The organism is Fibrella arboris (assembly GCF_041321095.1).
GTDB classification, from domain to species: Bacteria; Bacteroidota; Bacteroidia; order Cytophagales; family Spirosomataceae; genus Fibrella; species Fibrella arboris.
In genome coordinates this window covers 155,277-270,619 of sequence record NZ_JBGGWE010000008.1, presented here as the reverse complement: position 1 = coordinate 270,619, position 115,343 = coordinate 155,277, and the positions used below count along the sequence as shown (strand labels likewise).

Genomic DNA, 115,343 nt, shown 5'->3' with positions numbered 1-115,343 from the left:
TCTGTTTTTTGTGCTGAGTGGCTTTCTTGTTTCGTCGCATCTGTTTGAGCAGGTCAGCAAACAAAAGACCATACAGTGGTCAGCCTACGCGGGCAAACGTTTTTTCAGAATTATGCCCGCCTATCTGCTCGTGGTAGTGGTCTATTTCACCTGCCCGTTTTTTCGCGAAAAAGAAGGGCTACCACCCCTATGGACGTTTTTAACGTTTACCCAGAACACTGGTCTGAATGTGCGCGACGCAGGTACGTTCTCCCATGCGTGGTCGCTCTGTGTGGAAGTCCATTTTTATCTGGCCTTGCCCCTCTTTGTCAGCCTGGTTGTCCGTAACCGACGAGTCAGCCTGTTGTTCGGGTTGCTCGGCCTACTGGTTGTGGGAGGCTTTTTGTTGCGCAGCCAGAACTGGAATCGGTTTTACCTGCCCGCTATCGGTAGCCGGGACGAATATGTGAATTGGTATCAGTATGTGTATTATCCCACCTATAACCGGCTGGATGGCTTGCTGGTCGGCGTCGCCATAGCGGGGGTAGCCAGCTTTCTACCGTCGGTTTGGAACCGGTTGGCCGCCCACGGCAACTGGTTTCTCGGGCTTGGTCTATCGCTTTTAACCGGCGCCTACTTTTTATGTGAGAATGAGCAGTCGTACGCTGCGTCTGTGGCGGGCTTCCCACTGGTAGCCCTGGGCTATGGCCTGCTGGTGACTGCGGCCGTGCTGCCGTCGGGGGTTCTGTCTCGTTCGACCTCCCGATTTACGGCTTTCATGGCGCGAATTTCGTATGCGCTCTACCTTAGCCACAAGGGCGTCATTCACGTAACGCAGACCCTACTCAGCCAGTTTTCCATCGATACATCCAATTCCATCACCCTGCTCATCTCTATTGGCAGTTGCACGCTGATAGCCACCTTGATCTATTATGTAGTGGAACTGCCCGTGTTGGCCTGGTATCGGGCCACTAATCGCTAACACAGCCGACAAGAGACTAGAGGCCCGTTGGGACTTTTCACGTTTGCCGGCTGCGTTCGCCAAACGAAACTCAGGACAACACTTCTTTTTTCCCGATGCCTTCTGCGTTACCCGTCAGTACCTTTTTAGCCTGGTCAACTACATTATCGACGGTGAAACCGAAATAGGCCAGCACTTCCTCGCCCGGACCAGACAGCCCGTAGCGATTCATGCTGATCGTCGTGCCTTCATCCGTAACGTATTTATGCCAGCCAAGGGGTGAGCCAGCTTCAACGGCCAGCCGCTTTTTGAGCGACGGTGGCAACACCTCATGCTGGTAGGCCTGTTCCTGTTTTTCGAACAACTCCCAGGAGGGCATACTCACCACGCGGGCCGGAATACCCTGTTTTTTAAGTTCCTCCTGCGCTTTCAACACCAGTGATACCTCAGAGCCTGTACCAATCAGAATTAGCTGCGGGCTCTCGTAGGCTTCGCTCAGTATGTATGCTCCTTTTTCGAGGCCTCTCGCCGGGCTATATTTTTCCTGGTCGAGAATAGGTAGCTCCTGCCGGCATAAGATGAGCAATACGGGTGTTTTGGGCGTTACCATGGCGATACGCCATGCAGCTACGGTTTCGTTGGCATCGGCCGGGCGAAGCACGATGATGTTGGGAATGGCCCGCAGAGAGATCAGCTGCTCAACCGGCTGGTGCGTCGGCCCGTCGCCACCCAGACTGATGCTGTCGTGCGTAAACACAAACGTAACCCGCGATTCGGCCAGGGCCGTCAGCCGGATGGCGCCACGCATATAGTCGGAGAAGTTCAGGAACGTACCCCCATAAGGGTGAATGCCGCCGTGCTGGGCCATACCGTTCAGGGCAGCTCCCATAGCATGCTCCCGAACACCAAACCAGACGTTCGACTGGTCGTAATGCCCCGGCTGGAAGCTCACATCGGCCGTTTTGGGCATCTCGTTCGACGACGCCAGATCGGCCGAGCCGCCAAAGAGATACGGCACCGTTTTCTTGAGCGCATCAATCACCTTGCCCGACGCCTGCCGCGTAGCCATATCTTTATCGGTCGACTTGAAAGTGGGCATGTCAGCATCCCAACCAGTGGGCAGTTTTCCGGCGAATGACTGATCGAACTGAGTAGCCTCGGCCGGAAACTGCTGTCTGTAGGCGGCAAATTGGCGATCCCAGTCAGCCTGCAAATCAGCCCCGCGCTGCCCAGGCTCACGCAGGTACGTCCCCACCTCATCGGGAACAACAAACGATTGATCGGGATCGAAGCCGAAAAACTCTTTCGTTTTCCGAAGATTGTCTTCACCCAAAGCGCTGCCGTGCACCTTGCTGGTGCCTGCCTGCGGGCTACCATAGCCAATCTGGGTACGTATGGCGATAATAGATGGCCGTTCAGTTTCGTCCTTTGCCGCCTGAATAGCCGTTTCTATGGCGGCCAGGTCGTTGCCATCAGCTACCTGCTGGGTGTGCCAGCCGTAAGCGTCGAACCGTTTCATCCGGTCTTCGGTAAAGGCCAGGTTTGTTGGCCCATCGAGAGAGATCAGGTTATCGTCGTAGAGATAGATCAGTTTACCCAGTTTAAGGTGCCCGGCCAGCGAGGCCGCTTCCGAGGCAATCCCTTCCATCAGATCGCCATCGCTAACCAGCACATAGGTATGATGATCGACTACGGTATGTCCTTCCCGGTTGTAGGTAGCGGCCAGAAACGCCTCGGCCATAGCCATGCCTACACCATTGGCAGCCCCCTGCCCGAGTGGACCAGTCGTTACTTCAACGCCCGGCGTCAGGTTCGATTCGGGGTGTCCGGGGGTTTTAGAATGGATTTGCCGGAGATGCTTCAGGTCGTCGAGCGACAGGTCGTAGCCGTACAGGTGCAACAGGCTGTAGAGCAGGGCAGAGCCATGACCGGCCGATAGCACGAAGCGGTCCCGGTTGGGCCAGTGTGGGTCTTTCGGATTGAAGCGCAGGAAACGTGACCACAGCACATAAGCCATTGGGGCTGCCCCCAGTGGCAGGCCGGGGTGGCCATTGGTTGCTTTCTGTACAGCATCAACAGCCAGTAGGCGGATGGTATTGACGCTGAGTTCATCGAGTGAATTTGTTTGGCTTGGCATACGGAGTATTCGTGAGGTTGATTGGCTGCGACTGCCTCTCGGCTCAGTTGCCAACAGGCTGTTCATCGAATAACCCTCTTCGCGGGAAATTGCTGAGAAAAGTTAGCCAAAGCCAGAAAGTTGAAGAACGCGTATGCCTGCCGTGCATCGCAACGAAGGCTTGCTAAGGTTCATCTGTCTTGTTGGCTGGGTACGTCGGGCAGGCCGCTGAGACCGCTTGGACCTATTCTGCACACCGGCCGTTTAGCTGTCTGTTTCAGCCTAATACGCCCTCCTAACCCCCAGTTGACCGCCGTGCGGGAGCCAGCTCAATAATCACCAGTGAGGCCGGCGTTTTGCCCCGGCCTCATGGAATCAATAACTATCAAAATCGCTAACAAGCGAAATGAATTTTTAAGCCTTTACCACTTTCACCGGCACCGTTTGCTTCCCATTTTCGGCTATTGTGGTCAAGTTGCCACGTACCTGGATTGAGATTGGCCGGTCGGAGAAATTCGCCACCGTCACACCCTGCTGGGTCGTTGTGACTTCCAGCAACGTACCCCGAAAGCGGATCTTGAAGGCAAACGACGTCCACCCATCGGGGCAATACGGGGCTAATTGCAGCTGATCGTTTTCAACGCGCATCCCCCCGAATCCTTTCACCACCGCCAGCCACGTACCGGCCATACTCGTGATGTGGCAACCGTCTTCGGTGTCGTTGTTATAGTCGTCGAGGTCGAGGCGGGCCGTGCGTAGATACATCTCGTAGGCTTTTTCGTTCATGCCCAGCTTCGACGCCTGGATGCTATGAACGCAGGGTGACAGCGACGATTCATGCACCGTCATTGGCTCGTAAAAATCAAAGTTGCGCTTCAGCGTGTCGGTATCGAACTCATCTTCAAAGAAGTAAAGTCCCTGCAACACATCGGCCTGCTTGATGAAACAGGACCGGAGAATCCGATCCCACGACCAGTGTTGGTTCAGTGGCCGCTGCCCTTTGGGAATGTCAGACACCGGCATGATCTCCTTATCCAGGAAATCACTCTGTTGAAGGAACACCTGCCGCGTTTCGTCGAACGGGTAGTGCATGTTGTCGACGATGTGTTTGGCTTTGGCAATCTCTTTTTCTTCGCGGAAATGAATCCGGTCGGCCAGTTCGGTATACGCTTCGGGGTGCAGGCGTTTCACCGTATCCACAGCCTGCATGGTATACCGGAGCGTCCAGGCGGCGATGTAGTTGGTATACCAGTTGTTGTTTACGTTGTTTTCGTATTCGTTTGGCCCCGTTACGCCCAGCATCACATACTGCTGTTTTGCCTCCGACCAGTTTACGCGCTGGCTCCAGAACCGGCTAATCGCGATCAGCACTTCCAGGCCATATTCTGACAGGTACGTTTCGTCGCCGGTGTAGCGCACGTAATCGTAGATCGCGTAGGCAATCGCTCCGTTCCGATGGATTTCTTCAAAGGTAATTTCCCACTCGTTGTGGCACTCCTCACCGTTCATGGTCACCATTGGGTACAAGGCAGCCCCGGCCCGAAAGCCCAGCTTCTGTGCATTTTCAATGGCTTTATCGAGTTGTTTGTACCGGTATATCAACAGGTTACGCGCCACTTTCTGATCGGCCGTCGAGAGGTAGAAGGGCAGGCAATACGCTTCGGTATCCCAGTAGGTTGACCCGCCGTATTTTTCGCCGGTAAATCCTTTTGGCCCGATGTTCAACCGCTCGTCTTCACCGGTATAGGTCTGGTTCAGCTGGAAGATATTGAACCGAATGCCCTGCTGCGCCGCTATATCGCCGTCGATGGTAATGTCATTCATTTTCCACTTATCGGCCCAGGCCTGCTGCTGTTCAAACAACATCTTATCGAAGCCTTTGCGCGTTATCCGCTGCATATACTGATGGGCCTCTTTCAGCAATTCATCCGGGTCGTAGTTCAGCGACGAGAGGTTCACGGCATATTTGTAAATCACCGTTTCCTGCCCCTGCCGGCAGTCGAGTGAGATACGGTTGGCCACATACTTCTCGTACTTGATCGGTTGCGACTGGTAATCCAGCTTGGCCCCGTTCTGCTCAATCTCTACGCACATCCCGCTAGCCACGTGGAAGCCGGTTTTACGGGTACGTAGCTCGATATAGGCTTCCCCGTAGGCCGTTTCTTTCCGCACCTCGTCCCAGAACGTCTCATCGTAGTTGGCGTCCTTGTTGCGAATAGCGCCGTCGATATAGGGGGTAATCGTGATTTTAGCGTCGAAATTCAGCGGGGTGATGCTGTACCGAATAGCACCGGCTGCATCATCAACAATCGAGCAGAAACGCTTTGCATTGACTTTCAGCTCTTTGCCGCTCTTCAAACGGGCAGTAAACTGCCGTTCCAGGTAGCCTTCCTGCATGTTAAGTACCCGCCGGAAATCACGCACCTCGCAGGTATTAAGATCGAGCGATTCATACTCAATATCAATATCGATACCGATCCAGTTAGCCGCGTTGAGCACTTTAGCGAAGTAGTCGGGGTAGCCATTTTTCCACCAGCCAACACGGGTTTTATCGGGGTAGTACACGCCCGCCACATAATTGCCGGGCAGCGTTTTACCCGTAAATTTCTCTTCAAAGTTGCCCCGTCCGCCCAGCCGGCCGTTTCCCAGTGACATCAGACTTTCGGTAACTTCATTAAACTGGGGGTGAAAGCTATCTTCAACCACACACCAGGGATCATTGGTCAGGTACTGTTTCATAATAGGTCTTCTTCAAAATTTGACGTGTCTGGTTGCGACCGGTCGCAACCAGACACGTTTAATAGCCTAACCCACGTGTCCGTTCAACAGCAGCGAGTAATTCGGTGACGGTAATATGGTCAAGCGAAGGCACCACCAGGTCAGCTTCCGTCAACACATCGGGAGAACCGATTCCGAGCGCAAACATAGTACCCCGTTTGGCAGCTTCAATGCCCGCAACGGCATCTTCAAACACGACGCATTCGGCGGGTGTAACCCCCAGTTCTGCTGCCCCTTTCAGGAACACTTCCGGGTCGGGCTTACTGTGCGTGATCTTTGAGCCGTCGATGATGGCATCGAAGACCTGCGATAGCCCCACGCGTTCCAGAATGAGCGGCGCATTTTTAGAGACTGACCCTAGCGCAATTTTGATCGGGTGGCCCTGTTCGCCAGCCTGTTTTATCTGCGCCAGAAACGCGTTTACCCCCGGCAGAATATCGGCGGGAGTCATTTCATTGACCAGATCGAGGTACCACTGATTCTTCTGGGCGGCCAGCTCCAGCTTTCGTTCGTCGGTCAGCACTACGTTACCCAGCGCCAGAATCCGATCCAGCGAATCCATCCGGCTCACGCCCTTCAGCGTTTCGTTGAATGCATGGGTGAAATCAAATCCCAGCGAATTGGCCATACGGCGCCAGGCCTGGTAGTGAAACACCGCGGTATCTACCAGCACGCCATCGAGGTCAAATAAGAAGGCTTTTATCATAAAAAGAAGTTTACCGTTTTCTGTTTACCGTCCTCTGTTTCGCTGTTAAACAAACGATTTTCTAAAAAGCAGGGCAACAGAAAACGGCAAGCAGCAAACGGTAAACAGATTTAATAGCCACTCGCTTTCAGGGCGGTGAACAGTTTTTTAATGGTTTCGAGGCCGGTAGAGCCATTTTGAGCAAAATAATAGAACACTTCCACATCACCCCGGTGCATGGCCACATTCATGTCGCCCGATTGAGATTTGTGTTCGGCTTTTACCCAATCGGCCACAATTTGGTAGCTGTGCTTACCCCCTTCGCCGAATGTATGCGACACATCGACTTCGTAGACCGGCGCATTGGGAAGCACCTTTGTTTCGGGATAGCCAGGCAACTCGGAGAACGAAAAAGTGGTGGTTCGGCTGGTCGTTCGGCCACCAAGCACAATCGGTTTTTTACCCGCCAGGCGGGCCACCGCTTTCAAGGTCAGGATGGTAGCGGCCTTATGATGCGCGTGTTGCTCGACCGATGGCACCAGGCAGATGACCAGATCATACCGCCCTTTGTTCAGCACTTCGTCGAGTTGCCGGTCAACGAGTTCGATGTTCCAGCGACGCCCGCCCAGATAGGGCGACGGATCGGTGGAATAGTGATCGTCGACCTGATCGAAGAAGTAAAAATTGGTGATGCCCATCACTTCACCCGCCTTCATCAGTTCTTTCTTCCGAATCGCCGGTAACACCCGTCTGCCAACGGCTGAATCGAGCAGGTTCAGACCGTAATATTTCGAGGCAACCAGACCATTGTAGCCCCCCGACGCATCAGTGACCAACGCCAGATCAGCGCTGCCACCCAGTTCCCGAACGAGTTTGAAGACTGTGACGGGAAACATGGTCTCATCGTCGGGATGAGCGGTAACAATCAGTGTTTTATGCGATTGCCCCAGGCTGGCGAGCGGGGTAATCAGCCAGACAAACAGGCAGATGACGTGACTTGAACGCATTGGATAAAGCTCAATTAGCGTCCAAAGGTACGGCAGATTCGGTCTCACCGGGTCTGGGCCGGTGAGACCGACATAATTACCGGGTACGTTGCAACTCCAGCACCAAGGCTGTTTTGGCCGGTAGCTGCACCGTTTTCAGGTCGGTCACCACGTCGCCCGTCAACACGTTTTTCGCGCTAACGTACCCAGCCGTCCGCTCGCTGAACCGAGCCATATCGAGCGCCACCGGTTTGTCTGTCTGGTTGGTGGCCACCATCACGGTGGCGGTATCGGTGTAGCGGAAATACACATAGGTGCCGTTCTGAGGCAGGTACTGCATCAGCTTCCCCCCCAGCAGGGCGGGCGACATTTTACGGTAACTGGCCAGTGTTTTCACAAAGTCGAAGGCCTCATTTTCGGCTTTATTTCGCCCGGCCGCGGTGAATTTATTGTCCTTATCTCCCTCGAAACCGCCGGGAAAATCGCGGCGTACTTCAGCATCCGATGGATTTTTAAAGTTCTTCATCAGAATTTCGGTGCCGTAGTAAATCTGCGGAATCCCACGGGTAGTGAGCAGCCAGGTCAACCCGATCTTGTACCGGTTAATGTCCTCACCCACCACAGACAGGAAGCGGTCGGTATCGTGATTATCCAGGAACGTCACCAACTTCATTGGGTTTTCGTAAACGGCATCCTGAGCCAGCACCTGCTGCACCCGATTGGCGCCGCTATCCCAGCCCTCACCTTCATTCAGGGCGGCGTTCATGGCCGAATACAACACGAAGTCAAGCCCGCCGGTCTGGTTCGACTTGAACGGGAAATTGATCTTATTCCGGGTGTAGTATGCCTGATCGACGGTGTTGTTCACCCACGATTCGCCAAAGGTGTACATATTGGGGTACTCGGCCTGCAAAGCAGCGTTGCAACGGTTCATGAACGCCTGATCATTATACATGTACGTATCGATCCGCCAGGCGTCAACGGCAAATTCTTCCGTATTCCAGATCGCGTTCTGAATCAGGTAGTTCGCCACATACGGATTGCTCTGATTCAGGTCGGGCAGGAAGGGCACAAACCAGCCATCGAGGGTCACTTTCCGGTCAATGGCCGACGAATGCGGGTCGGTGATGGGCTGGTATTTATAGGACGTGTTGGTATAGGTCGGCCACTGGTGCAGCCAGTTTTTCATGGGCATATCTCTCAAAAACCAGTGATTGATGCCTACGTGGTTATAGACCGCATCCTGCACCAGTCGCATGCCCTGCGCATGCACTTTTTTCGATAACGCTTTATAGGCGTCATTGCCGCCCAGTCGCTTATCAACGGCATAATGATCGGTGAACCCGTAGCCGTGATAGGCGGAACGCATTGCCCCGCCTTCGTTGGTCTGTGGCTGGTTATTCTCCAGAACAGGCGTCATCCAGAGCGCGGTTACGCCCAGCTCTTTCAGGTAATCGAGGTGATTGCCAACCCCTTGCAAGTCGCCGCCATGCCGAAGAAACGGGCTGTTCCGATCAGCCTCTTTATCAGCCATATCGTCGAACTTGTCGTTGGCAGGATCAGCCCCGCTGAATCGGTCGGGCATCAGCAGATAAATAAAATCGGCCGAGGTGAGCCCCTGTCCTTTCGGTTGTGTGTCGCGGGCTTTCAGCTGGTAGGCCCTGCTGATGGTCTGGTTCCCCCGCTTACCCACCAACTGCAACGTACCTGCTTTGGTAGTGGGCGCGATAGTCAGGTCCAGGAAAGCGAAGTTTTTGTTTTCTACCGTCGAGGTTCTGACCAGTTTCACCCCTGGATAATTGATGGAATAGGTCAATGAACCAGCATCAGGCCCATAAACGAGTAACTGGAGAGTGGGATTTTTCATGCCTACCCACCAGTTCGTTGGGTCGACACGCTGAATCTGCGGTGACTGTGCAACGACAACCTGCCAACAGAATAGGACTATGAGAAGGAAAAATGGCTTTTTCATGGCCAAAATTAATCAGTTTTCCGTCTGCTGTTTACTGTTTCTGCTACTACCCCACTGGAGGTGCTACGGGGCGGCGCCACAAGAACGACAAACAGCAGACGGAAACTTACTTTAGGCCACGCCCACGTATACCCAGCCGTTTTCGACCCTAACCGGGTAGGTGCTGATCTGGTAGGCATCGTCGGTCAGGCAGGCCCCCGTTTCGAGCGAAAACGTTTTTTTGTGGAATGGACAGGCTACTTTCGGTTCATCCTGTACCGAGCCGATCATGCCCCGCGACAGGGCCATCTGTTGCCGGTGTGGACATTCATTGTCGGTTGCATACCAGGTTCCCCGCCGGGCAAAGTTGAATAGCGCAATCTGACGCTCATTGACCAATACGCAGCCGCCGCCGTCGGCAGGAATATCATCGATGGAACAAGCCCTGTGCCAGGTGATTGATGTTTCTGTTGTTGTCATGGTTGTATCATTTTACAGTGTCAGGTGTCAAGTTTCAGGGGTCAAGTGGCGTTGCTAGATTACCAGAAGCTTGATAGGTAACGCCACTTGACACCTGAAACTTGACACCTGACACTCTCTTTCATATCCAGTTTTTTGCTTGAATCTGGTCGCGCATGGGTTCGAACAGGACCGACGGGTCTTTTGCGTCAGGTACGTTCACGAAGTGGGCAAATCGTTTGCGGAGTTCAGGCTTCTCCACTACTTCTTTCCATTCGCAGGCGTAAGCGTCGACCAGCGCCTGCATCTCGGCTTCCAGCTCTGCCGCAATGCCCAGCACATCATCGACGACAACGGCTTTCAGGTACGTTATACCACCCTCCATTTTATTGAGCCAGGTAGCCGTGCGGGTCAGCGGATCGGCCGTGCGGATGTAAAACATCAGGAACCGGTCGATCAGGCGCAGGCAGGTTTCCTTGTCCACATCCGTTGCCAGAAGTTGCGCATGTTGCGGTTTGGCGCCGCCATTCCCGCATACGTAGAGATTCCAGCCCTTGTCGGTAGCGATGATACCAAAGTCTTTACTTTGCGCTTCGGCGCATTCCCGAATACAGCCCGACACCCCCGATTTGAGCTTGTGCGGAGCGCGAAGTCCTTTGTAGCGTTCTTCCACCTCGATAGCGAACGAGACCGAGTCCTGTACCCCAAAGCGGCACCAGGTAGAGCCGACACAGCTTTTCACCGTTCGCAGGGCTTTGCCGTAGGCATGTCCACTCTCGAAGCCGGCGGCAATCAGTTCTTGCCAGATAGCCGGCAAATCACCGACGTGCGCGCCAAACATATCGATCCGCTGGCCGCCGGTAATCTTGGTATACAGGCCATATTTTTGGGCTACCTGCCCAATCACGATCAGCTTCTGCGGGGTTATCTCGCCCCCGGCAATGCGCGGCACCACCGAGTAGGTACCGCCTTTCTGAATATTTGCCAGAAACCGGTCGTTGGAATCCTGCGCCGGGGCGAGGTCTTTTTCAAGAATGTTTTCATTCCACAAGCTGGCCAGCATGCTGGCCACCGCTGGTTTGCAGACCTCGCAGCCATCGCCTTTACCAAACTGATCGAGTACCGCTCCGTAGGTACGTAGCCCGTTCATTTTGATCAGGTCGAGCATTTCCTGACGGGCATAATCGAAATGTTCGCAGAGCACGTTGCGCACATACTGCCCTTGTTGCTTCAAGACGCCCTGAAGCAGGTCTTTGACCAGGGGCGTGCAGCCGCCACAACCCGTACAGGCTTTGGTAGACTTTTTTAATGCATCGACAGTTGACTGACCATTGTCGATGATCTCCTGGCAAATGGCGGCTTTTGTAACCGCCTCACACGAACAGATCAGCGCATCGTCGGGCAGGCTCATCACCCCGGCGCCTTCGGCTTCGGCCCCGCCCCTGCTTCCCAGAATCAGATCTTCGGGGTCGGGGGGCAGCACCGATTTGTTCTTACAGATCTGAAGCAGCATATTATACTCCGAAGCGTCTCCAACCAGGATCCCACCGAGCAACTCGCGGCCATCTTCTGATAGATTGATGCGCTTGTAAACGCCCTTTGCCCGGTTCTCGTACTGAATCGTTTGAGCCGGCGCCTCGGCAAATGCGTCGCCGAAACTGGCCACGTCGACCCCGATCAGTTTCAGCTTTGTCGACATATCGTAGGGACTGAACAACCGGGACGTACCCAGCAGCTGGTCGACTACCACCGCCGCCATTTCGTAGGCGGGCGCCACCAGTCCATAAATCATCGAATGAACCAACGCGCACTCGCCGATGGCGAAAATGGCTGGATCAGCTGTTTGCAGGTATTCGTTGACCACAATGCCACCGCGAGGGTGCGTTTCCAGCCCCGTCACTTTTGCCAGTTCATCACGGGGACGGATTCCCGCAGAAACAATCAACATCTCTACTTCCAGGCGCGACCCATCGGCAAAGAGCATTCCGTCAATGGCTTCGTTGCCGGTGATTTCCTGTGTGCTTTTGCTGAGATGGATCTTCAGCCCCAGTTCTTCCAGTTGCTGCTGCAACACCGACGAGCCTGCGGCATCGATCTGGCGGGGCATCAGGCGCGGGGCAAACTCCACCACGTGTGCTTCTTCCGGCCCCAGGTCCAGCAGCGCCTTCGCGGCTTCCAGTCCTAATAAGCCGCCACCCAGCACAGCTCCTTTCCGCACCTTACGGGCATACGCCCGAATCATGTCCAGGTCTTCGAGTGTGCGGTAAACGAACACACCATCTTTCTCCAAACCGGGCACAGGCGGCACAAAGGCGCCTGAACCTGTGGCAAAGACCAGATAATCATACGGAACCACCAGGCCCCGGTGTGAGCGAACCTGTTTTTGTTCCCGATCAATGTCGACAACCGGATCCGATAGATGCAGCTGAATCTGGTTGTCGAGATACCAGTCTACAGGCGCCAGCATCAGGTCATCGGCCGATTTACCCGCGAAGTATCCACTCAGGTGGACACGGTCGTAGGCAGCGCGGGGTTCTTCCCCGAAAACAGTGATCGAAAAGGCTTCTATTCCCGGCCGTTTAGCCACCAGCTTCTCACAAAACTTGTAGCCCGCCATCCCATTGCCAATAACAACGATACGGACCGATGCACCTTTCTCCATAGTAAGTAGCTTTTACTCAGTTATAACTACAACATTTAATAATTGACTAATTCCAAGATTACTAAGTAGTTTACCTGGTAATCGACGGTTCAAATTTAAACCTAAAAATTACATAAACACCAACTTTCATTTGGTATTTGGCCTTTTTTAATACTCATATTTCTAATTGTTGCTTGTTTTTCAGAATATAGCCTCTACTTTTGAAGCAGAAAATCAGTAAAGTATAAATACTCATAAATAGTATTTTACCACGTTACATATGGTAAGTATCGGTATTCATAGTCGTGCGCATCTCACGCTGGTTGGCGCTGGCCCCGGAGACATTGACCTGATCACGCTGAAAGGTCTGGGCGCCATTCAGCAGGCCGACGTCATTCTGTATGACGATCTGGTTACTGTTGAGTTGCTCAAGCACGCCTTACCCGGTACCCTTTGTCAGGCTGTTGGCAAACGGGCCGGGCAGCCTTCCTGGGCTCAGGAAAAAATCAATCAGCTTTGCGTGGCTATGGCCCATCAGTATGGGCACGTGGTCAGGCTGAAAGGGGGTGATCCTTTCGTTTTCGGGCGCGGCTACGAAGAGATTGCCTATGCGCGGCAACATAACTTGCCTACCTCGGTAGTACCGGGCATTTCGAGTTGCATTGCTGTCCCTGCCCTCCAGGGCATACCCGTTACCAGTCGGGGCGTCAGCCAGAGTTTCTGGGTGATCACCGGCACCACCCGGCATCAGCAACTGGCCGACGACCTTCGGCTGGCCGCTCAGTCGAACGCGACGGTTGTCCTGCTGATGGGCCTAAACAAACTCGACGAGATCTGTGCGCTCTACGACAGTTTTGGCCGGGGGAATCTGCCCATGGCCGTTATCCAGAACGGTAGCCGTCCTACCGAACGCTGCCTGGTTGGCCAGGTCTGGGAAATGCCAGGCCTTGTTGCCCAATATCAGCTTGGGGCTCCCGCCATCATCATCATTGGCGAGGTTGTTCGCCTGCACCCGACCTACATGATGGATTACGCCCGCGCGTTGTCGATGGCCGACCGCGTCTAGCCCCGCTCGAACTTACCTGCTGCCAATAAACATACACCCTGAAAATACGTACCAACGATGTCGAACAAACCGCTCAATACGCTGAACATTTTCTCGTTCAGTGGCGTGCAGATGCGCACTTTCCATATTACGTGGCTCACTTTTTTTGTTTGTTTTTTTGGCTGGTTCGGGCTGGCTCCGCTGATGCCCGCCATTCGCGCTGATCTTAACCTGACCAAGCCCCAGGTTGGGAATACAATCATTGCTGCGGTATCGGCCACTATTTTCGCCCGGCTGATCATTGGTAAACTGTGCGACACCTGGGGTCCCCGCAAAACCTATACGGCCCTGTTGGTGATTGGTTCACTACCTGTCATGCTGGTTGGTCTGGCCCACGACTACACCACTTTTCTGTTGTTCAGACTGGCAATTGGCATCATTGGTGCCTCGTTCGTGATTACCCAGTTTCACACGTCGATGATGTTTGCCCCCCATATTAAAGGTACGGCCAACGCTGTAGCGGGTGGCTGGGGAAACCTCGGCGGTGGCGTGACCCAACTGGTTATGCCCGTTATCATGATGACCATTGTGGGTTTTGGGTACGTTAAGAGCGATGCCTGGCGGCTGGCGATGATCGTTCCTGGTGCGCTCATGCTGGTGATGGCGTTTATTTACTACCGATACACACAGGACACCCCGGCTGGTAACTACGAGGACATCGAACGTACCCAGTCGAAGCAGCCGTCCGTAAGTATCTGGAAAGCCGCTGCCGACTATCGGGTATGGGCACTGGCACTGGCCTATGCTGCCTGCTTTGGCATGGAGATCACCTTCGACGGCGTGGCCTCCCTCTATTTCTTCGACACCTTCGGCCTGACTGAAACACAGGCAGGCTTCTGGGCCATGTTGTTCGGCGGCATGAACCTCTTCGCCCGGGCCGTAGGTGGCATCGTAGCCGACCGCGTCGGCAGCCGGTATGGTATGCGGGGAAAAGGTATTTTGCTGGCCACCATGCTCCTGCTGGAAGGCATTGGCATCCTGCTCTTCGCACAATCGGGGAATCTGGCCCTTGCTATCGGGTCAATGCTGGCCTTTGCCATGTTCCTGAAAATGGCCAATGGGACCACCTTCGCCATCACGCCATTTGTGAATCCAAAGGCCGTCGGGGCCATTTCGGGCATTGTCGGCGCGGGAGGTAACCTCGGGGGTATGCTCATGGGCTTCCTGTTCAAATCACAGTCGATCACCTACGCCCAGGCATTTGTTTATATCGGCTGTGGCGTGGCCGCCATCGGTACGTTGCTTTTTCTGGTCAATTTTAGCAGATCAACCGTCGCCGAAACAGTCGAAACCGAACTTCAGCCAGTCTGAACCAGTCTGTTTCTTTTCGTCGTCTGTCGCGCAGCCAGAAGCAACCTTACGACGCAAGCAGAGCAATAGTAGCCAAAAGGCGGAGGCCAAAAGACCTAAAAGAGATGACACACAAAACCACCTGTTGTTACTGCGGTGTCGGCTGCGGTGTGGCCGTAACGAAAGAACCTACCGGTCAGTTGACGGTGGCCGGCGACAAGGAGCACCCCAGCAACCGGGGATTGCTTTGTTCAAAGGGGCTGAATCTCCACTACACGGTGATGGACCAGTCTGACCGGTTGCTTTACCCACAGATGCGGTTAAACCGGTCGATGCCACTACAGCGGGTCAGCTGGGAGGTAGCCCTGGAACGAACAGCCGCCGTTTTCAAGACCATCATCCAGAAATATGGCCCCGATGCAGTCGGGTTTTATGTATCGGGGCAATGCCTCACCGAAGAGTATTATCTGGTCAATAAACTGATCAAAGGCTTTATCGGGTCCAACAACATCGATACCAACTCGCGGCTATGTATGTCGTCGGCAGTGATGGGCTACAAGCTCTCGCTGGGCGAAGATTCGGTGCCGGTTTGTTACGATGACATCGAGGAAGCCGACGTTTTTCTGGTGCAGGGCGCCAACCCAGCCTGGTGCCATCCCATCATCTGGCGACGGATCGAAGCCCGAAAAGCCGCGTATCCGGCTACCCGGCTCATCTGTGTGGACCCCCGGCGGACCGATACGGCGCGGGCCAGCGATTTACACCTGCCAATCCGCCCCGGCACCGACATTGTGTTGAACTACGCTCTGGCGCGTTTACTGATCGAAGCCGACCAGGTCGATTATTCGTTCATTGCCAATCATACCGACGGGTTTGCCCAGTTTCGTGAGCAGGCCATGCAGCGTACAGTCGGGGAAGCCGCTGCCCTTTGCGACGTACCTGAGGCGGCTATTCGCCTGGCTGCCGAGTGGATTGGTCAATCGAACGGGTTCCTTTCGCTCTGGACCATGGGGCTGAATCAATCGGTCGTGGGGGTGAATAAAAACCTGTCGTTGATTAACCTGCATCTCATCACCGGTCGGATTGGTACGCCCGGCAACGGCCCCTTCTCGCTGACAGGCCAGCCAAACGCGATGGGCGGTCGGGAAGTAGGCGGCCTGGCCAATGCGCTGCCCGGCCACCGCGATGTGACCAACGCCTCGCACCGCGCAGCAGTCGAAGCCTTTTGGCAAGGGCCGGTACCGATTGCCGACAAACCCGGCCTCACCGCCACCGAACTGTTCGATGCGCTGGCCGACGACCGGCTAAAAGCAATCTGGATCATCAATACCAACCCGATGGTGAGCCTGCCCGATGTCAATCAGGTCGAAAGGGCGCTGAAACAGGGGCGTTTTGTGGTGGTACAGGACATATCCAGCCGGGCCGATACCGTGGCCTATGCCGATGTTGTGCTTCCAGCGGCTGGATGGCTGGAAAAGGAAGGCACGATGACCAATGCCGAGCGCCGGATCACCCACCTCCCCAAACTCCTTCAAGCCCCCGGCGAAGCCCTGCCCGATGCTGAGATTATCTGGCGATTTGCCGATAAGATGGGCTTTGGCAACGCCTTCTCGTACGGGTCGGTCGCCGACGTGTATCAGGAGTACGCACAACTCACGGCCGGTACCAACATCGATGTGACGGGCGTGAACTACGACTTGTTGAAAGCCCGCCGTAGCGTTCAGTGGCCTTTTTCCGCGAATCAACACCGGGAGTCTGGCAATGGATTGTCCGTGGTAAGCGGGCAGCCAACAACGGGCGAAGTGGGCACCAAGCGCCTCTTCCAGGATCACCGCTTCCATACACCGAACGGGCGGGCGCAGATTCATACGGTACCTGACGAGAACAACTCGGAGCCTACCAGCCCTGATTTCCCGTTGGTCCTCACCACTGGCCGGATTCGCGATCAATGGCACACGATGACGAAAACGGGTCGGGTAGCCCGCCTGAACCAGCACAGCCCGCAGCCTTTTCTCCAGCTTCACCCCGCCGATGCGGCGGATAGAGGCATCAGTGACGGGCAACTGGTTAGCATCAACAACCGGCGCGGCAACGTTCGCGTGAAAGTCCAGCTTACCGACGATGTACGACCGGGGCTGTGTTTCCTGCCGATGCACTGGGGACGGCTCGCAGCCATGCAGCTGACCGATGCCGACAATGCCGTTGGCCGGGCCAACAACCTGACGCATAAGTTGATAGACCCCCGTTCAAAAGAGCCGGATTTCAAATTTTCGGCGGTCGAAGTGTCTCCTTATGTCAAGCCGGCTGAGACGATCATCCTCATCGGGGCCGGGGCGGCGGGGCTTGGCTTCATCAATGCCTACCGAAGCCTCAATCAGACCGATAGCATTCATGTTTTCTCGAAAGAGATCCATCCGTTCTACAACCGGGTGCTCCTTCCCGATTACATCAGTGGCGCTCAACCCTGGGAACAGCTGATTCGCTTACGGGCCGACGAGTTCGCCGCCGCTGGCATTCACGTTCATGCGGGCGTAGGCATTGTTCGCATTGACCGGGAACGGAAAATCATCGTCGACGAGTGTGGCCACGAACATGCCTATGACAAGCTCTTCCTGGGTATGGGTAGCCGCGCTTTCATGCCCAAGGGCGTTCCCCGCCTCCCTGGTATCGTAAACCTCCGCTCCCGGGCGGATGCCGATTCGCTGCTTCCCCGCCTGCACGGCGCCAACTCACATGTGGTCATCGTAGGCGGTGGCCTGCTTGGCCTTGAACTCGCCGCCTCGCTTCGGCAGATCGACGTGCGGGTGTCGGTTATTCAGCGAATTGGCCGGTTCATGGAACGGCAGCTCGACCCGCTGGCCAGCGAACTGCTGTATCAGGACCTGCTCGACCGGGGTATCGACATCTATTTTAATGAAGAGGTCCAGACATTCGAGGGTCACGAGCAGGTCACGGGCGTTCGCCTGAAATCGGGTCAGCTACTGCCCTGCGAAGCCGTTGTGATGGCGATTGGCACCGTTCCGAACACCGAACTGGCGCAGCAGGCCAGCCTTACCTGCAACCGGGGCGTGGTGGTTAATGATTACATGCAAACGAATGACCCAGCCATTTTTGCGGCGGGCGAACTGGCCCAGTGGCGCGGACAGATGTGGGGCATTACGGCCGCCGCCGAACAGCAGGCCGCCGTTGCCGCCCGCTTCATTGCCGGCGACAGGCTTCAACCGTATGCCGGGAGTCTGGCCGTCAGTATTCTAAAGATGGAAGGCCTGCACCTGGTCAGTATGGGGCTTTCCGACGTACCCAGCCAGGATGGTTCCTACGAGGAAATCGTCTTTATGGATAAGGCCAAACGGTACTACAAAAAGTGCATCGTTTATCAGGACAAGCTGGTTGGCGCAACACTTGTTGGCGACAAAAACGAGTTCCGTGAGTTCCGCGACCTCATCGACGGCGGACTGGAGCTATCGCAGAAACGGCTCGAACTGCTCCGGGCCAGCAAGCCTGCCGACCCGGTGATGGGCAAGCTGGTTTGTTCCTGCCACACCGTTGGCAGTGGCAATCTGGAGCGGGCCATCCAGGCCGGATGCACTGACTTTCAGAAGCTTTGCCAGCAAACGGGGGCTGGAACCGGCTGCGGCTCCTGCCGCCCCGAAATACGAAGCATCCTGTCGAACCTTCTGGAAGCCGTGCCAGCCTGACCGTAAACTCAACTAGTTATGCGCGACTATTACACCGTTAAGATCAACCTGCCCGCTGGCATTGCGTCACCAGCGGCCCTACAGGTCATTCTGAAAATAGCCTACGAAGCCAGGGTACGTCGGGTGCGGTTTGGTGCCCGTCAGCAACTACTGATAACCGTGCATTACGAAGAAATGCGGTCGTTTGAGAAGGCACTTCGTCAGCAGCAGATCACCTTTGAAACCAACACCGACGAGTTTCCGAATATCATCAGTTCCTATTGCGGTGAAGAAGTATTCCGCACGGGCTCGTGGTTGCGCGAGGGTGAATACCATACCCTGCTCGATCAGTTCGATTACCAGCCCCGTCTGAAAATCAACCTGTCAGATTCAGACCAGAGTTTCACGCCCTTTTTCACCGGTAATCTTAATTTTATTGCCTCGCCCGACCCCCATTTCTGGTACTTGTATGTCCGGCCCAGGCAGTCAAACACCGTCTTTCAATGGCGGGATCTGATCTATACCAATGATGTTGGGCGATTGGCAAAACTTGTTGAAGAGGCCTTACTGGCGGGTGACCTCCACACCGCCGATGCCCTCTACGACGAAGTAAACCGCAAAGCTTCGTTCATTACCCAGCCCGCTACTCAACAGGTACAGTTACCCGAATTTTCGCTACCTTATTACGAAGGGTTCAACCGCTACGGGCAACGTACCTGGCTTGGCCTGTACCGGCAGGACGAACAGTTCTCCGTCGATTTTCTGCTCGATCTCTGTGCGCTCTGCCTGCGGACCCGCGTAGGGGAACTGTGCATCACCCCCTGGAAGTCATTGATCATCAAGAATATTTCAGAAGAAGACCGACGGGCCTGGTCCATGATGCTGGGTAAGCACAACATCAACGTGCGCCACGCTGCCAACGAATTAGCCTGGCAAACAGAAGACCATTCCGACGAAGGCACCGCCATCAAACAACAGATTGTGCGCTACTTCGAGCGGTACGATACCCGCACCTTCGGCCTCTGCTTCGGCGTTCAGACACGGCCCAAATCGGAAGTTTTCGGTTCCATCCTGATTCGTCGGCGTGCGCTGCTGCGAATAGGTGCCCTGCCCCTGCTGAGTGTTTACGACCTGTATTTCACCGAACAATTCAATCCGAACAGCCGAACCTATTTCCTGTTCGAGAAGGGTCTGCTGCGGTCTAGCCTGCCGGTTCAGGTACACCGGTTATGCAGGCAGTTCAGCACGCAACGCCTCAAAATTCAGTACGAACAGATGCCCGCCGATCCAGACGAGGCGCCTGCTCCGGTATTGCCCGTTGCTCCCACTGTGTTCCAATGTCCGCATTGTTTTACCGCCTATGACCCGCAATTTGGCGATTCGAGAAATGACGTCGCCCCAGGAACACCCTTTGCCGACGTACCGGAGACGTACCTGTGCCCTACCTGCGACGCTCCCAAACAGGAATGGGTGAGCATACAGGCCGTGGCGGTAGCATAAACGTCTACCGCACACAATTTACATCACGACGGTACTTTCGTTCTTTGGCTGACGAGAGGGGCTTCGTCAATCGTATCATCCCCGTCAGGTAGGCATCTTTACCAACAGAAAAGCCCCGCTGGTCGCCAGGATCGTGTAGCGGCAACCCCAGTTCGGCCCGCCGGTCAGACAGGATAATCGCTTCGCTTCCGCGCAAAGAAGAGGCGTATGGATACACCGTACTGACATCGTCCAGGTAGTCGCTGCTGGGTAACGTATAATTTATCTCTAATGAGACAAGTAACTGGCTGGGTAACCGAACGGATACCCCCGTGCCCATGGTAGCCAGTACGGCCAGTCGGCTGTAGTGTTCGCCTTCGGTCGTCAACGGAGCCAATTGTATCCATCGTTTCTGGTAACGGGCTTGCGGCGACAGGTACGTAAATCCCACACCAGCAACCAGATAGGGATTAATCAGCGGGCGACTCGCCGCAGGGCGCAAATCGAATTGCAGTTGGCCCATCAATTCGGGATTTATGCTGCGAAACGACAGGTTGCTGGCCGATTGGGGCGTTCGCATCTGCGACCCTCTCAGCTCAACTATCCTGAAGATGCCCCGGGCAAGCAGCTGATCAGCCAGTCGATACACCAGTCCGGCCTCTACGGTTACGCCAATTTCTTCCCGCCGAAAAGCCTTGCGCCCATTTAGATCGCCCAAATAATTGACGCCTCCCAAGCCGATGGTTACCCCCAACTGCCCCTGTTCGTCGGGTCGGAAAAACGGCGTGGCCTGCTGGGCATACGTCAGGCTACTCAGACAGAGCAGGGATAGGCAAAAAAGAAGGGTCTCGTTGAGTGGAATACGCATAGGCGACTGTCTGAACGCAACGTTCTGCCACCCGTTCAACCCCTACACCCATGTATTTATTGCCTAGAATTTAGAATATGGTCTATATAGTTAATAGTCTCATGTACTACACTGCCGGTTGCTTATTGACTGGATGGATCCTTCACAAAAAATGATGAAAATGTTTGGACAGCGGGAACACTTTATTCCATTTACATGTATATACATTAAATACACCTACAAACATAACAGCTATCATGGAAGCACAAACCACAACCGCTACGACCTGGGTAATCGACCCATTGCATTCAGAAGTACAATTCAAAGTGAAACACCTGATGGTATCAACCGTTACTGGTTCCTTTGGCCAGTTCGACGGTCAGCTCGACATGGCTGGTGAAGATTTTGAAAACGCGGCGATTTCATTCGCCGCCGATATCGACAGCATCAATACTGGTAATGAGCAACGCGACGGCCACTTGAAATCAGGCGAGTTTTTCGATGCGGAGCAGTTTCCTCAACTGACCTTCAAATCGACAGGCATGACTAAAACCGGTGATGACACCTACAGTCTGACCGGCGACCTGACCTTGCACGGTGTGACGAAACCCGTGACGTTGAAAGCAGAATATGGTGGCCAGATGCAGGATTTCTACGGGCAGACAAAAGCAGGCTTTGAGGTTACCGGCACGATCAAACGCAAAGAATTTGGCCTGACCTGGGATGGCGTGACCGAAGCCGGTGGCGTAGTCGTGAGCGACGACGTTCGGTTGGTCATGAACATTCAGGTGACCAAGCAGGCATAAGCAGAAAAACCGGAAACGTCAACTGGCTTCGCTGTCACTGATTGAGCCAGTGACAGCAAAGCCAGTTGACGTTTCTATGCGGCTAGTCCACTTCGGCGGAGCATGGCCTGGGGGGATGGTTCACGCCCCCTGAATTTTTTATACAACTCCATTGGCTTTTCGCTGCCTCCTTTTTCCAGTACATTCTCCCGGAATTTCTGCGCCACCTCACTGGCCTCCAGTCCACCATTCTCCTGGAAATACTCGAAGGCATCCGCATCCAGCACTTCGCTCCATTTGTAGCTGTAATAGCCTGCCGAGTAGCCCCCCGCGAAGATGTGAGAAAACGAGGTACTAAACGCAGTGCCCTGCACACGCGGAAACAGATTTACCAGTGAATCGGCGTGGCTCTCAATATCGGTCACTGATTCGCCAGTTGGCTGTCGGTCATGGTAATACATATCAGTCAGGCCGAAACGGAGCTGGCGAAGTGTGGCAATACCCGCCATGAAATTCTGGCTGGCCCGGATTTTTTCCACCAACACCTGCGGAAGTACGTCACCGGTCTGGTACTGTTTAGCAAACAGGTTCAACGCTTCGGGCGCGTAGCACCAGTTTTCCATCATCTGCGACGGCAGTTCCACAAAATCGCGGGGAACACTGGTACCGCTCAGGCTTTCGTACTGACTGTTGGCCAGCATACCATGCAGTGCATGACCAAACTCATGGAAGAGCGTGGTCACCTCATAAAAGGTCAGCAACGACGGACGGGTATCTGTGGGCCGGGTGAAGTTGCAGACATTCACAATATGCGGCCGCAGGTTTACACCATCAACGATTTTCTGGCCCTGCACATCGCTCATCCAGGCACCGCTGCGTTTGCCTGCCCGCGGGAAATAATCGCCGTAGAACACGGCCAGGTAGGCGCCGTTCTGATCAAATACTTCGTAGGCTTTTACTTCCGGGTTATAGACCGGAATGGCGTCGTTTTCTTTGAAGGTGATGCCATACAGCCTGTTGGCCACGGTGAAAACGCCTTCCAGCACATTTTCCAGCTTAAAGTATGGCCGCAGTACCTCATCGTCGAGGTCGAGCTGCTCTTTTTTCAGCTTCTCGGCATAGTAACTGAAATCCCACTGCTCAATCTGGTCGCCCTCGAATCCGATGGCTTTGGCAAACGCCGTCAGCTCGGCCAGCTGGCGTTCGGCTGAAGGGCGGGCGTGCTGCACCAGGTCATCCAGAAATGCATTCACTTTCTGGCTCGAGCCAGCCATGCTCTCTTCCAGCACGAAATCAGCGTGGGTACTGTAGCCCAGCAGGTTAGCCCGGTCATACCGGAGCTGTACCATCCGTTTGATGTTTGCCTGATTGTCGTTTTTGTTACCCTGATAGCCCCGGCCATTGTAGGCACGGTACAGTTTTTCGCGCAGGGCCCGGTTGTCGGCGTATTGCATGAACGGACCATAGCTGGGCGCCTGCAGTGTGAACGCCCAGCCTGACAGCCCTTTTTCGGAGGCCACTTTTTTAGCCATTTCCTTCACAAAATCGGGCAAGCCACCGAGTGCCTGCTCGTCGGTCACTTCCAGGACGTACTCGTTGGTTTCGTTCAGCACGTTCTCACCAAACTGAATGGATACCTGCGCCAGTTCTTTGTCTATGGCCCGCAGTTGGGTTTTATCCGTTGCGCTGAGGTTGGCCCCGTTGCGCGCAAAACGCTTGTACATTTTCTCCAGTAGCATGTGGCTCTCTACGTCGAGCGCCAGGCTGTCGCGTTGATCATATACCTGCTTGATCCGGGCAAATAGCCGCTCATTCAGCGTAATATCATTGCCGTATTCCGTCAGTAGAGGCGACACCTCTTTCACGATCTGCTGGATTTCGGGGCTTGTCTCGGCCGCATTCAGGTTAAACAGCACCGACGTTGCCCGGCTAAGCTGATCGCCGCTTCGTTCGAGAGCAACGATGGTGTTTTCGAAGGTCGGCGCGGCTTCATGATTGGCGATAGCCTCCACTTCGTTTCGGCCGGCGGCAATGCCATCGGTGATGGCCGGCAGGTAATGCTCATTTTTTATGAGCGGAAAGGGAGCCGTTGCGTGTACAGTTTGAAACGGCTTTAACAGCGGGTTTTCAGTAGTCATAGTTCTTGTTGGCGACTGGCAAAGGCCGTGTCGGCTAGGAAAAACAAAAGGCCCCGCATACAGAAACAGGGGCGTTTCCAGGCAGGGTAAAAACAGAACAAAAGTGAAAGGCAAAAATAAACGGCCGACGACGAAAAAAGGTCAGGACGTTCGGGAAAGCCTGAGCGAGCAAGCCGCTTTTACTCCGACAGGAAATGCCTGAACCAGTGGCCCGACTGCTTTATGATCCGGTGTTGGGTGCGGTGGTCAACGTGAACGAGGCCAAAGCGGGGCCGGTACCCTTCTGCCCACTCGAAATTATCGAGCAGCGTCCAGACAAAGTAGCCAGCCAGATCCACGCCATCAGTCATTGCCCGACGTACCTGTTGCAGGCATTGCACATGGTAAGCCGTACGAGCGGTGTCGATCACCTGCCCGTCTTCGATCTGATCGAAAAAAGCCGCGCCGCTTTCGGCAACGATCCAGCGATGCGGACCGTCGTAGAGACTGAACTGCCGCAGAATGTGCAACATGCTGTCAGGATGAACCTCCCAGCCCATTTCAGTGATCGCCTCTACCTGCCGACGGTTGGGCGACACATCGCGTCCCCAGAGATACGGCACCAGCAGCGAATGCTCGACTACCACGCGGAAATAATGCTGAAGGCCAAGCAGGTCAAAATCAAAGGCCAGTCGTTCCCGGTCACCGGGCCTGGCGAATCGCTTCTCGATCGCTTTCAGAAAAGGAAGCTCCTGCACCGGGTAACCCAGACCAAGCGTGGGTTCAATAAACAGTCGATTCAGCAACGCGTTGGCCCGTTGGGCCGCCTGCACATCCCGTTTCAGGGGGCTGATCGGCTCAACGGGCGAACATGAAAAGGTGGTCCCGATAACTGCACCAGGTACGTGCTCCCGGATGATTCGCCCGCCGTCGGCCTGCGCCAGGGCAGCGTGGTGAATCACCGCCGGTATACTCGTGAAACTACGCCGGCCGGGGGCGTGCATGCCAACCAGGTACCCCAGAATGGTGAACGCCGAGGGCTCGTTGAGCACAAACCAGTGTTTTACTTTATGGCCAAATGTGCGTACGATCAATCTGACATACTCGGCAAACCAGGTGAGCACTTCCCGATTTATCCAACCGCCCCGGTCTTCGAGCGCCTGGGGCAAATCCCAGTGAAACAGCGTGATCCAGGGTGTCTGGCCCTGCCGGATACACTCGTCGATCACCTGCTCGTAGAAGGCAATGCCTGCTTCATTCACCCGGCCTGTCCCCTGCGGCAACACCCTCGACCAGGCGATGGAGAACCGAAAGGCGCTGAAGCCCATTTCTTTGTTCAGCGCAATATCGGTAGCGTACCGGTAGTAAAAATCGCAGGCCATCAGCGCATTCTCCCCTGTTTTGATGGCGCCCCGCTTTTGCGAAAACGTATCCCAGACAGAAGCGCCCCGCCCATCGGCCAATGTAGCGCCCTCGATTTGAAACGCCGCAGTGGCCGTTCCCCAGACAAAATCAGGCCCAAAATCGGCTCGGTGCAACAGTGAAGTCAACGGAAAAAAGAGATCAAGTAGCTGCAAGTTGGTCACCAATACCGAGAAGGTTTCGACAGACCAGGTTAATAAACTGTTAAGCTGAGTTTAGGCTGCCCCAAACAGGCGCATGAAAATGGGAACGTACCCGGCGTAATGCTGCATTATAGCACCAGAGAATCATTTTTCCCCGCTCTCTGACGGGCATCCGTCAACCGAATCTTGTCGTGTTGTTTATCAGGCCGAGACGGCTTATCTATGCACTGGCAGTACCTGCGGACGGGCTGCTGAAAGTAAGCGTTCACGTATGAAAGAAATAAAAGCAATTATTGACGCGTATGACCAGCTCGACCGGCAAACGACACAGGCGGCCTTAGCCACTGTGGTGCGGGTTGAAGGCTCGTCTTACCGCCGAACCGGCGCCCGAATGCTGGTGATGAGCACTGGCCTCTGGATTGGCGGGATCAGTGGCGGATGCCTGGAAGGCGATGCCCTGAAACGTGCCCGCTTTGCCATTGCCAATGCGTCCTCGTCGAAAATAACGTACGATACAACCACCGACGATGAACACCAGATCGGTGTTGGCCTTGGCTGCAACGGCATCATCGATGTGCTTTTCACGCCCCTCGATTTCTCCGATCCGAACAATTCCGTTGAAGTTTTGAAAACCTGCATGAACGAACGCCGCCAAACGCACATCCTGATCACGATCACCGGACTAGCCGGTAACTGGCCAACTCTTCGGGAGGGAGACGTTATTCGCTATACCGACGCGGACAGTCTGGCTGTGCTCCGGGACCCCGACATGCAGCAACAGTTAAACGACCGGATTCAGGCACGACTCGCCAAAGGCGTATCGGCTCCGTACAGGGTTGAGGGGCAGCCGGGTCAGGCGCTGGATGCGTTCATTGAAATCCTGTCGCCCGAAATTCACCTGGTTCTGTGGGGGCATCAGTACGATGTATACCCGCTCACGCGCCTGGTGCACGAGCTGGGCTGGCGCGTAACGATAGTCGCTAATGCGCTGAAGGTGAACCGGAAGATCGCTGATCTGGTCACCGCCATTGTTCCGCCCGAGAGGTTTTCCGAAATCCTTTTCGACGACCATACCGCTGTTGTGCTGATGTCGCACGATTACAAAACGGACAAGCACAATCTGCCGCTGGTCCTGGCCACCAAAGCGCCATACATTGGTATGCTGGGGCCACGGGTACGTTCCGAGAAAATATGGGCCGAGCTGGCCGATGAAGGGCTATCTATTTCCGAAACGGATTTTTCGCGTATCCATGCACCCGTCGGGCTGGATATCGGTGCCGTATCGCCCGAAGAAATAGCCCTCTCGCTGGCGGCCGAAATCAGGGCTTCCTTCTCCGACCGTGATGGCACGTACCTGCGCCTTCGCAAAAGCACGATCCACGAACGGGAAGCGTCCTGACCAGCTCATTACCAGGGCAGATCAGGACGCTTCCCGTAGCGGACATAAAAACTATTTTCCTGCTTTGGCTAGCCCGCAAGCCAGCCAAACCAGGAAAATACTCCTTTCAACGCGCACGCGACGCCTTCACCGCTGCTCCCTGGTAGCTGATCTTGAATAGTGTGCCGTTCAGGTCGTCGGTCACATATAACGAACCGTCTGGTCCCTGCGCCAGTCCGCAGGGGCGATGCTGCACTGGTCCTGTGGGTTTGACCAGATCGGTACCCGCAAAATTATCGGCAAAGATCTCCCAGGGGCCAGATGGCTTTCCGTTTTTGAACGGAACAAACCCGACCAGATACCCTTTGTGCAGCGATTGCGACTGGCCATGAAACGCAATGAAGGCTCCGTTCCGATAACGCTCCGGGAAGGTCGTTCCGGTGTAGAATAGCAGCCCGTTGGGGCCCATGTGGGCCGGGAAAGCCGCCAGCGGGTCAATGGTCTGGGCGGTGCCTGTTTTTTTACCATCGCCGCCGTACTCGGGAGCCAGGATTTTCTTTTTCTGGATGTGATCGTAATATACGTAAGGCCACCCAGCGTCATCGCCCCGATGAAGTTCATACATCGTCTCGGCGGGTAGCTCGGCACTTTGCTGCGGCGTGTAATACTGCGGATAGAAATCATCGAAACTACCCCGGCCATGCTGCATCACAAACAGTGAATTGGTCTTTCCATTCCAGTCGAGCCCCACTACGTTTTTCAGGCCGGTAGCAAACCGCACACCGCTCGAAAAGGGCTGGTCGGGCACATTGCTTTTGAACTGCCAGATACCGGCAGCCGAGTCGAGCAACGGGCAGGGCATCATACCTTTGCCAGTACCCACTACCCGGCACCGGTCATTATCCGACGCTATATTCACGTAGATATTACCCTGATTATCAACCGCAATTGACTTCGATTTGTCGCGCTCTTTCTCGCGCAGGCCAGTCACCAGCTTTTCGGGCTGGTTGGGGCTGATCACCTCCTGCTTCTCGTTGAGCTTATACCGAAAAATGCTGTTGTTGGACGACGTGTACAGATAACCATCCCGAATAAAAATGCCGGTGCCGGGGTAGTCACCAAAGCCGGTTCGCTCGTCGATCAGGCCATCGTTATTGGTATCCCGTAGCCGATAGATCCCCTTCCCGTCTTTTAGCTGGCCGAGCTTTACGTAGATATCGCCGGTTTGGCTGACCACTACGTGCCGGGCGGCACCCAGTTCTTCGGCCACAATGGCTGCCTTGAATCCGGCCGGTAGTTTTATATCCGTAGGGTTAATTGATCGTACGCCCATACGTACCGTTTTAGCCGGTGGCCGATGCGTTGCCACCATTTCCGAACCGGTCAGCACCAGCGTGGCCGTCAGCAGCGCAGTAAACGAACCTAAAATAGCCTTCATGAATTGAGATGATCGGTTTTACAGGATTTATCCTGCTCAACAAAGGCGGCAACCAGACCCTGGCTACCCATTCCACGCGCCAGGCCATCCTGTACCTGCTCATTGAGGCGGGCCATTCATTCGCGTAAATGCCATGCGTAGCTCCTCCGGCGAAGCTTTCGTCATGGCGTCGCTGAACCCGAAGGTCAATTCTGTTTTGCCCGCCGCCAGCTGATCGAAGATTGCCTTGATGAATTGGCTGACGGGTGGCGCCTGGTCGTGCAGCCCCTTGCCGCCCAGATCTGTATTCAGCGCAGGCGGGATGATTTCAATGACCTCAATGCCATGAGCGGCCACCATTGCCCGCAACGACAGGGTGAAGGAATGAACGAACGCTTTGGTGGCCGAATAAACGGGCACTTTTACGAGCGGAACAAATGCCAGCCCCGATGTTACGTTCAGGATTGTCTTGAGGGCAGGTAGCTTCATCAGTAGCGATGTCAGGTGGAGCGGCGCTTCCACGTTCACCTGTAGCTCCTGTTGCGCCCGCTCGAAAAAATTGGCGTCCGAGATTGCCATCCATTGTTGTATGCCCGCGTTGTTTACCAGCACAGTCAGGTCGCTGTGCTCATCAGCCATCCACTGACACAGCGCCTCCCGTTCCGACGCTATGGCCAGGTCACAGACGCGGGTAATTACCGACGGAAAACGCTGCGCCACCTCGTTCAAGACCTCTTCCCGCCGTCCGCAGATAATGACCGTATTGTTTTCCTGGATAAACCGTTCGGTCAGGCCCAGGCCAATGCCTGACGCGCCACCTGTGATCAGAATTTTATGGTTGGTCAGCTTCATTACCGATGTTCGTTTTGGTTCCTGCAAAGGTGGCGGTGAACGGGGTATAGCTGTTCCCTTTTACTAAGTGAACGGGTATAAACTCACAGCGCCACGCCAGGTACGTTGCCCAACTCGCTTCTTTCGCTAAACCTATCAGCTGATCAAGCCGTTAACCAGGTGTAAAAGACCGGTCCATTGAGCAAACTTGTTTCTTTTCTGGCCCTGTTCCGGCCGGCGTTCGCCAATCTGAAAACCAACGACCCTATCCGTATGGCCGGGGCCACTGCTTTTTTTGCTTTTTTTGCCCTGCCGCCCATAGTCATCATTGTCAGCCAGGTGGTAAGCCTGTTGTTCAACGATTATGAGCCGGCCGTGAGCAGTCGGCTGTTCCGGCACCTGGCCGATCTGTTCGGGCCTCGGGGCGCCCGGCAATTGCAGGATATTTCCCGGCACCTTCAACCCCAGAAAACCGACGGCTGGCTCATGATCGTCAACCTGTTCATTCTGCTCATCGCCTCGACAACGCTGTTTGAGGTTATCAAAAATTCGTTGAACCAACTGTGGAATGTGAAAGTGAAAGCCGGCGCACCACGTGGCCGGTTTGTTCGGAACCGGGTCAGTGCACTAGCCATCATTGTTGCGTCCGGTCTGCTCTTCACGGCTTCCTTAACCAGCAGTCGGCTACTTACACCGGCGGCCAGTTCCAACGTGGGCACAACGTACCTGCTGTTCATTGAACTAACCCGGCAGCTGATCTCGGTGGGTACGTTGACGGGCTGGTTTATACTCCTGTTTAAATTTTTACCCGATATTCAGATCAGCTGGCGGGCCATTGGGGTGGGGGCGTTTGTTACGGCCTTGCTGTTCTCACTGGGCGAGGAACTACTGGCAGTGCTGTTGACCGACCAGCAGATGCAGGAAGTGCACGGCCGATCAGGGTCTATCACACTGGTGCTGCTGCTGGTTTTTTACTGCTCGCTCATTTTTTACTTTGGCGCTTCCTTCACCCGGCAATATGCGCTCTGGGCTGAACTCGACGCCGTGCCGACCAGCAACGCCGTTGGTTATCAGATCACCGAAGTGGAGAGACCTTCGCCCAGCTGAGCGGACTGGCTCCTTGGAGTAGGGTACACGGATCAGGCGGGTTAACTGGCCGGACGCAGCGGGTTGGCTTAAAACGGCTCTCACACGGGAGCAGCACGGGAGCAGCGTGACGCCTGTTAAAATCAACAATCTGAGACAATCCATCTACTCCCCTTCATCTATGTACGCCACATTCCGGGCGAGTACCCTATTTTTGCCCGTTATCAACTGATTTTCTATGCTGACTGTCGCTGACGCCGACCAACTTCTTGCCGATCATGGCCTGACGCTCTCTACCGAAACGGTGCCATTTACCGAGGCATGTGGTCGAGTGCTTGTCGAAACGATCCTGGCCGACCGCGACTTTCCGCCCTTCGACCGGGTGGCAATGGATGGTATCGCCCTCCGGTTCGATTCCCTGACGAGTGGCCAGAAAACGTACCCGATACTGGCTATTCAGCGGGCGGGAGAACCGGTGCAGCCTCTCTCCGACCCTAAAGGTTGTATTGAGGTAATGACGGGTTCCATACTTCCTGCTGGCGCCGACACGGTGATCCGGTACGAAGATCTGTCGATCACGGATGGCATGGCCACGTTGACTGTTCCAGGCGACATGACGCGGGGCCAGCATGTGCATAAACAGGGCACCGATCAACGCACCTTCGACGTGCTGTTACCAGCGGGCACCCTGCTTCGACCGGTTGAGCTGGCCGTGGTCGCGTCGGTAGGCCAGACTTCCATCGCGGTGTTGCAACGGCCTCGGGTGGCCGTGATTTCAACCGGCGACGAACTGGTCGACACGCACCAGACGCCCCTGCCCCACCAGATTCGGCAGTCGAACGCGTATATGTTGCAGGCCGCCCTCCGGGAGATGGGCCTTGACGCATCGGTGCATAAATTCCCCGACGATGTGGCCACAATTACGGCCGGGCTCTCGACCCTGCTGGCAACCCATAATGTGCTGGTGATGACCGGTGGCGTGTCGGCTGGCAAAGCAGATTTCGTTCCCGACGTGTTGGGTGCCCTGGGCATCCGCTGTCATTTTCACAAGGTAGAGCAGCGGCCCGGTCGTCCACTCTGGTTTGGTAGCAGCGATGACCACCAGCGCATTGTCTTCGCGTTACCGGGAAATCCAGTGTCGACCACGATGTGTTTCTACCGCTACGTACGGCCCTACCTGCAAACGGCGATGGGCTTTCCGCTCGACCCGCCCCTCTACGTGGAACTGGCCCAATCGGTCACGTTTAAACCAGCGCTTACCTATTTTATCCCTGCCGGTCTGGAAGCAACCCAAGACGGCCTTTTACTGGCACACCCGCTTCCGGGAAGTGGTTCTGGTGATTTCACAAACCTGACCAATGCCGACGCGTTCCTGGAACTTCCTGCCCACAGCACCGACTTTCCCGCCGGTACAATGGCGCTGGCCTGGCCAATCGGGTAACTGGGCCTGCAAGCTGCGAATTGGTGAATTAAGCGATCGGAATTACTATCAGGCCACCGCTTCTGCCACGGCAACCCTTCCATGAAAACACAGTCAACTCTTTTCCTCGGAATAGGTATCCTGTTCCTGTCATTCCTGACCGCCTGCCAGCCCAACAGCGGGTCGGGCCAGTCTGGTGAAGCTGCAGCAGTTTACAAAAACCTGGCGGCCAAACGCATCAACCTGCCCAATGGCTGGTCGCTCACGCCGCCCGGCAACAGCCTCGACCTCGACGACCTGCCGTTGACGATGGTCGTTTCAGCGTCAAAAAAGTTGATGGCCATCACCAACAACGGGCAGAGCACCCAGAGCATTACGCTCGTTGACGTGAACACCCGGAAAATCGTGGATACCGCCCGGGTTGGCAAAGCATATGTTGGGCTGGCTTTCAGCGACGACGAGACAACGCTCTACGCGTCGGGAGGAAACGACAACAAGATTCTGACGTACCGTATTGACAATCAGCAGCTTGTTTCCGACGAGCCAATTTTGCTGGGGAAACCCTGGCCCGTAAAGATTTCACCTACAGGCCTGTGTGTCGACAGTTCGAAAGATCGCCTTTACGTAGTTACCAAAGAAGATAGTTCGCTCTATGTCGCCGATACCAAAAATCGACGGGTGGTTCGCAGAATTACTATTGGGTCGGCGGCCTACACCTGCCTACTGTCGCCCAGCAGGAATGAATTGTACGTATCGCTCTGGGGTGGCTCAGGTGTAGCGATCATCGATGTAAACACGCTGCAGATCGTGGCGAAGGTAGCGACCAACAAAAACCCCAACGATTTACTGCTCACCCACGATGGCAAGTACTTATTCGTTGCCAATGGTAACGATAATACGGTGGCATTGATCGACGTGGCGCGTCGGCAGGTAATCGAAACCCTCACGGCTTCGCTCTTCCCCGATGCACCGGTGGGCACCACGCCCAATGGCCTCGCCCTGAGTGACGATGAGAACACGCTGTACATCGCCAATGCCGACAACAACTGCCTGGCCGTCTTCGACGTGTCGCGCATGGGGCATAGCCTCTCCAGCGGGTTTATTCCAACGGGCTGGTACCCAACGGCCGTCAAGGTGATTGGGTCCACGTTGTTCGTTACCAACGGAAAAGGGTTTTCATCGAAGGCCAACCCCAAAGGGCCTAATCCGGTCAGAACACGCACCCCGCAGCAGGTTGGCCCCAATCCACAGGCCAACCCAGGGCCGGTGCAATACATCGCCGGCCTGTTCAAAGGCACCCTGTCGATGATTGACGTACCGGAACCAGACATACTGGCGGCTTACTCCCGACTCGTTTACGCCAATACGCCCTACACCAAGCGCAAGGAGCTACAAACCGAAGGCGAAACGGGTAACCCGATTCCCATGCGGGTGGGCGGCCCGCGATCGCCGATCAAATATGTATTTTATATCATCAAAGAAAACCGGACGTACGACCAGATTCTGGGCGATATGACGGAAGGCAATGGCGACGCGTCGCTCTGTCTCTTCCCCCAGAAAGTGACGCCAAATCAGCACGCGCTGGCAAAGGAATTCGTTCTGCTCGATAATTTCTACGTCGATGCGGAGGTCAGCGCCGACGGGCACAACTGGTCGTCAGCCGCCTACGCGAACGACTATGTGGAGAAGACCTGGGTCACCAGCTATGGCGGCCGGGGGGGCACCTACGATTATGAAGGGCAGAAAGAAATTGCCCATCCCCGCGATGGCTTTATCTGGGACCATTGCCAACGGGCGGGCCTTTCGTACCGGAGCTACGGCTGGTTTGCCGATGATGAAAAGCCAAACATACAGACGCTCGACAACCATTTCTGCCCGACCTTTAAAGGCTATAACCTGGGCTATATGGACACCAAGCGGGAGGCCGCCTGGGAAGCCGATTTCGACGCGCTGGTGGCTGCCGGGAACGTACCCAGGTTCAACACGGTCCGGTTTGGCAATGACCACACGTCGGGGGCCAGAATTGGTTTACCGACGCCCGACGCTGCTGTAGCCGACAACGATCTGGCTGTCGGTAAATTTGTAGAGCATCTCTCGAAAAGCCCGATCTGGAAAGAATCCGTTGTTTTTATTCTGGAAGATGATGCCCAAAATGGCCCCGACCACGTAGATGCACACCGGTCTATCGCTTTCGTCGCGGGTGGGTATGTAAAGCGTGGCTTCGTCGATCACACGATGTATTCTACCTCCGGTATGCTGCGAACCATCGAGCTGATCCTGGGACTGAAACCCATGAGTCAGTACGACGCCGCCGCGACACCAATGTGGCGTTGCTTCGACAAAAAAGCGAATCCGGCTTCGTATACGGCCCGTGCAGCCGGCATTGATCTGAATCAGAAAAACGTAGCGATAAACACAAACTCAAAACGCTCGTCGCTGTTCAATCTCACCCGTCCCGATGAGATCGATGACCTGATTTTCAGTGAAATCGTTTGGCAGACCGTTCGCGGTCAGCACAGCGTCATGCCCGCCCCCCGCCGGGGCGCTTTCGTGAAAGCAGGTAAGATCGACGAGGAGGAAGACGACGACTAGTTTGGATCGGGTCATCGAGCTCAGGCTGGGTATAGCCGTCCTGAACCCGCCATCACCCACTCGCTTGGTTCCCCAAACTACTCTTTAAATAACACCCTTCCCCTTTTTCGCGTTACTACGGAAGGGATTCTTCACTCACTCTACGCACTTCGTGAAACGATTTTTGGTAACAACTGGTCTGGTTATTCTGGCTCTCGTGCTGTTGGTCGCTGGCTTTGTCACGGTCATCGCAACAACATCCTGGGGCCAGAGCTTTGTGACGCAGCAGGTCAACAGCTACCTGGGCAAAAAAATCAAATCGCCCTTTCGTATCGGTCGAATCAGCTACCATATCCCCGACTGGATTGAACTGGAGGATGTATTTTTCAAAACGCCCCAGGGCGACACGCTGCTGCTTGGCAAACGAATGCGCGTCGATGTCGATATGATGGCGTTGTTACAGAATAAAATCACACTGAACCAGATCGAACTTGAGCAGGTCAGCATACACGTAACCCGCACATTACCAGACACTTCATTTAATTTTAATTACATCCTCGACGCCTTCAATACGGCGCAACCCGATACGGCCAGCCTGGCCACGAAAATTGCCCCGCCGCCCGACACCACCGCTACACCGCTCGACATCAGCCTGTCGGGTGTGACGCTGCGCAAGACCCTCATCCGCTACGAAGACGATGTAGCCGGGGCGAATGTTAATGCCTACGTAGACAGCCTGCGCGTCAACTTCAATGAGGTGAACGTGGCCCGATCCCGCTACCTTATTGGCAACGTTTCGGCCGATGGACTGAGCGTGAAGAGTCGGATCTACAACGGTATTCCTACGCCATCCACCCCGTCGAAACCGGGCGATACCCTGACGCTGGGCCTGGGCAACTGGCAAATGACGCGCGCCTTATGGGACGTCCGCGTTGAAACTGCCGACTTTGCCACAACCGGAAAGGTGGACAAACTGGCCATGGAGAGCGATTATTTTCACCTCAATGGCGAAAAAATTGGTATCCGGTCACTGGCGATGGCCAACGCCGACATTACGGCCAGCCTGCTGAAGCCGCAACGTACCCAGCAAGCGGGCCGATCGCCCGATGCGGTGGCGGCTATTCAGCAGACCGATCCGGCTGTCAAAGCGACGGTCAAGGCGCAGGAACAGGCCGAAGCCGCACAGTCGGCAGGCTGGACTGCCCGCGTCGGTTCGGTAAAATTTTCCAACAACCGCATCCGGTTCAATGATGAAACGCAGCCCCGGCAGCCACGCGGGCTCGACTACGGGCACCTTGACCTAACCCAACTCGGCATTGAAGGGCGGAATTTGCTCTACAGTCCGGATCGTATTTCGGGGCAGATCCGGCAAGGTAAGTTCAGGGATAAAAGCGGGTTCGTACTGCAACATTTCGACGTCGACCTGCTTTACGGTGAAAAAGCAACCCTGCTCACCAACCTCTTCATCCGTACACCCAGTACCCTGCTGCGCGACCGACTCGAACTTCGGTATGACTCACTTGGCCAGCTGACCCGGGCAACGGAAGGAAAAAACCTGAATCGGGTGAAGGTGGTGCTGAACCTGCGGCAGAGTAAGCTGGCCTTTGCCGATATGCTGCAGCTGGCCCCTTTCCTGGCCGACACCCCTCCCCTGGCAGGCAACCGGAACGAGGTCGTGCGGGCTGACGCCCAGCTACGCGGCACACTCGCCGACCTACGCATTCCCAAAGCGGAATTCGCTATGTTCTCAGGAACGGTGCTGAAAGCCAGTGGCCGGCTTACGAATGTGACCACCCCCGATCGGCTCGGTCTGGACTTGACCCTCAACGAGGCCAGAACCAACCGCGCCGACATTCGTAAACTGGTGCCCCCAGGTACGTTGCCCGACTCGTTGGCGCTGGCACCGCAGCTTACGCTGACCGGAAAAATTCGCGGCACGCTCAACAACCTGGCTACCAACGCCAAACTGGCCACCAATTGGGGAACTGCTTCGTTCGACGGAACACTCCGTAACTTCTACGCGGGCACCAATCAGGCGTATGCCGGCAAGGCCGTGCTGACGAAGTTCGAAGCGGGCAAGTGGCTGATGAATCCGGCCCAGTTTGGTACGATCACCGCCCAGGCTGCCGTAAACGGGCGTGGTATTGACCCGGCCACCATGCAGACGAATTTCAGGGCGGTGGTTACCGAAGCTGGCCTCAATGGGTATTCCTACAAAAATGCCGACGTCAATGGCTCGCTCGTCAATGGGGTACTGACGCTGCAGGGCGGGATCAATGACCCCAATGTGCGGCTGAATCTGGATACGAAGGTGAACCTGAAAACAACGTACCCCGCCATTGCCGGTGACATCAACATCCAGGAGCTTAACCTTGATAAGTTGAAACTCTATGCCGATCCGCTGTCGATAAAAGGGAACATCAGGCTGGCCATGACCTCGACCGATCCGGCCAGGCCCGCGGGTACCGTCTATGCCAATGATGCGGTGGTTCAGCTAAAAGGCAAAACGTACCCAATCGATACCTTGTATCTGAAGGCCGGTACACAGGCGCCTAACCGCAAAACCCTGATTCTGGGGCTTCCTTTTGGCCAGCTTGCGTTGAGCGGCCAGTTTGAATATACCCAGTTGTATGATATTGTGGCCAGCGAAATCGGGAAGTATCTCAAACTTCCTGGTCTGGCCTACAAGGCCGTGCAACCGCCGTATAGCTTCTATATAAACGGCCAGGTACGTCAACACCCGCTCCTACAGGCTTTTGTTCCCGCCCTTCGTAAGCTGGAGCCCGTTTCACTCGACGCTTACCTGGACAATTCCCGGGATACAACCTTCGCCGCCACCATCAAAACTGGCCTGGTCGACTACGATACGATTGTCGTCAACGGGTCGTCGCTGGGGTTACTGGCCTACAATAACCAACTGAGTGTGGCCGGTCAGGTGAATTCGCTGCAAACCAACAGCCTGAAAATAGGCCTGACGCAACTTAGCGGATCAGCCGCCAATAACCGGTTCTCGTTCTCAGTCGTCAACAAAGATTCGGTGAATAAAGACCGGTATGGGCTGGCCGGACTGGTTTCGCTCATGGGAGATAGCTACCGGCTCCAGGTTGGTCAGCGTGGCCTGCTGACCAATTACCGCACCTGGACATCCGACACGACGGGTTACCTGCAATACGGTCCCAACGGCGTACTGGCGCAGAACTTCCTGCTCAGACAAGGTTCGCAGACGATTAGTGTCAATAGTGTAAATCCTGTGCCAAACGGCCCACTTCGGGTTGAAGCCAGAAACGTAAGCTTGAGCGACCTGTCGAGTCTGGCCAATCAGGATACCACGCTGGTCGGGGGAACGTTGAATAGCACTGTTGTGGTGCGCGACTACCTGTCGCCGCCTAACGGTACGCCGTTATCGTTTACGGGTAACCTGAAAGTAGACAGCCTGCAGGTCATGCAAAAACCAATCGGGACACTGACCGGCGATTTTGCCAATGCATCGGGTGGGCGGATTGGCGTGAACGTGACGCTGTTGAGCGCCACCAACGACGCCAAAGTGTCGGGCTATTATGACCCGACCAATCCAAAAGAACAGCTCGATTTTTACCTGAAACTAAATAAACTCGACGCCAAAACGATTGAGGCCTTCAGTTTTGGTGAACTGCGCCGGGCGAAAGGTCAACTCCGCGGTGAAACCGACATCCAGGGGAGTACCAGCAACCCCCGGCTCAATGGTGGCATCTCGTTCGACTCGGTCGCCTTCAATATCAAGCAGCTGAACGCCACGTACCGCATTGACCAGGAACGGATTCGACTGTCGGGCCAGACGCTGACGTTTACTGATTTCAACCTGCGCGACACACTGGGCCGGACACTGACCACCGACGGGAAGGTTGAGCTGAGCAATATTCCTGATGTGTCGTATGATCTGCGGGTGCGGGCTCAGAACTTCCTGGCGCTGAACGCCGCCCGTAAAGACAACGACTTCTTTTACGGCAAAGCGGCCATCTCGGCTAACCTTCACATTGTGGGCAAGGGCGGAACACCCGCCGTAACTGGTAGTGTGAAACTGGAAGATGGCAGTCAGGTCACCACCGTCTTACCCAGTGATGAGGCCAGTCTGAACGATGCACGCCAATCGGTAACGTTCATCAACCACAACGATACGCTGGCGCTCAGCAAATACCTGCGCCCCCGACCCGATACGGTTCTGGCTCCGCTTCAGTTCGATCAGTTGAATAACTCAACGATCAACCTGACGCTCGAAGCCGACGACAAATCGGAGATCACGATTATTGTTGATGAACTGAACGGAGATAATCTGAAGGCGCGCGGTAATGCCAACCTCGCCGTGAGCGTATCACCAAGCGGCCAGGTGTCGGTGCTGGGTCGGTATGAAGTAACAGAAGGTCGCTATTCACTGACGTATCAGGTGTTGCAGCGCGAATTTGAGTTACAGAAGGGTGGGTACATCAATTTCACCGGCGACCCGCTGAAAGCCGATCTGAACCTGACGGCGATCTATGAGGCCCGAACCACATCGGACGCGCTTATTTCCAGCGAAAGCACCAACGCTACCCAACCCACCACCAAGGTCAATCTGCCCTACAACGTGGCCCTGACCCTGAGCGGAAATCTGGCCGCCCCAACCATTACGTTTGATATCATTGCCCCCCGCGAAACACTTTCGCGCCTGGGCAGTGCCTCTGATCTGGTGTCGCAAAAGCTGGCCAGCCTGCGCGAAGACCAGAATCAGTTGAACAAACAGGTATTCGGCCTGCTTATCCTGGGCAACTTTATTGCCGAAACGTCGGGCAATTCTTCCTCTGAATTCAACGTGGGCAACACGGCAGAAGGACTGGCCCGAAGCAGTGTGAGCAAGATCATCAGCCAGCAATTACAGCAATTTGCGTCGGGTCTGATCAAAGGCGTTGACCTCGATGTGGGCCTGAACTCGCGGAGCGGTACGGCCGAAACGGGCGGTACCGCTGGCTCGAACCGTACCGACCTGAACATCGGCCTTTCGCGCAGCTTTCTACAGGGTCGGCTAACCGTGTCGGTGGGTAAAAACTTCCTGGTCGATGGCTCGCAGGACGTGAAAGCAGCCCAGAATAACAACGCCGTTTTCGATAACCTCAATTTAAACTACAACCTCACACGGGATGGCCGATATGCCCTGCGTGCCTACCGGCGTAGCAACACGGAACGAACCATTCTGGAAGGATTTGTTATCGAAACAGGCGTTGGCTTCGTTATCACCGTTGATTTTAATACGCTGGCCGAACTGGTTCGGAGACGTAAAGAAGAGGAAATAGAGTAAGCAGGAGGGCTCAGTCGAAGGTTTTGCGCTGTGTGGCTGTCGCGAAGGCGGCCGACGCAAGGCCCTTCGCGGCAATACGCTAAACTGCCAATAAGTAGTACCCATTGATTAATGAAAAGAACTCAACCATACTGGCTTGTCGCCTTACTGACCTGCCTACTGCTCTATAGCTGCAACGTAGCCAAACACCTGCCTGCTGGCGAGAAGCTTTACGTTGGTGCTGACTTTGTATTGAACACCGATTCGACTATCTCGAAAGCGGAGAAGAGCCGCCTGACCGATCAGTTGACCGCGCTGGCCCGGCCTCGTCCCAACAAACGGCTGTTTGGTTTTCCCTATAAAGTGGGGCTGTATTACTTTATTGGTGAGCCTAAAAAAGAAAAAGGCTTTCGGGCAGGGTTGCGGCGGCGCTTCGGTGAAGCCCCCGTGCTGGCCAGCGCCCGCGGCCTGACGGCCAACAGCGAGTTGATGACCAATGTGCTGGAGAATGAGGGGTACTTCCGGTCGCAGGTAGCGGGTGAATTTGTTGATGTGAATAGCTACCAGACCAAAGCCCGCTACACGGCCCAGGTGCCGCAGCGTTACCTGATCGACTCGGTATCGTTTATTGGCGATTCGACCCTGGTTGCCAAAGCGATGTTCAACGCCTCGCCCCGATCGCTGCTGAAGGCCGGTGATCCCTTTGTGCTCGACGTCATCAACACAGAAAAGCAACGCATTGCCGATGCTCTGAAACAACGCGGCTTTTACTATTTTCTGCCCGAGTACGTGGCTATGCTGACCGATACAGCCGCCGGAAATCACAAAGTGCGCTTCTACGTGGCCATAAAGCCCGATATTCCGGCAGCGGCCAAGGTTCCGTACTTTATTCGGAACGTCTATATCTACCCCAACTACACGCTACGCACGGCCCGCCGGGACACCAACCTGACCGAGGCTTATCAGCCGCCGGTGACCAACCCGGCCGACACAGGACTATCGTTACGGCGTTTTTACATTGTCGATTCGGCACGGGTATTTAAACCGCAGTTGTTCAATGACGTGATTAGCCTTCGTCCGGGCAGACGGTACAACAGCCGGGCGCAGGATTTGTCGCTGTCACGACTGGTGAATCTGGGTACGTTCAAATACGTGCGTAACCGCTTTGAACCGGTTGGCCGCTACGGGCGCGATTCGGCCCTGTTCGACGTCAACTATTACCTGACGCCCCTCCCCCGCAAATCAGTCCGGCTCGAACTGTCGGGAAACTCTCGCTCGAATAACCTCGCAGGTACGTTGCTGACACTCAGTTTTATCGGGCGCAACTTTCTTGGGCGGGCCGAGCAGCTGACCGTTAACGCCACGGCCGGTATTGATCTGCAGGTGGGCGCGGCCGGGCGGGGCGTAACGAACTATCGATACGGTACCGATGCTACGCTGAGTTTTCCCCGGCTGGTGTCGCCCTTTCCCATCCGATATGATCGACGGCAGATCTTACCCAAAACGAATATCAGTGTAGGGTATGAATTATTACAGCGCGATTCACTCTATAACCTGAGTTCTGTTCGGGCGTCGTTTGGTTATGCCTTCCGCACCAGCAATCGGGTAGAGCATTCCATTTCACTCTTCAACGTCAACTACGTTCATAGCTTCAACTTCGGCCCTAAATTCTACGACGCCCTGAGTAACCCCGAAACATCAGGCCCGTTTGTCCGACTGATTCAGGATCAACTTATTCTCAGTACCATTTATACGCTCAATATCACGTCGTTACCGAATTCAGCCCGTAAATACAGCAACCGTTGGACGCTGAATATTGAACCATCGGGTAACCTCGCCGGGCTGTTAGTCAAAACGGATAGCCTGGGTTACAAATCAATTTTTGATGTTCCCTTTGCTCAGTTCGTCCGGGTCGACCTGGATACACGGCATTATTTTCAACTTACTAAATCACTGGTTTGGGCGAACCGATTCTTTGGTGGTGTGGGTATCCCCTACGGTAATATCAACGAAATGCCTTTTGTCAGGCAATATTTCGTGGGGGGGGCCAACAGCGTACGTGCTTTTCGTCCCCGTGCTGTTGGGCCTGGTATTTATTCAAATACGGGTGGCACGGTGCTTTTCCAGGATGGTGGTGGCGACGTAAAGCTCGAAGCCAATACAGAATTACGGGCTAAACTGGGGTCTATTTTCCAACTGGCTGCTTTCATTGATGCGGGTAACGTCTGGTCCTACACCGATGAAACCGTTTATGGCCCGGGGTCGCAGTTTAACAAAGACTTCCTGAAGCAATTAGCGATTGGGGGCGGTATCGGCCTGCGCATCGATTTGTCGTATTTCCTGATCCGGGCTGATCTGGCCACGCCCTTTCAAAAACCGTATCTACCTGAGGGACAGCGCTGGGTGCTGAATCAAATTAATTTTGGTAGCCGTGACTGGCGGCGAGAAAATCTATTATTGAACATCGCCGTCGGCTATCCATTCTGATTTGTGAGTATACTTGTGTAAGCAATTGCATTAAGTATAACCACCGGTCATGAAAGTTAGTGGGTTTACGATTATTCGAAATGCGGAAAGGTACGGATATCCTATTCTGGAAGCCATTCAGTCAGTGTTGCCACTTTGCGACGAATTTGTTGTAGCTGTTGGCAGGTCAACCGATAATACCATTGGCCTGATCGAAGGCATTGGTTCCCCAAAAATTCGTATCGTCCACACTGTCTGGAATGATGACTTGCGGGAAGGAGGCCGGGTATTAGCCGAAGAAACAGACAAAGCACTTGCCGCTGTTTCTGCTGATACCGATTGGGCTTTTTATATTCAGGGCGATGAAGTGTTGCACGAACAGTACCTCGATACGGTGAAAGCGGCTATGCAGGAAAACCTGAATGACCTATCGGTGGAAGGGCTTCTTTTCAAGTATACGCATTTTTACGGTTCGTTCAGGTACGTTGGTGATTCTCGCCGATGGTACCGACGTGAGATCCGTGTCATTCGGCACACCGGCCATGTGGCTTCATACAGAGACGCACAGGGGTTCCGAAAGAAAGACAACACTAAGCTGCAGGTGAAGCTAATCGATGCCTACATCTATCACTACGGATGGGTGAAACCGATTGAGCTGCAACGGGCAAAATTCGGCTACTTCTACCGTTTCTGGCATAGTGAAGAAGCCATGCAGCGTGTTGCCGATCAGGCCAGACAGTTCAGCTATGAACAGCACATCGACTCCCTGGCCGAGTTCTCAGGCACTCACCCAGCCGTCATGCTCCCCCGTATTAGCGCAACCAATCTGTCATTTACATTCGACACTCGTAAACGTCGTTATTCGCCCCGTGTACACATCTTAACGGCAATCGAGAAAATAACAGGCTGGCGCATCGGTGAGTACAAAAACTACCACCTAAGGAGATAGGCAAAATCGCTGTTTTCACCTTCTGCCCTAGGCAGAAGGTGACATATTCAGGTCAATAAATACAAAAATCCCCGGTCAATCATGGCCGGGGATTTTTGTATGCAGGTATGTTGCTGGTTAGTTCATGCCGTGGTTCATCACCGGCACCGTGATGGTTGTGGCTCCCCAGGCAATCGACAGGCTTTTGTTCGTTGGCGTAATGGTCAGCTTTTCTACCGGTGTTTTGTTGGTTACGACCGGCGCTTTCACTTCCAGTATGTTCTTATCTACGTGCTTATCGTAGTCATAAGCGCCCCATTGCCCCAGCACGGTGTTCAGGATCACCGACCATTCTTTTTCATTTGGTATGGTCACCAGCGTGTATTTACCCGCCTTTACCATTTTTCCACCAAACATCACGTCATTTTTGAAGGTGATCTCGGTGGCCGCATCAGCCCCTGTCCGCCAGGGCTTACCGTACTTTTCGAGCGATGTAACACCTTCCTGGGCAAACAAAACCCGGCCTCGCATGGAAGGCTGGCCGTACTCGATCTTAATATTCTTATCCGGACTCTCGGCCGTTATGTGTGGGCTTTTGGCGTTCTGAGCAAAGCCCATCGTGACGGTCAGCGCCAGCAGGAGTGTCATGAATAGCGAAACGGTCTGTTTCATGATTGTAATGAATTTGGTTAGTGAGTTCACAGTAAAACGTAAACAAGATCCGTACCAATATGGTTTTGGACGATTACTCCCCACGAATCCTACTTTTTCTTACTTTTACCTAACAGTATGCATGCATACTACATCTGTTTTCAGTTGGCTGTTTTCCGTTTTCTGTTGTGCTGCGAGACGTAGCTTACTGAAAGCGAAGCAACTGAAAACAGCCAACTGAACACTGTAAACTCTTTTTTATGTCTGTCTATTTCAGCAAACGTAATGTACAGTTCCTGCTCCATGAAGTATTTCGTGCCGAGGAACTGACGAAGTACCCTTTCTTTTCGGCGCACGACCGGGGTACGTTCGATATGGCAATAGATTCAGCCACCCAGATCGCCGACACACTCATGTATCCGTTTGTCCGTGAGGTCGACCGTAATCAGCCCGAGCTAAAAAATGGTCAGGTAACGGTCCACCCCCGCATCAAAGATTTCATCATGGCGATGGGCGACGCAGGGCTGATCGGCGCGGGATTTTCGTTCGAAAAAGGCGGGCAACAGCTACCTGAACTTATCAATTCGAGCATTGGCTTCATTCTGATGGCCGCCAACAACGGCATGATGTACGTCGGGCTGACGGCTGGTGCCGCGAATCTCATTGCCACCTTTGGCACCGACGACCTGTCTGACGAATACGTGCCCAATATGCTGTCGGGCAAATGGCAGGGCACCATGGCCCTTACCGAGCCACAGGCTGGTTCATCGCTATCCGACGTGATGACTTCCGCCACCCCACAACCCGATGGAACCTACAAGATCAAAGGCCAAAAGGTGTTTATCTCGGCGGGTGACCACGATGCAGCCGAAAACATTATTCACCTGATGCTGGCCCGGATCGATGGCGCTCCCAAAGGCACCAAAGGCATTTCGTTGTTCGTGGTCCCCAAATACCGCGCTACCGCCAACGGCCCGGCCGACAATGACGTCACGTCTACGGGAGTGTACCATAAACTTGGGCAACGGGGCGTACCGGCCATGCACCTGACGATGGGCGAGCGCGACGACTGTGTGGGTTACCTCGTTGGCGAACCACACCAGGGCTTGCCCTACATGTTCCAGATGATGAACGAAGCCCGTATCGGGGTGGGTATGACAGCGGCGGGCATTGCCACGGCGGCCTACTATGCGGCGCTCCAATACGCCCGTGAGCGGCCACAAAGCCGTCGGCTAAACGAAAAAAATGCCCTGGACACGCCACAGACGCCCATCATCAACCACCCCGACGTGCGGCGGATGCTCTTGTTCCAGAAGGCCGTAACGGAAGGTTCGCTTTCGCTGCTTCTCGAGTCGGCCCGGCTGTTTGATATTGCTCATTCGGCAGAGGGCGAGGAAAAGGAACAGGCGCACCTGCTGCTCGAAATCCTGATGCCGATGGCCAAGACGTACCCCTCCGAAATGGGTGTACAGTCGGTCAGCCAGAGCGTGCAGACATTTGGCGGGTACGGCTTCACGGAAGACTTCCCCGTTGAGCAGCTTTACCGCGATATTCGCATCACGCCCATTTATGAGGGCACGACGGGCATTCAGGCGCAGGATCTACTGGGTCGGAAGATGACGATGAAAGGGGGGAAAGCGGCTCAGTTGCTGATGCAGGAGATTGGCAAAACCATTGCCGACGCCGCCACCCATGACGAACTGAAACCATATGCCGGCCTGATGAAAGCCGAATTAGTCCGAATTCAGGAGGTGTTTCAGGCGCTCATGCCGCATGCCGGAGCGGGTGACTACGAACGGTATCTGAGCGACGCCACCCTATTTTTGGAGCAGATGGGTATTGTGGTCATTGCCTGGCAGTGGCTGAAGCAAAGTATTGTCGCCAAACAAGCCATACTCACGCAGAGCCCTCAGGGCGACGAGCTGGCTTTTTACGAAGGTAAACTGCACACCATGAAGTTTTTCTTCCATTACGAAGTCCCCAAAACCCTCGGCCTTGCCGCCCGGCTCAAAGACACTGAGGTACTAACGATCGTTAGTGCCAAAGAGCTGGCGCTGTAAGCTCTGTTTACTGTCTTCTGTTGCGCTGCTAATCAGCGGAACAACAGAAGACAGTAGACTATTTTAAAACTACAGTCCCCGCAGTGCCGGCCAACGCCAGTCCAACTTCATCGGCGTGGCAGATGATCACGCGTTTCACACCGGCATCGAGTGCAGCGAAGGCATTATCCAGTTTGGGGATCATGCCTGTATTGATGGTACCCGCCGCTTTGTGTTCAGCATAGACGGCCGACGTCAACTGGCTGATCACGCTGTTATCATCGTCGGGGTTTGCGAGCACTCCTTTTTTCTCAAAGCAGTACACTAGTGTCACCTCGTTATGGCGAACCATGTCCACGGCCAATGCCTGCGCCATGGTATCGGCGTTGGTGTTCAGCAACGTACCTAGCACAGGGTCGAACGAAAGCGGGGCAAAAACGGGCACCAGGCCCTGGCTGGTGAATGACTGTAATCGACCGGAGTCGATTTCCTGGATATCGCCTACAAACCCGTAGTCGATCGCGGCTACGGGCCGTTTCGTTGCCTTTACCAGACCGGCATCGGCCCCCGTAAGGCCCAGCGCGTTGATGCCGAGCACCTGTAGCTGGGCCACAATCTGCTTGTTGACCAGCCCGCCATAGACCATCATCACCACATCGAGCATCGGCTGGTCGGTAATGCGCCGTCCCTCCACCATTGTAGTGGGTACGTCCAGTTTTTCGGCCACCTGTGTGGCAATCTTGCCGCCGCCGTGCACCAGCACTTTATCGCCAGGAAGCGTTGAAAAAGAGGTCAGAAAACGAGTGAGTGCCGCAGAGTTGTCTATTACGTTGCCGCCGATTTTCAGTATGGTTACAGCGTTCATTTTTTATTCTTTTTTGAACACAGAGAAACAGAGGATTCACAGAGTAAACAGAATTTACCTTTAACTCCCAACAAACTCTGTTGTCTCTGTGAATCCTCTGTTTCTCTGTGTTGGAAAAATTAAAGTCCCAGCAGTATTTCCCTCAAAACCGCCTGGGCCGACCATTCCCGATTGGCCGCCTGCTCAATCACCAGTGATTGCGGACTATCCAGCACTTCGTCGGCGACTTTAAGGTTGCGGCGCACGGGCAGACAGTGCATGAATTTACCGTTAGCAGTGAGCTGCATCTTTTCCATCGTTACAGCCCACGACGGGTCAGCAGTCAGCATCTGTCCGTAGTGGGTATACGATGACCAGTTTTTGCCGTAGATGAAGTCGGCACCGGCAAAGGCTTCTTCCTGATCGTAGATGACCGGCGCATTCCCGACAAATTCGGGGGCCAGTTCATAGCCTTTAGGGTGTGTCACCACGAAATCGATATGGCCGGCAGCGGCACGGGGGTTCATCCATTCACAGAACGAATTGGCCACTGCCTGAGGCAATGGCTTGATGTGCGGCAGCCAGGTCAGCACGACCTTCGGGCGAGGCTTCGTTTTCGCTTCTTCGATCGTGATACAGTCGGCCAGCGATTGCAGTGGGTGCCGCGTGGCCGACTCCAGGTTAACGATCGGCACACCAGCGTATCTGGCAAACTGGGTCATGACCTGTTCTTTATAATCGGCTTCCCGGTCGGTTAAACCGGCAAAGGCCCGAACAGCCAGGATGTCGCAGTAACGCCCCATCACGGCAGCAGCTTCCCGAACGTGTTCGGCTTTATCAGCATTCATGAATACCCCATCTTCCATTTCCAGCCCCCAGCTATCGGCCCCTACATTCAGGGTCATCACGTTCAGCCCGAGGTTACGAGCCGCCTTTTCGGTGCTCAGCCGGGTACGTAAACTTGAATTGAAAAACAGCAGCCCAATGGTTTTATGATGGCCAAGCTGTTCATCGGCGAAGGGATTGGCTTTGGCGTCGCGGCCAGACTGTATAAGCGCGTCAAGATCCGTGACGTCGGCTAGTGAGATGAATTGGTGCATAGTTTACTACCGCAAAGTCGCAAAGAATTACGCTAAGGGCGCGAATTTTTATAAGTTATTGACAACTCGACGCACCCCTCTTTTCAGGAGGGCAACGTTAAAGTTAATCAGCAGTCCTAGTCTACAGTCAGTTAGTCGCAGGTACGTTATCATCTGCGCAAGGTGAGTGTCTGTCAGAGATTCAACTGCTTTTAATTCAAGGATGACGCGGTGTTCTACCAGGAAATCCAGGCGATACCCAAGCTCCAGCTTGATATCATCATAGATAAGCGGAACCACTTTCTGACGTTCAAAAAACAGACCTGCTTTATCTAGTTCATAAGCTAAACATTCCTCATAGGTTGATTCAAACAAACCAGGTCCCAGGCGTCGATGGACTGTTAGTGCACACTGAAAAGCTAAACGAGCAATATCGTTTTCGTCCATTTCTTAGCGCCCTTAGCGTAATACCTTTGCGTCTTCGCGGTGAACCTCTTCGTTGAGTGCTTCCAGGAACTGGTCGGCTTCGTCGGTGCCGAGGGCTAGCGAGGGGAGCAGTCGAATGGTGTGTTTACCAGCTACGCCCGTGAACTGTTTATGCCCAAACAGCAGGTTATGGCGTAGGTTTTCGACCGGGAAATCATACTCAATCCCGATCATCAGGCCACGGCCACGCAGGTCTTTATACCCACCGATCTGGCGAATTCCATCCATCAGGTACGTTCCCATACGGGCAGCGTTCTCGATCAGCCCTTCTTCCCGCATGATGTCGAGAACGGCAATGCCAGCGGTGCAGGCCAGGTGATTGCCACCGAATGTGGTACCCAACAGGCCATAACTGGCTTTAAACTCAGGAGCGATCAGGATGCCGCCAATGGGAAAACCGTTGCCCATGCCTTTCGCCATGGAGATAATATCGGCGCGGATGCCACTGTATTGATGGGAGAAAAACTGTCCTGTCCGGCCATATCCGCATTGCACACCGTCGAGAATAAGTACCGCCCCTGTTTCATCGCAACGGGTACGAAGCGCCCGCAGAAACTCGTCGGTGGCCACCTGGATACCCCCAACCCCCTGAATTCCTTCCACAATGACAGCACAGGTGTGGGTTGTAATCCCGGCTTCCAGCCCTTCGATTCCGTTGAACGGCAGAAACGTTACATGCTCCGTTGAGTTAACCGGGGCCACAATAGCGGGGTTATCAGTGGCAGCTACGGCACCGGCTGTTCGCCCGTGAAATGATTTAGTGAAGGCCACTACCCCTTTCCGGCCCGTATGGAACGAAGCCAGCTTAAGCGCATTTTCATTCGCCTCGGCCCCTGAGTTACAGAGAAACAACGAATAGTCGGTATGACCAGACAGCTCGCCCAGCTTATCGGCCAGTTCCTGCTGCTGCGGAATATGGACCGAATTAGAATAGAACGAAATGGTATGAAGCTGGTCAGTCAGCGCCTGAACGTACCTGGGATGCGTATGGCCGACTGAAATAACGGCATGACCGCCGTACAGATCGAGGTACCGTGTGCCATTGGCATCCCATAAGTAGCTGCCCTGCGCCCGGACGGGCTCGATATCGTAGAGTGGGTAGACGTTAAATAGCTGTGACATACGAACGTGCTTTGGTGATAAGTCGGCAAAAATACGGATTTTGAGGGGGGATAAGCACAAAAAAAGCCTCCAATTAGGAGGCCACTTTTCGTAAAAAGACTAGTCCGGTCATCAATCAGTCCAGTTGAATTTTCTCCAGAAACGGCTTGATGGTCAGTAGCGACTGCTCCGGTTCCTCCATCATACCCAGGTGGCCCGAATGCGCCAGAACGACATACATGGCCGTTGGTAGCTGCTGGTGTAAGGCCTCGGACCGGTCAATGGGAATCGCCTTATCATGGCGGCCAGCGATGATCAGCACGGGAAACGTTGCCTTTTGTAACATGGCTGTGCGGTCGGGCCGGGTACGTATGGCCTGCAAGCCCGAGAGCATTGCTTTGTTGGGTAAATTCTTGTGCGCATCGACCACCTGCTGAATCGTATCCCTCAGCGGCTCGCGGTGTTCGTCGGCGAACATAGCAGGAATGCTTTTCTCGACAAATACATGCCCTTGCTCTGTTTCCAGCGTTTTCTTTGCCTCTTCCCGCTTCTGACGTTGCTGGTCGGTATCGGCATCCGCATAGGCTGTGGAGTTGAACAGCACAATACCCTTCACCCGGTCAGGGTATTTTTCGGCGGTAGCCAGCGCAATATAACCGCCCATCGAATGGCCGATCAGCACGCAGGGGCCCATGTCGGACGAGCTAAGCTGGCTGTGCAATTCGTCTGCATAGGCCTCAACGGTATCATGCTCCGTTAGCCGGGAAAAGTCGGGTTTAACAATGGCGTAATCGTCAGCTAATGCTGAAGCCAGGAAATCCCAGATCATCGGGCTAAGTGGATGACCATGTAGAAAGACAAGGGTTGGACGTTTGTTCATTGGTCAATTGGTTGAGGTGTTTCCGCCATAAACAACAACCGGGCGACTTGTGTTGGGAATACCCATACACAAGCCGCCCGGTTAGGAAATAGACAGGTAGATGCGCCGGCAGATCATTCCCCACCAGCTGTATACATCGGTGCTGCCCTATGCCTGGTTAATCACACCAAGGAGTATGAGCACAAGCCCTGCGATCAGGGCGATGAGGCCAATGGTGGCACCAACGCCGTTGCCGATCAACAGCAGCAACAAACCAATCAAACCGATAATAGCACCCAGGCGAACGTACCCGGTCATAGCCGTTGTCTCCTTGGGAGCCATATGCTTTTTGATCTTCTTATCGATGCTTTTCAGCATGGTCCGCTCCATAAAGCTAGCCTTCTTCGTAGTCGCTACTGGTTGAGCTACGGACGTCAGGTTTACCTGAGCCAGCATTCTCTCTGCCTTTTCGATCCGTTTCGTCAACCGGCGATCTGTTGAATTGGCTGCTTTCAGGCTTACCAGTGCATCTGATGCTTGCTTTGTCTGCGCAGTTACTGGCGGCGAAACAGCAGCCACTTCGGCAGCGGCTGTGGTCGAGACGTCGGCAATGACAGGCGCGGCGTCATCGGCTACAAGGGCTGGTTCGGTCGCTTTTTGCTGCGAATAAAAACGCTCAGGCTGCGATTTCTGGAATGTGGCAACGGGGCGGCTACAAGCCGTTAAAAGGGCGGCACCGGCCAGCGAAAGAGTCAGAGAGTGAATGAACTGTTTCATACGTGTACGTAAACCTTGGTAGTTATTAACGTGAATGGCTATTAAAGAAGACCCAAAATAACTAGAACGATACCAACAACCAAGGCAATAAGACCAATGGTGGCCGCCGTGCCGGTTGTCAGCAGCAGGAGCAGAAGACCGATCAGACCGATCACCAGACCGGCCGTCAGCGTGCTGCTGCGCATGGGTTGCTCAGGAGCCAGGTGCTTCTGAATTTTCTTGTCCATGCTCTTCAACATCATGCGCTGCACAAGGCTTGTTTTTTGTGTGGCCGCTTTTGTTTCTACCGCCTGCTGTGGGGTAGTGGCCAGCACCTCACGGATTTTGGTGATCCGCCGCTCCAGTTTACGCGCATCGGCAGGGCGTGCTTTCGTTGACGCATAGGCTTCAGCTTTGGTCAGCGCCTCGTTGATTGTAGCGGCAGGTGCCACTGGCGCAGGTGTTGCTTCTGCTAGCGCGGGAGCAGCGGTTACCGGCTCTGCTGTGGCTACTTCTTCAGTGACTACCGGCGTAGCCGGCGTTTGTGCCGAATAGAAGCGTTCTGCTTTTGATGGTTGAAATGTAGCGACCGGACGGCTGCAAGAACCAAGGAAAGCCGTAACGGCCAGTGCAATGAATGTGTGTTTTGTCGACGTGTACATAACGTTCGTGTATAAAGTGAGAAATAAGCTATCTGCCTCCTAACACGAACCTATGATGAATGTTGCGAACAACTGACGGAATGGACCCAACGAACGACTGTCCAGAAGAAACAAAAGCCAAAGTCGCACTGCACCGACCCGTTCAGATCGATGGCAGCGCGACTTTGGCCAACTTCCTTTTTATGCGGTTGATTACTCAGGCGGCCTTACGCAGTTCAAAGGCGGCGGTTCGGCTGAACTTCTCAGAAGCATATTCGTGCGTAATGGTCAGTTCTTTATTCCCCTCCTGCGATGGCATCTCGAACATGGCATCGGTAATAATTGATTCGCAGATCGACCGGAGGCCGCGCGCGCCCAGGTTGAAGACAAGTGCCTGGTCTACGATATAATTCAGGGCAGAATCGTCCCAGCGAATGGCGATATCATCCATAGCAAATAGCTTGTCATACTGCTTGGTGATCGCGTTTTTGGGTTCTGTCAGTATGCGCAACAACGCTTCCCGGTCGAGGGCTTCCAGGTGGGTCAGCACTGGAAGCCGACCCAACAGTTCCGGAATGAGACCAAACGATTTCAGATCCTGTGCCGACACATACCGCATCAGGTGGCTCCGGTCTGTACTGGCGTGTAGCCTCCGTTCGTCGGTAAATCCGATTGGCCGCGACGTAACCCGTTTGGCAATGTGCCGTTCGATACCGTCGAATGCGCCGCCGCAGATAAATAAAATATTTTCCGTGTTGATCGAAATCAGGCGCTGATCCGGGTGTTTGCGGCCTCCATGGGGTGGCACATTCACCGACGACCCTTCGAGCAGTTTGAGCAGGCCCTGCTGTACGCCTTCTCCACTTACATCCCGGGTAATTGACGGGTTATCCGATTTACGGGCGATTTTGTCGATCTCATCGATGTATACGATACCCATCTCGGCCTGTTCGATCTTGTAGTCGGCGGCCTGTAGCAGGCGGGTCAGCACCGTTTCAACGTCTTCGCCAACGTACCCAGCTTCGGTGATAACGGTGGCATCGGCAATGCAGAAAGGCACATCAAGCATTTTGGCGATCGTGCGGGCCAGGTACGTCTTACCCGTTCCGGTTTCGCCCACCATCAGAATATTCGACTTTTCAATCGTGATCTCGTCGGCCGAGCTCGGTTGCATCAGCCGCTTGTAGTGGTTGTAGACCGCTACCGAGAGCACTTTTTTGGCTTCATCCTGCCCAATGATGTACTGATCCAGAAACCGCTTCATTTCCAGCGGCTTGATCAGGTTGAGCTTTGGCGGCTCCACGCTCTGGTTCTTCTTCGGACGGGTTTCTTCAACAACCACCTCGAATCCTTGCTCGATACAATGGTTACAAATATGGGCGTCAATGCCCGAGAGCAATAATTGGACTTCATTCTTACGGCGTCCGCAAAATGAACAACTTATTTGTGGCATAGCGCGTAGGCGTTACGTATTGGTTGTCTGTGTGTAAATGCAACGAGTTGTATAGGACCTATGTTGGACCGCTCGTTAAAAAGGCTTAATCCAAGAGCAGATTTGTCACGTCGGTCCAGTTCATCATCCGCTCAAAAGCCGTTTCGTCACGGTTATGCAGTGCATCGAATAATAGGCCCTTTCCGCTGAAGGTATGCAGGTTATACGGCATATCGTCGATGAGATACTCTGCGCCGAGGATGCTTTTGTCTCCTAGAAAGATAATGTTTTTCCAGTGAATGGTCGGGAAATACCGCGCCAGCCAGTCATATTTTTCCCGGAACGAGTTGGGGAACTCCATGGCCGCTGTAGCCACAAATACGTCGTACTTTTCCTGTAGCGCAACGATAGCCTCCTGGGCGCCAGGCATCACCTCAATATCGGCAAAGAAACCGGGCTCGAAGATTTGTTCGTGGATCGATTTCCGCTCGTTCTCGTCCAGAATCTCCTGAAACGCTTTTTCCTGAAGCTCCGCCAGTTCATAGCGTGGTGCGCCAGAAGCCAGATAAAGCTGGATCAGTTTGGCGTGGGTATTGGCCAGCACATCGTCCTGATCAATACAAATGCGTTTTTTCATGCTTGATAGTTGGTAGTCGGGTACGCAAATTTTTTATGAGCACGCGGATTATGCGGATCAAAAGGGATTGACACAGCTTATTGGCTGTAAGCGGATAGATGGGTACATCCAGTTAATCCGTGTCAATCGGTTTAGATCCTCTCGATCCGCGAACTATGTATCACAACACATCAGGCTCGTTCCAGGCTTCGAAGTAGTCAGCTACGCGGCGGACAAACTGCCCACCCAGCGCCCCATCCACTACCCGGTGGTCGTAAGAATGGCTCAAAAACATGAGTTGACGGATACCAAGCAGATCGCCCTGAGGGGTTTCTATCACTGCGGGCTTTTTCACGATCGCGCCAAACGCCATGATCGCCACCTGTGGCTGCACGATGATTGGCGTGCCCATCAGGTTGCCGAACGTACCTATGTTCGAGATCGTGTAGGTCCCGCCCGCCAGGTCGTCGGCTGTCAGTTTATTCTCGCGGGCCCGTTTTGTCAGGTCATTCACCTTCTTGGTCAACCCGATCAGGTTATACTGGGCAGCATCGTGAATAACCGGGACAATGAGGTTGCCCGTTGGCAGCGCCACGGCCATGCCGATGTTGATGTTCCGCTTCACCAGAATAGAATCGCCCTCAACGGAAACGTTGATCATCGGAAAATCGCGAATGGCTTTTACGATCGCATCAATCAGGATTGGCGTGTAGGTCAGGTTCTCGCCGGTTTGCTTCTTGAAAGCCTCTTTGTTGGCCGTCCGCCACTGCACAATCGCGGTCATGTCGGCTTCGACGAACGACGAAACGTGGGGCGAAATCTGCTTCGATTCAACCATCCGCTGGGCAATCATCTTCCGCATCCGGTCCATCTGAATAATATCTGCCGAACCGTTGAGGCCAGGGGCTGGGGCCGTAGGGCGTGGAGCCTGGGGCGTGGGTTTGGCTACTTCTTGCCCTACACCCCCGGCCCGCTGCGCTTCGGCCCGATCGAGCACGTAGGCCAGCATATCTTTTTTCGTGACCCGGTTATCGGAGCCACTGCCGGGAATGGTATCGAGCTCGGCGCGGGAAATCCCTTCTTCACGGGCAATATTCAAGACCAGCGGTGAATAAAATCGCCCCTCAAACGGCGTTCCGGTCGAGGCGGGTACCAGTCCGGGTTTGGTGCTCATCGAACCGATGCTGGCTTCCAGGTCCGAAGCAGACTGTCTGACATCGGCTTCTTCTACATCATTGGCCGCGGCGGCATCAACGCCTACCTCTTCCAGGGAAGCCAGCGGGGCCGGATCTGTTGACTCGCTACCCGACGCACCTGCGCCCTGCGCCACTTCGATGCGGGCAATGACCTGGCCGATGGGTACTACATCGCCGTCGTTGACGAGCCGTTCTTTCAAAACGCCAGTGGCCGAGGCGGGTACTTCCGTATCCACTTTATCAGTAGCCACTTCCAGCACCGATTCATCTACCTCAATACGGTCGCCTACCTGTTTCAGCCAGGTAATAACCGTACATTCCATTATACTTTCGCCCATTTTGGGCATAACCATGTCGATGAGAGCCATCCTTGAGTCAGGTTTCCAGTTTCGGGTCTCAGGTTTCAGGCTACTCCGCTTTTTCACCTTCTGGTTATCAGCAACGTCACTTGACACCTGGAACCTGAGACCCGAAACTTACATTAATTGTTCACGTAGAAGATTTAGCAGGTACGTTGTCGTGAGCGTGATGTTCTGCTCGCGGTACTGGCCCAGCCGTAGCAGTTTCGTTATCGTACCATGATCAGTCGCTACCGCGATCCAGATAGTGCCAACGGGTTTATCGGGCGTTCCGCCATCGGGGCCGGCAATACCGCTGGTAGCGATGCCAACGTCGGTGCCGAGCATGATCCTGACGCCCTCGGCCATTTCGCTGACTGTCTGTTCACTTACGGCGCCAAACTGCCCGAGCGTTTCAGGATTCACGCCCAGCGCAATAATTTTCACTTCATTGCTGTAGCTGACCACGCCACCGGCAAAGACCGACGATACGCCTGGCACCTTCGTCAGCGTGGCCGCAACCTGGCCCCCCGTGCAGCTTTCGGCCACACCCAGCATCAGGTTTTTATCCTTTAAAAGCCGAATCACGACGGCTTCGATTTCATCGTCGTCATAACCATACACGTTCTTCTCAACCAGGGGTAGCACGCGGGCAACCTGCTCATCGAGCTCCCGGCCAAGCTGTTCATTATCCGTGCCGGTCGCGGTCAGCCGGAGCTTCACGCCGCCAAAACCAGGCAGATACGCCAGTCGAATATGCGGCGGCAGGGCGTCTTCCCAGGCTTCGATCCGTTCGGCCAGGAATGACTCACCAATGGCAACAGTCCGAATAATCTTATGCCGAATTACCGGCATCACGAAGCGCTCTTTCAGCTTTGGCAGCATCCGGTGCGTCATCAGGTTTTTCATCTCAAAGGGCACACCCGGCAGGGAGATAAAGACGGTTCCCTGTTCATCGAACCACATACCAGGGGCCGTTCCCCAGTCGTTCTGAATGTACTCGGCGTTTTCGGGCAAGTCGGCCTGCATTCGGTTCAGATCCGTCATTTCGCGCCCTCGTTTCTCGAAGAAACCGGTTACAAAGGTCAGCGCTGTCTGATTGCGGACCATGCCCACACCGAAGAAATCGCAGAGTGTCTTTTTTGTGATATCGTCTTTCGTTGGCCCAAGTCCGCCGGTAATGATCACCACATCGGCGCGGGCGGCAGCTTCGGCTAAGGCGGCCAGAATAACGCTGGCTTCGTCGCCAACAGACGTTTTCCGAATGGGTCGGATGCCGATACTGGTTAATTCAGTGCTTATCCACTGGGTATTGGTATCAACGATCTGGCCGAACAAAATTTCGTCACCAATGGTAATCACTTCGGCCCTGATGGTAGTTGGCATAGATAATGGTTAAGCTAACATGAACGACGGAGTTCCGTGTTCGGTATTATAGTATAACATAAACCTGCCCCTTTACCGCCGTGTTGGGCAGGAGCAGAAATTTTGTGGTCTGCACTTTACATTTTTCATGTACCACTGTCAAAAGTACGTAAAACAACCTATTGAGATGAAACCAATTCGTGCGTGGGCCCTGGGCCTCTCCCTCCTGGTTACCGGGGCCGCTCAGGCTCAGGATACTACCAGCAAGTCTGCTAATCCCCGTTCAAACAGTCCGCTTGGCAAGTTGGGTGGTTTTTTGGAGAAGGTGGTGCAACCAGCAGCCTCAGGCGGCTCGCTGACATCGGCAGATATTGCCACCGGCTTGAAAGAGGCACTACGGGTCGGCATCGACAAAGGCGCAACGCAGGCGTCGGCACTGGATGGCTACAATAAAAACAACCTGATCAAAATACTTTTTCCGCCCGAAGCGCAGCGCGTTGAATCGCGGCTACGCCAGCTGGGATTTGGCAACCAGGTCGATCAGTTTGTACTGGCCCTGAACCGCTCTGCCGAAGATGCCGCCAAGAAAGCCAAGCCCGTGTTTTTTAAGGCCATCACGCAGATGAGCATTCAGGATGCGGTGGGCATTTTACGGGGTGGGCAGGATGCCGCCACCCAGTACCTCCGGCGGACAACTGGCCAACAACTGGTCAATGAGTTTACCCCGATCATTGACAGCACGCTGAAAAAGAATAACGCCACTAAATATTATACTTCATTAGCCTCGACCTATAACCGGATTCCGCTGGTGAAGCCCGTGAATGCCAACCTAACCGAATACGCCACGAATAAGGCTGTCGACGGGTTGTTCATTCTGGTTGCGCAGGAAGAGAAACGTATCCGTGAAGATCCCGTCGCCCGCGTCACCGATATCCTGAAGCGGGTATTCGGGAGTAACTAGTTTTTCACCGCAAAGGCGCAACGGGGAGCGCAAAGACCGCAATTTGTGTTCTTTGTACTCCCCGTTGCGCCTTTGCGGTGAAAAACGTCCACTTATAAAACGATATTGACAATAATCAGTAACGTACCTAACACGGCTACTTTTTTTGTTACTACGCTCATTATGTCTTTTGCGCGATGATGACCCTACAAGCTATTTTTAGTGAAACAGCCACTGAGGCCGAACAGCAGTGGTTGGCAACGAAGCTAGCCATGCCTACCTCCGCCAGGCTGTCTGCTTTTGTGGCGGCGCCCCGTTTCGTACACCGGCGGCACGTACCCGGCAGGCCCGACTGGACAATGGACCAACTGGCGCGGGTGTTGCTGCTGACGTCCATTGCCCCTGAACCGGAAGCTGACTATGTAAAAGCGATTCAAACCTTATTCGATACGGCCGAGCTACAGGAGCTGGTGTCCCTTTATTCGGCGCTTCCCCTGCTCGCCTACCCCGAACGCTGGCTCTTTCAGGCCACCGAAGCCGTCCGGTCCAACATGGGTCCGGTCTTCGATGCCATTGCGTTCGGTAACACGTACCCAGCCACCTATTTCCCCGAACCGGCCTGGAATCAACTGGTGCTGAAATGTATCTTCAACGACAAGCCCATTACCCGCATCACGGGGCTTACCCAGCGCGCGAACCAGACGCTGGCAAACGATCTCTCTAATTTTGCGCACGAACGATGGGCGGCCGGCCGAACGGTACCAGCCGAGGTGTGGCAGTTGGTTCCGCCGTTCATGAACGAAACGCTGCTTGCCGACGTAAAAAAGCTAGCGCAGTCGGCCGACGAACGGGACCGGCTCGCCGCCCGTCAGGTTTGTGAGGAAACCACCTACGAGCCCGCAAAAGCGTTATTAGATAGTGTGCAATAACCGTTGTGCATGACTTATTAGCCATCAACCCCGTATCCATGAATCCTTCTCACGCCGAAGAAGAAGCCGTTACGCCAGCCGCCGCCCCGGTAGCCGAAACGCCCTTCGATTATCCATCATACATCCAGGGAATGCGTTTTTTCGACCCGCATATCCACATGACCTCCCGCACCACCGACGATTACCAGGCGATGGCCGATGCCGGCATTGTTGCCCTGATCGAACCCGCGTTCTGGCTCGGCCAGCCCCGAACAGGCCTTGCTACCTTCAAAGATTATTACAGTAGTCTCGTAGGCTGGGAACGGTTCCGGTCGTCGCAATTCGGCATCAAACACTATTGTACCATTGGCCTGAATTCGCGGGAGGCCAACAACGTACCTCTTGCCGAAGAGGTGATGGACCTGTTGCCGCTCTTTGTGTACAAAGAAGGCGTGGTCGGCATTGGTGAGATCGGGTTCGACGATCAGACCGCCGCCGAAGATCGCTTTTACCGGGCGCAGCTGGAGTTGGCCAAAGAGAGTGGCCTTCCGGTCCAGATCCATACGCCGCACCGGAACAAAAAAGAAGGCACCGAGCGCAGCATGGCCATTGCCCTTGAACACGGCCTGGACCCGAAGATGGTTATCGTGGATCATAATAATGAAGAAACGGTGAAGTCGGTACTCGACAAAGGCTTCTGGGCAGCTTTCACGATCTATCCGTTTACGAAGATGGGCAACGAACGAATGGTTGAGGTGGTACGGCAGTATGGACCAGAGCGAATCATGGTCAATTCGGCGGCAGACTGGGGCATCAGTGATCCGCTGGCCGTGCCAAAAACGGCGGCCCTGATGGTCATGCGTGGCATACCGCTCGAGCACATCCGGCAGGTCACCTATCAGAACGCCATCGATGCTTTTGCGCAGAGTGGCCAAATCAATACCGCCGATTTTGCCGACGGTGTGGCCATTGATCAAAGCCAGAAATTCAACGGAAACACCATTCTGCGGGGTGGTCAGCAACCGAGGTTCGATAAAAATTCGGTCCTGATCAACTAAGCGGAAAAGCCAGCCCGAGTGAACGAGTGACTACCCGCATCAGTTGTCGGTAGTAGCCATTCGTTCACTCGGGCTGGCTTTTGACGTAGCTGTTTTTAGTCATGAAATCATATTTGCAATTGATGCGGCCGGCTAACCTGGTCACGGCGGTAGCCGATGTACTGGCAGGCCTGTCGCTGACGGTGCTGGCGGTCAGCGAATCGTTACTGGCATCGGGGCAGCCTGTCTGGCTGCTGGTGCTGGCAACGATCGGGCTTTATGGCGGCGGAGTCGTATTGAATGATGTGTTCGATGCTGAACTCGATGCGGTTGAACGCCCCGAACGCGCTATCCCCAGCGGCCGGGTTACCCTGTTTCAAGCCTCGGCGCTAGGCATAATGCTCCTCACTCTGGGCATTGCGCTGGCCTTCGGGTATAGCGCACACACAGGCTGGCTGGCGGCCCTTATTGCTGGATTAGCCGTTTTCTATGACCGTTATGGCAAGCACCTGTCGTGGTTTGGACCAATTAACATGGGGCTTTGCCGGGGGGTTAATCTGTTGCTTGGCGTTGGCGCAGCAGGCAGTGGGGCTGTTCGGGCCTTATGGTGGCTGGCCCTGGTACCCGTTATCTACATCGCGGCCATTACCATGATCAGTCGCGATGAAGTGCATGGCGGTAAACGGCGCACGCTCTACGCAGCAGCGGCTTTTTATCTGCTGGTGAGTTCAGCACAGCTGGTAATGGCAGTCCGGGCACAAACGTTACTGCTTACAGCAGGTTTCGTTGTCCTTCACCTCTTTCTGATCGGGCGGCCCTTATACAAGGCGATTCAGCACCCGATAGGCCCGAACATTGGCGGGGCCGTTAAAGCAGGCGTCCTGTCATTGATTGTCATGGATGCCGCCTGGGTGAGCGTTTCCGGCAACTGGCCCGTTGCGCTGGGTACGTTGCTCCTGCTTCCGTTTTCTATCTGGCTGGCTAAAGCCTTTGCGGTTACGTAACGGACCGTGAGCCATTGCTTTCGCCCGATCCTTCAACCAAGTGAGGGGGGTGAAGGATCGGGCGAAAGCAATGAGTTCAGGAGGGGTTTTATACGATAAGGTCTACTTCACCTTCTCCTGCTTCCGCTGCATGTGTCGGGTACGGTGCTTTTCTACGATTTTTGCCCGCTGATCGGCTGGTAGTGCGTTAAGTTTGGCTTGCCGCTGCGCGCGGTGTGCTTCGCGGAAGGCTTTTCGTTCGTCGGGCGTCATTTTATCAAACTTGGCCTTCCGGTCGGCTTTCAGCGCCGCCCGCTGTTCTGGTGTCATGTCTCGATGCCGCTGATGCAGGCCAGGCGAGTTCGCAGACGTAGGGGAACCCGGTTGTGTCTGCGCGTAGGCACAACCGGAAAGCAGCAGGGCCACCGCCACTAATTTTATCGTTTTCATGTTCATGTGTTGGTTTGACGTAATCAACCCTTTGACAGAGCGGTGCCTGAATGGTTTAGCCGCGTACAAATCATTATCGAAACATGGGTAATCATGGGTAAATTTGTCTTTTCCTTTATCTGACTACTTTGAAATGACCTCACTTCAACAATCATTCAGCGTTCCCTTCACTTATTCTGTTTCGTTCACTACTAATCTGTTCAGCGTAACGAATCCAATCCTCCGTGATTTCCTGACGCAACAGGCGGCACACGGAACAAGTAAAAAATTGCTGGTTGTAGTTGACGAAGGCGTAGCGCACAATCACCCGACGTTAACCGCCGACATTCGGACGTACCTGGCTTCTACTACTGCCGTTCAGCTCGTTGCTGACCCGATCTATGTGCCCGGTGGCGAAGCCGCCAAAAATGACCCTGCTCTGGTTGATCTGATCGTTGATGCGGTGAACGACTATGGCATAGACCGCCATTCTTACATCGTGGGTATCGGTGGCGGCGCAGTGCTTGATCTGGTAGGCTATGCTGCCGCCATTGCCCACCGGGGCGTTCGGCATATTCGGATCCCAACCACCGTACTGTCGCAGAATGACTCGGGGGTTGGCGTGAAAAACGGGATAAACTTCAAAGGGAAGAAGAACTTCGTGGGTACGTTTGCACCACCAGTTGCCGTATTCAATGATGCCCATTTCCTGACCACACTCGACGACCGCGACTGGCGATCGGGCATTGCTGAAGCCGTAAAGGTGGCGTTGATTAAAGACCTGTCTTTTTTTGAGTGGCTGGAGGCGAATACCAGTGCCCTGGCTCACCGAGACAGTGAGGCCATGAGTTCCCTCATCTATCGCTGCGCTGCTCTTCATATGCAGCATATTTCGGGGGGCGACCCTTTCGAGATGGGGTCGGCTCGTCCGCTGGACTTTGGCCACTGGGCCGCGCATAAACTGGAATACCTTACTAACTTTTCGGTTCGGCACGGCGAAGCGGTAGCCATCGGTATCGCCCTCGACGTGGTTTACTCGCAACTGGCTGGCCGCATTCGGGAAGTTGATGTTGACCGAGTCCTGCGTGTACTGCAGGGGGTTGGCTTCGATCTGTTTCATCCGGCTTTGGCCGAAAACAACAGCGAGCATCTCGTCCGTGGACTGGCTGAATTTCAAGAGCACCTCGGCGGTGAACTGACCATTACCCTCCTCGATGCGCTGGGTACAGGCGTTGAAGTACATGAAATGGAGGTATCGCTTATCCGACAGGCCGTGGCCAGACTGGAAGTTAATTCATTGTCAAACGTATAAAGAGGTACGTGTCGGGTTTCAGGGTTCAAGTTTCAAGTTTCAAGTTTCAAGTGCTCCGCTTATCCAGTATATCGTAATAAGCGGAGCACTTGAAACCTGAACCCTGAAACTTGAAACCTGAAACTCGGAACCCGACACGTATCCCACGAAACCTCCCTCCATGCACCTCGGCTACTGCACTAATATTCACCCCGGTGAAACGTGGAACGACCATTTTCAACACTTGCGCGAGCAGGTTCCAGCCATTAAAGCGGCCGTTTCACCGACCGATCCACTCCCATTGGGTCTCCGGCTTGCCAACCAGGCCAGTATCGACCTGATGACTGATCCGAACCTCGAGGCCCTTCAGTCGTGGCTCTCGGAAGCAGGTTGCTACGTATATACCATGAATGGCTTTCCGTATGGTGGTTTTCACAATGAACGGGTAAAAGACCAGGTACACGCGCCCGACTGGACCACCAACGAACGGACCGATTATACCATCCGCCTGTTCCGGCTGCTGGCCAAACTCCTGCCCGACAGCGAGACAGACGGCGGCGTTTCTACCTCGCCCCTATCGTATCGGTTATGGTGGACTTCGGCCGAAGCCAGACAGCAGGCCACACAAATGGCTACGCAAAACGTGCTCCGTGTACTGGATGCGTTGATTCGCCTTCGGGCCGAGACGGGTAAGGTGCTCCACCTGGACATTGAGCCCGAACCCGACGGCCTGCTCGATAATGTGGCCGATTTTGTGGCCTGGTATACTCAGGACCTGCGGCCAGCCGCCAGGATGCACCTGGCCAAACAGCAGGGCCTGAACGAACCCGATGCGGATGCTGCCCTTCGTGAGCACATTCAATTATGCTACGATGTTTGCCACGTGGCGGTCGCCTACGAAGACATGGAGACCGTGCTGGCATCGCTGGCTGAGGCCAATATCCGGGTAGGCAAAGTGCAGGTCAGTTCCGCCATCCGCCTTCAGTTCGCACAGGATGCACAGGCCACCTATCAGGCCATTACCGCCTTCGACGAACCAACGTACCTGCATCAGGTGGTGGCCCGCCGGTCAGACGGTACGCTGACGCATTACGACGACCTGCCCGATGCGCTGGCCGACTTCGATGCGAAAACCCACCGGGAATGGCGCGTTCACTTTCACGTACCCTTGTTTCTGGAGCGTTATGGCGTTTTACAGTCTACGCAGCCTAGTGTAATCGACGTGTTGAACAGGCAACGTACCCAGCCGTTTACCAATCAGCTCGAGATAGAAACCTATACCTGGGGCGTACTGCCTGCCGATCTTCAGCTACCCATCAGCGATTCGATCAGCCGCGAGATCGACTGGGTGAAAAAAGTGCTTCATGTTTACTGACATAGGTATTCCCCGAAAAAGAGGGGCATCTTTATGGATACGGAACGGGTTTAAGCCGTTGTAGCGGCACCGGGCGCCTAAGGCCGAAGCTCCAGCTTCGGTAGTTTTGAACAGTCTTTCACTACCGAAGCTGGAGCTTCGGCCCTACAGGGAGTTATGAACAAGACCGTAGTCATAGACATTGTTGGCCTCAGTGCCAGTCTGCTCGGCGAGCATACGCCGTTTTTAACGCAATACATCGCCAAACGGCATCTGACCTACATTAAGCCGGTGCTGCCAGCGGTCACCACTACCGCACAAAGTTGCTATGTGACCGGTAAATGGCCGTCGGAACACGGCATTGTCGGCAATGGCTGGTATGACCGGGAAGACGCCGAAGTAAAATTCTGGAAACAGTCGAACAGGCTCGTTCAGGCCGAGAAAATCTGGGAACGCGCCAAACGCGAAGACCCGTCCTTTACCTGTTCCAAGATGTTCTGGTGGTATAATATGTACGCCTCCGTCGACTATTCAGTAACGCCGCGCCCGCAGTACCATGCCGACGGCCTGAAAATGCCCGACTGTTACAGCCACCCGGCCGAACTCCGTGATGAATTAACCCAACAGTTGGGTACGTTCCCGCTGTTTAACTTTTGGGGGCCAAATGCTAATATTGTTTGCTCGAAGTGGATCGCTGATGCCTCGATGTACGTCGACGACAAACACAACCCAACGCTGACGCTCATTTACCTGCCTCACCTCGACTACGGCCTTCAGAAATACGGCGTCGACTTTGGCAAGATGGCAAGTGATCTGCGGGAGATCGATCAACTGGTGGCCGACCTGGTCAAGTTTTATGAACAGAAGCAGACAAAGGTCATTCTGCTGTCTGAATATGGGATCAACAGCGTCAGCAGGCCTGTATACATCAACCGGGCACTTCGCGAGGCGGGTTTGATTGCGGTGCGTGTTGAAGCCGGGCGCGAACTGCTCGACGCCGGGGCCAGCGCGGCCTTTGCGGCACCCGACCACCAGATAGCCCACGTGTATGTCAATGACCCCGCCCAGCTACCTCGTGTGAAAGCCTTACTGGAAGCGTTGCCCGGCGTCGCCGACGTGCTGGACGAAGCCGGTAAAAAAGCCAATCACCTCGACCACGAACGGTCGGGCGATCTGGTCGCCATTGCCAAAGCTGATAGCTGGTTTGCCTACTACTACTGGCTCGACGATGCCAAAAAGCCTGATTACGCGCAGATAGTCGATATTCACCGCAAACCCGGCTACGACCCCGTTGAGCTGTTCATGGACCAGACAAACCCGTTGATTAAGGCCAGGGCAGGGTATAAACTGGCGCGTAAGTTGCTGGGATTCCGCTACCTGATGGATGTCATCTCGCTCGATGCCACCCTGGTGAAAGGCTCTCATGGTGGCGTAAACATTGGCCAGGAATATTACCCGGTACTGATCACCGATACTACCGTTGCCGAACAGCCTGAATTAGACGCCGTTGAGGTGTATGACGTGATCTGGCAGCACCTCAACAGCCCAGTTTTAGCGCCAGTACGTTCTTAAAATGCTTAATTTTGATCCAAAATAAGTTTACAGTTTGCTGCTTACCGTCTTCTGTTGCTCCGCTGTGGCCAGATACGTACCTGAGCGAAGCAACGGAAGACGGTAAACAGCAAACTGTAAACATCCTCCAAAATGCGCCAATCCGAAATAAATTTCACCGTTGAGCTAGACAACGACAACGTACCTGACAAAATCTATTGGGACGCTACCGATAACCCAAACGAAGGCCTGAATGACACAAAAGGCGTTTCTATCGCTGTTTGGGATCATTACCACCGCAATACCCTTAAAATCGACTTGTGGACAAAAGACATGGAAGTCGGCGACATGAAGCGGTTTATGATCGAAATTATGGGCGGCATTGCCAGTACCGTACGCACCGCCACCAACGACGCAGCCATGGCCGACGATATCGACAATCTTTGCCGTAGCCTGAGCAAACGGGTCGAAGCGGAGTTCCGGGCCGAAAATCAGGCAGGCAGGTAATCCCAGGCGATCTCTTACAGTTCTCACCGTACTTATCCCATGTATCGTTTGTTTTCACGTCAACTGCGGCCATTCTTCCTGCTGATCGGCCTTTTTTGCACTACGCAGGTGATTGCTCAAAAAGGAGTCGCTTTTCAGCAGGCACCCCTGAGCACCGTGTTCAAATCGGCCCAGAAGGCAGGTAAACTCGTTTTTGTAGAGGTTTATTCGCCCGACTGCCATGTTTGCCAGAGCTTCATGCCCACGCTGGCCGACAGTCGGGTTGGCAAATCCTACAATGCCAAGTTTGTCAGCACAAAAGCAGACGTGAACCAGCCAGCAACCCGCGAATGGCTGAAGTCTAAAAAATACTATGTGCCCTCGCTGCCGCTGTTCCTGTTTTTCACGCCCAATGGCGAACTGGTTCATTTTGCCATGAGCCAGAATTCGGCCGATGAACTGATTCGTCACGCCAACAATGCGGTGGCCCCGTCGACACGCAGCCAGACCTGGAAACAGCGATTTGCTGCCGGCGAGAAATCACCCAATTTCCTGATCGATCTGGCGATGTACAGCCGGGTTATCAGCGACACGGTGACAAACATGGCGGCGATGGAGGCGTATGCCAGTCAGCAGCCCGCCAATACACACGCCAGCAATACCAACTGGCTGGTAACACAAAAGCTGGTCATTGATATGGATAACCCACTCGCCCGCAGTCTGGTCAGCAACATGGCCGTCTACAAAAAACAGTATGGGCAGGCGGCCGTGGATGTGGCGGAGAATATCCTGATGTCGTCGCTCTATAGCAGTCGTGGCGGCCGGTATTCACCCGCCCAGATCAAGCAGGTATACGACGGACTTACGCGCATTGGTATCGATCCCAAAGTGGCTTCGTCGCGCACGTTACTACCTGAAGTGAACGCGTATTTCCGGCTTAAACAGGCTGGACAGGCTGCCGAACGCATGAACAGTCACATTACCACACATTCGCTGTCGGTACCCGAATATATTTACGTGGCCCGGTTGTATAACCGCAACAGCCCTGACCCCGCCGATGTACCCTCACTAACGAAATGGATCGCTAAAGCGCTGGCCCTGAAGCCGACACCCGCTGAACAGACAGACTTGTATTTTGAGCAGGCTGAAGCCTACCGCCGGGCCGGCCGGGCTGCCGAAGCGCGCCAGGCAGCTACGCGGTCGATGGAACTGGCCCAGGCTAACCACATTGATACCAAGCGAAATACTGAACTTATCAATAAATTGAAGTAAAGTGTCAGGTTTCAAGGTTCAAGTTTCAAGGTTTCAAGTTTCAGGTTTCAAGGTTTCAAGTTTCAGGTTTCAAGGTTCAGGTTTCAAGTGCTCCGCTTGTCATGATATGCTGGCTAAGCGGAGCACTTGAAACCTGAAACCTGAAACTTGAAACCTGAAACCTGAAACCTGAAACTTGAAACCTGAAATCTGAACCTTGAAACCTGACACTTTTAGAAACGTTTCGATACCACTATGCGCACAGACTGGACCCGCGACGAGGTCGCTGACATTTACAATAGCCCTGTACTAGACCTGATGTACCGCGCCGCCACGGTACATCGGCAACACCACGATCCGCAGGAGGTGCAGGTCTGTACGTTGCTATCGGTCAAAACGGGTGGTTGCCCCGAAGACTGCGCTTATTGCCCGCAGGCAGCCCGGTACCATACCAACGTGAAGGTACATAAGCTGTTGGAAGTCAATGAGGTGCTGGAAGCAGCCAGCCGGGCCAAAGCAACGGGCAGCAGCCGGTTCTGTATGGGCGCCGCCTGGCGTGAAGTGCGCGATAACCGCGATTTCGACAATGTGCTCGATATGGTACGTGGTGTCAATGCCATGGGTATGGAGGTCTGCTGTACGCTCGGTATGCTGACCGATACCCAGGCACAAAAACTGAAAGATGCCGGGTTATATGCCTACAACCACAACCTGGATACCAGCGAAGAATTCTACGGCGACATCATCAGCACACGTACCTACGACGACCGGCTGGATACGCTGGGACACGTCCGCGACGCGGGTATCTCCGTCTGTTCTGGTGGCATCATTGGCATGGGTGAATCGCATAATGACCGGATCGGTATGTTGTTAACCCTGGCTACACTACCCCAACACCCAGAGTCGGTACCCGTCAATGCGCTTGTGCCGGTCGAGGGAACGCCTTTAGAAGAGCAGGAACGGGTGTCTGTGTGGGAGATGGTACGGATGATCGCCACCGCCCGGATCATCATGCCGACTGCCATGGTGCGGCTATCGGCGGGACGGGTACGCATGACTACCGAGGAGCAGGCACTTTGCTTTTTGGCTGGTGCCAATTCTATTTTCGCCGGCGATAAATTGTTGACGACGCCCAACCCGGATGTGGATGCCGACCAGCAATTATTTCAAACGCTCAACATCCGGCCACGCGCTGCCTTTAAGGATAGCAGCAAGCCAGCGGTTACGTTTGAGCAGATTCCAGCTTAGTTATTTATTAAGCGGTTATCTAAACACAGGTATTCTCCCTTTTAGCCAGGCGTCAGTCTGGCTTTTTTTATTCCTAGCCGGGAAAAAGGCAGTAGTTAGTTTATGAACGGGGGGCCGTTTTCTCACTATTAATACCATTTAGTGGCGAAAAAGGCTATTTAACACCGTTCCCTCATTCATTTGTGCTGAATGCTATGCATAGTCACTCTATATCGTTACTTGACTAAGCAGCCTTCTCCAATACTAAACTGCCGATCGATGATAGATGAATCCCCTTGTTACCGTTGTGATACCTACTTGCCTTGATCAGGCAATGCTTCGGGACTGTTTACTGGCCCTTTCTCAGCAGAAGCTGTCGCTCAGTCAGTTCGAAGTCATTGTAGTTGATCAGATGAATGACCGTGCAACGGCTGCCCTAACCCGAGAAATAACTTTCCAGACGGGCTTATCTATCCGGTACGTCAGTCAGCGGCGCAATCGAAATGCAGCGGCGGCTTGTAACCGTGGCTGGCGATTGGCCAGTAGTCTTTTTATTGCTTTCACGCGCGAGGACTGTATTCCTCAGCCGCTTTGGCTCACAACGGCCCTGCCTATGTTCCACAGTGGCGCTCAGGTGGTGGTTGGTCGTATTCAGGTTCCGTTGCCCAGTCAGCCAGTCACGAACACAACGGGGGCCAATCTATTCTGTCGACGCAGTTTGCTGGAGGAGATCGGTGGGTTCGATGAATGGCTGGATCGTAAGAAAAGTCATGAGTTAAACTGGCTACAGAAACTCGCCAAAGCAGGCATCCCCGTTACCTCCTGTCCCGATGCGGTAGTGGTTTATCCGGCCAGGCGGTCATCCTGGCTATCCAGCATTCGGATCACCATCTCGAAATTACTAGTAACCCTTCTTATCGGCTTACCAACTTATTTCAATTCAACCTATGAGCGTTGTAAAACCAGCTATCCGACACCCGGCCCTAATCGCCTACTTGGCAGGTGCAAACAATTACACCTGGCTTTATTTCCGGAACGGCGAGAAAAAGATGCTGGCCAAACCCATCAGTTACCTAGAAACCCAACTTACCGAGTTCGTACGGGTACATAAAACTGCGCTTGTCAATCCGGCCTGCGTTGAAAAGCTTCAGCAGCCCCCCCGGCAGCGCATGGCTGGCAGCGTCGAATTAGAAGGGGGTATTGTCTTGCCTGTTAGCCGCCGACGGTGGCGCGAAGTGGTGACTGCCCTTCAGCCTTATCTTTCGCCGGGCAGTGATACCTCAGTGGCAGATATACCACTGGAACAGCCAATCGCCCCGCCACTGCCGCCGGAGGGGCCAGCACTCGTTACGACGTCTCGGCCGGTACTTTTAATTACTGAAGAAAGCAGCACTCAGTCGATAAAATGGTCGCTCGAATCGCGGTGGCCGCAGTATATACTACATACGATGAGTCAAAGCAGCCACCTGCCAAGAGTTCTGAGCTTATTATCGGCCGATGAGCTGCCTGCTTTGATTATTCTCGACGCCAGAACCCTGACGCTTGAGCGGTTGAATACGTTGGAAAAATTGAAACAGCACGAGGATTTCGGCCAGATCCCGATTGTGCTTGTCGTACCTCCAAACGACGAGGCCATTACAACTGGCTACCGCCGTCGCGCCAATTCGGTCATCTCGTTACCTGACAACCTGGCACCAATAGCGCCGACCGTTGACAGAATTTGTCAATTCTGGCTCAGAACAGCTGCTTTACCTGTAGCCGTTTAAGCAGCCGTTAGAAGGCAAGACGCATGGGGGGAAGCGTAACCGTTTCCCACCAGTATATCCGTAGTTGCTTGAAGTACTCCAGCCATTCGGAAAACACGGTAGGTTTGACCAGATACGACGAGCTACCACGCCGGTATGATTCCGTAATATCTGCCGGCATATTGGAGCTGCTCAACACCACCACCGGAACCTGATTGCAGGGGGCTATTAAGTTTTTGATGTCCGCCAACACTTGCCAGCCCTGATCCCGTTCGGGTAAGTACAGGTCGAGCAACACTAGTTTTGGCATCTCCCATTCGTCTCGCGACCAGTCAATCAATAAATCGTGGGCTTGCTTGCGATTCGCAGCTCTGAGCGGTACAACCTCCGGTATCACCTGAAGCATGGCGCGTTGGATGAGGACCCAGTAATCATCATTGTCCTCGACGACCAGAATACGGGCGCGTTTAAAGTTTGTTCTGATCGTTTCGTTGTCATGTGCGTAGGTCATACTATTCATGGGTGAACCAATAAGCATCTAAAATAGCCTATTGCTGGTTATGTGCACGAACCAACCAGTAAAACTTATGCATCGGCCCTTCAACACTTCTACCCTACTAATCAGCACATTACGGTGTTTTGCTATATAAAACCCTAGTTAACCAACTGAATTTGTTGACTAATATTACAGAACGGCTCGAAGACAAGTCGTACAATCCTTCTTTTGGACCAACAAGGTGCCTGGGAATAGAGTCCTGATCATCACGGTGTGGCACTGCCAACTGAGTACGCTGGGTACGTCTGGCCAGTTGGCAGTGCCAGTCAGAACGTACCTAGGCTACCTGCGGGGCTGCCTCTTTTTTAAAACGGGCCTTTAGCTTAGTCCATGCGATCAGGTAGGCGTCCTTGTCAAACAAGCGAGAGTCGAGACGGGCCTGGCGTAGCAGGTACAGACCAACAGGGAGTAACACTATATTAGCCATCCAGGCCCCCAGCACTACGGGCCAGGCGCCATCTTTCGCAAATTTATCGCCCAGCAGCGTCAGCACATACAACACGATAAAGAAGATGATCGATACCAGCACGGGCAACCCGAAGCCACCCTTGCGAATGATTGCCCCCAGCGGCGCCCCAATCAGGAACATGATAAAGACAGAGACTGCCTGCGTAAACTTGTGGTGGCTCTCCAGATCATAAGCGTAGGAGCTTTTCTCCTTCTCGGCCAGATACAGAATGTTCGATTGGGCGTATGATAGCATACTTTGTGCCTGTGAAAGTGCCTGCTGTTCTACCTCAACCGGGTTAGACCTACGGAGCGGACGCGCCAGCAACGTATCAATCCATGCACCCTCCGTTACCTTTTTTGCCTGAAGCACAGCGTCAGCTTTGAACTGGTAGGTGTAATAATTTCGGGATGAGCTCGCGACACTTAAACTGGCTCTTTTTGCCTCCCTGGTCAACGAATCCGCAATGGAAGTCAGCTCCGTCAGCGTCTTCATATAGGGATGATACTCAAACTGCTGCTCGTCTGTCCGGTGCAAACCAAACGATTCCAGACTAATCACCAGCTTATAGTGTTTGAAGCCATTACGCATAAACTGCGTCGGCCGCACGGTACCGCCACCGGTGTAGGTCACGGCAGTACGACCGTCCGTATATTCCTGGTAGTCGTTCCCGTTGGTCAGCTCAAAGACCAGGTACGACCGGCTTGGATCAGTATACATCCGCCCCGACTTAGCCAGAATAATCTCGCGGTTGCCCGACTCAATACCTGACGTACTATTCTTATAAATAACCAGGTTGGTCAGTGAATCTCCCTGCTTTTTGTCGACCTTGATACTGTAGCCGGGCAGGTCATTATAAAAAATCCCCTCTTTCAGGTTCAGTGCTGCCTTGGCAGTCTTGATATCGTATAACAGGCTATATGCCTTTAAATTGGCCCAGGGAGCCACCTTGTTGTTGAACCAGAAGGAAAAGCCCATAAACAGCACGGCCAGTACCAGCAATGGACGCAGCGCACGGGTGAGTGAAATACCCGCACTTTTCATGGCGGTTAGCTCGAAGAACTCACCCAGATTACCGAAGGTCATCAATGACGACAACAGTACGGCCAGTGGCAGTGCGGTGGGTACGGTTAAGACGGCGAAAAAGTAGAGCAATCGGCCAAACGTAGCCAGTGTGATGTCTTTCGAGACAAATTCTTCTATATACAGCATCAGTAGCCGCATCAGAAAAATAAAAATGACGACGGCTAAGGTCAGAAAGAAGGGTCCGAAGAATGACTTCAGAACGAGTTTATCAATCTTTTTCACGAACTGAGAATGGACTCACGATGGAAAACGAGCCAGGTAGCCCAGCACTAGTAACGTTGGCGACGCCCGTCATTGTTCACGATCCATGCTGGCTTATGCTTTTTTAACGAGCCAGTTGGCCAGGCAGCTCGTTCAGGAGCCGACAATTTCTTTCAGTTTATGCACCATACCATCCCACATATCCTGTAGATCATCTTCATCGGTATTGGTTGAATAGTCGGTAATGCGCAGGTACGTTGCCTGGGTCAATTCACTGACGTCGACCCTGAAATCGACATAATTGCTATCGTGGCCATTCTCACCGGTATTCAGAAACTCGAAGCGGACGCTCTTATTTTGACGGAGCGATGTTTGGCGGGCAGGATGGCTTTCGTCATCCCAGATAAAGTCATATTTATGTTCTGGCAGGGTATTGACCTTGGCGGCAAACCACTGCGATAGACCTGAGGCGCTACTGATGTAGGGAAAAAGCACTTTTGGAGAGGCCCGAAGCTCATATTCGGTCACAAATTTAAATTTCTCCATGAGGGTGAACGACGTAAAACGTGATACTGAATTTCTTTTCGATACTCTTATTGATCAGCCGCTTATCAGGTAAAAAAAGTGCCAGACCGATGGATGATCCATAGAGTTTTAGCAATGTAACGTAAAAAAAAGGCTAAATACAAGGGCTTCCCCGTTGTCTCGAAAAAGAATTTCCGTACTTTTGCAGGACAATTCGGCGGGGTAGCTCAGATGGTTAGAGCGTAGGATTCATAACCCTAAGGTCGGCAGTTCGATCCTGCTCCCCGCTACCGAATAAAGTATTCTTTACCCGATCGCCAGCCCGCCCATAAAGCGGGTTTTGGCGTTTCTAGGCAGGCTTCTGCCGCCCAACTGGGTACGCCTCAGTTGCCCTTATCTCGGTATGTGGCTGGGTCGCCCGCTTTTTCGGCCCGCTTAAGCCCCCATTTTGCCCCTGACCTGGTTAGTCACGTTGCCCCCTGGTCAAGCGCCAGTGGCTCCTTGATTATATGACGAATTGATCCTTAATTCGTTTACACATCTGTTCTTTTTTCCAGCGATGAGCGACCAACCTATCCAACCGACAGCGTTAACTGACCGTCTCGATATCGACTTTGCGCTCCAGGCGGCTGGATTGGGCGTTTGGGAAATGGATCCTGTCACTTACCAGATCAATTGGGACGACCGATGCCGTCAGTTATTCGGAATGGCAACCAATGGGTCATTGCCTTACGATCAGGCGATTCAATTCATTCACCCCGATGATGTGAGCCGCGTTGATCAGGCCGTTCGATGGGCCATGAACCCTGACTCTGGCGGGACATACGATGTCACCTACCGCACGCTGGGTGCTACAGATGGCGTCTTGCGCTGGGTCCGATTTCATGGACGGGGTTATTTTAGCGCTACCGGTGAGGTTTACCGATTCGCGGGGGTAGCTCAGGAAGTGACCGAGCAGATGCAGGCTCATCAGCAGCTGCAACAAAGCGAAGCTCGATCCAGCAGTATCGTACAACAAACTCCAGCCGCCACGTTGGTACTGTTGGGGGACGATTTTCGGATCGCCCACGTCAATCAGGCCATGCTCCTGTATATGAACCGGGGAGAAGAGGTGATTGGTCAGCCGCTACTGGCCGTCATGCCCGAACTCGACGGTCAATTTGCCTGGCAGCAAGTGCTGCGGGTATACCGCGAGGGCATCACTATCGATCAGGATGAGGTGTTGGTTTCTCACCGTCGATCGGGCATTTTGCAGAACTTTTATTATCGAGTGTCTTACAGGCCTCTCTGGGAAGATGGACGGGTAGTCGGCATGATCCAGGTCGCTGCTGATATTACCGATCAGGTAGCCAACCTGCGACGGATTGTGGAAAGTGAGGAGCAGTTGCAGGGCGCCATGGCGATGGCCGACATAGGCGCCTGGCAGTTGGACATGACAACGGGCGTTATCACGTATTCTGAACGACTCAAACAGCTCTTTGAGTTTAAGCAGGATTATATTGAGATGGCCATTGTCTATAACCCCATCCATGAACGGGACCGCCACCGAATCGAAGAGGCGGTTTTGCGGGCTTCTACTCCTGATTCTGGCGGTTTATTGGATGAGGAATATACGATTGTGACCCAGCAGACCCACAAAGAACGCCTGGTTCGAGCACAAGCTAAAATGTATTTCGATGAGCAGGGTAAGCCCCTGAAAATGATAGGTAGTATGCGCGATATTACCGAGGAGCGTCGGCTTCAGCTGGCCCTGGAGCAGCAAGTTCAGGATCGGACCGAAGAGTTGGATGGGGCTAATGAAGAGTTAACGGCGACCAATGAGGAACTGCTGGCCAGCTACGACGAAATGGCAGCGACCAATCGGGAGCTTAACGAGTCGAATCGCCTGCTTAGTCGCTCCAATGAGAATCTTCAGCAGTTTGCCTACGTAGCCAGTCATGATTTACAGGAACCACTACGCAAAATTGAGTCGTTTGGTAAACTGCTGTGGGATCAACACGCCGAGGACCTGGGGGAGGGTGTTGATTACCTTAAACGCATGCAGGACGCCGCCAGTCGGATGTCCATTTTGATCCGGGATCTGCTGGCCTATTCGCGCATTGCTGTTCAGCAGGAAAATAGGACGCCTGTATCCCTCAACGCGGTTGCTGACCAAGTACTTCTTGACCTAGACATGTTGATCGAGGAGACAAAAGCCGTTGTAACGATCGCCCCACTCCCCACAGTGATGGGCGATGCGACCCAACTGAAGCAGGTATTTCAGAACCTATTGAGCAACGCACTAAAGTTTCGCCAGGCTGGCATGGCGCCTCAAGTCTGGGTGAGTTCTCGGTTACTGACTGTTGGCTCACTACCACCAGCGGTCAACTTAATTCGTTCAGCCGACGTCTACCACCGAATTGATGTGCGGGATAATGGTATTGGCTTCGATCCAAAGTATCTGGATCGTATTTTTCAGGTATTTCAGCGTCTGCATGGCAAGAATCACTACGCTGGTACGGGTATTGGCCTGGCCATCTGTGAAAAAGTAGCGGCCAATCACGGGGGGGCTATCACGGCGAGTAGTCAGCCTGGTCAGGGAGCTACCTTTAGCGTATACCTGCCGGCATGAAGTATTGTTACCTCGATTAGTGATCAACAAGCTCATTACCCAGCTAACGCACCCCCAATGACGGCCCGCTTTCCTGTTCTTATCATCGACGATGATCCTACTATTGCCGAGATTATAAATCGAGCGGCCGCTACGGCCTTTCCCGAAGCCAGTTTCATGGCCGTCAACCACTTTGATCAAGCCGTGACCTACCTGGACAATCTGGAGGGGCGCGGACCGTGCTTGATTTTGCTGGATGTTGATCTGCAGGAGGACAGGACAGGGCTTGATTTTCTAACCCTGCTTCGCAAACATCCCCAGGGCCGGTTGATACCCGTCATTATGCTGTCGGCTGGTGCCGATCAGCCGACGATCGATGAGGCTTATTTCCGGGGGGCTAACGCCTTTACCACCAAGCCTTTCACGCTTTCGGAGTGGAAGCACTACACCACCCAGTTGCAGCAGTACTGGTACCAGGTGGTTACAATGCCTCAGCCCTGATTTCAGTCTAACCAGGACGCCCCGCCTGCAGGCAGGCAAAACGAAGTGGGTCAGCTTGCAGACTCCCTTTTTCCGATCAAGGCAGCCTGGTGAGCTATGTAAACTACAAGCTGGCCTGGAGTTGGAGTGGGCTAGGTTGACAGAAGCTGGTGGCAACGAGTAGCGATTGACTTGTTGACCTCTATCAAAGCCATTAGTCTTTGGGAGAGTTGCTCCTGTCTGAATTGCAGGGCCGTTATTCGTTCCGCGAGCGCCTGGCAATCAGTACGATAGCGAGCCCGTACCAGGTCATTATGTTGCAGATCAACACGGATCATGGGCGCTGTAGGTTGCGAGATAGCCAGACCGACAGCTTGGCAATCAGCGAGGGCGGAGAAGAAACTCAGTGGAACTAATTGATAGTATAACCTTGCCTGCTCTGCAATGTTTATCAGAGCATCGGTATACGAAATAACCAATTCGTTCACTAAATGGGGGAAAGCGATTGAACCCAAGAGCCTGGCGGGGTCACGCAATAAGAAAATACGGCGACAGGTTCAGCTTGCGGACCTACCTTTTAAGCCCGTTGCCTTCCAACCTGTTTGTATAAATAGCGATCCTCGTACAAACCAGTACTCGATGAAGAAGGTGATCTTAGGTCTATTGCTACTGCTAACGAATTGTCAGCGAGAGCAAATTGCCCCCCGCTTGTTGTTCCGTACATGGCAGCAGGTAGCTCAAAATGGGCTACCAACTCAAGGTTCTTTACTGGTTGAGTTTACCTCGTCAGGTACGTTGCGCTATGGGCAAAATAAACTTCCCGGTGGCTGTTGCTCGCCATCGCGTTTCAAAGAGATGAATCGGCAGATCGACTTTCTGGGGCCAGCCACGACAGATCCATCCTGCGCCTATGTGCGTTGCGGAGCCTTTCCATTAACCACAGGCGTAGTGTGGCAGATTGAGCGGTTGACTTCTACCGAGCTTGTGCTGGCAGATGGCAACAACCGGTTAGTATTCAGATAGTCTCGATGTGGTAGTCTTGGTTTACGCTGATGGTTCGTGCGCGAATCAGAATCTACCCGGCTGCTTCACCGGCTGTTTTACTTATTTTTGACAGTCGCCGACACCCGGCCCAAAATCCTATGCTGTCCATTCTTGATCGTATTCACACCCTGGCTCTGTTGGCCGGTCTACTCAGTATGCTACTTATGTCCAGCAACGGATTCAGCCAATCGAAACAGCCGGTTGCGGTCAAGCCAGTTGTTGAGACCGGCGTATCGAAAGCGCTGGCCGTTCACCGGAAACAGACGATCTCCAAGCTGGCCTATGCGCTCCATTTTACCATTCCGGCCCGGAAAGACCAGCCAATTGCCGCTACAGAAACAATTTTGTTCAATTGGAAATCCAATAACCAGCCTGTTCAGCTGGACTTTAAAGAACAACGTACCCAGTTGAAACGGATCACGGTCAACCGGGTTGCCATGCCCATCGAGTTTGTCAACGAACACGTGCTGATTCCGGCCAACCGGTTGACAGCGGGCGTCAATCAGGTCATGATTGAATTCACCGCTGGCAACCTCTCCCTGAATCGGAACGACGATTTTCTGTATACGCTGCTGGTACCCGACCGGGCGCGCACTGTGTTTCCCTGTTTCGACCAGCCTGACCTGAAAGCATCTTTTCAAGTGACGCTGACCATCCCGGCCTCCTGGCAGGCGATGACCAATACGGCTCTGCTTGAAACGAGTAAATCCGGCGACCAGCAAACGTGGCGGTTTGGCATTTCTGAACCCATCAGCACCTACCTGTTCTCCTTCGCAGCCGGTCGCTTCCATTCGGTTACCCGGCAGCACAACGGCCGGCCGATGCACTTTTTTCACCGCGAAACCGACTCGACCAAAATCCGGCTTAGCCTGGACCCTATTTTCGCCACCCACGCCGACGCGCTCACATTTCTCGAAGACTACACGCAGATAAAATACCCGTTCAGCAAGTTCGATTTCGTGGCGATTCCTGACTTTCAGTATGGCGGCATGGAACATATTGGGGCCATTCAGTACCGGGCCGCCAGCCTGTTTCTGGATCATGGCGCCACCCGCGATCAGACACTGGGCCGGGCCACACTGATTGCCCACGAAACAGCGCACATGTGGTTTGGCGATCTGGTGACCATGCGCTGGTTCGATGATGTCTGGATGAAAGAAGTATTTGCCAACTTCATGGCCGATAAGATCACCCAGGTGAGCGTGCCTGACGGCAACTACGACCTGGAATTTCTGCTGGCCCATTTTCCGGCTGCCTACGACGTAGACCGGACCCAGGGCGCCAATCCGATTGGTCAGCCCCTGGCTAATCTGCAGGAGGCCGGCACCTTATACGGCGGCATCATTTACCACAAAGCACCGATCATGATGCGGCAGCTTGAACGCCTGATGGGAAAGGACTCCCTGCGCACTGGCCTTCGCGAATACCTCCGACAATACGCTTATGGCAATGCGTCGTGGCCAGACCTGATCAGGATTCTGGATGCCCACACACCCGCCGATCTTCTGTCATGGAATCGGGTATGGGTCAATGAAACAGGGCGCCCCAGGTTTACCTATCAGCTGGAAGCTGCTAATCAGCACATTACCCAGTTTTCCGTTAGTCAGCAAGGTGAGGATGGATCGGCACGGCAGTGGCCACAATTATTCGAAGTAGCCCTGATATACGCCGATCATGTAGACGAGCTGACGGTGAACATGAATCAGCCGACTGTTTCTTTGAAGGAGGCTGTCGGCAAACCCGAGCCGCTATATATCGTGTTCAATTCATCGGGGCAGGGATACGGCCTGTTTCCGCTGGATGAACGCCTGTTTCCTAAACTGACTACCCTGAAAAATCCGGTAACGAGGGCGTCCGCCTATATTTCGCTCTATGAGAATATGCTCACGGGAACATCTGTTACACCGGCTCAGTTGGCAACACTGTATCAGCAACAACTGGCACACGAACCTGAAGAGCTGAATTTACGCCTCTTAACCAACCAGTTGACTGATATTTTCTGGCGTTTTACCCGCCCGGCGCAGCGCTCGGCCCTGGCCAGGACACTGGAAGATACGCTCTGGAACAGGCTGCAGCAGGAGCCACTGGCCGGAAAAAAGAAACTATTGTTTCAAAGCTATCAGCGAATTGCCCTTTCCACCGATGCGCAACAACGCCTATACCGTATCTGGAAAAACCAGCAGGCCCCCGCTGGCGTAACCCTCACGGAAGATGATTACACAGCGCTTGCTTTAGCCCTGGCTGTGCGCGACTACCCCGATCAGACTCTTCTGCAGCAACAGTTAAGTCGAATAAAAAACCCCGACCGCCGGAAGCGGCTACAGTTCATGCTGCCAGCCCTGTCGGGTACGGTGCAGGAGCGGGACGCGTTTTTCGCATCCCTCGCTAACGTAGCTAACCGTGAACGCGAAGCCTATGTGACCGCCGCGCTTGGGTACCTGCATCATCCACTCAGAGCAGAAACAGCTGCCAAATACCTTAAACCCAGCCTCGACCTGCTGGAAGAGATACAGCGAACCGGCGATATATTCTTCCCTGAATCCTGGCTGCGGTCAACGCTGGGCAGCTACCAGACGCCCGAAGCAGTAGCTGTTGTGCGCACGTTTCTGGCGGAGCACCCCACGTTTAACCCCCGCCTGAAAGCCAAGCTCCTGCAAGCCGCCGACGGTCCTATCAGGGCTGCTTCGCTGCTGTACCAACGCCCCTAGGGTAGTAAACGACCGTGTGTAACCTTTCAGCCTGGCACTCACTCTGCCTGTAAGCCTTCGGTGGCCGGTTAACCCGGAGTATATGACTTTCTCCCCTGCCGATTCCTGAACGGGCTGGGTACGTTGCCGAAGCCGTACCCAACCTATCGACTGGCGCAACGCGGCTAGTTGGGGCGCTCGAAAGATTCCTGGGAACCTTTAGTTTTAATGTTGTTTTAATATTGCGGCAACTTCGATTAATTTGCCGGTACATTCGCCGCCCAAGCCGTTCACATTCATTCAATACCAAACCCATGCAACAGGTCAACCCGTTTAAAACGCTGAAGTCGTATAGGCTTGCCGGCCTTCAGCATGACCTGCCCGCCGGAATATCCGTTTTTCTGGTCGCCCTTCCTCTCTGTTTGGGTATAGCACTGGCTTCGGGCGCACCACTTTTCTCCGGCCTGGTCGCCGGTATAATTGGCGGCTTGATCGTGGGTACGTTATCTGGCTCCGAATTGAGTGTAAGTGGCCCTGCGGCTGGCCTGGCGGTCATCGTGGCAGACTCCATCGTGAAGCTGGGTACGTTCGAGGCATTTTTAGTCGCGGTCATGCTGGCGGGCGTTTTTCAGCTAGTCCTTGGTCTGCTTAAAGCGGGGCGGTTCAGCAGCCTGTTTCCAGATAGTGTCATCAAAGGCATGCTCGTCGGTATCGGTATCGTGATCATTCTGAAGCAGATCCCCCACGCATTAGGCCGCGACAACGACTATGAGGGCGAATTCGAGTTTACTCAACTGGCCGATGGCGAGAACACCATTTCCGAGATTTATCGGGCCTTTGTCACCGCCAGCCCCGGTGCGGTTCTGATCAGCTTCCTGTCTATTCTGGTGTTGATTTTCTGGGAACGCAGTGCCGGAAAGGGCGTCAAGTTTTTCAAAAATTTACCCGCCGCACTAACGGTCGTTTTTCTGGGCGTAATCCTCAATCAGCTTTATTCACTGTATTACCCCGACTGGTACCTGGGCGATAACAATGAACACATGGTGAGGGTCCCCATCATGAAAGCCGGCCAGCACCTATCCGCTATTTTCGACTATCCTGACTTCAGTGTCCTGGCCAATCCGGCCGTGTACACCGTTGCCGCCACAATAGCCCTTGTGGCCAGCCTCGAGACGTTGCTGAACCTGGAAGCTTCCGACCGGCTCGATCCGCTCCGACGTACCTCATCGACCAATCAGGAACTGATTGCGCAGGGAGTAGGCAACATAACCTCCGGCCTGCTCGGTGGCTTGCCCATTACATCGGTGGTCGTACGCACCTCTGCCAACGTATTCGGTGGAGGCAAAACGCGCTTATCCACCATCATTCATGGTCTGTTTCTGTTAGGCGCTGTAGCCCTGGCAGGTTCTGTGCTGAACCATATTCCGTTGTCGTGCCTGGCAGCGCTGCTGATGGTCGTAGGCTACAAGCTGGCCAAACCTTCGCTGTTTGTCAATATTTACAGGGATGGCCTCAATCAGTTTGTTCCCTTCATTGTTACTGTGGTTGGTATTGTCTTCACGGATCTGCTCATTGGCATTTCGGTCGGCACGGTGATCGGCTTGCTGTATGTGCTCTATACGAATTCGCAGGCTACATTCCGGGTCGTTCGGGATCAGAACAACGTGCTTATCAAGTTTCAGAAAGACGTTTATTTTCTGAGCAAACCGCAACTGAAAGAGACGCTACACAGCCTGAAACCAGGTGATACGGTTTATGTAGATGGTCGGCAGGCGAGCTTCATCGATCACGATATTGTGAACATGCTGAACGATTTTACGGAAACTGCCAGAATACAGGGGATCCAGTACGAACTTCACGAAATATTTCTAAAAAAGCGTTACGCGAAAGACCATGCAAGCTTACGAAAAGCTATTACTGGAGAATAAGGCCTGGGTTCAGGACCAACTTGAGTTAGACAAGTCCTACTTTACCAATCTGGCGGAAGGACAACAACCTAAATTTCTCTGGATTGGCTGTGCTGACAGTCGCGTCCCGGCCGAAAGTATCACGGGGGCCAAGCCGGGTGAGATTTTTGTTCACCGCAACATCGCCAATATGGTCGTTCACACCGATATGAACCTGCAAAGCGTTTTGCAGTATGCGGTGGAAGTGCTGAAAGTTGAGCACATCATTGTTTGTGGGCATTACGGTTGCGGGGGGGTGAAGGCGGCAATGACGCAAGACGATCTTGGGCTGATTAACAAGTGGTTGCAGAACATCCGGGACGTTTATGCCCTTAACGAGGCGGAAATCACAGCCATCGACACGGAAGAAGGTCGTACAAACAGGCTGGTCGAATTGAACGTAGTTGCCCAGGTGATGAATATCGTTCGTACGGCGGTTGTTCAGTTAGCCTGGCGTAACGAACAGCGGCCTATCGTTCATGGCTGGGTATTTGGCCTGAACACGGGGCTGATCACTGAGCTAGTGAACATCGATCATACCTACGAGTTGCCTTCGATTTTCCGCTACAATTTCCCCAGGCCCACCGCCGATAAGATTGGGCAATTGAGCTGATCCCTATAACGTACCTACGCCGGCCTGAACGCTGTTTGGACCGGCGCTTTAGTGTAACACGCTAAATACCAGTTCTTTCAGAATGTCTCCTTCCGACAGTGCAGGCGTGTCGATCCCCTTCGCCTGTGCATCGGCCCGCCGGATGGCGTGAATAATATCGGCGACCTTCACGAGTGGATAGGCGCGGGCGGCAGTAAGGTAATCTTTAACAAAGAAAGGGTTCACGCCCAATACCGACGCCAGCCCACGCTCACTCTGATCTTTACTTGCCTGAACCAGCAGCACCCGGCTAAAGTATTGATATAGCTGGGCCAACACGACGACAGCCGGATTGTCTTTGGCATTATGCCCGAAATAATCGACGATCCGATTGGCTTTTAGTACGTCGCGCTGGGCCAGCGCTTTCTGGAGTTCAAAAACGTTGTATTCTTTACTGATACCGACCAGCCGCTCAACGGTAGTAGCCGAAATCTCTTCGTCGACACGCAGGTTGAGCAATATTTTGTCGACTTCGCCCGCCATCCGTTTCAGGTCATTCCCAATCGACTCGACCAGCATCTGGCAAGCTTTCGGGCTGATCTTCACGCCCCGGCCCCGGCAGTAGTCGCCTACCCAATCGACGAGTTTGTTTTCGTACAGTTTTTTTACGCCCAGCAAAACGCCCTTACTGGCAAAGGCTTTCACCCAGGCTTTACGCTCATCGAGCGGCTCATGGTGAAACAGGGCCAGCACCGTGCTGCTGAGCGGTTCCATAGCGTAGCTTTCAAGCAGTTGCTGCCCCGGTTTATCTTTGATACCGTTCAGCTGCTGCGCTTCTTTTACCAGCACCAATTGCCGATCGGCCATGAATGGATACCGGCGGGCGTTGTTTAACACCGTGCCTACGTCGGCATCTTTACCGAAGAGTACGAACTGATTGAATCCCCGCTCGGCTACGGGCACAACCACTTTTTCAAGCTCATCGGCAATGCGGTCGAGGTAGAACGGCTCGTCGCCGTGAATTAAGTAAACAGGCGCAATTCGCTTGTTACGAATGTCTTTCAGGATACTATCTACGGTGGCTGACAAAAGCTATAGTCGCTTAACAGTAATCAATTAGGATCAGGTCACAAAGATACAGCCTACCGGTTCTTTACTTTTGTCTTTTTTTTTGAGACAAACTTCCCTACTTTCATGTTGTGGCTATAACACAATGACTAGTAAGGCAATGCGTAAATCAGTTTTCGGGCGTTATGAACCGCTCATTCGGGACAAAATCTCGATCGTTTTGTCGTCGCGCCGGGGGGTCGATGCCCTGCTGTTTTTCGATCTGGCCGAGTTGTCGGGCTATAAGCGGGAAGAGATTGCTCCCCTTTTTGATACGTCGTTGAAAACGATGTTGCGTTATAAGGAGACCAAGCGCAAACTGAGCCCTACGACGGGCGAACTGGCGCTGAAGATGCTGGCGCTCTTCCAACACGGTGAAGCCATTTTTGGCAGTATAGCCGAATTCAGAAGCTGGCTCGACGCACCTGCTTACGGGCTGGCCAACCAACGCCCATTTGATCTGATGCAAACCTCAGGCGGCATTGACCTGATCGACGATGAACTGACACGGATCGAATTTGGTGCGCTGGCCTGAACCGAATGGAAGTATACCGCATCACGCTGGCCAAGTGGGCCAACAGCCTGGTTGCCTCGGGCCGCGCTGCCCGCTGGAACTCCGCCGACCGATTCGTGATTTACACCGCTTCCTCACGGGCGCTGGCCTGCCTGGAAAACGTGGTGCACAGAACAGGCCGAGGTCTGCAGGCCGACTTTCGAACGATCTGCATCAACGTACCCGACACGCTCCCGATTCAAGCCATCGAGCTGGGTACGTTGCCGCCCAACTGGGATGATTACGAGCAGTACAGCTATTGTCAGCAGCAGGGCGATGCCTGGCTGGTAGCGCGCCAATCGGCCATTTTACGGGTGCCATCGGCCATTGTGCCCGCTGAATACAACTACCTGCTGAATCCACAACACCCCGATTTCGCGTTTATCGAGATCAAAGCCGTTGAGCCCTTTCGCTTCGACAGTCGGCTAAAATAAGACTTGCCCGGTTCAGTAACACCTGGAACGCCGCCGTTCACCAACACGCCCTATGCCTATCTTCCCTACTCGTAGCTTGTTTTTCGCGACGCTGACGCTACTCGCTATCCACGCTTGTACCCCCTCAAAAAACGCCCAGACCATCATTGATGCAGCCATCGAGGCGCATGGCGGCGAGGCCTGGCAGAACAAACGCATCGAATTTGATTTTCGGCAGTTTCATCTGGCCCTTGAACAACGGGGCGGCCAGTTCCGGTACGAACGTACCCACACCGATTCGTCAGGCACGTTGGTCAAAGAGGTGCTGACGAGCGAGTCATTTACCCGATTGCTGAACAACAAGCCTCAGCCCCTCGACACAGCGCAGATCGGGAAGTATAGCCGGGCGGTGAATTCGGTCGCCTACTTCGTGCTGCTGCCGTTCAAACTGCGCGACCCGGCCGTACTGGCTCAGTCTGTTGGTGAAAGCACGATCGACGGGCAGGTGTATGTTAAGGTTCAGGTACGTTTCAAAGCCGAAGGTGGCGGCAAAGACCACGGCGATACCTTCTATTACTGGTTCAATCAGAAAACCCACACGATGGACTTTCTGGCCTACAGCGAAGGTGGTCCCCGTTTCCGCAAAGCCATCAACCCGCAAACCGTCGGCGGCATCCGCTTTCAGGACTACATCAACTACAAGGGCGATGAGAAAGACACCACGTCGGTCGGTACGTATGACAAACGCTACGAAGCCAGACAGCTCCCCGAACTGTCGCGTATTGAGCAAAAGAATATTAAGGTCACGGAGTTGCCGTGACCACTATTTACTTCTTCCCTACTAACCAACTTGCCAATTCCTTAGCGGCTTTGAAATTTTCGTATTGACCCGGAATGCGGCGGCCATCGACGTATTCGTTATAAAGCCAGGGATCACCCACGGCAAAAACGGTTCCTTTCCCGACGTTGGCCGTTGCCATAATTATGTTGCTTCCGTTGGTCACCAGGGCTCTGGCTGGGCCGGAAACGCCAATAGGCGACAATTCCTTGATATAGACCGACCGGGTTTCGGGAAACACCGACGTACCTGGTGGAATGGTGACGAGCCCCTGCTCCCACTTGGTTCCCTGCACCATATTCACGTTTGTCGGTAAGAACTGAATGCCAAATTGGGCGGCCAGCTGACCGAAATAGCGGTGTTCGCAATTCGATGTATCATTGGCCATAAGCACCAGCGTACCACCGGCTTTGACCCAGTCGGCAATGGCTTTGCTGTCGGTCGCCGACACATAGTTTGGTTTAGCCGTTTCTTTTGGCGTGTCGGGGTCAACGATGATGTACACATCGACCCCTTTGAGGCTGGCGGCGGTCGGTGGCCCCGAGATCGTAACTGTTTTAGCGCCCAGGTTACGGAATTCGGTGCCCCACCAGTAAAAACCTGAGTGCATCCGGTCGTCCCAGAGGTAGTGAAACGGCTCCTGACCACCCGTTTCGGCCTTTCTGAATTCGTGGTTGAAATAGTTGTCGACGGCCACCGTTTTGCCTTTGCCTACGCTGTTTTCACCGGCTATTTCCATTTCCACACTGGCCATAATAAACGGACCAACGCCTTTCAGGTCATCCTGACGAATCTTTTCACTGAGGTAATAGTCGTAGCTGCCATCGCGGTAGGGCGTTCCTCCCAGACCGCTGACCAGCACCGTTTTTTCGAGGTGAATCATTCCCTGGGCATCAGTCGAAATAAAGTTTTTCAGCATACCAGCGTAGCCTTTTCGGGCGGCAGTCATCATGGAAACGGGCAGGTAGCCCATTCGAACACCCTTCGCGATGGCGTACACAAACATACCCGTACCCGACGCTTCAAGGTAATTTCCGGTATCACCAAGGCGGTTGGTTACCTGATACCAGCACCCTGAAGCGGGCTCCTGAAACGTCACAATGGCAGGCATAGTGCGTTGAAGAATCGCGATCAGCTCAGTCCGGCGGGGATGGCTCTGCGGAATATAATCCAGCACATCCACCAGCGCCATGACATACCAGCCCATTGCCCGGCTCCAGAAATTCGGCGACTGTCCCGTTTCTTTATTCGCCCATTTTTGCTCCCGACTCTCGTCCCAGCCATGATAGAGCAGCCCCGTTTTCGGGTCGCGGGCATGAGCCTCCATCCAGACGAACTGATTCACGATGTCGTTGACATCACGGTCAGCCGTGCCGGAGGCCGGTCCATACAGCTTCGTGTATTCGGCGTAGAAGGGCTCAGCCATATACAGACCGTCGAGCCACATCTGGTTCGGGTAAATCTTCTTGTGCCAGAATCCACCCTCTTTGGTACGTGGATGTTCAGCGAGTTGCTGCCTGAGCAGGTCCGCCGCCTTTTTGTATTTTTCTTTCCCCGGCAACGTCTGCTGAGCCAGCAATAATAACGAGCGGCCCGGCGTGATGTAATCGATGTTGAAGTTGCTTTTTTTGTAGGTACGTATGTCGCCATTATCGGTAACGTACCGATCCATGTTCTTCTGGATGTACTGGAAATAGCGATCGTCGGCGGTGCGGTACCATACCTGCTCCGTGGCCTGCAAAATCACGCCCATTTCGTATTCCCAGCGAGCATCTTTGCCTTCCTTCACATAAGCGAGCGAGTCACGGTTGTTGGCCATGATTGTTGCCAGCATCCGCTGCGACCAGGGTAGTTTTGACGCTGTTTGCGCGAAGGTTAGCTGACAAATCAGCAGCAGGCCAGGAATAAGGTGGGTTGTACGGATCATTAGTTACCGGAGAATAAGGGGTGGTTCTGACTACCTGAATTGGCCAGCAACTCAGTGTTTAGTCGGTAAAGTCTTCTGTAGAAATTGCAGTGTGTAGGCCAGAGTCGGCTCAAACCACGGATGCAGGAGGCAGAAAATATGGGGTGAATCTGGAAAGGTATGCTCCTCTGTGTAAATGCTCCGCGCCCGTAACCGACTGCGCAACTCGTCGCGACCGGCGTGCATTCGCTCTACCGAGCTATTCAAAAACAGTATGGGAGCCGTTTGTCGGTCAGCATACGTTAGGGCTGAAGCTTCATGCCACAGAGGTATCGCCCTGGCTTTCGGCGCACCAAACCAGTAGGTAGCCGCTGAGGTCGATTTACTATCGTCGCCCTCCCCCGATTCGGGATGATCAAATGCCAGTACGCCATCAATGTCGACAACCGCCTGCACGGCACTGGAATAACCGGCCTGACAGCCTGTCCCTTCCAATGCAGGCAGATTCCCCGTGGCACCGATCAGCGCAGCCAGTTGCCCACCCGCCGAGAAGCCAAGTGCGGCAATTCGGGCTGTATCAATGCCGTAGGCATCGGCATTGGCGCGGAGCCAGCGAGTAGCGGCCTTCAGATCATGCACCGCTGCCGGGTAGTATGCTTCCGTCGACAGGCGGTATTCGACTGTAACGGCAACGTACCCAGCCGCCGCCAGTCGTTGTGCCAGGGGTATATGCTGCGACCGGTCGCCCGACCGCCAGCCACCACCATGAATCACCAGCACGGCTGGTCGCCGTTGCCGACCGGGTGATTTCGTGGGGTAAAAAGCATCCAGATGCAAATCGCGCCCGTTTTGCCGGCAGTAGACCACATTCGTTTTGACCGTTACGCCCTGGGGCAATACGGGTTCTACAAGGCGCGCTTCAGGGTACCTGGCTTTCAGTTTCTGGTAAGCCCCCCAGGTCGTAAACGATGTGTCGCGCTTCCCCGTGATGCCGTCAACCTGCTGTGCCAGCGCGTTGGTCAGACACAGCCAGACGCTCCAGAAACAGATACATGGTATGGCTCTTTTCACTTATTGATCTCTTTTTTCACTATCCGATCGGCCAGCTCCAACTTCAACGTTTTAATGTTGGCCAGTACTAACTCAGCGATCCGCCGCGCACCGAGCTCATTAAAGTGGGTGTTATCGATTTTGCCCTCCGGGTAGTTTGGGTGTTCGCCGGGCGCTGTCTGCAAAAACAGGAGCTTGGATTGTTCCATGCCGAAAGATTGGTAGAGCGTCTGGCTTTGTTTATCCAGGTCAATAAACGGGACTTTATACTCACTGGCCACCGCCCGCACAATGTCTGAATACACGGCGTGCGTTTCCTGGATCTGCCCGGCGTCGTTGAACTGGCGGCGGCCAACGGGCGTGAGCAGCACCGGAATGCCTTTTTTGGCCCTGCTCTCGGTAACAAATCGGATCAGGTTGGCTCGAAAGTCAGCCTCCGTAGTGTAGGTTTTTTTGGTCTTCACTTCGTCGTTGTGGCCAAACTGGATAAAGACGTAATCGCCCTCCTGTAGCTGATCAGCAACGGGTTGCCAGCGATTCTCGTCAATAAATGACCGGGTGCTCCGACCGTTCATCGCCCGGTTATCGACCGTGACGCTTTCGTCGAAAAAATGGACGAATGGCATGCCCCAGCCTGTTTCCGGATAGGCTCTCACCTGCTTGATCGACATCGTTGAATCACCGATCAAATAAACGGTGATATGCCCCGGCAGGCGCGTGAAGGCCAGCAGGGTCAGCGCACAAACGGCAAGGAGTAGTTTATAGGAATGGCGAAAAAACATACAAAAAGGGGTAAGTACCGCATAGTGTCGACGAAATCAGTGGATCAAAAGCGAACCCGGGTTACTGTTAAAGACGGTTTCCAGCCATCGTTACCCGCCAGGATGTGCGTCGGGTTGTACCCCTTCGCTTCCTCAGCTGACAGTTGCTTCGACCAGGCCACACGCTGGTCGGCCGCCGCCCCCGGTCCCGACGACTGATATTCGGCATAAAGCGTCGTCTTTTCAGCGTTCGGTTTGTCCCAGTTATGCCAGCCTTCGGGGCGTATGTGGCTACCCATCCGGCAATTAATAAAGGCTGTTTTGGCGAAGTCGCGCCAGGGTCGGCCCAGGTACGTACTGGCCGTGGGCATATCGCTGGTGAGCGTACAGTTCAGGAAAACGTACCCGAACGGCTTGCCTTCCGGGGTTGATGCGGCGGTGATGTACGACCCCTGCTTACTGAAAATGGTGCAGCGGTCGAACACGGCCGTAGCCGACCCAAAGATGAAGTCGACGGTGCCTTCGATGTAGCAGTCTTTGTAGTACTGCCGTCCATATTGGCCGGGCATACCCGTATAGAGCGTGTCCTGGTTACCAAGAAAACGACAATTGATAAACACGGCCCGGTCGGCGGTAACAAACGCGGCTACAGCCTGTCCCACTCGCCCGGCAGTGTTCTCGAATGTGAGGTTTTCGGCCCGGAAGTCATTGCCAAAAATATAAAACGAGCCCGACGTCGACGTGCGGAGCTTTGTGCCGTCGGGCATCGATTTTCCGGAAAAATCATCATAGGTCAGTATGGTTGTTGCCTTGTCTTCGCCAATGAGCGTCACCAGATGCTGGGTGGAATCGAGCTTCAATTTTTCTTTGTAGGTACCCTTCTTTATCAGGATCAGGATGCGCTGGCTATTGTTGACGGGCACCGCGCTCAGGGCAGCCTGCACCGTCGTGTAATCGCCGCTTCCATCCCGGGCCACTGTGACACGCTGTTTCTGAGCGAGCAACGTACCTGGAAACAGAAGCAGCCAGCGCCAGCTAGCCAGCGTATGCAAGAGTCGATTGATTTTCATAGTGGTCTGTGCTTATCTCACCCACTTGGCCTGCCAGGCGGGGTAGTCGCTGGCGATGAGTTTAGCGGGCCAGGTGCCATACCAGCCGTAACCTACCCGACGCTCATTCTCGATCTGATCAAGGCTAAACCGCTTTACGCCGTCGCGTCCGCAGAAAAACGGTCTGTTTGTGCCAAGTTCATAGAAGCGTGCCCACTTAACACTGTTAGGATCCTGCACCACGACCACATCTTTGCCCGATTTCTGCTTCGGATCGGCAATCGTTTTCGTATTGATACCCAGTAACTTCACTGAATCGAGCCAGGCCACTCCCGACTGAATAGCTTCTTTTACCCGATCAGACGGCTTATCGAGTTGCATCAGGAATTCAATGATGCCCACACTTTCGCTGCCACTCAGCGATGCCAGTTCAAAAGCACGTGCATTGGTTGGCTGAAGGGTTACGCGGTCATGTTGCGCACACCAGGCGGTACGTTTTCCGTTCTGGATATACTGCGTGTTCAGGATGCATTCGACACCTCGCTCAACGGCCTGTTGCGCTTTAGGCACCAGCGACCGATCAAGCTGCCCAAAAGCGCCTGCCTTGGCGGCAGTGCGCTTCATGACCCACATTACATCGATCATCGCGTTGTCGTTGTACGTGATCTGCTTACGGTACGAGCTGGAATCGGGAAAGAACTGCCCCCAGCCGCCTTTCGCATTTTGCGCCGCCAGCAGGTACACGATTCCCTGTTGGGCAGCGGTTAGATAAGCGTCGTTCCGCGTTTTGCCAAAAGCCTCCACCAGGTAATTGATTTCACGGGTAGTTGCCTTATCATCAATCGTGGTGTCGAGTTTGTCTTTATCGGCAAGCAGCTTCTTTTTCTGATCTGCCGTCAGCTCCCGATTATAATTGATCGCATTGCCACCGGGTTGGGGCCAGCCTCCATTGATTCGCTGATAGAGCAACATGCGCTCGGCTACTGAATCAATTTTCGCTTCCGCAATGCGGATAGACTGTGTCGGCGCTACGACCGATTTGCAGGCAGAAACAGACAGGCCCGTTACAAGGTTGGCAAGTGGCATGCCGGAGAGCAACAACACCGTGAGGCTTGCTTTACAACGCATAGTGAGTAGAGGAACATGAGCAAAACTATCAGCCTGTGGCTACGACCTAACCCTGCTGACAGGAAGATCGATACCTACAGGCTGATGAGGAACTATTAATACCCGTAATCCTGCGTCAGCTTGGGATTAGCATCCAGCGCGGCCTGATTGATAGGCAGTAGCTCGCTTTTGTTCGGTGTGAAGTACTGCGCTACCGAGGTAATGTACGTGGCTGTGATGTTCTGCCGCCAGTCAAGACGCGTCCAGCCAGTTACCGCTGTGGCTGTGCTCGGCTTATAGAATGAGTTCAGGAACTGAATTTCCTCCCCGTTATTTTTCCAGAACAGATACTGAGGTACGTTGGTGTATTTACCTTTTGCCGTCTGCATATCAGTCAGATTGGCCCGGGCTTCCACGATCTTGGTAGCCAGCAGGTTCCAGCGAATCAGGTCATATTTACGAATTCCTTCACCGCCAAATTCCAGCAGCCGTTCGTTGGCAACGGCGGTGAAGAACGCGTCTTTAGTGGTTGGCGTCGTACCGATCAGTGCCGTCTTCCCGGCATAACCGCGCCTCCGTACCTCCTCGAAAGCAGCAATCGCCTGGGGCGTTGGCCCACCTTTCAATTCATTCTCTGCCTCGGCGAACATCAGCAACACATCCGAGAAGCGAATAAGTGGCCAGTTATAGCCCAGGTTCTGCGACGTACCTGACAGGATCGGATTCCGCCAGTCGCGACGGAATTTCCCATCAGTGATGGTGGTGAGGCGTTGTGGGCTTTTCAGGTTCGTTGCCAGCACCTGGTAGATCGTTATCGTCACGTCGCGCCGTACGTCTGTTGAGTCAAACGCATAGAAGTAAGTGGGCAACGGGTTGATACCCCCACCACCCTGCCCGTAGCGCGAAGCCGCATCCAGGCGGGGGCCATTGTAATACCCCAGTTTGCTGTCTGACTGGGCACTTCCACCGGCTGAACCCACTTCAAACATAATTTCGGCAGCAGGGTCTGGTGTCAGGCCATTCACATACGTTTTGAACAGGGCTACATAATCAGCGTTCAGGGTGTGCTGGTCGCGCCGCTGCATGAGGTCGTTGGTTTCGTCGCGGGCGATCTGGTAGTAGGTAGCGTAGTCGGCCCGGCGCTCCATTTTCTTCGTATCCCGACGAAGCGAGTAGCCACCCCGATACAGAGCGATACGGGCCCGCAGGGCTTTGGCTGCTCCTTTCGTGATCCGTTCGTTGCGAGCGCCCGCTTCCGTCCGCCAGGGCAACAGATCGGACGCCGTTTTCAGGTCGGCAATCAGCATGTCGTATACCTTGTCGCGGTCTTCTTTCTCTACAAACAGGTTCGACTGCTGGTAGGCCGGAACCATGGGTGCCGGTACGTCGCCCCAGTTACGAATCAGCTCCAGATAGTACTGCGCCCGGAGCGTGAGCGCCTCGCCGTGAAGCCGGCGTAGCTCTTTCTGGTCAGCGGCCGATCCATTGGTGTACAGCTCCATTTTCGGAATCTGCTCGATACACAGGTTCGCCCGTTCGATGCCCTGATATAAGTTATTCCAGGGGTTTGCAATTTCGGTGTTCCCGGCCAGTGCATTATACCGGCCAATGCCGCGCCGACCGTTATCTACGGCCCCGCTCACCATCATCTCGTCGGAGTCGTAGGGATAATACAGGCTGATCCGAATGCCGTAGGTGTTATCGCCCGACAGTAAGTCGTAGGCACCCAGCACGGCCAGCGTAGCATTGCTGACGTTCGAGAAAACGGCCTGGTTATCGAACTCTGAAATTGGGTTAATGTCCAGATAGCTCTTACAGGCCGTCACAGACGAACCAACCAGAGCGGCACCAAGTATTAGTTTATAAAAACGATTGATTTTCATAGCAAACTAGTGATTGGGTAATTAGGGGACTGGTTGACTGAGTAATGGGGGTTTGTCAACTTACTCAGTTACCTTACTGATCAATACCCTAAAAAGTGAGGTTAACGCCGAATACAAATGTGCGGGCACGGGGGTATGCGGCAAAATCAACGCCCGGCGTCAAGGCATTGAACCGGCGGGCGTTCACCTCCGGGTCGAAGCCCGAATAGCCGGTAATGGTGGCCAGGTTGTTTACGGTCGCGTAAAAACGGGCATTCTGAATTTTTGCCCGGCGTACAAGCTCTTTCGGCAGGGTATAACCCAGCGTCACGTTATTGATACGCAGGAATGACCCATCTTCAATCGCCCATGAATGCAGGTAGGGCCGGTTATTGGTGATGGGCTGCCAGATAGTCGCGTTGGCATTCAGCGCAGCCAGCGTAGCCGGATCTTTCACCACAACGCCTTTATCATCAACTGTCCGCCAGCGGTTCAGCATCACATCCAGTTGATTAATGTTGGTGTAATAGCCTGACGTAAATTCAATTTTGTTGGCGTTGTACACACTGTTGCCGTACACCCAGTTCACGAAGACACTGGCATCGAAATTCTTATAACTAAACTGGTTGTTCAACCCACCAATGTGTTTGGGGTTGGCGTTCCCGATGACGGTACGATCGTTTTCCAGACGTACCTGGCCATCACCGTTCAGGTCTTTCAGCTTGATCGTTCCTGGCTGAGGGGTCCCAAAAATCGTGGCATCATTGGCAATACCTTCCTTCAGGGTGTAGGTACGTGTGGCAGCGTCGTAGTTAAAGTCGTCTACTTTATAGAAACCGTCTGTAACGAAGCCGTACATCAGGCCAACCGGCTCACCCGCTTTCAGAATATAATCATCGGCCCCGTCGCTACCCTGCCATCCCGAGTTGGTCGTTTGTTGCACCACCGGGCCAAGGTCTTCTACCCGGTTACGGTTGAACGAGATATTGGCACTAGTAGTCCAGGTGAAATCATTCGTCCGCACCAGGGTTCCATTCAACTGAAACTCAAGCCCCCGGTTCGAGGTAGCCCCCACATTCTTGATCTGGGTGGTATACCCCGACGTTGACGGAATGGGCAGGTTAACCAGCAGATTCTTTGTTGTGTTCTGATAATAGTCGGCCGAGAACTGAACGCGCCCGCCCAGCAGGCTCAGATCCAGACCAATGTTGCGAGAGTAGGTTGTTTCCCAGGTCAGGTTTTGCTGAGCCAGCGATACCGGCGAAAAGGCAGGCAGCACCGATTCACCCAGGGCATATTGCGCAGAGGTGTTGTAGAGCTGGGCGAAGAGGTAATCACCAATCCGGTTGTTGCCTGCCGCCCCGTAGCTAACCCGCAGTTTGGCATCATCGATAAACTTGAGCGACTTCATGAAATCCTCCTGCGAGATGCGCCACGCCAACGATCCTGACGGAAAGAACGCCCACCGGTTGTCGGGAGCAAACTTGGTAGACCCGTCTGTCCGAAAGGTGGCTGTAGCCAGGAACCGCTTGTCGTAGGTGTAGTTTAGCCGCCCAAAGAAGGATAGCAGCCGGTTCTGATATTCGCTGCTGGTTGGCTGGGGCTGAATGGCACCGGTTGGCGGCGAACCCAGGTTCATGTTAGCCAATGCTTTTTCGGGCGAAATTTCTGACGGAAAATACCGCGTTTCCAGTCCGACAGCGCGCCCGTTTTGTTCGTAGGTTTCCTGCCCAAGCAGCACGTCGATATCATGTTTGCCGCCAATACCGGCTTTCCGGTACGTCAGCACATTCGAGTTATTGATGGTGATGGCTGTGCTGTTCCGAATGATGGCCACCGGCAAACCAGCGTAGTTACGGGCTGTGCCAGTAATCTTGCTGTAGAACTGATCGGTCCGGTCTACGTTGTTGGTGTAGCCCGCCGTTACACGGAGCGTTAGGCCGGGAATGAATTCGTAGCTCGCATAGCCGCTCAGGTTGATTCCATTTGAATACCGCTTCTGGTACTCGGCATCGGTCAATGTTACCGGATTGGTCAGGCGGGTGGCAATATAATAGTCTTCATCAAAGTCAATATTGGAAGCCGGGCGCGTCGGTAGGTCGAGCGGTTGATATTGAATGCTCTGCCGTAACCGGTTCGTACCGGCGGTTCCGCTGGTAGTCGTGCCTGCCCCGTCGATGCGCTGATCGATGTACCGGACTACCACGCCCACCTTGAACTTGGTATTCACTGAATGATCCAGCTTGAAGTTAGCCAAATTCCGGGTGAAGGCCGACCCGAGCTGAACGCCGTCTTCTTTGTTGTTGGTCAGGCTCAGGTTATAGCTTGTCTGCTGATTACCGCCGCTGATCGACACGTTGTGGTTTTGGTACCCTGCCCGACGGCCAAATACTTTATCCTGCCAGTCGATGAAAGGCGCATTTTTGTATACCTGTAACGTATCGAAGGTAGAGCCAAACTGACGGGCAAACGTTGAGCTATCTGTTGCACTGCCGCGTGTCCGCTCATACTGATACAGCACGTAGTCGTACGGCTTCAAGACGCCCAGTTTTTTCAGGTTCTCCCGAAAACCGAATGATCCGTTGTAGGTAACGGTTGTACGGCTGTTCGTCTTCCCTGATTTGGTCGTAATGATCACCACCCCATTGGCCCCCCTCGCTCCATAAATAGCGGTGGCCGATGCGTCTTTCAGGACATCGATGCTGGCAATATCCTGCGGGCTGATTGTGTTCAGCGCATTTTCTACCTGAATTCCGTCTACTACATAAATGGGCGAGTTATCCTGGGTGATTGAATTACCACCCCGTACCCGAATGCGAATGTCTGCACCGGGGCCGCCCTCTGCTGTAGTGACCTGCACACCTGCCAGTCGGCCCGTTATGGCTTCAGCGGCATTGGTAATTGGTACGTCCCGAATCTGGCGGTTGTTGATCGACGAGACAGACCCCGTCACATCCCGACGGTTCACAGCTTCGTAGCCAATCACGACCACTTCGTTCAGGGTTTTTTCATCCGTTACCAGTGACACATCAAGCGTCGTGCGGTTGCCGACACTAACCTCCTGCGGAACGTACCCAATAAAACTGAAGGTGAGTTTGGCATCACTTTTATCGGGAATACGAATCGAATATTTCCCGTCAGCGTCAGAGGTTGCACCCGCTGATGTTCCTTTCAGGATGACCGACACGCCAGGGAGCGTGGTGCCTGTCGCGTTGTCTTTGATCTGGCCAGAGATCTGTCTTGTTTGTTGAGCGTAGGCAGCTGGCAGCATTCCCAGCAGCAGTACGAGTAAGCGTATTGTTTTAGTCATAGGGCAACAGGTGTTACCGCTTTTAAGGCGGAAAACGGAGCGAAGCATTTGATTGGCAGTAAACGAAACAAGTTGTACTTATTTGCGATCGGAGCGATAGCGGCTGAGATTAGTAGCCTATTAAATTTTACCCTATAAATAGCAGGGAACAAGTATCGAATTGACTTTTTTTACGCAATCGTTGCCGGGAACGATGCCAAAAAGAAATTTTCTACGGTGTAATGCGATTAATTTCAGAACTACACAATGTAAGTATCGTATAAAAATAGGGACAAGATCGTATTAGGGTTTTCCCTATTTTATCATTATTTAAAGATAAGCCTCCTTCTGAAATGCATAAAAAAGGCCAGGTACGTTTGTACCTGACCTTCCCGGTTCTCATGCCATCTTGCTAGGCTACCGGTTCAGACTCCGGCGTTCCCAGGTTAACTGGTTTCATCGTAGGCGTTAGCAGGTGCATCACCACCCAGGCAATCATATAGGCCGATCCGCACATGAGGAAAATGATCCCATAACCGCCCTGCGCATCGCCCGCTTTTTTATACGTATCCAGAATGCGACCCACTATTTCCGGGAAAATGATTCCCCCGATCGAGCCAGCCATGCTGCCGATCCCCACGATAGAACTGAGTGTTCGTTTGGGAAACATGTCTGAAGCGGTCGTAAAAATATTGGCGCTCCAGGCCTGGTGTGCCGCACCCGCCAGGCCGATGAGAGCTACGGCTCCCCAAATACCCGGCCCAAAACGGACCGCAATGACCGGCAATACCAGCAGCGCGAAAATGAACATGGCTGTTTTTCTGGCCCGCCAAACGGTCCACCCCCGGCCGATCAGCCAGGATGAGAGGTAACCACCCCCGATGCTGCCAATGCTGACCAGCGTATACAACACAGCCAGATACATATTCGGCTTTTTCACATCGAGGTGAAAAGTCGTGGCGAAGTAATCCTGCAACCAGAACAGAAAAAACCACCAGATGGGGTCGGTAAGCATCTTTCCGAACACAAACGCCCAGGTCTGCCGTACGCTCAACAGCTTGGCCCAGGACACAGGTTTGCCCTGGTCGGCCAACTCGTCGGGTATTGCCTCACTATCGCTGTGAATGTACGCAAACTCTTCTTTCGACAGCCGGGCCTGTTTAGCTGGTATCTCATACGTAAAGTGCCAGAAGATCAGCCAGATAAACCCGACAGCTCCGGTAGCGATAAACGCCATTTCCCAGCCGTAGAGCCCCAGGATCCAGGGCACAGCGATAGGCGCAATCACAGCGCCGATGTTGGCGCCGGAATTGAAGATCCCGGTGGCCAGTGCCCGCTCCCGTTTTGGAAACCATTCGGCAACCGTTTTTATGGCCGCTGGGAAATTGCCCGCCTCGCCAAGACCCAGCCCGATACGAGCCAGAATAAAGCCGGTTGTACTGGTGGCTAGTCCATGTAGCATGGCAGCCAGGCTCCAGAAAACGATAGAGATCGTGTACCCCATCTTGGTACCTATCCGGTCGATGACCCGACCAAATACCAGCAGTCCGACGGCATAGGCAGCCGAAAATACCTGTACGATCCGGCTGAAATCCAGCTCAGACCACTGAAAGTCTTTTTCAAGAGCAGGCTTCAACAAGCCAACTACCTGCCGATCGAGGTAATTGATGGTTGTCGCAAAAAACAGCAGGGCAACAATTGTCCAGCGATAGTTTCCCAGAGGTTTGGTCATAAGGGTGTAGGAAAGAGGAATGAACAGGTGGATGGCCGCGACAAGTCCAGCCGCCAATTTGCCAGATTAAATGACTGCGATCAGAGGCTTGCTGCTGAAACCAAAGTACGTCTTTGCGTTTCCGTAGCAGATACCCTGCACGACCTCACCAATCCAGGCCATATCGTCGGGCAGTTCGCCGTTCTCAATGTCGCTGCCAAGCAGGTTGCACAAAATCCGGCGGAAGTACTCGTGACGCGGGTAGGATAGAAAAGAACGAGAATCGGTTAACATACCGACAAAGCGACTCAACAGCCCCATATTCGAGAGGGCATTCAGTTGCTTCTCCATACCATCTTTCTGATCGAGGAACCACCAGCCAGACCCGAACTGCACTTTACCGGCCACCGACCCGTCATTGAAATTCCCGATCATCGTGGCCATCACCTCGTTGTCGGCAGGGTTGAGGTTATAGATGATCGTTTTAGCCAGTTTGTCGCTGGTATCCAGTCGGTTAAGGAAGCGCGACAAGGCCCGTGCCTGCGAAAAATCGCCGATACTATCCCAGCCGGTGTCGGGGCCAAGCAGGGAGAGCATCCGGCTGTTATTGTTGCGCAAGGCGCCCAGGTGAAACTGCTGGGTCCAGCCTTTTTCCCAGTCCATTTCGGCCAGAAAAACCAGCATCGCCGATTTGAACGTCAATACTTCCTGGCTACCAAGTTCAGCGCCGGATCGAATTTTATTGAAAATAGCGCGTACAGCCTCTTCGGTGTAGTCGGCGGCATAGATCTGTTCCAGGCCGTGGTCAGACAGTTTGCAGCCCATCTCGGCAAAATAATCATGTCGCCGACGCAACGTACCCAGAAAGTCGTCAAACGTAGTGATCGACGTGTTATCGGCGGCTTCCAGCCGGGCAACGTACCCGTTAAACTCGGCGGCACTGTCAACAGCCATTGCCTTGTCGGGTCGGAACGTGGGCAATACGTTAATGGTAAAATCAGACCCAGTGGCCTGTTCATCGGCTAGTTTGCGGTGGTGTTCCAGCGAATCGGCCGGATCGTCGGTGGTGCAAACGGTCTCGACCTTCATCTGACGAAGCAATCCCCGTACTGAATGAGATGGTGATTGCAGTTGCTCGGTACAAGCGTCGTAGATACGCCGGGCGTTCGCGCCGGAAAGCACCTCGTTGATCCCAAAATACCGTTGCAACTCAAGGTGCGTCCAGTGGTAAAGTGGGTTACGCAGGGTGTAAGGCACTGTTTCAGCCCATTTCTGAAACTTGTTAAAATCGGTAGCGTCGCCCGTACAATACTGCTCGTCGATGCCATTCGCCCGCATGGCACGCCACTTATAATGGTCGCCGTAGAGCCACGCCTGGGTGAGGTTGCCAAATTGTTTATCACTGGCAATCTGGTCGGGTGGCAGGTGGCAATGGTAGTCAATGATAGGCATCGATTTCGCAAACTGGTGATACAGTTGTTGAGCCGATTCTGTCTGTAACAGAAAGTCACTATCGTTTAAAAAAAGCTTCTTCATACTTAAAGCGTGATCGAGTGAAAGAATGAAAGCGTATCGGCACTTAGCCTAAGGAAGTGAATGAAAGATGTTCGATATCAATAGTCGTACTGTCGCTCATTTACTCATTCGCGCTTCATTTATAGTGAAACGCCCCGCTTCCAGGGAATAAAATCATCTTGCCCGTGGCGAACGGCGGCTACCTGCCTTTCGCCGCTGGCCACGCGGATAATCTGATCGAGCATGCGTTCCCCGGCCTGCTGAATGGTTTCTTCGCCGTCGATGATCGAGCCGGTATTGATATCAATGATGTCGGGCATTCGACGGGCCAGCGCGGTATTGCTCGAAATTTTGATCACCGGCGCAATGGGGTTGCCGGTTGGTGTGCCCAGCCCTGTGGTAAAGAGTACCACTGTAGCCCCGGAAGCCACCTCCGCCGTAGTCGATTCCACATCGTTACCGGGGGTGCAGAGCAGGTTTAATCCCGATTTCGTTACCAGTTCAGGATAATCGAGCACATCGACGATTGGGGCGGTACCGCCTTTTTTAGCCGCTCCGGCCGACTTCATGGCGTCGGTGATCAGCCCATCCCGAATGTTGCCCGGCGAGGGGTTCATATCAAAACCTGACCCCGCTTCTTTCGCACGCAGGGCATACGTGCTCATCAGTTCACGGAATCGGGCGGCTGTCTGCGTGTCTATGCACCGATCACAGAGCTCCTGTTCAACGCCGCATAACTCCGGAAACTCAGACAAGATCACGGTTCCACCCAGCGCCACAACCAGATCGGATGCATGACCAACCGCCGGGTTGGCCGAAATACCAGAGAACCCATCAGACCCACCGCACTCCAGCCCGATCACCAGTTTACTCAACGGAGCCGGTTGACGACCCAGCGTATTCGCCTGCATTAACCCGGCAAACGTTTGCCGTAAGGCCTGCCCCAGCAAGGCTTCTTCAGTGCCGATGGCCTGCTGTTCCAGCATAAACAGTGGCTTGTCGAAGTGGGGACTACGTTGTTGAATTTCTTCCTGCAACATAACCGCCTGCGCATTCTGGCAACCCAGACTGAGTATGGTGGCACCCGCTACGTTTGGGTGGGTGATGTACCCTGCCAGTAGGCCACAAAGGGCCTGTGCGTCCTGCCGGGTGCCCCCGCAACCGCCTTCATGCATCAGAAATTTCACCCCGTCGACGTTCGGGAACAGCCGTGGTTTACTGCTCAACGGATCGTTCGTTACCTGAAGATCAGCCTGTAGAATCTCTTCAACCGTTCGGCCTGCCTGCACCAGCGCCATCAGCTCGTGTGTCTGTTGCTGCCAGGTACGTTGCCGACCATAGCCCAGATCCGTAACCAGTGCCTCTTTCAACACCTGTATATTCCGATTTTCGCAGAACACGAGCGGAATGACCAGCCAGTAATTGGCGGTGCCGACCCGGCCATCAGACCGGTGGAAACCCATAAATGACTGATCCTGCCAGCGCTCAACGGCTGGAGCCGTCCAGGTGGCGGTAGCGGTACCCAGCTCATAACTGTTGGTCGCATGTTGCACGTTGAACGTCGTTAACCGGCCACCCGCCTGAACGGCCTGCTTGGCTTTACCCACCAGCACGCCATACATGGTGATGGGATCGCCGGGTGCCAATTCGTTGATCGTCAGTTTGTGTTTTGCCGGAATAGGCTCTGTCACTGCCAGGTACGTTCCGTTGTTGGGCACCCGTTCACCAGATTCAAGATCAGCCAGCGCGACCAGCACCGTATCATCGGGATGAATTTTTAATACGTTTGTTTTCATTATACGGTTACGGCCTCTGTAGTTGTAAAATAGCCCGATAAAGTAGCCCGAACGCCTTCTGTTACCAGTTGCGTCAGGTGCTTGGCAACCGACTCTGCAAAGCCGGGCAGCTGCGTTAAATCATGGCCCCAGAGTGTTGTGTTCTGAAGCACGGTTAGGGTTAATTCCGGTGGGGTTAGTCGTGCCCACAGATCGGCAAAATACCCTGCCTGATCGTCGTAGATCGGGTACGCCTCTCCGTTTCGCTCGCCAAACCACGTATCATCCTGCTGGTTCGTTGCTCGCATAAAAAGCAGATAGGCGGCCAATCCTACGGCCATATACCGGGGCGTTACCTGGAGTTTCTGGTAATAATGGAGTAGCGTAGGTACGTTCCTCATCTGCATTTTGGCCGAATACTGCATCGTAATAGCCAGCCAGCGGTGCTCGATAAACGGATTCCTGAAGCGGTCGAGTACCTGAAAGCCAAAGCGTTGGGCTACCTTCTCATCAACGGCATAGGGAATACCCGGAATCAGTTCGCCCAGCATCAGGCTCTGCATATAGGCCGACAGCACATCATCTTCCATCGCCTCCCGAACGGTATCCAATCCACCCAGAAAAGCGAGTGCACAACTCAGGGTATGCGTCCCATTCAGCAGCCGTAATTTCAATTCACGAAACTGGTCGATGTTGGGCCGAATGATCACACCTTCATCGGCTTTGCAGAACGATAGCACAGTCCGCACGTATTCGTCGCCTTCAATCGCCCATAGCCGGTACGATTCCGAGATGGTCAGCAGGTCATCTTCATAGCCGAGCATCTCGGTCAGAGCATGGTGCGTTGCCGGGTCGGGCAAACCCGGCACAATGCGATCAACCAGCGAATTACAACAGGTATTCGCTGTCTCCAGCCAGTCGATAAACGCGCCATCGAGTCCGTTGAGATGGGCCAGTTCCAGCAGAATATCAGTTAGTTTAGTGCCATTGTCGGGGATCAGCTCCGTTGGCACAATGACAAGGCCTTTGGTCGGGTCACCCGCAAAGGCTTCGTACCGGGCCTGCAATACCGCCAATAATTTTCCGGGGAACGATTCTGGCGGCGACTGCCGGATATCGTCCTGAATAAGTTGAATGCCAACTTCGGTGGTATTGGAGATAACAACCTGTAGATCTGGGCTGGTTGCTACCTCCATTACCTGCTGCCACTGCTGTTTGGCCGATAAAACCCGGCTGATCGCTGAACACACTACATTTTGCTCAACCAGGTGTCGGTTTTCCACCCCCCGAATGCAAAGGGTATATAGGTTATCTTGTCGGGCGAACGCAGTCATATCACCACCATCGGTTGATTTAACGACTACGATTCGGCCGTTGAAAATCCCCTGCCGGTTTGCTTTGTCGATGAGGTAGTCAGGCAGGCCCCGCAGTAATACGCCGGTACCGAACTGTAGGACCCGTTCGGGCAATTCGTAGGTCGACAGGTCAGGTAAACTAATATCTTGCCGAGGCTGGAATGTTGCGAGCGATCGCTTAGACAGACTTTTCATAGCAGGTTAAAACTGGTTGCTCCACAGGAATCACCAGTCTGTGTAGCAGTTCTAGCAAATTGACTTTTTTGGGGAAACACCTCTGTTGAGTATGATTACCTTTTTAGCAGGTTCCTCAATAAGATTAGACGGTTAATAGTTTATATAGAAATTAATGGGGAAATATATTCATGCAAACGTTATCGGGAACGTTACCGGATCGGCGTAGTGGGCTTTAGCTGCTTAACATGAGTAGTTGCACTGTGACTACTCCTTATTTTAAGCTACCTTCGTCAACAAGTGCTTTTTTGTACTTTACCAATATAGCTCCTTGGACACCATCACCATAAAAGATATCGCCCGTGCGTTGAATCTGTCGACGTCCACTGTGTCGCGGGCGCTGCGCGACAGCTACGAGATCAACCCTGAGACCAAGCGGCTGGTGATCGAGTATGCTGAACGCCTTAACTACCGGCCTAACCCCATTGCGCTTAGTCTGAAGGAAAACCGTAGTCGGGTTATCGGGGTCATTGTCCCACAGATTGCCAATAATTTCTTCTCGCAAACCATCAATGGTATCGAGGCAGTAGCGTATAACAGAGGATATCATGTCATCATTTTTCAGACGCATGAGTCGTTCGAGCGGGAAATTGTGACGGTGCAGCAGGCCGTTGCCCGCAAAGCTGACGGTCTGTTGATCTCGCTGTCGAGCAGCACGTCCGACGTGACACACCTACGCGTGCTCCAGGAAAAAAAACTGCCCATCGTCCTTTTCGACCGGGTATCCAAAGAGCTGGACTCACCCAGCGTGACGGCTGATAATTTCGCTGGTGCCTTTGCCGCAACGGAGCATTTAATCCAAACGGGTCGGCGGCGTATCGCCCACCTGACCATTCCTGCCTATATTTCGATTACGCAGGAAAGGCTGGCTGGGTACCGGGCCGCCTTGGATGCCTACGGTATTCCGTATGACGAATCGCTGGTTCGCCACGCAGGCTTTGGTCAGGATGAAGTCGAACCGATCGTCGATGACCTACTACGCCAGTCGCCTGATGCCTTCTTCGCCGCCAGCGACCGGCTGGCTTTAGGCTGCCTGGAAGCCTTGAAAAAGCGTAAGATCGCCATTCCAGCGCAGGTATCGCTCATTGGCTTCACCAACATCACCGTGGCCAATTTGCTGGCGCCTTCGATGAGCACCGTTGAGCAACCGGCCCTGGAAATTGGTCAGGTCGCCGCCGAGCAGTTGTTCAATATGATTGAAGGCAAACACAAAATACCACAGCCCGGCCCCATTAAAATTCCTACCCGAATGGTTATTCGTGAATCGTCGCAGCGCAGCCCGGTTCCCCTGGCCGAGTAGCCGGCTCTTAGTTCATTGTCAGCGCATTGGCGGGCGCCCCGGCACTTGTTTCCGCAACTTTCTTCGCCTTCGACCGATCGGTGTTCAGCAGCTTGATATCAGCTGACCGATCACCCGAAATGTACATCAGTAAGTCTGTATCGGCATTGTACCGGATGGCGTCGAACGTCAGGTTGCGGCTATTCTGAATCTGCATAACTGTTTTAGCGGGTGTGATCAGCGCCACATTTTTTAGCTGAATGCGCTCGGCTTCGATACAGATTAACCCTTTCCGGCTCTGCAACACGGCATTTTCAATCAAAATATCACGCACGGCCATCTCGGGAAGCCCCCGCACCATTATTCCTGTTTCGGCTCCTTTGCAGGTAACATGCCGAATCTCGAACTGCCGGAACTGAGGCGTGGCTTCAGACAGGGGCTGGGCGGCAATAACGGGTAGTTCGTTCGATTCACCCTGTTGCGGTACCGGATCTTTGGCGGCATAGTACATATCGAACAGGATAGCTTCACCAGCAATGTCGGTCATGTCGATGCCGTCGATGAAGATATTCTCAACTATTCCACCCCGGCCACGCGCCGTTTTGAACCGTAGCCCTACGTCGGTGCCCATAAAGGTGCAGTTGGAGACGAACAGGTTCTTTACCCCGCCCGACATCTCGCTGCCAATGACGAAACCACCATGCGCGTGATACACTTTACAATTTCGGACAATGATATTCTCGGTCGGCACACCGCGTTTACGCCCTTGCTCGTCGCGCCCCGACTTAATGCAGATCCCGTCGTCGCCTACATCGAACAGGCAGTTCTCGACCAGGCCGTTCCTGCACGACTCCAGGTCGAGTCCGTCGCCATTCTGGGCATACCAGGGGTTCTTCACGGTCACATTTCGAAGCGTAATATCCTGGCAAAGTAGTGGATGAATGCACCAGGCTGGTGAGTTCTGAAAGGTGACACCACCGAGCAGAATTCGTTTGCAGCGTGTCAGGCTGACCATGTTCGGGCGCAGAAAATCCTTTATGCCTTCATAGTAGGCCTGCTCCTGGCCACTCTTGACGGTCATTGATGCGCCTTTCAACGATTGGGCCGACGGGTACCAGGTATCCTGCTTATCATTGACCACGCCACCCGAGGCAACCAGTTTTTTCCATTGATCAGCGGTCAGTTTACTTTTCTTCACCATCCGCCAGGCATCACCGGCTCCATCCAGAATGCCTTCGCCGGTGATGGCGATATTCTCCAGGCCAACCCCTGAAATGGGCGCCTGATTACGGATGGCCTCCTCCCCTTCCCAGGTTGTTGCAACAAGTGGGTACGCATCCCGCTGGCTGGTGAACTGAAGCAATGCCCCCTTCGCCAGGTGCAGATTGACGTTATTTTTCAGGGCAATTGGTCCGGTGAGCCACAAGCCACGCGGCACCAGCACAACGCCCCCTCCTGCTTTACTGCACTGCTCGATCGCTCTGGCAATGGCATTCGTATTAAGCGTGAGGCCATCCGCTACGGCCCCAAACCGGCTGATGGTCAACGTATCCTTTTTGAAAACAGGGGTGGCTATTTTTGGTAAGGCAGGCCAACGTTCGGGCGCTGGGCGAAAAGCGACCGTGATGATCAATAGAGCAATTCCTACGCGTTTTTTCATGCTGTGGCTGGCTATTCTGATGGCTGATGCACAGACAGAGTCGAGGGGGTGCTCTGCCTAACTCCGTACAGAACGCGCAATGGGCCTGCATCTCATCACTTAGTCAGGCTGGGATTGCCTTTTTTTTACGCAATCGTTGCCGGGAACGATGCCAGCCTGAAGGAACCGGCGGTATAGCCCACTAGGTACCTCGTTGTTGATCCGCTACCGGGCAAACCAGTTTAGCCTTAGCCCAGCGAATGGATCGTTTCCCGAATGTGCGCCACCAACTGCGGCCAGAAACGTAGAAAATGCAGGTTGATAGTGTCGTAGTGAAGCACCAGATCCTCCACGGCAGTATCTAAGCCGGAGGGGAACTGGGTACGTCGGGCCAGCCCCGACAGAGCACGGTCGATGCCGGCGGTGGTCTGGTAATGCCGAAGCCAGTCCTGCTCCATCATGTAACGGGCCATGCGGGCAGCTTTGGGGGGCAACCGATCCTGCCGACGTTGAAGCAGTTGGTAAACGTACCCGACAAATTCGTTCAGGCTGTCGCCGGTCACCTCTTTGAACTGGACAGCCAGAAAATGGTCAAAAAACACGTCGACAGCCACACCTGCATACTTGTGGCAACGCGGATGCAGGATGTTACATACCGCCAACACTTCAGGATGCGAATCGGTGAACGCATCAATGGCCCGGTGAATTCGAATACCGTTTATTTCGCCCGGCAGCAGACCATGACGGGGATGAGCCGGGTCACCTTTAATGAAATCGCCACTGAAATTACCAATCAGAAACTCATCGTTTCGGTCCGACAGCCAGGCGTGTGCGAGTAAGTTCATGCCACCCGCTCGCCTGCCATCGGCGTTTGAATGGGCTGCGTTTGTTCTTGCAGCAGAAAGCCCGACGTAGGTATGTATCGCTCCACGTCAATTCCAAACTTGGTAAGAAAGTCAACGCCCTCATCGGAGCCGATCCCCTTGTACTCAGCATATGAATGCAGATACACCACCCGGCTGATCTTCATGCTATAGATAATGCGAGCGCAGGCAATACAAGGCGACAACGTCACGTAGATGGTGGCTCCTTCAATGGCTGACCCGTTTTTGGCGGCATACAGAATAGCGTTCTGCTCGGCATGGAGGGCCAGCGAACAAGACCCTTTTGAGTCGCGGGGGCAACCCGATTCGGGAAATTCTTCGTCGCAATTATGGGTACCGGCGGGCGGGCCGTTATAACCAATGGAAATGATGCGCGTTTCTTTGGTCAGGACGGCCCCTACCTGCGCTTTGATGCAGTGCGACCGCTTGGCCAGGTTAACGGCCAACTCCATAAAAATGTCATCGAAACGAGGCTTCATAGGGTGGTGGCAGGTACGTTATTGACCATTAATCAGGCAAAACACGCACCTGGATATCTTTGAAATAAACTTTGCTTTTGGGGTCGTGTCCTTGCAGGGCGATGGTGCCGTTGCTTAGTTTTTGCGTACCTGTTCCCTGACTAATGCTCTCCGGCTCCGTGTATGAGTTGATCACTTTCCCATTGATCAGTACGGTAACCTGATTGCCTTTTACAGTGATCTGTTCGGTATACCATTCGTCGTCTTTCACGAAGGTTTCCTTCACATCCTGCTTGCCATAGACGCTACCCGTTTTGCGCCAGTCGGTATGCGTCTGATTCACCTGAATCTCATAGCCTTGGCTGGGCCAGCCCGTTTCCTGATAGGCTGTGTGAATGAACATACCTGAATTAGAGCCTGGCGTTGTTTTTACCAGTGCCTTCCACTCGAAGTTTCTGAAATTGTGGTCATTTACAGGCCCCTCATAAAAGAGATGTGCTCTTGGCCCTGCCACAACGATAGCCCCATCGTCCACACTAAACGTACCTGGATTTTCGGCGGCCTTCCAGCCACTTAGCGTTTTTCCATCGAAAATGCTTACCCAGCCTTTTTCTGACTTATGCTGTGAATAGGCCGTACTGCAACCGATCAGCACACAAACAAGGGATACGAGAAGTAAATTTTTCATGAATGATGCGTTTAGTTGAGTGAGAAAATGCACACATATAGCAACCTTGTAAAGGTAGTCATTGCGCTGTTTGTGCCAAACTACCAGCCAGCTGGTTGCGCCTACTGACACCACAGCAGTCTCCACAATACGGCAAAAAAGAAAGTCCGCCAATCTGGAATGGGCGGACTTTCCTTTTTCTATTCAGCATGGGATCAGTGCATCACTAATCCCTTCGGTTTCAACCATTCGGGCTTGTTCGTGACCACTTCCGCCTTTAACTCATTGAGCATGGCGTAGAGCCCATAGTACGTGCGATTCACGTACAAACCGTCCTGCGAGCCACGCACGACTTTTGACGAACGAAGCTCTTCCATCTTCGAGAGCTTATCGGCAAAGTCATAGACCTTCGTGAAGTATTCATCATTCCCGAAATCGAATTTTTCGACGGCAAACGGTTCACCCAGCATATGGATCATCTGCATAAAAAGCTCCGAGAAGAACGTCCGGTCGCGGGGCGAGTCCTGCGGCACCAAAAACTCCAGATTCTGAAATATCTGCTGCGTTAAGGCTTCGTCTTTCAGCGTGTCGGGGTTGATCAGCTGGAAGTAGTTGTCGTAGTAATAATCGGGAATCACCTTCACGCAACCGAAGTCAATCACGCCCATGGTGCCATCTGACCGCATCAGGAAATTGCCCGGATGCGGGTCGGCATGAACCTGGCGGAGGTTGTGTATCTGATGATCGTAGAAATCCCAGAGCAGCTGCCCAATCCGGTTGCGCACTTCCTGGCTGGGGTTAGTCGCCAGAAACTCTTTCAAATGCAGGCCCTCGAGCCAATCCATCGTCAGAATGCGCTTGCTCGACAATTCGGGGTAATATTTCGGGAACACCAGTCCCTGGATGTGAGCGCAGGCTTCCGAGATTTCGATCGACCGTCTTAGTTCAAGCTCATAGTCAGTTTCTTCGAGCAACTTGCTTTCGACCTCACCCATAAACCGGTCGATCTGCCGTTCGTCCAGATTCAGCAAACGAACCGCCAATGGTTTGGCAATGCGAAGATCAGAGGTCACGCTATCGGCCACACCCGGATACTGCACCTTTACAGCCAGTTTCTTTCCGTCTTTCCAGGCAGAATGCACCTGCCCAATGCTCGCGGCATTGACCGAGTTGATATCAAACTGGTCGAACAGCTCATTCGGTGATTTTCCGAAATAGGTGCGGAACGTTTTTACCACCAGCGGCCCCGACAACGGGGGCGCCGAATACTGCGACATGGCAAACTTGTCGCTGTAAGCGGTTGGCAACAGCCCCCGGTCCATACTCAGCATCTGGGCCATTTTCAGGGCCGATCCCTTCAGTTCGCTTAACGCGTCATAGATATCGGCGGCGTTATCACTATGCAGTTCATCCTTCGTTGTTGTCGGATCAACAAGGCGCTTTGAATAGTGCTTGATGTAGTTACCACCTACCTTGACGCCTGCTTTCACAAACTGACTGGCGCGGGCAACCTTACTGGTCGGTACTGAATGTTGGGTTTTCATAAAGTGAAAGAGCGAATGAGTGGAAGAGTGAATGAGCAAAAGTGTAACCAATCAACAGGTATGCTCCCATTTATAGCCGCTCTTTCACTCATTCGCTCTTTCACTCTTTATCTATTCTGATAAGCGAACTTGGCAAAGTCGAACAGGGTGTCCAGCGGTGAACGGCCAATCAGGTCGAAGGTCGTGTTCACCGACTTCTCGATGGCAGTATCTGTTTTTTCAAACGATTTACTCACATCACGTACCCAGAAGTCGAGGATAAACAAGGTTTGGGTCCACAGTCCGTTCGGGTAGCGGTCGGTCAGAAACGGCCGGGGCTCTACTTCGCGGCTTTCACGGCCTTCGGCCAGCAGATCACGGGCAAAATCGTAGAAGGCGTCTTTGAATGTCGACAATACCTGCGAACTCTGCCGACGCCCCATCATACTGGCTTTCCCAGTCGGCGACAAACCCTTCGGCGCATCGTCCAGGCTTCGCAACCGACCGTAGCTATACACGACAAAGCTGCGTTGTGCCTTCAGCATTTCAATCCAGGTATAGTAGAAGGCCAGCAGTTTCTCGCGAACGGAATAAGTCTGGTAAGTAGCGTCGGCTTCAACGGCCCGAAGCGCATCGGTAAAGAAGGTTAGCCACACATCGGCCTCAATGGCGTCGAAGGAAGCGTAATGGTCGTAAAATTCAGCTTCGGAGAGTTTTAGCTTCTTGGCGAACTGGAAGACGGAGGTGGGTTGTTTGCCGTTTTCAAGGACGTACTCAGTGTACGCCTTGCGGATTTTTTCTAGCGTTTCCATATATCTAGGAAACGGCTTGTATACGGTAAAAGTTTACCGTTTATCGGCAAACGTTAGCCATTGACGATCACCCATGAACCAACCTGAATTCTGGCTGCGCGGGCCTATACCGAACGTACCGGCGCTGCTGCAGCCCGCCGCCCATGCACTCGCACAGGCGCACCTGGATGCCCAAACAGCCCTGACCGATTTTCCGGGTACGTTGCTTTGGGAACGCCCCGCCAGACTGGCCTCAGTAGGGTTTCATCTTCAGCATATCGCCGGAGTTCAGGACCGGATGTTGACCTACGCTCAGCATAAACCGCTCACTGACATACAGTTTGCCTATCTCCGGCAGGAAGGGAAGCCAGCCTCTGGCCAGCAGACTGTTGAGGAGCTGTTGGCCCAGCTACGTACCCAGACTGACCGAAGCCTAACGTACCTGACTCAGGTAGACCCAGGTACGTTGCCCGACTTCCGACCGGTTGGCCGGGCCGGATTACCATCCACAGTGGGCGGCCTGCTGTTCCATGCCGCCGAACATTCAATGCGCCATGTGGGGCAATTACTAGTCACAGCGCGCGTGCTGCTGGCTTAGGCAACCAGTTAAGGCACTGGTTTCGTCCAGAAGAAAATACATCGCACTACGTCAGGTACGTCAGTGAGTACAAGGCCATTAAGCGGCGTTTCCCCGCTTAACTAAACCAATACGCCGGTTGGCATGCGCTGTGGAACGAACGGCTGGTTGCTACTAAAGCCAGTTTTTCTTCTTGAAGAAGTAGTAGGTCAGGCCCGACGAAACCGCCATCAGGCCCAGCGCAAACAGATAACCAAAGCGCCAGTTCAGTTCGGGCATCCCGGCGAAGTTCATGCCGTAGATACTGGCAATAAGCGTTGGTGGCAGCAACACCAGCGATAATACCGTGAATATTTTGATGATGTTGTTCTGCTCCAGATTAACCAGACCAAGAAATGTATTCTGGAGAAACTCGAGCCGTTCAAAAATAAAGTTCGTGTGATCGATCAGCGAGTTAATGTCCTTGATCACGATCCGGAGCCGGGCCTGTTCATCAGACGTAAACCAGCCGTCTGACCGGATCATAGCCGATATAACCCGCTGTTTATCAACCACATTCTCTCGAATCGACATTGTCAACTCCTGGTAATCGTTGATTTGCAAAAGCATTTCCCGGTCCAGTTTCGCATCCAGATCAAGCTGCTTGTTAATGGCTTTCACCCGCGACGAAAGTGATTCGACCAGATCGGCGTCGTAGTCGATGCGGGATTCAAAGATGGCGATCATAATCTGGCCGCCATCTTTGAACGTCGTTCGTTTCGACTTGATTTTCTTCACCATGTCGGCAAAGGTTTTCAGGTCGGCAAACCGGTAGGTAAACAGCACATCGTCTTTCAGCAGAAAGTTGACCGGTACCGTCCGGTATTCCTGATCGCGGGCTGGAATCAGGAAGTTCGAGTTGGCTACCAGCAGGTCGTCTTCTTCAATGTAGCGCGAGCTACTTTCAATTTCAGCCTGCTCCTGCTGCGACTGGAAACTAACGTCGAATTTCTCCTCCACACTCCTGATCTCATCGGGCGTTGGGTTTTGGAGATCTACCCATAAGGTCCGCTCCGTATCCTGGAACGAGTCGATATCCCTAATTTTCCGAACGGCAGTTTCGTCTTGCTGAAAAATACGAATCATACGCTATGACGTTGGAAGTTACACCAGATCGCTGGTTCGGGCGAACTTTGAATGATGTCTTACTATGAACAGATAGCCCACCCCCATTACGGCCAGGCCTGCCGCAATACTGAACGTTACGGTGAGTGCCTGGTCAGCCATGTTGGTGAAGAACCAGCCTGCTGCCAGCGCGCCAAGACCGATGCCCAGTTCAAGCGCAATGTACAACGTAGCCATTGCCCGGCCACGGGTTGCTTCGTCGCTTAAGTCAACGGCCCAGGCTTGTAACGTGGGCGAGTTCATTCCCCAGGCCATCCCATAAACGATGGCTGAACTGTAGAATAAGATCACGGAATGCGTAATGGCCAGCATGACCAACGAAATGGCCAGTACTACGGTCGCGAGAATCAGTACAGGCATCCGTCCGTACCGATCCGACGACTTCGAGAACAGTAACCGAACCACCAGCGACGCCAGCGTATACACGGCAAAAAACCAACCTTTATTGGTGACACCCACCGACTGGCTCAGCGCCGGGGCAAGAATGATGACCACGCCCGAAGCAAATGAATTGAGTAGCTGCACGAAAAACGGGGATAGCACCCCCACATCGAACCATTCGTCTGAGCGAAGTTTAAATAAGCTTAGCCGGAAGGGCTGCCTGTCTACGAGCGTTTCGGGCAAACGCAGCAAGATCCCGATCGACATCAGCGCGAAGCCAGACGAGGTATAGAACATACTGTTCATGCTGGCGTTATTCACCAGAAAACTACCAATTACCGGCCCCAGCGACATTCCCGTTGCCGTGAACAAACCCAATGCGCCCATCGCCTCACCACGGCGATCGGCCGGAACCACGTCGGCTACATAGGCCGACGTAGCGGTGGGTTTGGTGCCCGTGGAGAAGCCGTGAACCAGGCGGAGGGTAAGAAAACCCGCTACCGTCATGAGGTATGGGTACAGCAGCCCGCAGAGAAAGCAAACAATGGAGCCGAACGCCATAACTGGCACCCGGCCCACCGTGTCGGTGATCTTGCCGCTGAAAGGACGTGATATACCCGCCGTGAGGGTAAATAACGCAATGATCAGGCCGATGTATTCGCGCCCACCCAGTTTAGTGAGGTAAGCTGGCAGCTCCGGGATCATCATCGAGAAGCTGGCCGAGAAAAGAAAATTGCTCAGACACAACAGCCAGAACGGCAGCGTGTATAATGACGGAGCGGCAAGGGCTGCTGAATCTGTTCTGTGCAGTTGAGTTGGCAAACGAAAATAGAGTTTATCACTACCTATGGCTGAAAACAAGCTGCCTGTGCTTAGCGCCACGTACCCAGCCCCTTGTTTTCAGCCATACACGGTAACTTCTAGTAATAGTCTTCGCGGTCGTAGGTATCACCGTACGATGAACCAAACTCGTCGTCGTCATCGCGGAACCGGCTTGCCCCCGCGGCTTTGAAGGTCAGCGCTTTTTTCAGAATCATTACCTGCCCAGCGTGGTAGATGTCATGGTTAATGATGCCATGCAGCAGATCATAATACGTGTAGTCACGCCCCGGCACAATCTCTTCCAGAAACTCATCTTCATCCCGCTTGTCGAGTTCGTTGATCAGTTCTTCCTGGCTCAGGCTGAGTTCCATCTGCAGCGCCTCCCACTCAAAGTCATCTATTTTTTCAGGCAGCTGACCAAAGTTCTTTTCAGGCGTCAAAATATCGAATTCACCGTCACCCTGCATTTTCTTCACGCAGAAGATACGCCAGCTCGTCATGTGGAACAACAGTTCGGCTATCGAGTGGGTATTGGGCGAAATCCGGAGGCTGGCCATTTCGGGGGTTACGTCGCGCATGACTTCGGCCAGTGAAGGGCCATGCCACGCTTCTTCGCCTTCGTATGTTGTATTCAGCAAATCGATGATTCGCAGGAGCTCGTCGTTATTGGGTTGTTCCATTTGTGCAGAACCTTACTTTTTATGAATGACCGTCTATTTATCAGCTAGCCCCCGTCTGAGACATGCCGGGGGTTTCTTTCGTATCTGAAACGTGTTTACGTGACAACTCGATCAGTAGCCGGTATGTTGCCGGCAGAAACCACAGCCATCTTTCCGGGCCATCGGGTAGATACAGCGACAAAGGTAGGTCAATATTGACGGCCTTCCGACAGTTTACCGGCTATGATGACGTTTTTGACTGGCTGGACAGGCAGAACCGGCACGCGTTTCGGGCAAAACACGCCCGCTACTCTTGTACCAGGCGGGCTCCTGGTCGCCTGAATGAAGTACTTCTGGCCTAACATTTGTACCAGTCAAAGCAGTAAGGTAGAAATACTGACTACCTGATGCTACACTATTGAACAAAACCTATTCATGCGGCTCCTGATTCTGCTTGTCTTCTGTAGCCTCACGGTGACTGGCCAAACCCGCAAACCAGTTGGCTACCAGTTGGAACTGGGTAGCTACCTGCCGGTTCAGGGGGAGATTCCCTTCTGGCAGCGAGCCAATGAGTACGGGATTGTGCCCCGAACGGCATCAGCCTATGTCGATCCTGTAGAGACCTTCCGGGGGAGAATACGAGTTGACTATTACGGACCGCCGCAAACTAAACTGGATAGCCTCAGAGCTGTCCGGCGACGGGTTGACTGGGGATGGGGGCTCAGTGCGGTCGTGAATAGTGCTGCCCTTAACCGGGATGTCCGCGTTTTACTTCCCGAAGCCTACGCCAAAGTTCGCTACCGGGGTGTTGAATTGTATGCCGGACGCAGACGGGAACTTGTTGGGCTGGTAGACTCTACGGTGTCATCTGGTTCGTATATCTGGTCGGGCAATGCGCTGCCTCCACTCAAAGTTCAAGTCGGTACAGATGGCTGGCGTCCATTGGGTAAGTTATTGTCGATCAACGCCTTTTACGCCCAGGGCTGGTTTGAATACGATCGCTTTATCAAAGGGTCTATGTTGCATCAGAAGGCGCTGTACCTGCGGCTTGGCAAACCTACCTGGCGCGTATGGTTCTACGGGGGTATGAACCACCAGGTGCAGTGGGGCGGCAACAATGAAACATTACCAGGTCAGTTTATCCGGAATAGCCAGCTTCCAGCCAGCGCACACGACTACGTAGACATCGTGCTGGGGAATAGCCTGGGTAACCGGCAGGTAGATACAACGAAGTACAGCGCGTTTGATGCCGGCAACCGCATCGGCAATCACTTAGGTACGGTTGATCTGGGCATGACTATCCGGGCCCATTCATTCGATTTGTTCTTGTACCGCCAGAATATTTACGAAGACGGGTCTCTCTTTTACCTGATCAATATCGAGGATGGGCTGAATGGGCTGAAAATTCAGAATCAACGCCTGCGGAAACGAGGCTTCCGACTCGATAAAGTCGTTCTTGAATTTCTAAACACCTACAGCCAGGGCGGCGATGTGTTTATCGAGAACGACGGCAGCAAGCGAGGGCGTGACAATTATTTTAACCACGGCCAATACCGCGACGGCTGGACTTCCTTTGGCCGCACGATCGGCACGCCGTTCATTGCCCCTGCCTCCGATTTCCCCGCCACCTATCCCGGGGCTTTTTTCACGAACAATAACCGGGTACACGTCTATCACATTGGCCTGGCCGGGTCGCTAGCATCGCAAATCGGTTTTACAGGCAAGTTTTCCTATAGTCAAAACGCCGGTACGTACGATACTCCTTTTCCGGCCGTAGCCACGCAATTATCTGGTTTCCTGGGGCTTACCGCCCAGCTGAACTGGCTGGGCGGCTCTGTATTGACAACCACCGTTGCCTACGACAAAGGAGACCTGTATCCCCAGAATCTGGGTACGTTCATCAGTCTGAAAAAACAGGGGCTCATTAAATCCAGATTTACCCGATAAGCTGAGCCACTCAATGGGCCCGCTAAAAAAAGGGCCGCCATTTTGCAGTGGCGGCCCTTCCTTCCGGTAACGAACCAGTCTTATCGATTGCCCGCTTTTGCCGGCGCAGGCAGCGGCGACAGCAGCTCCCCAACTTCAAAACTGACAAATACCTTGTCGGAACTACGCTGTACAAGCGGGTGCTTATAGGCGTTGATGGGCAGCTCTTCGTCGTAGTTGCCAGCAATTCGGCGACCCGGGATCTTTACGACCAATGTATCGCTGAACCCCCTCAACAAATGCGCAGGCCCCTGCACGCTGATTGTAGACGGGGTGAGGTTAATGACACTCGACACTACATAGCGGGGAAGCAAATCAATATGGGTACTATCGGGGATGAGCCGGATGGTTTTAGTCATTCGATGGTCGAAACTCATCTCGAGCGTATCAGCCACTACATAGTTCACTTTCAGGCTCTTCACC

Annotated in this window: 88 protein-coding genes and 1 tRNA gene (2 of these 89 cut by a window edge); 39 read left to right on the top strand and 50 right to left on the bottom strand. The window is 53.8% G+C overall.

The genetic code is table 11. The features are described from left to right. Nucleotides 1–961, top strand: partial view of an acyltransferase family protein gene (locus ACAW75_RS16170; RefSeq protein WP_370729772.1) — the 3' portion only. Its footprint begins 167 nt before the window's first position; 961 of the gene's 1,128 nt are visible here — the last part of the coding sequence; its start codon lies beyond the left edge, outside the window; its stop codon occupies nucleotides 959–961. Between the two features lie 70 nt (nucleotides 962–1,031). Here the strand turns inward: ACAW75_RS16170 and tkt are convergent, their stop codons facing one another. The 7 genes from tkt to nirB all read right to left on the bottom strand — a co-directional run bounded on the left by tkt (nucleotide 1,032) and on the right by nirB (nucleotide 12,577). Beyond that, nucleotides 1,032–3,077, bottom strand: coding sequence for a transketolase (gene tkt / locus ACAW75_RS16165; RefSeq protein ID WP_370729771.1), 2,046 nt, complete (start codon nucleotides 3,075–3,077; stop codon nucleotides 1,032–1,034). 393 nt (nucleotides 3,078–3,470) lie between these two features. Then, a complete protein-coding gene (locus ACAW75_RS16160) occupies nucleotides 3,471–5,795 on the bottom strand; it encodes a glycoside hydrolase family 65 protein (protein WP_370729770.1) in 2,325 nt (774 codons plus the stop codon). Nucleotides 5,796–5,853: 58 nt separating this feature from the next. Then, nucleotides 5,854–6,540: a beta-phosphoglucomutase gene (gene pgmB, locus ACAW75_RS16155; protein ID WP_370729769.1), complete on the bottom strand. Its 687-nt coding sequence runs from the start codon at nucleotides 6,538–6,540 to the stop codon at nucleotides 5,854–5,856. 110 nt (nucleotides 6,541–6,650) lie between these two features. Then, nucleotides 6,651–7,526, bottom strand: coding sequence for a PIG-L family deacetylase (locus tag ACAW75_RS16150; RefSeq protein ID WP_370729768.1), 876 nt, complete (start codon nucleotides 7,524–7,526; stop codon nucleotides 6,651–6,653). A gap of 76 nt (nucleotides 7,527–7,602) precedes the next feature. Then, nucleotides 7,603–9,477, bottom strand: coding sequence for a glycoside hydrolase family 13 protein (locus ACAW75_RS16145; protein ID WP_370729767.1), 1,875 nt, complete (start codon nucleotides 9,475–9,477; stop codon nucleotides 7,603–7,605). A 111-nt stretch (nucleotides 9,478–9,588) separates the two neighbouring features. Further along, nucleotides 9,589–9,936, bottom strand: coding sequence for a nitrite reductase small subunit NirD (nirD, locus tag ACAW75_RS16140; protein WP_370729766.1), 348 nt, complete (start codon nucleotides 9,934–9,936; stop codon nucleotides 9,589–9,591). A gap of 121 nt (nucleotides 9,937–10,057) precedes the next feature. Further along, nucleotides 10,058–12,577, bottom strand: coding sequence for a nitrite reductase large subunit NirB (gene nirB, locus ACAW75_RS16135; RefSeq protein ID WP_370729765.1), 2,520 nt, complete (start codon nucleotides 12,575–12,577; stop codon nucleotides 10,058–10,060). A 259-nt stretch (nucleotides 12,578–12,836) separates the two neighbouring features. Here nirB and cobA point away from each other — a divergent pair, with 259 nt between their 5' ends. The 4 genes from cobA to ACAW75_RS16115 all read left to right on the top strand — a co-directional run bounded on the left by cobA (nucleotide 12,837) and on the right by ACAW75_RS16115 (nucleotide 20,128). Further along, nucleotides 12,837–13,622: a uroporphyrinogen-III C-methyltransferase gene (cobA, locus tag ACAW75_RS16130; protein ID WP_370729764.1), complete on the top strand. Its 786-nt coding sequence runs from the start codon at nucleotides 12,837–12,839 to the stop codon at nucleotides 13,620–13,622. 57 nt (nucleotides 13,623–13,679) lie between these two features. Then, on the top strand, nucleotides 13,680–14,972 hold the full coding sequence (locus ACAW75_RS16125) for a NarK family nitrate/nitrite MFS transporter (protein ID WP_370729763.1): 1,293 nt from the start codon (nucleotides 13,680–13,682) through the stop codon (nucleotides 14,970–14,972). A 104-nt stretch (nucleotides 14,973–15,076) separates the two neighbouring features. Then, the gene (locus ACAW75_RS16120) at nucleotides 15,077–18,649 is read left to right on the top strand and encodes a molybdopterin-dependent oxidoreductase (RefSeq protein WP_370729762.1); all 3,573 of its coding nucleotides are present in this window, start codon (nucleotides 15,077–15,079) and stop codon (nucleotides 18,647–18,649) included. An 18-nt stretch (nucleotides 18,650–18,667) separates the two neighbouring features. Next, nucleotides 18,668–20,128, top strand: a complete 1,461-nt coding sequence (locus ACAW75_RS16115) for a rubredoxin (protein ID WP_370729761.1) — start codon at nucleotides 18,668–18,670, stop codon at nucleotides 20,126–20,128. Between the two features lie 4 nt (nucleotides 20,129–20,132). Here ACAW75_RS16115 and ACAW75_RS16110 read toward each other — a convergent pair whose 3' ends face one another. Continuing rightward, nucleotides 20,133–20,975: a hypothetical protein gene (locus ACAW75_RS16110; RefSeq protein ID WP_370729760.1), complete on the bottom strand. Its 843-nt coding sequence runs from the start codon at nucleotides 20,973–20,975 to the stop codon at nucleotides 20,133–20,135. A gap of 236 nt (nucleotides 20,976–21,211) precedes the next feature. On the opposite strand from ACAW75_RS16110, the gene ACAW75_RS16105 reads away from it, so the two are divergent. Continuing rightward, the gene (locus tag ACAW75_RS16105) at nucleotides 21,212–21,760 is read left to right on the top strand and encodes a YceI family protein (RefSeq protein ID WP_370729759.1); all 549 of its coding nucleotides are present in this window, start codon (nucleotides 21,212–21,214) and stop codon (nucleotides 21,758–21,760) included. A 74-nt stretch (nucleotides 21,761–21,834) separates the two neighbouring features. Here ACAW75_RS16105 and ACAW75_RS16100 read toward each other — a convergent pair whose 3' ends face one another. Further along, nucleotides 21,835–23,877, bottom strand: a complete 2,043-nt coding sequence (locus ACAW75_RS16100) for a M3 family metallopeptidase (protein ID WP_370729758.1) — start codon at nucleotides 23,875–23,877, stop codon at nucleotides 21,835–21,837. Nucleotides 23,878–24,056: 179 nt separating this feature from the next. After that, nucleotides 24,057–25,406 carry a GH1 family beta-glucosidase gene (locus tag ACAW75_RS16095; protein WP_370729757.1) on the bottom strand — a complete coding sequence of 450 codons (1,350 nt, stop codon included), beginning with the start codon at nucleotides 25,404–25,406 and terminating at the stop codon, nucleotides 24,057–24,059. Nucleotides 25,407–25,692: 286 nt separating this feature from the next. Here ACAW75_RS16095 and ACAW75_RS16090 point away from each other — a divergent pair, with 286 nt between their 5' ends. Then, nucleotides 25,693–26,820: an XdhC family protein gene (locus tag ACAW75_RS16090; protein WP_370729756.1), complete on the top strand. Its 1,128-nt coding sequence runs from the start codon at nucleotides 25,693–25,695 to the stop codon at nucleotides 26,818–26,820. A 106-nt stretch (nucleotides 26,821–26,926) separates the two neighbouring features. Here the strand turns inward: ACAW75_RS16090 and ACAW75_RS16085 are convergent, their stop codons facing one another. Both ACAW75_RS16085 and ACAW75_RS16080 read right to left on the bottom strand, forming a co-directional pair. Further along, complete coding sequence (locus tag ACAW75_RS16085) at nucleotides 26,927–28,237, bottom strand: PQQ-dependent sugar dehydrogenase (protein ID WP_370729755.1); 1,311 nt, start codon at nucleotides 28,235–28,237, stop codon at nucleotides 26,927–26,929. 99 nt (nucleotides 28,238–28,336) lie between these two features. Continuing rightward, nucleotides 28,337–29,068, bottom strand: a complete 732-nt coding sequence (locus tag ACAW75_RS16080; protein ID WP_370729754.1) for an SDR family oxidoreductase — start codon at nucleotides 29,066–29,068, stop codon at nucleotides 28,337–28,339. 177 nt (nucleotides 29,069–29,245) lie between these two features. Between ACAW75_RS16080 and ACAW75_RS16075 the strand changes: the two genes are divergently transcribed. The 6 genes from ACAW75_RS16075 to ACAW75_RS16050 all read left to right on the top strand — a co-directional run bounded on the left by ACAW75_RS16075 (nucleotide 29,246) and on the right by ACAW75_RS16050 (nucleotide 42,826). Continuing rightward, nucleotides 29,246–30,154 carry a YihY/virulence factor BrkB family protein gene (locus ACAW75_RS16075; protein ID WP_370729753.1) on the top strand — a complete coding sequence of 303 codons (909 nt, stop codon included), beginning with the start codon at nucleotides 29,246–29,248 and terminating at the stop codon, nucleotides 30,152–30,154. Between the two features lie 217 nt (nucleotides 30,155–30,371). Further along, the gene (locus tag ACAW75_RS16070) at nucleotides 30,372–31,574 is read left to right on the top strand and encodes a molybdopterin molybdotransferase MoeA (protein WP_370729752.1); all 1,203 of its coding nucleotides are present in this window, start codon (nucleotides 30,372–30,374) and stop codon (nucleotides 31,572–31,574) included. A gap of 81 nt (nucleotides 31,575–31,655) precedes the next feature. Continuing rightward, complete coding sequence (locus ACAW75_RS16065) at nucleotides 31,656–34,145, top strand: SMP-30/gluconolactonase/LRE family protein (protein WP_370729751.1); 2,490 nt, start codon at nucleotides 31,656–31,658, stop codon at nucleotides 34,143–34,145. Between the two features lie 151 nt (nucleotides 34,146–34,296). Continuing rightward, nucleotides 34,297–39,432, top strand: coding sequence for a translocation/assembly module TamB domain-containing protein (locus ACAW75_RS16060; protein ID WP_370729750.1), 5,136 nt, complete (start codon nucleotides 34,297–34,299; stop codon nucleotides 39,430–39,432). Between the two features lie 111 nt (nucleotides 39,433–39,543). After that, complete coding sequence (gene tamL, locus ACAW75_RS16055; protein ID WP_370729749.1) at nucleotides 39,544–41,898, top strand: translocation and assembly module lipoprotein TamL; 2,355 nt, start codon at nucleotides 39,544–39,546, stop codon at nucleotides 41,896–41,898. A gap of 49 nt (nucleotides 41,899–41,947) precedes the next feature. Continuing rightward, on the top strand, nucleotides 41,948–42,826 hold the full coding sequence (locus ACAW75_RS16050; protein WP_370729748.1) for a glycosyltransferase family protein: 879 nt from the start codon (nucleotides 41,948–41,950) through the stop codon (nucleotides 42,824–42,826). Between the two features lie 117 nt (nucleotides 42,827–42,943). Here the strand turns inward: ACAW75_RS16050 and ACAW75_RS16045 are convergent, their stop codons facing one another. Beyond that, nucleotides 42,944–43,477 (bottom strand): DUF2911 domain-containing protein, encoded by a 534-nt coding sequence (locus ACAW75_RS16045; protein WP_370729747.1) that lies wholly within the window; start codon nucleotides 43,475–43,477, stop codon nucleotides 42,944–42,946. Nucleotides 43,478–43,716: 239 nt separating this feature from the next. On the opposite strand from ACAW75_RS16045, the gene ACAW75_RS16040 reads away from it, so the two are divergent. Further along, nucleotides 43,717–45,516 carry an acyl-CoA dehydrogenase gene (locus ACAW75_RS16040; RefSeq protein ID WP_370729746.1) on the top strand — a complete coding sequence of 600 codons (1,800 nt, stop codon included), beginning with the start codon at nucleotides 43,717–43,719 and terminating at the stop codon, nucleotides 45,514–45,516. Nucleotides 45,517–45,574: 58 nt separating this feature from the next. On the opposite strand, the gene argB is transcribed toward ACAW75_RS16040, so the two are convergent. From argB to ACAW75_RS15985, 11 genes are all read right to left on the bottom strand, one after another. Continuing rightward, a complete protein-coding gene (argB, locus tag ACAW75_RS16035) occupies nucleotides 45,575–46,360 on the bottom strand; it encodes an acetylglutamate kinase (protein WP_370729745.1) in 786 nt (261 codons plus the stop codon). A gap of 119 nt (nucleotides 46,361–46,479) precedes the next feature. Then, nucleotides 46,480–47,439 carry an N-acetylornithine carbamoyltransferase gene (locus ACAW75_RS16030; RefSeq protein WP_370729744.1) on the bottom strand — a complete coding sequence of 320 codons (960 nt, stop codon included), beginning with the start codon at nucleotides 47,437–47,439 and terminating at the stop codon, nucleotides 46,480–46,482. Between the two features lie 48 nt (nucleotides 47,440–47,487). Beyond that, on the bottom strand, nucleotides 47,488–47,865 hold the full coding sequence (locus tag ACAW75_RS16025) for a GxxExxY protein (protein WP_370729743.1): 378 nt from the start codon (nucleotides 47,863–47,865) through the stop codon (nucleotides 47,488–47,490). Between the two features lie 12 nt (nucleotides 47,866–47,877). Further along, the gene (locus ACAW75_RS16020; RefSeq protein ID WP_370729742.1) at nucleotides 47,878–49,026 is read right to left on the bottom strand and encodes an aspartate aminotransferase family protein; all 1,149 of its coding nucleotides are present in this window, start codon (nucleotides 49,024–49,026) and stop codon (nucleotides 47,878–47,880) included. Between the two features lie 115 nt (nucleotides 49,027–49,141). Continuing rightward, nucleotides 49,142–49,885 (bottom strand): alpha/beta fold hydrolase, encoded by a 744-nt coding sequence (locus tag ACAW75_RS16015; protein ID WP_370729741.1) that lies wholly within the window; start codon nucleotides 49,883–49,885, stop codon nucleotides 49,142–49,144. A 147-nt stretch (nucleotides 49,886–50,032) separates the two neighbouring features. Then, nucleotides 50,033–50,641: a hypothetical protein gene (locus tag ACAW75_RS16010; protein WP_370729740.1), complete on the bottom strand. Its 609-nt coding sequence runs from the start codon at nucleotides 50,639–50,641 to the stop codon at nucleotides 50,033–50,035. Between the two features lie 41 nt (nucleotides 50,642–50,682). Next, nucleotides 50,683–51,282, bottom strand: a complete 600-nt coding sequence (locus ACAW75_RS16005; RefSeq protein WP_370729739.1) for a hypothetical protein — start codon at nucleotides 51,280–51,282, stop codon at nucleotides 50,683–50,685. A gap of 196 nt (nucleotides 51,283–51,478) precedes the next feature. Next, nucleotides 51,479–52,714, bottom strand: coding sequence for an ATP-dependent Clp protease ATP-binding subunit ClpX (clpX, locus tag ACAW75_RS16000; RefSeq protein WP_370729738.1), 1,236 nt, complete (start codon nucleotides 52,712–52,714; stop codon nucleotides 51,479–51,481). Nucleotides 52,715–52,799: 85 nt separating this feature from the next. Continuing rightward, a complete protein-coding gene (locus tag ACAW75_RS15995; protein WP_370729737.1) occupies nucleotides 52,800–53,330 on the bottom strand; it encodes a 5' nucleotidase, NT5C type in 531 nt (176 codons plus the stop codon). 160 nt (nucleotides 53,331–53,490) lie between these two features. Then, on the bottom strand, nucleotides 53,491–54,873 hold the full coding sequence (locus tag ACAW75_RS15990) for a dihydrolipoamide acetyltransferase family protein (RefSeq protein ID WP_370729736.1): 1,383 nt from the start codon (nucleotides 54,871–54,873) through the stop codon (nucleotides 53,491–53,493). Between the two features lie 108 nt (nucleotides 54,874–54,981). After that, nucleotides 54,982–56,229, bottom strand: coding sequence for a competence/damage-inducible protein A (locus ACAW75_RS15985; protein ID WP_370729735.1), 1,248 nt, complete (start codon nucleotides 56,227–56,229; stop codon nucleotides 54,982–54,984). A gap of 166 nt (nucleotides 56,230–56,395) precedes the next feature. On the opposite strand from ACAW75_RS15985, the gene ACAW75_RS15980 reads away from it, so the two are divergent. The 4 genes from ACAW75_RS15980 (at nucleotide 56,396) to eboC (ending at nucleotide 60,097) form a co-directional block, all read left to right on the top strand. Further along, nucleotides 56,396–57,169 carry a DUF4197 domain-containing protein gene (locus tag ACAW75_RS15980; protein WP_370729734.1) on the top strand — a complete coding sequence of 258 codons (774 nt, stop codon included), beginning with the start codon at nucleotides 56,396–56,398 and terminating at the stop codon, nucleotides 57,167–57,169. A 176-nt stretch (nucleotides 57,170–57,345) separates the two neighbouring features. After that, on the top strand, nucleotides 57,346–58,077 hold the full coding sequence (locus tag ACAW75_RS15975) for an EboA domain-containing protein (protein ID WP_370729733.1): 732 nt from the start codon (nucleotides 57,346–57,348) through the stop codon (nucleotides 58,075–58,077). Nucleotides 58,078–58,115: 38 nt separating this feature from the next. Continuing rightward, a complete protein-coding gene (locus ACAW75_RS15970; protein ID WP_370729732.1) occupies nucleotides 58,116–59,114 on the top strand; it encodes a TatD family hydrolase in 999 nt (332 codons plus the stop codon). A gap of 101 nt (nucleotides 59,115–59,215) precedes the next feature. Continuing rightward, nucleotides 59,216–60,097: a UbiA-like protein EboC gene (gene eboC / locus ACAW75_RS15965; protein ID WP_370729731.1), complete on the top strand. Its 882-nt coding sequence runs from the start codon at nucleotides 59,216–59,218 to the stop codon at nucleotides 60,095–60,097. Nucleotides 60,098–60,199: 102 nt separating this feature from the next. Here eboC and ACAW75_RS15960 read toward each other — a convergent pair whose 3' ends face one another. Continuing rightward, nucleotides 60,200–60,526: a hypothetical protein gene (locus ACAW75_RS15960; protein WP_370729730.1), complete on the bottom strand. Its 327-nt coding sequence runs from the start codon at nucleotides 60,524–60,526 to the stop codon at nucleotides 60,200–60,202. Between the two features lie 133 nt (nucleotides 60,527–60,659). On the opposite strand from ACAW75_RS15960, the gene ACAW75_RS15955 reads away from it, so the two are divergent. The 8 genes from ACAW75_RS15955 to ACAW75_RS15920 all read left to right on the top strand — a co-directional run bounded on the left by ACAW75_RS15955 (nucleotide 60,660) and on the right by ACAW75_RS15920 (nucleotide 69,431). After that, nucleotides 60,660–61,817: a 3-dehydroquinate synthase gene (locus tag ACAW75_RS15955; RefSeq protein WP_370729729.1), complete on the top strand. Its 1,158-nt coding sequence runs from the start codon at nucleotides 60,660–60,662 to the stop codon at nucleotides 61,815–61,817. Nucleotides 61,818–61,977: 160 nt separating this feature from the next. Next, the gene (eboE, locus tag ACAW75_RS15950) at nucleotides 61,978–63,171 is read left to right on the top strand and encodes a metabolite traffic protein EboE (RefSeq protein ID WP_370729728.1); all 1,194 of its coding nucleotides are present in this window, start codon (nucleotides 61,978–61,980) and stop codon (nucleotides 63,169–63,171) included. Nucleotides 63,172–63,327: 156 nt separating this feature from the next. Next, nucleotides 63,328–64,722: an alkaline phosphatase family protein gene (locus ACAW75_RS15945; protein WP_370729727.1), complete on the top strand. Its 1,395-nt coding sequence runs from the start codon at nucleotides 63,328–63,330 to the stop codon at nucleotides 64,720–64,722. 132 nt (nucleotides 64,723–64,854) lie between these two features. Continuing rightward, the gene (gene gldC, locus ACAW75_RS15940) at nucleotides 64,855–65,208 is read left to right on the top strand and encodes a gliding motility protein GldC (RefSeq protein ID WP_370729726.1); all 354 of its coding nucleotides are present in this window, start codon (nucleotides 64,855–64,857) and stop codon (nucleotides 65,206–65,208) included. A 39-nt stretch (nucleotides 65,209–65,247) separates the two neighbouring features. Beyond that, nucleotides 65,248–66,459: a thioredoxin fold domain-containing protein gene (locus ACAW75_RS15935; RefSeq protein ID WP_370729725.1), complete on the top strand. Its 1,212-nt coding sequence runs from the start codon at nucleotides 65,248–65,250 to the stop codon at nucleotides 66,457–66,459. A 234-nt stretch (nucleotides 66,460–66,693) separates the two neighbouring features. After that, a complete protein-coding gene (gene bioB, locus ACAW75_RS15930; RefSeq protein ID WP_370729724.1) occupies nucleotides 66,694–67,686 on the top strand; it encodes a biotin synthase BioB in 993 nt (330 codons plus the stop codon). Between the two features lie 265 nt (nucleotides 67,687–67,951). Further along, on the top strand, nucleotides 67,952–68,776 hold the full coding sequence (locus ACAW75_RS15925) for a glycosyltransferase family 2 protein (RefSeq protein WP_370729723.1): 825 nt from the start codon (nucleotides 67,952–67,954) through the stop codon (nucleotides 68,774–68,776). Beyond that, nucleotides 68,661–69,431, top strand: a complete 771-nt coding sequence (locus ACAW75_RS15920; RefSeq protein ID WP_370729722.1) for a LytTR family transcriptional regulator DNA-binding domain-containing protein — start codon at nucleotides 68,661–68,663, stop codon at nucleotides 69,429–69,431. The genes ACAW75_RS15925 and ACAW75_RS15920 overlap by 116 nt, the downstream gene beginning before the upstream one ends. Before the next feature lie 7 nt (nucleotides 69,432–69,438). Here the strand turns inward: ACAW75_RS15920 and ACAW75_RS15915 are convergent, their stop codons facing one another. From ACAW75_RS15915 to ACAW75_RS15905, 3 genes are all read right to left on the bottom strand, one after another. Beyond that, nucleotides 69,439–69,921 (bottom strand): response regulator, encoded by a 483-nt coding sequence (locus tag ACAW75_RS15915; protein WP_370729721.1) that lies wholly within the window; start codon nucleotides 69,919–69,921, stop codon nucleotides 69,439–69,441. Nucleotides 69,922–70,243: 322 nt separating this feature from the next. Then, the gene (locus tag ACAW75_RS15910) at nucleotides 70,244–71,722 is read right to left on the bottom strand and encodes an LptF/LptG family permease (protein WP_370729720.1); all 1,479 of its coding nucleotides are present in this window, start codon (nucleotides 71,720–71,722) and stop codon (nucleotides 70,244–70,246) included. 132 nt (nucleotides 71,723–71,854) lie between these two features. Continuing rightward, entirely contained in the window at nucleotides 71,855–72,247 is a 393-nt protein-coding gene (locus ACAW75_RS15905) for an START-like domain-containing protein (protein WP_370729719.1), read from the bottom strand. 195 nt (nucleotides 72,248–72,442) lie between these two features. Between ACAW75_RS15905 and ACAW75_RS15900 the strand changes: the two genes are divergently transcribed. From ACAW75_RS15900 to ACAW75_RS15870, 7 genes are all read left to right on the top strand, one after another. Further along, nucleotides 72,443–72,516 (top strand) — tRNA-Met (locus tag ACAW75_RS15900). 269 nt (nucleotides 72,517–72,785) lie between these two features. Beyond that, the gene (locus tag ACAW75_RS15895; protein WP_370729718.1) at nucleotides 72,786–74,837 is read left to right on the top strand and encodes a PAS domain-containing sensor histidine kinase; all 2,052 of its coding nucleotides are present in this window, start codon (nucleotides 72,786–72,788) and stop codon (nucleotides 74,835–74,837) included. Nucleotides 74,838–74,894: 57 nt separating this feature from the next. Next, a complete protein-coding gene (locus ACAW75_RS15890) occupies nucleotides 74,895–75,317 on the top strand; it encodes a response regulator (RefSeq protein WP_370729717.1) in 423 nt (140 codons plus the stop codon). Nucleotides 75,318–75,935: 618 nt separating this feature from the next. After that, nucleotides 75,936–76,319, top strand: a complete 384-nt coding sequence (locus ACAW75_RS15885) for a hypothetical protein (protein WP_370729716.1) — start codon at nucleotides 75,936–75,938, stop codon at nucleotides 76,317–76,319. Nucleotides 76,320–76,438: 119 nt separating this feature from the next. Further along, entirely contained in the window at nucleotides 76,439–79,048 is a 2,610-nt protein-coding gene (locus ACAW75_RS15880) for a M1 family metallopeptidase (RefSeq protein ID WP_370729715.1), read from the top strand. Between the two features lie 293 nt (nucleotides 79,049–79,341). Then, entirely contained in the window at nucleotides 79,342–80,955 is a 1,614-nt protein-coding gene (locus tag ACAW75_RS15875) for a SulP family inorganic anion transporter (RefSeq protein WP_370729714.1), read from the top strand. After that, nucleotides 80,921–81,586, top strand: a complete 666-nt coding sequence (locus tag ACAW75_RS15870; RefSeq protein WP_370729713.1) for a carbonic anhydrase — start codon at nucleotides 80,921–80,923, stop codon at nucleotides 81,584–81,586. The genes ACAW75_RS15875 and ACAW75_RS15870 overlap by 35 nt, the downstream gene beginning before the upstream one ends. 48 nt (nucleotides 81,587–81,634) lie before the next feature. Here ACAW75_RS15870 and holA read toward each other — a convergent pair whose 3' ends face one another. Beyond that, nucleotides 81,635–82,654 (bottom strand): DNA polymerase III subunit delta, encoded by a 1,020-nt coding sequence (holA, locus tag ACAW75_RS15865; protein WP_370729712.1) that lies wholly within the window; start codon nucleotides 82,652–82,654, stop codon nucleotides 81,635–81,637. 139 nt (nucleotides 82,655–82,793) lie between these two features. Here holA and ACAW75_RS15860 point away from each other — a divergent pair, with 139 nt between their 5' ends. The 3 genes from ACAW75_RS15860 to ACAW75_RS15850 are packed head-to-tail and all read left to right on the top strand — an operon-like array spanning nucleotide 82,794 to nucleotide 84,458. Next, on the top strand, nucleotides 82,794–83,207 hold the full coding sequence (locus tag ACAW75_RS15860) for an Xre family toxin-antitoxin system antitoxin (RefSeq protein ID WP_370729711.1): 414 nt from the start codon (nucleotides 82,794–82,796) through the stop codon (nucleotides 83,205–83,207). 5 nt (nucleotides 83,208–83,212) lie between these two features. Next, complete coding sequence (locus ACAW75_RS15855) at nucleotides 83,213–83,659, top strand: RES family NAD+ phosphorylase (protein ID WP_370729710.1); 447 nt, start codon at nucleotides 83,213–83,215, stop codon at nucleotides 83,657–83,659. 52 nt (nucleotides 83,660–83,711) lie between these two features. After that, on the top strand, nucleotides 83,712–84,458 hold the full coding sequence (locus ACAW75_RS15850; protein ID WP_370729709.1) for a DUF6503 family protein: 747 nt from the start codon (nucleotides 83,712–83,714) through the stop codon (nucleotides 84,456–84,458). A gap of 7 nt (nucleotides 84,459–84,465) precedes the next feature. Here ACAW75_RS15850 and ACAW75_RS15845 read toward each other — a convergent pair whose 3' ends face one another. The 11 genes from ACAW75_RS15845 to ACAW75_RS15795 all read right to left on the bottom strand — a co-directional run bounded on the left by ACAW75_RS15845 (nucleotide 84,466) and on the right by ACAW75_RS15795 (nucleotide 102,051). Further along, on the bottom strand, nucleotides 84,466–86,403 hold the full coding sequence (locus ACAW75_RS15845; protein WP_370729708.1) for a glycoside hydrolase family 88 protein: 1,938 nt from the start codon (nucleotides 86,401–86,403) through the stop codon (nucleotides 84,466–84,468). Nucleotides 86,404–86,454: 51 nt separating this feature from the next. Beyond that, nucleotides 86,455–87,453 carry an alpha/beta hydrolase fold domain-containing protein gene (locus ACAW75_RS15840; protein WP_370729707.1) on the bottom strand — a complete coding sequence of 333 codons (999 nt, stop codon included), beginning with the start codon at nucleotides 87,451–87,453 and terminating at the stop codon, nucleotides 86,455–86,457. Further along, nucleotides 87,450–88,214: a rhamnogalacturonan acetylesterase gene (locus ACAW75_RS15835; protein ID WP_370729706.1), complete on the bottom strand. Its 765-nt coding sequence runs from the start codon at nucleotides 88,212–88,214 to the stop codon at nucleotides 87,450–87,452. Before ACAW75_RS15835 ends, ACAW75_RS15840 begins: the two co-directional genes overlap by 4 nt. A gap of 44 nt (nucleotides 88,215–88,258) precedes the next feature. Next, nucleotides 88,259–89,263 (bottom strand): pectinesterase family protein, encoded by a 1,005-nt coding sequence (locus ACAW75_RS15830; RefSeq protein WP_370729705.1) that lies wholly within the window; start codon nucleotides 89,261–89,263, stop codon nucleotides 88,259–88,261. A gap of 12 nt (nucleotides 89,264–89,275) precedes the next feature. After that, the gene (gene pelA / locus ACAW75_RS15825; protein ID WP_370729704.1) at nucleotides 89,276–90,370 is read right to left on the bottom strand and encodes a pectate lyase; all 1,095 of its coding nucleotides are present in this window, start codon (nucleotides 90,368–90,370) and stop codon (nucleotides 89,276–89,278) included. Between the two features lie 95 nt (nucleotides 90,371–90,465). After that, nucleotides 90,466–92,232 carry a RagB/SusD family nutrient uptake outer membrane protein gene (locus ACAW75_RS15820; RefSeq protein WP_370729703.1) on the bottom strand — a complete coding sequence of 589 codons (1,767 nt, stop codon included), beginning with the start codon at nucleotides 92,230–92,232 and terminating at the stop codon, nucleotides 90,466–90,468. A gap of 88 nt (nucleotides 92,233–92,320) precedes the next feature. Then, the gene (locus ACAW75_RS15815) at nucleotides 92,321–95,521 is read right to left on the bottom strand and encodes a SusC/RagA family TonB-linked outer membrane protein (RefSeq protein WP_370729702.1); all 3,201 of its coding nucleotides are present in this window, start codon (nucleotides 95,519–95,521) and stop codon (nucleotides 92,321–92,323) included. 391 nt (nucleotides 95,522–95,912) lie between these two features. Next, nucleotides 95,913–97,232, bottom strand: coding sequence for an MFS transporter (locus ACAW75_RS15810; protein WP_370729701.1), 1,320 nt, complete (start codon nucleotides 97,230–97,232; stop codon nucleotides 95,913–95,915). A gap of 66 nt (nucleotides 97,233–97,298) precedes the next feature. Further along, complete coding sequence (uxaC, locus tag ACAW75_RS15805; protein ID WP_370729700.1) at nucleotides 97,299–98,747, bottom strand: glucuronate isomerase; 1,449 nt, start codon at nucleotides 98,745–98,747, stop codon at nucleotides 97,299–97,301. Nucleotides 98,748–98,866: 119 nt separating this feature from the next. After that, the gene (locus ACAW75_RS15800; RefSeq protein ID WP_370729699.1) at nucleotides 98,867–100,522 is read right to left on the bottom strand and encodes a UxaA family hydrolase; all 1,656 of its coding nucleotides are present in this window, start codon (nucleotides 100,520–100,522) and stop codon (nucleotides 98,867–98,869) included. Continuing rightward, nucleotides 100,522–102,051, bottom strand: a complete 1,530-nt coding sequence (locus tag ACAW75_RS15795; RefSeq protein ID WP_370729698.1) for a tagaturonate reductase — start codon at nucleotides 102,049–102,051, stop codon at nucleotides 100,522–100,524. Before ACAW75_RS15795 ends, ACAW75_RS15800 begins: the two co-directional genes overlap by 1 nt. Before the next feature lie 310 nt (nucleotides 102,052–102,361). On the opposite strand from ACAW75_RS15795, the gene ACAW75_RS15790 reads away from it, so the two are divergent. Continuing rightward, on the top strand, nucleotides 102,362–103,390 hold the full coding sequence (locus ACAW75_RS15790) for a LacI family DNA-binding transcriptional regulator (protein ID WP_370729697.1): 1,029 nt from the start codon (nucleotides 102,362–102,364) through the stop codon (nucleotides 103,388–103,390). A 7-nt stretch (nucleotides 103,391–103,397) separates the two neighbouring features. Here the strand turns inward: ACAW75_RS15790 and ACAW75_RS15785 are convergent, their stop codons facing one another. From ACAW75_RS15785 to ACAW75_RS15760, 6 genes are all read right to left on the bottom strand, one after another. Beyond that, complete coding sequence (locus ACAW75_RS15785) at nucleotides 103,398–105,029, bottom strand: glycoside hydrolase family 28 protein (RefSeq protein WP_370729696.1); 1,632 nt, start codon at nucleotides 105,027–105,029, stop codon at nucleotides 103,398–103,400. A 227-nt stretch (nucleotides 105,030–105,256) separates the two neighbouring features. Then, on the bottom strand, nucleotides 105,257–105,853 hold the full coding sequence (locus tag ACAW75_RS15780) for an acyl carrier protein phosphodiesterase (RefSeq protein WP_370729695.1): 597 nt from the start codon (nucleotides 105,851–105,853) through the stop codon (nucleotides 105,257–105,259). Beyond that, nucleotides 105,850–106,371, bottom strand: a complete 522-nt coding sequence (locus ACAW75_RS15775; RefSeq protein ID WP_370729694.1) for a deoxycytidylate deaminase — start codon at nucleotides 106,369–106,371, stop codon at nucleotides 105,850–105,852. The genes ACAW75_RS15780 and ACAW75_RS15775 overlap by 4 nt, the downstream gene beginning before the upstream one ends. A 28-nt stretch (nucleotides 106,372–106,399) precedes the next feature. Further along, nucleotides 106,400–107,038, bottom strand: a complete 639-nt coding sequence (locus ACAW75_RS15770) for a 3-keto-disaccharide hydrolase (protein ID WP_370729693.1) — start codon at nucleotides 107,036–107,038, stop codon at nucleotides 106,400–106,402. Between the two features lie 194 nt (nucleotides 107,039–107,232). Continuing rightward, complete coding sequence (locus tag ACAW75_RS15765; protein WP_370729692.1) at nucleotides 107,233–108,561, bottom strand: ABC1 kinase family protein; 1,329 nt, start codon at nucleotides 108,559–108,561, stop codon at nucleotides 107,233–107,235. A gap of 107 nt (nucleotides 108,562–108,668) precedes the next feature. Continuing rightward, nucleotides 108,669–109,352 (bottom strand): TetR family transcriptional regulator C-terminal domain-containing protein, encoded by a 684-nt coding sequence (locus tag ACAW75_RS15760; protein ID WP_370729691.1) that lies wholly within the window; start codon nucleotides 109,350–109,352, stop codon nucleotides 108,669–108,671. 73 nt (nucleotides 109,353–109,425) lie between these two features. On the opposite strand from ACAW75_RS15760, the gene ACAW75_RS15755 reads away from it, so the two are divergent. Continuing rightward, nucleotides 109,426–109,929, top strand: a complete 504-nt coding sequence (locus tag ACAW75_RS15755; RefSeq protein WP_370729690.1) for a DinB family protein — start codon at nucleotides 109,426–109,428, stop codon at nucleotides 109,927–109,929. Nucleotides 109,930–110,082: 153 nt separating this feature from the next. Here ACAW75_RS15755 and corA read toward each other — a convergent pair whose 3' ends face one another. The 3 genes from corA to ACAW75_RS15740 form a co-directional block, all read right to left on the bottom strand. After that, nucleotides 110,083–111,033 carry a magnesium/cobalt transporter CorA gene (corA, locus tag ACAW75_RS15750; protein WP_370729689.1) on the bottom strand — a complete coding sequence of 317 codons (951 nt, stop codon included), beginning with the start codon at nucleotides 111,031–111,033 and terminating at the stop codon, nucleotides 110,083–110,085. 18 nt (nucleotides 111,034–111,051) lie between these two features. Then, nucleotides 111,052–112,275 (bottom strand): MFS transporter, encoded by a 1,224-nt coding sequence (locus ACAW75_RS15745; RefSeq protein WP_370729688.1) that lies wholly within the window; start codon nucleotides 112,273–112,275, stop codon nucleotides 111,052–111,054. Between the two features lie 98 nt (nucleotides 112,276–112,373). Continuing rightward, nucleotides 112,374–112,955, bottom strand: coding sequence for a DinB family protein (locus ACAW75_RS15740; RefSeq protein WP_370729687.1), 582 nt, complete (start codon nucleotides 112,953–112,955; stop codon nucleotides 112,374–112,376). A gap of 414 nt (nucleotides 112,956–113,369) precedes the next feature. On the opposite strand from ACAW75_RS15740, the gene ACAW75_RS15735 reads away from it, so the two are divergent. Next, entirely contained in the window at nucleotides 113,370–114,881 is a 1,512-nt protein-coding gene (locus ACAW75_RS15735; protein WP_370729686.1) for a capsule assembly Wzi family protein, read from the top strand. An 80-nt stretch (nucleotides 114,882–114,961) separates the two neighbouring features. Here the strand turns inward: ACAW75_RS15735 and ACAW75_RS15730 are convergent, their stop codons facing one another. Further along, nucleotides 114,962–115,343, bottom strand: partial view of a YbbR-like domain-containing protein gene (locus tag ACAW75_RS15730; RefSeq protein WP_370729685.1) — the 3' portion only. Its footprint extends 344 nt past the window's final position; 382 of the gene's 726 nt are visible here — the last part of the coding sequence; its start codon lies off the right edge, out of view; its stop codon occupies nucleotides 114,962–114,964.

What these genes read in the sequence shown, in the direction of transcription:
- ACAW75_RS16065 (WP_370729751.1), top strand. Translation starts at nt 31,656, where the DNA reads ATGAAAACACAGTCAACTCTTTTCCTCGGAATAGGTATCCTGTTCCTG.
- ACAW75_RS15915 (WP_370729721.1), bottom strand. Translation starts at nt 69,921, where the DNA reads ATGACCTACGCACATGACAACGAAACGATCAGAACAAACTTTAAACGC.
- ACAW75_RS15935 (WP_370729725.1), top strand. Translation starts at nt 65,248, where the DNA reads ATGTATCGTTTGTTTTCACGTCAACTGCGGCCATTCTTCCTGCTGATC.
- ACAW75_RS15895 (WP_370729718.1), top strand. Translation starts at nt 72,786, where the DNA reads ATGAGCGACCAACCTATCCAACCGACAGCGTTAACTGACCGTCTCGAT.
- ACAW75_RS15830 (WP_370729705.1), bottom strand. Translation starts at nt 89,263, where the DNA reads ATGAAAATCAATCGACTCTTGCATACGCTGGCTAGCTGGCGCTGGCTG.
- ACAW75_RS16120 (WP_370729762.1), top strand. Translation starts at nt 15,077, where the DNA reads ATGACACACAAAACCACCTGTTGTTACTGCGGTGTCGGCTGCGGTGTG.
- ACAW75_RS15955 (WP_370729729.1), top strand. Translation starts at nt 60,660, where the DNA reads ATGACCTCACTTCAACAATCATTCAGCGTTCCCTTCACTTATTCTGTT.
- ACAW75_RS15820 (WP_370729703.1), bottom strand. Translation starts at nt 92,232, where the DNA reads ATGAAAATCAATCGTTTTTATAAACTAATACTTGGTGCCGCTCTGGTT.
- ACAW75_RS16010 (WP_370729740.1), bottom strand. Translation starts at nt 50,641, where the DNA reads ATGAAACAGTTCATTCACTCTCTGACTCTTTCGCTGGCCGGTGCCGCC.
- ACAW75_RS15880 (WP_370729715.1), top strand. Translation starts at nt 76,439, where the DNA reads ATGCTGTCCATTCTTGATCGTATTCACACCCTGGCTCTGTTGGCCGGT.
- ACAW75_RS16015 (WP_370729741.1), bottom strand. Translation starts at nt 49,885, where the DNA reads ATGAACAAACGTCCAACCCTTGTCTTTCTACATGGTCATCCACTTAGC.
- tkt (WP_370729771.1), bottom strand. Translation starts at nt 3,077, where the DNA reads ATGCCAAGCCAAACAAATTCACTCGATGAACTCAGCGTCAATACCATC.
- uxaC (WP_370729700.1), bottom strand. Translation starts at nt 98,747, where the DNA reads ATGAAGAAGCTTTTTTTAAACGATAGTGACTTTCTGTTACAGACAGAA.
- ACAW75_RS15760 (WP_370729691.1), bottom strand. Translation starts at nt 109,352, where the DNA reads ATGGAAACGCTAGAAAAAATCCGCAAGGCGTACACTGAGTACGTCCTT.
- ACAW75_RS15855 (WP_370729710.1), top strand. Translation starts at nt 83,213, where the DNA reads ATGGAAGTATACCGCATCACGCTGGCCAAGTGGGCCAACAGCCTGGTT.
- ACAW75_RS16040 (WP_370729746.1), top strand. Translation starts at nt 43,717, where the DNA reads ATGTCTGTCTATTTCAGCAAACGTAATGTACAGTTCCTGCTCCATGAA.
- pelA (WP_370729704.1), bottom strand. Translation starts at nt 90,370, where the DNA reads ATGCGTTGTAAAGCAAGCCTCACGGTGTTGTTGCTCTCCGGCATGCCA.
- ACAW75_RS16050 (WP_370729748.1), top strand. Translation starts at nt 41,948, where the DNA reads ATGAAAGTTAGTGGGTTTACGATTATTCGAAATGCGGAAAGGTACGGA.
- ACAW75_RS15905 (WP_370729719.1), bottom strand. Translation starts at nt 72,247, where the DNA reads ATGGAGAAATTTAAATTTGTGACCGAATATGAGCTTCGGGCCTCTCCA.
- ACAW75_RS15835 (WP_370729706.1), bottom strand. Translation starts at nt 88,214, where the DNA reads ATGTTTTTTCGCCATTCCTATAAACTACTCCTTGCCGTTTGTGCGCTG.
- ACAW75_RS15985 (WP_370729735.1), bottom strand. Translation starts at nt 56,229, where the DNA reads ATGCCAACTACCATCAGGGCCGAAGTGATTACCATTGGTGACGAAATT.
- ACAW75_RS16100 (WP_370729758.1), bottom strand. Translation starts at nt 23,877, where the DNA reads ATGACTACTGAAAACCCGCTGTTAAAGCCGTTTCAAACTGTACACGCA.
- ACAW75_RS15980 (WP_370729734.1), top strand. Translation starts at nt 56,396, where the DNA reads ATGAAACCAATTCGTGCGTGGGCCCTGGGCCTCTCCCTCCTGGTTACC.
- bioB (WP_370729724.1), top strand. Translation starts at nt 66,694, where the DNA reads ATGCGCACAGACTGGACCCGCGACGAGGTCGCTGACATTTACAATAGC.
- ACAW75_RS15850 (WP_370729709.1), top strand. Translation starts at nt 83,712, where the DNA reads ATGCCTATCTTCCCTACTCGTAGCTTGTTTTTCGCGACGCTGACGCTA.
- ACAW75_RS15945 (WP_370729727.1), top strand. Translation starts at nt 63,328, where the DNA reads ATGAACAAGACCGTAGTCATAGACATTGTTGGCCTCAGTGCCAGTCTG.
- ACAW75_RS15800 (WP_370729699.1), bottom strand. Translation starts at nt 100,522, where the DNA reads ATGAAAACAAACGTATTAAAAATTCATCCCGATGATACGGTGCTGGTC.
- nirD (WP_370729766.1), bottom strand. Translation starts at nt 9,936, where the DNA reads ATGACAACAACAGAAACATCAATCACCTGGCACAGGGCTTGTTCCATC.
- ACAW75_RS16045 (WP_370729747.1), bottom strand. Translation starts at nt 43,477, where the DNA reads ATGAAACAGACCGTTTCGCTATTCATGACACTCCTGCTGGCGCTGACC.
- nirB (WP_370729765.1), bottom strand. Translation starts at nt 12,577, where the DNA reads ATGGAGAAAGGTGCATCGGTCCGTATCGTTGTTATTGGCAATGGGATG.
- ACAW75_RS16025 (WP_370729743.1), bottom strand. Translation starts at nt 47,865, where the DNA reads ATGGACGAAAACGATATTGCTCGTTTAGCTTTTCAGTGTGCACTAACA.
- ACAW75_RS16115 (WP_370729761.1), top strand. Translation starts at nt 18,668, where the DNA reads ATGCGCGACTATTACACCGTTAAGATCAACCTGCCCGCTGGCATTGCG.
- argB (WP_370729745.1), bottom strand. Translation starts at nt 46,360, where the DNA reads ATGAACGCTGTAACCATACTGAAAATCGGCGGCAACGTAATAGACAAC.
- ACAW75_RS15975 (WP_370729733.1), top strand. Translation starts at nt 57,346, where the DNA reads ATGATGACCCTACAAGCTATTTTTAGTGAAACAGCCACTGAGGCCGAA.
- ACAW75_RS16030 (WP_370729744.1), bottom strand. Translation starts at nt 47,439, where the DNA reads ATGCACCAATTCATCTCACTAGCCGACGTCACGGATCTTGACGCGCTT.
- ACAW75_RS16085 (WP_370729755.1), bottom strand. Translation starts at nt 28,237, where the DNA reads ATGAAGGCTATTTTAGGTTCGTTTACTGCGCTGCTGACGGCCACGCTG.
- ACAW75_RS15770 (WP_370729693.1), bottom strand. Translation starts at nt 107,038, where the DNA reads ATGAAAAATTTACTTCTCGTATCCCTTGTTTGTGTGCTGATCGGTTGC.
- ACAW75_RS15960 (WP_370729730.1), bottom strand. Translation starts at nt 60,526, where the DNA reads ATGAAAACGATAAAATTAGTGGCGGTGGCCCTGCTGCTTTCCGGTTGT.
- pgmB (WP_370729769.1), bottom strand. Translation starts at nt 6,540, where the DNA reads ATGATAAAAGCCTTCTTATTTGACCTCGATGGCGTGCTGGTAGATACC.
- ACAW75_RS15860 (WP_370729711.1), top strand. Translation starts at nt 82,794, where the DNA reads ATGCGTAAATCAGTTTTCGGGCGTTATGAACCGCTCATTCGGGACAAA.
- ACAW75_RS16005 (WP_370729739.1), bottom strand. Translation starts at nt 51,282, where the DNA reads ATGTACACGTCGACAAAACACACATTCATTGCACTGGCCGTTACGGCT.
- ACAW75_RS16145 (WP_370729767.1), bottom strand. Translation starts at nt 9,477, where the DNA reads ATGAAAAAGCCATTTTTCCTTCTCATAGTCCTATTCTGTTGGCAGGTT.
- ACAW75_RS15735 (WP_370729686.1), top strand. Translation starts at nt 113,370, where the DNA reads ATGCGGCTCCTGATTCTGCTTGTCTTCTGTAGCCTCACGGTGACTGGC.
- ACAW75_RS16150 (WP_370729768.1), bottom strand. Translation starts at nt 7,526, where the DNA reads ATGCGTTCAAGTCACGTCATCTGCCTGTTTGTCTGGCTGATTACCCCG.
- ACAW75_RS15970 (WP_370729732.1), top strand. Translation starts at nt 58,116, where the DNA reads ATGAATCCTTCTCACGCCGAAGAAGAAGCCGTTACGCCAGCCGCCGCC.
- ACAW75_RS15870 (WP_370729713.1), top strand. Translation starts at nt 80,921, where the DNA reads ATGCAAGCTTACGAAAAGCTATTACTGGAGAATAAGGCCTGGGTTCAG.
- gldC (WP_370729726.1), top strand. Translation starts at nt 64,855, where the DNA reads ATGCGCCAATCCGAAATAAATTTCACCGTTGAGCTAGACAACGACAAC.
- ACAW75_RS15740 (WP_370729687.1), bottom strand. Translation starts at nt 112,955, where the DNA reads ATGGAACAACCCAATAACGACGAGCTCCTGCGAATCATCGATTTGCTG.
- ACAW75_RS15890 (WP_370729717.1), top strand. Translation starts at nt 74,895, where the DNA reads ATGACGGCCCGCTTTCCTGTTCTTATCATCGACGATGATCCTACTATT.
- ACAW75_RS15775 (WP_370729694.1), bottom strand. Translation starts at nt 106,371, where the DNA reads ATGAAGCCTCGTTTCGATGACATTTTTATGGAGTTGGCCGTTAACCTG.
- ACAW75_RS15815 (WP_370729702.1), bottom strand. Translation starts at nt 95,521, where the DNA reads ATGACTAAAACAATACGCTTACTCGTACTGCTGCTGGGAATGCTGCCA.
- ACAW75_RS16105 (WP_370729759.1), top strand. Translation starts at nt 21,212, where the DNA reads ATGGAAGCACAAACCACAACCGCTACGACCTGGGTAATCGACCCATTG.
- ACAW75_RS16070 (WP_370729752.1), top strand. Translation starts at nt 30,372, where the DNA reads ATGCTGACTGTCGCTGACGCCGACCAACTTCTTGCCGATCATGGCCTG.
- clpX (WP_370729738.1), bottom strand. Translation starts at nt 52,714, where the DNA reads ATGCCACAAATAAGTTGTTCATTTTGCGGACGCCGTAAGAATGAAGTC.
- ACAW75_RS15990 (WP_370729736.1), bottom strand. Translation starts at nt 54,873, where the DNA reads ATGGCTCTCATCGACATGGTTATGCCCAAAATGGGCGAAAGTATAATG.
- ACAW75_RS16110 (WP_370729760.1), bottom strand. Translation starts at nt 20,975, where the DNA reads ATGCGTATTCCACTCAACGAGACCCTTCTTTTTTGCCTATCCCTGCTC.
- ACAW75_RS16125 (WP_370729763.1), top strand. Translation starts at nt 13,680, where the DNA reads ATGTCGAACAAACCGCTCAATACGCTGAACATTTTCTCGTTCAGTGGC.
- corA (WP_370729689.1), bottom strand. Translation starts at nt 111,033, where the DNA reads ATGATTCGTATTTTTCAGCAAGACGAAACTGCCGTTCGGAAAATTAGG.
- ACAW75_RS15780 (WP_370729695.1), bottom strand. Translation starts at nt 105,853, where the DNA reads ATGAACTTACTCGCACACGCCTGGCTGTCGGACCGAAACGATGAGTTT.
- ACAW75_RS15925 (WP_370729723.1), top strand. Translation starts at nt 67,952, where the DNA reads ATGAATCCCCTTGTTACCGTTGTGATACCTACTTGCCTTGATCAGGCA.
- tamL (WP_370729749.1), top strand. Translation starts at nt 39,544, where the DNA reads ATGAAAAGAACTCAACCATACTGGCTTGTCGCCTTACTGACCTGCCTA.
- cobA (WP_370729764.1), top strand. Translation starts at nt 12,837, where the DNA reads ATGGTAAGTATCGGTATTCATAGTCGTGCGCATCTCACGCTGGTTGGC.
- ACAW75_RS15755 (WP_370729690.1), top strand. Translation starts at nt 109,426, where the DNA reads ATGAACCAACCTGAATTCTGGCTGCGCGGGCCTATACCGAACGTACCG.
- ACAW75_RS15885 (WP_370729716.1), top strand. Translation starts at nt 75,936, where the DNA reads ATGAAGAAGGTGATCTTAGGTCTATTGCTACTGCTAACGAATTGTCAG.
- eboC (WP_370729731.1), top strand. Translation starts at nt 59,216, where the DNA reads ATGAAATCATATTTGCAATTGATGCGGCCGGCTAACCTGGTCACGGCG.
- ACAW75_RS15810 (WP_370729701.1), bottom strand. Translation starts at nt 97,232, where the DNA reads ATGACCAAACCTCTGGGAAACTATCGCTGGACAATTGTTGCCCTGCTG.
- ACAW75_RS16160 (WP_370729770.1), bottom strand. Translation starts at nt 5,795, where the DNA reads ATGAAACAGTACCTGACCAATGATCCCTGGTGTGTGGTTGAAGATAGC.
- ACAW75_RS15795 (WP_370729698.1), bottom strand. Translation starts at nt 102,051, where the DNA reads ATGAAAAGTCTGTCTAAGCGATCGCTCGCAACATTCCAGCCTCGGCAA.
- ACAW75_RS15765 (WP_370729692.1), bottom strand. Translation starts at nt 108,561, where the DNA reads ATGAAAACCCAACATTCAGTACCGACCAGTAAGGTTGCCCGCGCCAGT.
- ACAW75_RS15995 (WP_370729737.1), bottom strand. Translation starts at nt 53,330, where the DNA reads ATGAAAAAACGCATTTGTATTGATCAGGACGATGTGCTGGCCAATACC.
- ACAW75_RS16020 (WP_370729742.1), bottom strand. Translation starts at nt 49,026, where the DNA reads ATGTCACAGCTATTTAACGTCTACCCACTCTACGATATCGAGCCCGTC.
- ACAW75_RS15845 (WP_370729708.1), bottom strand. Translation starts at nt 86,403, where the DNA reads ATGATCCGTACAACCCACCTTATTCCTGGCCTGCTGCTGATTTGTCAG.
- ACAW75_RS15875 (WP_370729714.1), top strand. Translation starts at nt 79,342, where the DNA reads ATGCAACAGGTCAACCCGTTTAAAACGCTGAAGTCGTATAGGCTTGCC.
- ACAW75_RS16080 (WP_370729754.1), bottom strand. Translation starts at nt 29,068, where the DNA reads ATGAAGCTGACCAACCATAAAATTCTGATCACAGGTGGCGCGTCAGGC.
- eboE (WP_370729728.1), top strand. Translation starts at nt 61,978, where the DNA reads ATGCACCTCGGCTACTGCACTAATATTCACCCCGGTGAAACGTGGAAC.
- ACAW75_RS16090 (WP_370729756.1), top strand. Translation starts at nt 25,693, where the DNA reads ATGAAAGAAATAAAAGCAATTATTGACGCGTATGACCAGCTCGACCGG.
- ACAW75_RS15785 (WP_370729696.1), bottom strand. Translation starts at nt 105,029, where the DNA reads ATGAAAAAACGCGTAGGAATTGCTCTATTGATCATCACGGTCGCTTTT.